Annotated in this window: 105 protein-coding genes, 1 tRNA gene, 1 pseudogene and 1 riboswitch (1 of these 108 cut by a window edge); of the genes and pseudogenes, 66 read left to right on the forward strand and 41 right to left on the reverse strand. The window is 63.5% G+C overall.

Going from position 1 to position 114106, the window contains the following annotated elements; genetic code table 11:
- Positions 1–289 precede the first annotated feature (289 nt).
- Together N436_RS19120 and N436_RS19125 are read right to left on the reverse strand one after the other, a co-directional pair.
- The gene (locus N436_RS19120; RefSeq protein ID WP_014861053.1) at positions 290–1783 is read right to left on the reverse strand and encodes a CoA-acylating methylmalonate-semialdehyde dehydrogenase; all 1494 of its coding nucleotides are present in this window, start codon (positions 1781–1783) and stop codon (positions 290–292) included.
- Between the two features lie 73 nt (positions 1784–1856).
- On the reverse strand, positions 1857–3203 hold the full coding sequence (locus N436_RS19125) for an aspartate aminotransferase family protein (RefSeq protein ID WP_105948305.1): 1347 nt from the start codon (positions 3201–3203) through the stop codon (positions 1857–1859).
- A 118-nt stretch (positions 3204–3321) separates the two neighbouring features.
- On the opposite strand from N436_RS19125, the gene N436_RS19130 reads away from it, so the two are divergent.
- The 5 genes from N436_RS19130 to N436_RS19150 all read left to right on the forward strand — a co-directional run bounded on the left by N436_RS19130 (position 3322) and on the right by N436_RS19150 (position 7676).
- The gene (locus N436_RS19130; RefSeq protein WP_016715426.1) at positions 3322–4239 is read left to right on the forward strand and encodes a LysR family transcriptional regulator; all 918 of its coding nucleotides are present in this window, start codon (positions 3322–3324) and stop codon (positions 4237–4239) included.
- A 90-nt stretch (positions 4240–4329) separates the two neighbouring features.
- Positions 4330–4992, forward strand: a complete 663-nt coding sequence (locus N436_RS19135; protein WP_019099774.1) for a TetR/AcrR family transcriptional regulator — start codon at positions 4330–4332, stop codon at positions 4990–4992.
- Positions 4993–5001: 9 nt separating this feature from the next.
- A complete protein-coding gene (locus tag N436_RS19140) occupies positions 5002–5586 on the forward strand; it encodes a YigZ family protein (RefSeq protein WP_016484768.1) in 585 nt (194 codons plus the stop codon).
- A gap of 369 nt (positions 5587–5955) precedes the next feature.
- Positions 5956–6642: an SDR family oxidoreductase gene (locus tag N436_RS19145; RefSeq protein ID WP_110741733.1), complete on the forward strand. Its 687-nt coding sequence runs from the start codon at positions 5956–5958 to the stop codon at positions 6640–6642.
- An 86-nt stretch (positions 6643–6728) separates the two neighbouring features.
- Entirely contained in the window at positions 6729–7676 is a 948-nt protein-coding gene (locus N436_RS19150; protein ID WP_060499490.1) for an adenosine deaminase, read from the forward strand.
- A gap of 19 nt (positions 7677–7695) precedes the next feature.
- Here the strand turns inward: N436_RS19150 and N436_RS19155 are convergent, their stop codons facing one another.
- On the reverse strand, positions 7696–8409 hold the full coding sequence (locus tag N436_RS19155; RefSeq protein ID WP_110741734.1) for a helix-turn-helix transcriptional regulator: 714 nt from the start codon (positions 8407–8409) through the stop codon (positions 7696–7698).
- 458 nt (positions 8410–8867) lie between these two features.
- Between N436_RS19155 and N436_RS28795 the strand changes: the two genes are divergently transcribed.
- Positions 8868–9065, forward strand: coding sequence for a hypothetical protein (locus tag N436_RS28795; protein WP_082426406.1), 198 nt, complete (start codon positions 8868–8870; stop codon positions 9063–9065).
- Here N436_RS28795 and N436_RS19165 read toward each other — a convergent pair.
- Entirely contained in the window at positions 9016–10197 is a 1182-nt protein-coding gene (locus N436_RS19165) for a multidrug effflux MFS transporter (protein ID WP_110741735.1), read from the reverse strand. The genes N436_RS28795 and N436_RS19165 overlap by 50 nt on opposite strands.
- Before the next feature lie 104 nt (positions 10198–10301).
- Positions 10302–10499 (reverse strand): heavy-metal-associated domain-containing protein, encoded by a 198-nt coding sequence (locus N436_RS19170; protein WP_060499493.1) that lies wholly within the window; start codon positions 10497–10499, stop codon positions 10302–10304.
- A 131-nt stretch (positions 10500–10630) separates the two neighbouring features.
- On the opposite strand from N436_RS19170, the gene N436_RS19175 reads away from it, so the two are divergent.
- The 5 genes and pseudogenes from N436_RS19175 to N436_RS29015 all read left to right on the forward strand — a co-directional run bounded on the left by N436_RS19175 (position 10631) and on the right by N436_RS29015 (position 15987).
- The gene (locus N436_RS19175; protein ID WP_105948299.1) at positions 10631–11017 is read left to right on the forward strand and encodes a hypothetical protein; all 387 of its coding nucleotides are present in this window, start codon (positions 10631–10633) and stop codon (positions 11015–11017) included.
- Between the two features lie 52 nt (positions 11018–11069).
- The gene (locus tag N436_RS19180) at positions 11070–13469 is read left to right on the forward strand and encodes a heavy metal translocating P-type ATPase (protein ID WP_110741736.1); all 2400 of its coding nucleotides are present in this window, start codon (positions 11070–11072) and stop codon (positions 13467–13469) included.
- The gene (gene cueR / locus N436_RS19185) at positions 13466–13876 is read left to right on the forward strand and encodes a Cu(I)-responsive transcriptional regulator (protein ID WP_019099768.1); all 411 of its coding nucleotides are present in this window, start codon (positions 13466–13468) and stop codon (positions 13874–13876) included. Before N436_RS19180 ends, cueR begins: the two co-directional genes overlap by 4 nt.
- A gap of 365 nt (positions 13877–14241) precedes the next feature.
- A pseudogene (locus N436_RS29010) lies at positions 14242–15129 on the forward strand (sensor histidine kinase); the annotation flags it as partial.
- Between the two features lie 129 nt (positions 15130–15258).
- Positions 15259–15987 (forward strand): methyl-accepting chemotaxis protein, encoded by a 729-nt coding sequence (locus N436_RS29015; RefSeq protein WP_371920921.1) that lies wholly within the window; start codon positions 15259–15261, stop codon positions 15985–15987.
- A gap of 123 nt (positions 15988–16110) precedes the next feature.
- Here N436_RS29015 and N436_RS19195 read toward each other — a convergent pair whose 3' ends face one another.
- Both N436_RS19195 and N436_RS19200 read right to left on the reverse strand, forming a co-directional pair.
- The gene (locus tag N436_RS19195) at positions 16111–16890 is read right to left on the reverse strand and encodes a helix-turn-helix transcriptional regulator (RefSeq protein ID WP_019099766.1); all 780 of its coding nucleotides are present in this window, start codon (positions 16888–16890) and stop codon (positions 16111–16113) included.
- Between the two features lie 54 nt (positions 16891–16944).
- Positions 16945–18225, reverse strand: a complete 1281-nt coding sequence (locus tag N436_RS19200) for an acetyl-CoA C-acetyltransferase (RefSeq protein WP_110741738.1) — start codon at positions 18223–18225, stop codon at positions 16945–16947.
- Positions 18226–18343: 118 nt separating this feature from the next.
- On the opposite strand from N436_RS19200, the gene N436_RS19205 reads away from it, so the two are divergent.
- The 8 genes from N436_RS19205 (at position 18344) to N436_RS19245 (ending at position 24562) form a co-directional block, all read left to right on the forward strand.
- On the forward strand, positions 18344–19696 hold the full coding sequence (locus N436_RS19205) for a 3-oxoacyl-ACP reductase (RefSeq protein WP_110741739.1): 1353 nt from the start codon (positions 18344–18346) through the stop codon (positions 19694–19696).
- 2 nt (positions 19697–19698) lie between these two features.
- On the forward strand, positions 19699–20550 hold the full coding sequence (locus N436_RS19210; RefSeq protein ID WP_110741740.1) for a MaoC/PaaZ C-terminal domain-containing protein: 852 nt from the start codon (positions 19699–19701) through the stop codon (positions 20548–20550).
- A 55-nt stretch (positions 20551–20605) separates the two neighbouring features.
- Entirely contained in the window at positions 20606–20911 is a 306-nt protein-coding gene (locus N436_RS19215) for a MazG-like family protein (RefSeq protein ID WP_009685784.1), read from the forward strand.
- Positions 20908–21657 (forward strand): methyltransferase domain-containing protein, encoded by a 750-nt coding sequence (locus tag N436_RS19220; protein ID WP_105948293.1) that lies wholly within the window; start codon positions 20908–20910, stop codon positions 21655–21657. The genes N436_RS19215 and N436_RS19220 overlap by 4 nt, the downstream gene beginning before the upstream one ends.
- A 21-nt stretch (positions 21658–21678) precedes the next feature.
- Positions 21679–22314 carry a DUF4136 domain-containing protein gene (locus tag N436_RS19225; protein ID WP_110741741.1) on the forward strand — a complete coding sequence of 212 codons (636 nt, stop codon included), beginning with the start codon at positions 21679–21681 and terminating at the stop codon, positions 22312–22314.
- 19 nt (positions 22315–22333) lie between these two features.
- The gene (locus N436_RS19230) at positions 22334–22903 is read left to right on the forward strand and encodes a DUF4136 domain-containing protein (protein WP_105948291.1); all 570 of its coding nucleotides are present in this window, start codon (positions 22334–22336) and stop codon (positions 22901–22903) included.
- A gap of 295 nt (positions 22904–23198) precedes the next feature.
- On the forward strand, positions 23199–23669 hold the full coding sequence (locus tag N436_RS19240; RefSeq protein ID WP_110741742.1) for a prepilin peptidase: 471 nt from the start codon (positions 23199–23201) through the stop codon (positions 23667–23669).
- A 119-nt stretch (positions 23670–23788) separates the two neighbouring features.
- Positions 23789–24562, forward strand: a complete 774-nt coding sequence (locus N436_RS19245; protein ID WP_110741743.1) for a response regulator transcription factor — start codon at positions 23789–23791, stop codon at positions 24560–24562.
- 38 nt (positions 24563–24600) lie between these two features.
- On the opposite strand, the gene N436_RS19250 is transcribed toward N436_RS19245, so the two are convergent.
- Positions 24601–26256, reverse strand: coding sequence for a ShlB/FhaC/HecB family hemolysin secretion/activation protein (locus N436_RS19250; protein ID WP_110741744.1), 1656 nt, complete (start codon positions 26254–26256; stop codon positions 24601–24603).
- A 92-nt stretch (positions 26257–26348) separates the two neighbouring features.
- Entirely contained in the window at positions 26349–28703 is a 2355-nt protein-coding gene (pbpC, locus tag N436_RS19255) for a peptidoglycan glycosyltransferase PbpC (protein ID WP_110741745.1), read from the reverse strand.
- Between the two features lie 77 nt (positions 28704–28780).
- Between pbpC and N436_RS19260 the strand changes: the two genes are divergently transcribed.
- Complete coding sequence (locus N436_RS19260; RefSeq protein ID WP_016715405.1) at positions 28781–29074, forward strand: hypothetical protein; 294 nt, start codon at positions 28781–28783, stop codon at positions 29072–29074.
- A gap of 46 nt (positions 29075–29120) precedes the next feature.
- Here the strand turns inward: N436_RS19260 and N436_RS19265 are convergent, their stop codons facing one another.
- Complete coding sequence (locus N436_RS19265) at positions 29121–34019, reverse strand: alpha-2-macroglobulin (RefSeq protein ID WP_110741746.1); 4899 nt, start codon at positions 34017–34019, stop codon at positions 29121–29123.
- Between the two features lie 281 nt (positions 34020–34300).
- On the opposite strand from N436_RS19265, the gene N436_RS19270 reads away from it, so the two are divergent.
- Positions 34301–35638 (forward strand): MATE family efflux transporter, encoded by a 1338-nt coding sequence (locus N436_RS19270; RefSeq protein WP_110741747.1) that lies wholly within the window; start codon positions 34301–34303, stop codon positions 35636–35638.
- Between the two features lie 41 nt (positions 35639–35679).
- On the opposite strand, the gene speA is transcribed toward N436_RS19270, so the two are convergent.
- The 4 genes from speA to N436_RS19290 all read right to left on the reverse strand — a co-directional run bounded on the left by speA (position 35680) and on the right by N436_RS19290 (position 39949).
- Positions 35680–37593 (reverse strand): arginine decarboxylase, encoded by a 1914-nt coding sequence (gene speA / locus N436_RS19275; RefSeq protein WP_016715402.1) that lies wholly within the window; start codon positions 37591–37593, stop codon positions 35680–35682.
- A gap of 151 nt (positions 37594–37744) precedes the next feature.
- Positions 37745–38116, reverse strand: a complete 372-nt coding sequence (locus tag N436_RS19280) for a translation initiation factor Sui1 (protein ID WP_025754639.1) — start codon at positions 38114–38116, stop codon at positions 37745–37747.
- A gap of 226 nt (positions 38117–38342) precedes the next feature.
- Complete coding sequence (locus N436_RS19285; protein ID WP_110741748.1) at positions 38343–38879, reverse strand: NUDIX hydrolase; 537 nt, start codon at positions 38877–38879, stop codon at positions 38343–38345.
- 2 nt (positions 38880–38881) lie between these two features.
- Positions 38882–39949, reverse strand: a complete 1068-nt coding sequence (locus N436_RS19290) for a DUF2333 family protein (protein ID WP_105948281.1) — start codon at positions 39947–39949, stop codon at positions 38882–38884.
- A 248-nt stretch (positions 39950–40197) separates the two neighbouring features.
- Between N436_RS19290 and N436_RS19295 the strand changes: the two genes are divergently transcribed.
- From N436_RS19295 to accC, 6 genes are all read left to right on the forward strand, one after another.
- Positions 40198–41556 carry a diguanylate cyclase gene (locus N436_RS19295; protein WP_110741749.1) on the forward strand — a complete coding sequence of 453 codons (1359 nt, stop codon included), beginning with the start codon at positions 40198–40200 and terminating at the stop codon, positions 41554–41556.
- A 1311-nt stretch (positions 41557–42867) separates the two neighbouring features.
- Positions 42868–43647 (forward strand): methyl-accepting chemotaxis protein, encoded by a 780-nt coding sequence (locus tag N436_RS29020; protein ID WP_371920922.1) that lies wholly within the window; start codon positions 42868–42870, stop codon positions 43645–43647.
- Between the two features lie 231 nt (positions 43648–43878).
- On the forward strand, positions 43879–45651 hold the full coding sequence (locus tag N436_RS19305; RefSeq protein ID WP_110741751.1) for a protein-disulfide reductase DsbD: 1773 nt from the start codon (positions 43879–43881) through the stop codon (positions 45649–45651).
- 179 nt (positions 45652–45830) lie between these two features.
- Positions 45831–46286: a type II 3-dehydroquinate dehydratase gene (gene aroQ / locus N436_RS19310; protein WP_003255330.1), complete on the forward strand. Its 456-nt coding sequence runs from the start codon at positions 45831–45833 to the stop codon at positions 46284–46286.
- 99 nt (positions 46287–46385) lie between these two features.
- Positions 46386–46850 (forward strand): acetyl-CoA carboxylase biotin carboxyl carrier protein, encoded by a 465-nt coding sequence (gene accB, locus N436_RS19315; protein ID WP_105948277.1) that lies wholly within the window; start codon positions 46386–46388, stop codon positions 46848–46850.
- A 17-nt stretch (positions 46851–46867) separates the two neighbouring features.
- Entirely contained in the window at positions 46868–48223 is a 1356-nt protein-coding gene (gene accC, locus N436_RS19320; protein WP_105948276.1) for an acetyl-CoA carboxylase biotin carboxylase subunit, read from the forward strand.
- A 71-nt stretch (positions 48224–48294) separates the two neighbouring features.
- Here accC and N436_RS19325 read toward each other — a convergent pair whose 3' ends face one another.
- Entirely contained in the window at positions 48295–50148 is a 1854-nt protein-coding gene (locus N436_RS19325) for a sigma-54-dependent Fis family transcriptional regulator (RefSeq protein ID WP_110741752.1), read from the reverse strand.
- A gap of 283 nt (positions 50149–50431) precedes the next feature.
- On the opposite strand from N436_RS19325, the gene N436_RS19330 reads away from it, so the two are divergent.
- From N436_RS19330 to N436_RS19360, 7 genes are all read left to right on the forward strand, one after another.
- Complete coding sequence (locus tag N436_RS19330) at positions 50432–51487, forward strand: ATP-NAD kinase family protein (protein WP_105948274.1); 1056 nt, start codon at positions 50432–50434, stop codon at positions 51485–51487.
- Between the two features lie 22 nt (positions 51488–51509).
- Positions 51510–52487, forward strand: a complete 978-nt coding sequence (locus tag N436_RS19335; RefSeq protein WP_016715388.1) for a thiamine pyrophosphate-dependent dehydrogenase E1 component subunit alpha — start codon at positions 51510–51512, stop codon at positions 52485–52487.
- A 33-nt stretch (positions 52488–52520) separates the two neighbouring features.
- Positions 52521–53543, forward strand: a complete 1023-nt coding sequence (locus N436_RS19340) for an alpha-ketoacid dehydrogenase subunit beta (protein ID WP_010951829.1) — start codon at positions 52521–52523, stop codon at positions 53541–53543.
- Positions 53540–54646 carry an acetoin dehydrogenase dihydrolipoyllysine-residue acetyltransferase subunit gene (locus tag N436_RS19345; RefSeq protein WP_110741753.1) on the forward strand — a complete coding sequence of 369 codons (1107 nt, stop codon included), beginning with the start codon at positions 53540–53542 and terminating at the stop codon, positions 54644–54646. Before N436_RS19340 ends, N436_RS19345 begins: the two co-directional genes overlap by 4 nt.
- A gap of 53 nt (positions 54647–54699) precedes the next feature.
- Entirely contained in the window at positions 54700–55764 is a 1065-nt protein-coding gene (locus N436_RS19350; RefSeq protein ID WP_223625067.1) for a 2,3-butanediol dehydrogenase, read from the forward strand.
- Between the two features lie 272 nt (positions 55765–56036).
- Positions 56037–57770: a C13 family peptidase gene (locus N436_RS19355; RefSeq protein ID WP_110741755.1), complete on the forward strand. Its 1734-nt coding sequence runs from the start codon at positions 56037–56039 to the stop codon at positions 57768–57770.
- A gap of 27 nt (positions 57771–57797) precedes the next feature.
- A complete protein-coding gene (locus N436_RS19360; protein WP_105948270.1) occupies positions 57798–58442 on the forward strand; it encodes an oxidoreductase in 645 nt (214 codons plus the stop codon).
- Between the two features lie 109 nt (positions 58443–58551).
- Here N436_RS19360 and N436_RS19365 read toward each other — a convergent pair whose 3' ends face one another.
- The 4 genes from N436_RS19365 to N436_RS19380 all read right to left on the reverse strand — a co-directional run bounded on the left by N436_RS19365 (position 58552) and on the right by N436_RS19380 (position 62851).
- Positions 58552–58839 (reverse strand): YceK/YidQ family lipoprotein, encoded by a 288-nt coding sequence (locus N436_RS19365; protein ID WP_084297499.1) that lies wholly within the window; start codon positions 58837–58839, stop codon positions 58552–58554.
- Positions 58836–59465, reverse strand: a complete 630-nt coding sequence (ubiX, locus tag N436_RS19370) for a flavin prenyltransferase UbiX (protein ID WP_016715383.1) — start codon at positions 59463–59465, stop codon at positions 58836–58838. The genes N436_RS19365 and ubiX overlap by 4 nt, the downstream gene beginning before the upstream one ends.
- Positions 59462–60811 (reverse strand): UDP-N-acetylmuramate:L-alanyl-gamma-D-glutamyl-meso-diaminopimelate ligase, encoded by a 1350-nt coding sequence (gene mpl / locus N436_RS19375; RefSeq protein WP_110741756.1) that lies wholly within the window; start codon positions 60809–60811, stop codon positions 59462–59464. Before mpl ends, ubiX begins: the two co-directional genes overlap by 4 nt.
- Before the next feature lie 66 nt (positions 60812–60877).
- The gene (locus N436_RS19380) at positions 60878–62851 is read right to left on the reverse strand and encodes a sigma-54-dependent Fis family transcriptional regulator (protein WP_110741757.1); all 1974 of its coding nucleotides are present in this window, start codon (positions 62849–62851) and stop codon (positions 60878–60880) included.
- Positions 62852–63107: 256 nt separating this feature from the next.
- Here N436_RS19380 and N436_RS19385 point away from each other — a divergent pair, with 256 nt between their 5' ends.
- From N436_RS19385 to N436_RS19435, 11 genes are all read left to right on the forward strand, one after another.
- Positions 63108–64628: an aldehyde dehydrogenase family protein gene (locus tag N436_RS19385; protein ID WP_016715380.1), complete on the forward strand. Its 1521-nt coding sequence runs from the start codon at positions 63108–63110 to the stop codon at positions 64626–64628.
- 114 nt (positions 64629–64742) lie between these two features.
- Entirely contained in the window at positions 64743–66191 is a 1449-nt protein-coding gene (gene eat / locus N436_RS19390) for an ethanolamine permease (protein ID WP_016715379.1), read from the forward strand.
- 46 nt (positions 66192–66237) lie between these two features.
- Positions 66238–67632 carry an ethanolamine ammonia-lyase subunit EutB gene (locus tag N436_RS19395; protein WP_110741758.1) on the forward strand — a complete coding sequence of 465 codons (1395 nt, stop codon included), beginning with the start codon at positions 66238–66240 and terminating at the stop codon, positions 67630–67632.
- Positions 67633–67640: 8 nt separating this feature from the next.
- Positions 67641–68459 (forward strand): ethanolamine ammonia-lyase subunit EutC, encoded by an 819-nt coding sequence (gene eutC, locus N436_RS19400; protein ID WP_110741794.1) that lies wholly within the window; start codon positions 67641–67643, stop codon positions 68457–68459.
- A 108-nt stretch (positions 68460–68567) separates the two neighbouring features.
- A complete protein-coding gene (locus N436_RS19405) occupies positions 68568–69026 on the forward strand; it encodes a GNAT family N-acetyltransferase (protein WP_016715376.1) in 459 nt (152 codons plus the stop codon).
- 189 nt (positions 69027–69215) lie between these two features.
- Positions 69216–69863 (forward strand): DedA family protein, encoded by a 648-nt coding sequence (locus tag N436_RS19410; protein WP_016715375.1) that lies wholly within the window; start codon positions 69216–69218, stop codon positions 69861–69863.
- A gap of 9 nt (positions 69864–69872) precedes the next feature.
- On the forward strand, positions 69873–70688 hold the full coding sequence (locus tag N436_RS19415; protein WP_060499529.1) for a zinc-dependent peptidase: 816 nt from the start codon (positions 69873–69875) through the stop codon (positions 70686–70688).
- 93 nt (positions 70689–70781) lie between these two features.
- On the forward strand, positions 70782–71309 hold the full coding sequence (ppa, locus tag N436_RS19420; protein ID WP_003255365.1) for an inorganic diphosphatase: 528 nt from the start codon (positions 70782–70784) through the stop codon (positions 71307–71309).
- A 187-nt stretch (positions 71310–71496) separates the two neighbouring features.
- Positions 71497–72198, forward strand: a complete 702-nt coding sequence (locus tag N436_RS19425; RefSeq protein WP_060499530.1) for an XRE family transcriptional regulator — start codon at positions 71497–71499, stop codon at positions 72196–72198.
- Between the two features lie 401 nt (positions 72199–72599).
- Entirely contained in the window at positions 72600–74297 is a 1698-nt protein-coding gene (locus N436_RS19430) for a copper resistance system multicopper oxidase (RefSeq protein WP_110741759.1), read from the forward strand.
- A 26-nt stretch (positions 74298–74323) separates the two neighbouring features.
- Positions 74324–75199: a copper resistance protein B gene (locus N436_RS19435; protein ID WP_110741760.1), complete on the forward strand. Its 876-nt coding sequence runs from the start codon at positions 74324–74326 to the stop codon at positions 75197–75199.
- 89 nt (positions 75200–75288) lie between these two features.
- Here the strand turns inward: N436_RS19435 and N436_RS19440 are convergent, their stop codons facing one another.
- Positions 75289–75552 carry a DUF3077 domain-containing protein gene (locus tag N436_RS19440; RefSeq protein ID WP_105948264.1) on the reverse strand — a complete coding sequence of 88 codons (264 nt, stop codon included), beginning with the start codon at positions 75550–75552 and terminating at the stop codon, positions 75289–75291.
- A 498-nt stretch (positions 75553–76050) separates the two neighbouring features.
- On the reverse strand, positions 76051–78228 hold the full coding sequence (locus N436_RS19445) for a TonB-dependent siderophore receptor (protein WP_110741761.1): 2178 nt from the start codon (positions 78226–78228) through the stop codon (positions 76051–76053).
- A gap of 182 nt (positions 78229–78410) precedes the next feature.
- Between N436_RS19445 and N436_RS19450 the strand changes: the two genes are divergently transcribed.
- The 3 genes from N436_RS19450 to N436_RS19460 all read left to right on the forward strand — a co-directional run bounded on the left by N436_RS19450 (position 78411) and on the right by N436_RS19460 (position 81422).
- On the forward strand, positions 78411–79103 hold the full coding sequence (locus N436_RS19450) for a response regulator transcription factor (protein WP_110741762.1): 693 nt from the start codon (positions 78411–78413) through the stop codon (positions 79101–79103).
- Positions 79103–80449 carry a sensor histidine kinase gene (locus N436_RS19455; RefSeq protein ID WP_110741763.1) on the forward strand — a complete coding sequence of 449 codons (1347 nt, stop codon included), beginning with the start codon at positions 79103–79105 and terminating at the stop codon, positions 80447–80449. Before N436_RS19450 ends, N436_RS19455 begins: the two co-directional genes overlap by 1 nt.
- 82 nt (positions 80450–80531) lie before the next feature.
- Positions 80532–81422, forward strand: a complete 891-nt coding sequence (locus N436_RS19460) for an alpha/beta hydrolase (protein WP_110741764.1) — start codon at positions 80532–80534, stop codon at positions 81420–81422.
- A 5-nt stretch (positions 81423–81427) separates the two neighbouring features.
- Here the strand turns inward: N436_RS19460 and N436_RS19465 are convergent, their stop codons facing one another.
- Complete coding sequence (locus N436_RS19465) at positions 81428–82633, reverse strand: RtcB family protein (protein WP_110741765.1); 1206 nt, start codon at positions 82631–82633, stop codon at positions 81428–81430.
- 90 nt (positions 82634–82723) lie between these two features.
- A riboswitch (FMN riboswitch) is annotated at positions 82724–82865 on the forward strand.
- 81 nt (positions 82866–82946) lie between these two features.
- On the opposite strand from N436_RS19465, the gene ribB reads away from it, so the two are divergent.
- The 5 genes from ribB to N436_RS19490 all read left to right on the forward strand — a co-directional run bounded on the left by ribB (position 82947) and on the right by N436_RS19490 (position 88895).
- Positions 82947–83597: a 3,4-dihydroxy-2-butanone-4-phosphate synthase gene (ribB, locus tag N436_RS19470; protein WP_105948258.1), complete on the forward strand. Its 651-nt coding sequence runs from the start codon at positions 82947–82949 to the stop codon at positions 83595–83597.
- A gap of 136 nt (positions 83598–83733) precedes the next feature.
- Positions 83734–83976 carry an exodeoxyribonuclease VII small subunit gene (locus N436_RS19475; RefSeq protein ID WP_003255380.1) on the forward strand — a complete coding sequence of 81 codons (243 nt, stop codon included), beginning with the start codon at positions 83734–83736 and terminating at the stop codon, positions 83974–83976.
- Positions 83973–84860, forward strand: coding sequence for a (2E,6E)-farnesyl diphosphate synthase (gene ispA / locus N436_RS19480; RefSeq protein ID WP_110741766.1), 888 nt, complete (start codon positions 83973–83975; stop codon positions 84858–84860). The genes N436_RS19475 and ispA overlap by 4 nt, the downstream gene beginning before the upstream one ends.
- Positions 84861–84965: 105 nt before the next feature.
- Complete coding sequence (gene dxs, locus N436_RS19485; protein WP_110741767.1) at positions 84966–86861, forward strand: 1-deoxy-D-xylulose-5-phosphate synthase; 1896 nt, start codon at positions 84966–84968, stop codon at positions 86859–86861.
- Between the two features lie 162 nt (positions 86862–87023).
- On the forward strand, positions 87024–88895 hold the full coding sequence (locus tag N436_RS19490; RefSeq protein ID WP_110741768.1) for a TonB-dependent receptor domain-containing protein: 1872 nt from the start codon (positions 87024–87026) through the stop codon (positions 88893–88895).
- Here the strand turns inward: N436_RS19490 and N436_RS19495 are convergent.
- The 12 genes from N436_RS19495 to nrdR form a co-directional block, all read right to left on the reverse strand.
- Entirely contained in the window at positions 88873–89685 is an 813-nt protein-coding gene (locus N436_RS19495) for a cobalamin-binding protein (protein WP_110741769.1), read from the reverse strand. The two genes, N436_RS19490 and N436_RS19495, sit on opposite strands and share 23 nt — an antisense overlap.
- Positions 89685–90104: an MFS transporter gene (locus tag N436_RS19500; RefSeq protein WP_110741770.1), complete on the reverse strand. Its 420-nt coding sequence runs from the start codon at positions 90102–90104 to the stop codon at positions 89685–89687. The genes N436_RS19495 and N436_RS19500 overlap by 1 nt, the downstream gene beginning before the upstream one ends.
- Positions 90101–90718: a GTP cyclohydrolase II gene (ribA, locus tag N436_RS19505; protein ID WP_012270291.1), complete on the reverse strand. Its 618-nt coding sequence runs from the start codon at positions 90716–90718 to the stop codon at positions 90101–90103. Before ribA ends, N436_RS19500 begins: the two co-directional genes overlap by 4 nt.
- A 135-nt stretch (positions 90719–90853) precedes the next feature.
- Positions 90854–91597, reverse strand: a complete 744-nt coding sequence (locus tag N436_RS19510) for an ABC transporter substrate-binding protein (protein ID WP_110741771.1) — start codon at positions 91595–91597, stop codon at positions 90854–90856.
- A gap of 16 nt (positions 91598–91613) precedes the next feature.
- Positions 91614–92117 carry a phosphatidylglycerophosphatase A gene (locus N436_RS19515; protein ID WP_003255391.1) on the reverse strand — a complete coding sequence of 168 codons (504 nt, stop codon included), beginning with the start codon at positions 92115–92117 and terminating at the stop codon, positions 91614–91616.
- Entirely contained in the window at positions 92114–93082 is a 969-nt protein-coding gene (thiL, locus tag N436_RS19520) for a thiamine-phosphate kinase (protein ID WP_110741772.1), read from the reverse strand. Before thiL ends, N436_RS19515 begins: the two co-directional genes overlap by 4 nt.
- 18 nt (positions 93083–93100) lie before the next feature.
- Positions 93101–93601 carry a transcription antitermination factor NusB gene (nusB, locus tag N436_RS19525; protein ID WP_003255393.1) on the reverse strand — a complete coding sequence of 167 codons (501 nt, stop codon included), beginning with the start codon at positions 93599–93601 and terminating at the stop codon, positions 93101–93103.
- On the reverse strand, positions 93598–94074 hold the full coding sequence (gene ribE, locus N436_RS19530) for a 6,7-dimethyl-8-ribityllumazine synthase (RefSeq protein WP_003255395.1): 477 nt from the start codon (positions 94072–94074) through the stop codon (positions 93598–93600). Before ribE ends, nusB begins: the two co-directional genes overlap by 4 nt.
- A gap of 92 nt (positions 94075–94166) precedes the next feature.
- A complete protein-coding gene (gene ribBA / locus N436_RS19535) occupies positions 94167–95258 on the reverse strand; it encodes a bifunctional 3,4-dihydroxy-2-butanone-4-phosphate synthase/GTP cyclohydrolase II (RefSeq protein ID WP_012270288.1) in 1092 nt (363 codons plus the stop codon).
- 18 nt (positions 95259–95276) lie between these two features.
- Complete coding sequence (locus N436_RS19540; RefSeq protein WP_003255399.1) at positions 95277–95942, reverse strand: riboflavin synthase; 666 nt, start codon at positions 95940–95942, stop codon at positions 95277–95279.
- A gap of 42 nt (positions 95943–95984) precedes the next feature.
- Entirely contained in the window at positions 95985–97115 is a 1131-nt protein-coding gene (gene ribD / locus N436_RS19545; protein ID WP_110741773.1) for a bifunctional diaminohydroxyphosphoribosylaminopyrimidine deaminase/5-amino-6-(5-phosphoribosylamino)uracil reductase RibD, read from the reverse strand.
- Between the two features lie 2 nt (positions 97116–97117).
- The gene (nrdR, locus tag N436_RS19550) at positions 97118–97582 is read right to left on the reverse strand and encodes a transcriptional regulator NrdR (RefSeq protein ID WP_009685710.1); all 465 of its coding nucleotides are present in this window, start codon (positions 97580–97582) and stop codon (positions 97118–97120) included.
- Positions 97583–97688: 106 nt separating this feature from the next.
- Here nrdR and N436_RS19555 point away from each other — a divergent pair, with 106 nt between their 5' ends.
- Genes N436_RS19555 through trxA form a run of 3 tightly spaced genes read left to right on the forward strand, consistent with a single transcriptional unit; the run spans position 97689 to position 99705 of the window.
- Positions 97689–98141, forward strand: a complete 453-nt coding sequence (locus N436_RS19555) for a YbaY family lipoprotein (RefSeq protein ID WP_105948250.1) — start codon at positions 97689–97691, stop codon at positions 98139–98141.
- Complete coding sequence (locus N436_RS19560) at positions 98142–98801, forward strand: methyltransferase (protein WP_110741774.1); 660 nt, start codon at positions 98142–98144, stop codon at positions 98799–98801.
- 31 nt (positions 98802–98832) lie between these two features.
- Positions 98833–99705, forward strand: coding sequence for a thioredoxin (trxA, locus tag N436_RS19565; RefSeq protein WP_016715351.1), 873 nt, complete (start codon positions 98833–98835; stop codon positions 99703–99705).
- A 137-nt stretch (positions 99706–99842) separates the two neighbouring features.
- Here trxA and N436_RS19570 read toward each other — a convergent pair whose 3' ends face one another.
- Positions 99843–100187 carry a hypothetical protein gene (locus N436_RS19570; protein WP_105948248.1) on the reverse strand — a complete coding sequence of 115 codons (345 nt, stop codon included), beginning with the start codon at positions 100185–100187 and terminating at the stop codon, positions 99843–99845.
- Between the two features lie 130 nt (positions 100188–100317).
- Here N436_RS19570 and N436_RS19575 point away from each other — a divergent pair, with 130 nt between their 5' ends.
- The 5 genes from N436_RS19575 to N436_RS19595 all read left to right on the forward strand — a co-directional run bounded on the left by N436_RS19575 (position 100318) and on the right by N436_RS19595 (position 104301).
- On the forward strand, positions 100318–100893 hold the full coding sequence (locus N436_RS19575; protein ID WP_105948247.1) for a DUF2796 domain-containing protein: 576 nt from the start codon (positions 100318–100320) through the stop codon (positions 100891–100893).
- Entirely contained in the window at positions 100894–101604 is a 711-nt protein-coding gene (locus N436_RS19580; RefSeq protein WP_105948246.1) for an ABC transporter ATP-binding protein, read from the forward strand.
- Positions 101604–102869 carry an ABC transporter permease gene (locus N436_RS19585; protein WP_110741775.1) on the forward strand — a complete coding sequence of 422 codons (1266 nt, stop codon included), beginning with the start codon at positions 101604–101606 and terminating at the stop codon, positions 102867–102869. The genes N436_RS19580 and N436_RS19585 overlap by 1 nt, the downstream gene beginning before the upstream one ends.
- A 126-nt stretch (positions 102870–102995) precedes the next feature.
- Positions 102996–103508, forward strand: a complete 513-nt coding sequence (locus N436_RS19590) for a DUF3299 domain-containing protein (RefSeq protein WP_110741776.1) — start codon at positions 102996–102998, stop codon at positions 103506–103508.
- Between the two features lie 109 nt (positions 103509–103617).
- Positions 103618–104301: an OmpW family protein gene (locus N436_RS19595; RefSeq protein WP_014589498.1), complete on the forward strand. Its 684-nt coding sequence runs from the start codon at positions 103618–103620 to the stop codon at positions 104299–104301.
- On the opposite strand, the gene N436_RS19600 is transcribed toward N436_RS19595, so the two are convergent.
- Positions 104289–105482, reverse strand: a complete 1194-nt coding sequence (locus tag N436_RS19600; RefSeq protein ID WP_110741777.1) for an MFS transporter — start codon at positions 105480–105482, stop codon at positions 104289–104291. The two genes, N436_RS19595 and N436_RS19600, sit on opposite strands and share 13 nt — an antisense overlap.
- A 101-nt stretch (positions 105483–105583) precedes the next feature.
- Here N436_RS19600 and N436_RS19605 point away from each other — a divergent pair, with 101 nt between their 5' ends.
- Positions 105584–106027, forward strand: coding sequence for a helix-turn-helix domain-containing protein (locus N436_RS19605; protein WP_110741778.1), 444 nt, complete (start codon positions 105584–105586; stop codon positions 106025–106027).
- A 132-nt stretch (positions 106028–106159) separates the two neighbouring features.
- Here N436_RS19605 and N436_RS19610 read toward each other — a convergent pair whose 3' ends face one another.
- Both N436_RS19610 and N436_RS19615 read right to left on the reverse strand, forming a co-directional pair.
- On the reverse strand, positions 106160–107092 hold the full coding sequence (locus N436_RS19610; protein WP_110741779.1) for an NAD-dependent epimerase/dehydratase family protein: 933 nt from the start codon (positions 107090–107092) through the stop codon (positions 106160–106162).
- Positions 107085–107969, reverse strand: coding sequence for a sugar nucleotide-binding protein (locus N436_RS19615; protein ID WP_104833540.1), 885 nt, complete (start codon positions 107967–107969; stop codon positions 107085–107087). Before N436_RS19615 ends, N436_RS19610 begins: the two co-directional genes overlap by 8 nt.
- A 235-nt stretch (positions 107970–108204) precedes the next feature.
- Here N436_RS19615 and N436_RS19620 point away from each other — a divergent pair, with 235 nt between their 5' ends.
- Both N436_RS19620 and N436_RS19625 read left to right on the forward strand, forming a co-directional pair.
- Positions 108205–109266, forward strand: a complete 1062-nt coding sequence (locus N436_RS19620) for a hypothetical protein (protein ID WP_110741780.1) — start codon at positions 108205–108207, stop codon at positions 109264–109266.
- A 12-nt stretch (positions 109267–109278) separates the two neighbouring features.
- A complete protein-coding gene (locus N436_RS19625; RefSeq protein WP_110741781.1) occupies positions 109279–110064 on the forward strand; it encodes a TSUP family transporter in 786 nt (261 codons plus the stop codon).
- Between the two features lie 97 nt (positions 110065–110161).
- Here N436_RS19625 and N436_RS19630 read toward each other — a convergent pair whose 3' ends face one another.
- The gene (locus tag N436_RS19630) at positions 110162–110971 is read right to left on the reverse strand and encodes a helix-turn-helix transcriptional regulator (protein ID WP_110741782.1); all 810 of its coding nucleotides are present in this window, start codon (positions 110969–110971) and stop codon (positions 110162–110164) included.
- A 179-nt stretch (positions 110972–111150) separates the two neighbouring features.
- Between N436_RS19630 and N436_RS19635 the strand changes: the two genes are divergently transcribed.
- Together N436_RS19635 and N436_RS19640 are read left to right on the forward strand one after the other, a co-directional pair.
- The gene (locus tag N436_RS19635; protein ID WP_105948239.1) at positions 111151–112593 is read left to right on the forward strand and encodes a sodium:alanine symporter family protein; all 1443 of its coding nucleotides are present in this window, start codon (positions 111151–111153) and stop codon (positions 112591–112593) included.
- Positions 112594–112656: 63 nt separating this feature from the next.
- On the forward strand, positions 112657–113655 hold the full coding sequence (locus tag N436_RS19640) for an asparaginase (protein ID WP_177410891.1): 999 nt from the start codon (positions 112657–112659) through the stop codon (positions 113653–113655).
- A gap of 15 nt (positions 113656–113670) precedes the next feature.
- On the opposite strand, the gene N436_RS19645 is transcribed toward N436_RS19640, so the two are convergent.
- Together N436_RS19645 and selB are read right to left on the reverse strand one after the other, a co-directional pair.
- Positions 113671–113766, reverse strand: a tRNA-Sec gene (locus N436_RS19645).
- A 6-nt stretch (positions 113767–113772) separates the two neighbouring features.
- A protein-coding gene (selB, locus tag N436_RS19650; RefSeq protein WP_110741795.1) for a selenocysteine-specific translation elongation factor crosses the window boundary here: on the reverse strand, positions 113773–114106 show its final stretch. 1589 nt of this gene lie beyond the right edge of the window; 334 of the gene's 1923 nt are visible here — the last part of the coding sequence; the start codon falls outside the window, past its right edge — the gene reads right to left on this strand; its stop codon occupies positions 113773–113775.

Below are 114106 nucleotides of genomic sequence, written 5' to 3' on the forward strand. Positions count from 1 at the left end.
CACTTGGCTCGCTGCGATCTCTCGTAGCGGGAGGCGAATCATACAGCGTTTAAAACCGCTGTCAACCACCATTTCAACCGCTTGCGATCATTCGATCGTAGCCCTTTCAACTTCACCTTAACTAGTTAACTCGTTGAATCTCAAGGAGTTTTTCGTTCCGATGTCGCTGGAAGTGGGGCGCATTATAAGGGGATTCGAAAGCGCGTCAACCCTTAATTTCAAGAAACTTTAATATCGCTGAAAAACAAAGCGGGGAGGCCTACCGGCCTCCCCGCTTCAGTTACCTGCCTTAAAGGCTAGGGAAAGCGAATTGCGATGCCTCATGGCTGGCACGCTGCGGCCAACGCTGGGTAATTGCCTTGCGACGGGTATAGAAACGCACCCCGTCCGGGCCATAGGCATGCAGGTCACCGAACAGCGAACGCTTCCAGCCACCAAAGCTGTGGTAAGCCACCGGCACCGGCAGCGGTACGTTCACCCCCACCATGCCCACTTCGATCTCGTCGCAGAACAGGCGCGCCGCTTCACCGTCACGGGTGAAGATGCAGGTACCGTTGCCATACTCGTGATCGTTGATCAGCTGCATGGCCTGCTCCAGGCTGTTCACGCGCACCACGCACAGCACCGGGCCGAAGATCTCTTCTTTATAGATGCGCATCTCCGGGGTCACCTTGTCGAACAGGGTGCCGCCCACGAAGTAACCATCTTCATTACCGGCCACACGGAAGCCGCGCCCGTCCACCACCAGTTTGGCGCCGGCAGCAACACCGTCATCGATGTAACCCACCACCTTGTCACGGGCAGCCGCAGTCACCAAAGGGCCCATGTCCAGGCCGCAAGAGGTACCGGCACCAATCTTCAGCGCCTTGATCTGTGGTTCCAGCTTGGCAATCAGTGCATCGGCCACTTGGTCGCCCACGCACACGGCCACCGAAATGGCCATGCAACGCTCGCCGCACGAACCGTAGGCCGCGCCCATCAGTGCGCTGACGGCGTTGTCCAGGTCGGCATCCGGCATCAGCACCGCGTGGTTCTTGGCACCACCCAAGGCCTGTACACGCTTGCCGCGCTTGGTGCCTTCTGCATAGATGTACTCGGCGATCGGCGTCGAACCTACAAAGCTCAGGGCTTTCACTTCTGGCGCTTCGATCAGCGCATCCACTGCTTCCTTGTCACCGTGCACCACGTTCAGGATGCCCTTTGGCAGGCCGGCTTCCAGCAGCAGCTGGGCAATGAACAGCGTGGAGCTCGGGTCACGCTCGGAAGGTTTGAGGATGAAGGCGTTACCGCAGGCGATGGCCAGCGGGTACATCCACAGCGGCACCATGGCCGGGAAGTTGAACGGGGTAATGCCCGCGACCACGCCCAGTGGCTGGAAGTCGGACCAGGCGTCGATGTTCGGGCCGACGTTGCGGCTGTACTCGCCTTTCAGCACTTCTGGCGCCGCGCAGGCGAACTCGACGTTCTCGATGCCGCGCTTCAGTTCACCGGCTGCGTCTTCCAGGGTCTTGCCGTGCTCTTCGCTGATCATCTGCGAGATTTTGGCTTCGTTCTGCTCCAGCAGTTGCTTGAAGCGGAACATCACCTGGGCGCGCTTGGCCGGCGGGGTGTTGCGCCAGGCCGGGAAGGCTGCCTTGGCGGAGTCGATCGCTTCCTGCACGGTCGCGCGGCTGGCCAGCTCGACCTTGCGTACAGCCTGGCCAGTGGACGGGTTGAAGACATCGGCGGTGCGCTCACCCTTGGTGACCAGCTCGCCGTGGATCAGGTGCTGAACAATGCTCATGCAAAACTCCAGATAAAGAAGGTAGAAGCAGGCGCGTGATGCGTTCACGCGCCGGGCATCAAAATCGGATAGATCAGTCGATCAGGTTCAGGGTTTCGCCGACTGCGTCGAACAGGCGGTCCAGTTCCTGCGGCGTGGTGTTGAAGGTTGGGCCGAACTGCAGCGTGTCGCCACCGAAGCGCACGTAGAAACCCGCCTTCCACAGTTTCATTGCCGCTTCGTACGGGCGGACGATGGCATCACCGTCGCGAGCGGCGATCTGGATGGCGCCGGCCAGGCCGTAGTTACGGATATCGACGATGTTCTTGGTGCCCTTCACGCCGTGCAGCAGCTTCTCGAAGTGCGGCGCCAGCTCGGCGGCGGACTGCACCAGGTTTTCCTTCTGCAGCAGGTCCAGCGCGGCGATACCGGCGGCACAGGCTACCGGGTGGGCCGAATAGGTGTAGCCGTGCGGGAATTCCACGGCGTATTCCGGGGTCGGCTGGTTCATGAAGGTCTGGTAGATCTCGCTGCTGGCAATCACCGCACCCATCGGGATGGCGCCGTTGGTGACCTGCTTGGCGATGCACATCAGGTCCGGGGTCACGCCGAAGGCTTCAGCGCCGGTCATCGCCCCCATGCGGCCGAAGCCGGTGATCACTTCGTCGAAGATCAGCAGGATATTGTGCTGGGTGCAGATTTCACGCAGGCGCTTCAGGTAACCCTTCGGCGGCGGCAGTACGCCGGCCGAACCGGCCAGCGGCTCGACGATCACCGCAGCGATGTTGGACGCATCGTGCAGCTCGATCAGCTTGAGCATTTCGTCAGCCAGGGCAATACCGCCCTCTTCCGGCATGCCCTTGGAGAAGGCGTTCACTGGCAGCACGGTGTGAGGCAGGTGGTCGACATCCAGCAGCTGACCGAACAGCTTGCGGTTGCCATTGACGCCACCCAGGCTGGTACCGGCAATGTTCACGCCGTGGTAGCCACGGGCACGGCCGATGATCTTGGTCTTGGTGGCCTGGCCTTTCAGGCGCCAGTAGGCACGCACCATTTTCAGCGCGGTGTCGGCGCACTCGGAACCGGAGTTGGTATAGAAGACGTGATTCAGGTCACCCGGGGTCAGCTCGGTGATCTTCTCAGCCAGCTGGAACGACAGCGGGTGGCCGAACTGGAAGGCTGGTGAGTAATCGAGGGTACCGATCTGGCGGGCCACTGCTTCGGTGATTTCCTTGCGGGTGTGCCCGGCGCCGCAGGTCCACAGGCCAGACAAGGCGTCGAAAATCTTGCGCCCTTGGTCATCGACCAGGTAGTTGCCTTCGGCCGCCACGATCAGCCGTGGGTCGCGCTGGAAGTTACGGTTGGCGGTGTAGGGCATCCAGTGGGCATCCAGCTTGAGCTGGCTGGCGATACCGGCGGTAGCGGTTTCGGGCATGTTCATCGGCGGTTCCTCGGAAGACGATTAGGCAACGATGGATGTTGTTGCAGCTAAATTGGCACGCGGATAAAGTCTGAAAAAGCCTACATTTCTAATCTTCAGACAGGCCAAGACTAAACTAATGAGCCGACGCCCCGATCCACTCGCCCAGGTCAGCGACTTCGACATCCGCTTGCTGAAGATCTACCGCAGCGTAGTCGAGTGCGGCGGCTTCTCGGCCGCCGAAAACGTGCTAGGCATTGGCCGCTCGGCCATCAGCCAGCAGATGAACGACCTGGAGCAACGCCTTGGCCTACGCCTGTGCCAACGTGGCCGCGCCGGTTTTTCGCTGACCGAGGAAGGCCGCGAGGTCTACCATTCGGCCCTGCAACTGCTCAGCGCGCTGGAAAGCTTTCGCACCGAGGTCAATGGCCTGCACCAGCATTTGCGTGGCGAGCTGAACATTGGCCTGACCGACAACCTCGTCACCCTGCCGCACATGCGCATCACCCACGCGCTGGCCGAACTCAAGGACCGAGGCCCCGATGTGCGCATCCAGATCCGCATGATTGCCCCCAGCCAGGTTGAACACGGCGTGCTCGACGGCAGCCTGCATGTGGGCGTAGTTCCCCAGACCAGCCCGCTGTCGGGCCTTGAATACCAGCCGTTGTACAGCGAGCGTTCGCTGCTTTACTGCGCCGTTGGCCACCCGCTGTTCTATGCCGATGACCAGCAGATCGACGACGAACGCCTGAACAGCCAGGAAGCCATCACCCCGACGTTCCGCCTGCCGGCCGACATCCAGGCGCACTACCAGGCGCTGAACTGCACCGCCAGTGCTTCGGACCGCGAAGGGATGGCGTTCCTTATCCTCACCGGGCGCTACATCGGCTACCTGCCCGATCACTACGCCACCTTCTGGGTGCAGCAGGGCCGCTTGCGTGCCCTCAAGCCTCAACAGCGCTTCTATGACCTGAGCCTGAGCTGGGTAACGCGCAAGGGCCGGCGGCCGAACCTGGTGCTGGAAAGCTTTCTCGACAGCCTGGCTGCGACACGTTGATGCCAGTCTCTGCCGCAAACGCTTGTTACTTCGGCACAGGCAGGTAATCTTGTCCGACTGCCGCAGCCACTGACCCGTACGGAATCGTCCATGACCCTAGAAGTCCCTGCGCATCGCCTCTCTGCCTCGGGCAAGCCCGCGGGCCGCATCCGCCAGAAGAACGAACAGGCCATTATCCAGGCCGCCGAAGACGAGTTCGCCCGCCATGGTTTCAAGGGCACCAGCATGAACACCATCGCCCTCAAGGCGGGCTTGCCCAAGGCCAACCTGCATTACTACTTCACCAACAAGCTGGGCCTGTACATTGCCGTGCTCAGCAACATCATCGAGTTGTGGGACAGCACCTTCAACGCCTTGAGCGTCGATGACGACCCCGGCGAGGCCCTGAGCCAGTACATCCGTACCAAGATGGAGTTTTCCAGGCGCAACCCGCAAGCTTCGCGGATTTTTGCCATGGAAGTGATCAGCGGCGGCACCTGCCTGACCGAATATTTCAGTGCCGACTACCGTGAGTGGTTCCGCGGCCGAGCCGCCGTGTTCCAGGCCTGGATCGCAGCCGGCAAGATGGACCCTGTCGACCCGGTGCACTTGATCTTCCTGCTGTGGGGCAGCACCCAGCACTACGCCGACTTCGCCACCCAGATCTGCCAGGTTACCGGCCGCAGCCGCCTGACCAAGCAGGACATGGAAGACGCGAGCAACAACCTTATCCACATCATTCTGAAGGGCTGCGGCATCAAGCCGGCTGCCTGAACGTCATTTATGCCTTCTACCCTGCTCGACCTCTGCGAGTACCGCGAGGAAATCCGCAAAAGCCGCTTCATCACCCTGGCCGGGCCGATCAGCAGCGCTGCGGACGCGATGAGTTTCATCGAACGCCACAGCGACCTGGCCGCCACCCACAACTGCTGGGCCTGGAAGCTTGGCGCCCAGTACCGCAGCAGCGATGACGGTGAACCCGGCGGTACTGCCGGGCGACCGATCCTGGCGGCCATCGAAGCACAAGACTGCGACCAGGTCGTGGTGCTGGTGATCCGCTGGTATGGCGGCATACAACTGGGTACCGGCGGCTTGGCCAGGGCCTATGGCGGCGGCGCCAACAAATGCCTGCAACAGGCGCCCAAACGGCTGCTGGTGCAGCGTAGCGAATTCACTTGCAGCTGCAGTTTCAGCGAACTGGCACTGGTGAAACTGCGCCTGGCAGAGGTTGATGGCCTCGTCCTGGATGAGCAATTCACCGCCAACGGCGTGGACCTGCTAATTGCGCTGGGTGACGCCCACCTGGCACCCCTGCAGCAGCAACTGGCCGACCTGAGCCGTGGGCGCATCCTGCTGGAAGCACGCTGACATTGCCCACAACAACTGTGGGCCCGCCTGTGGATAAGCTTGGGGCAGTCGCTTGCAGGCTGCTGTTCTCAAGGCCTGCAGGGCTTTGATCATATTTTGATCACAGCTTGATGACAGTCGCAAACTGCTGAAAGCTCGATAGTTATCCCCAACCCAAGGCTAGACGGGTCTGCCCGCATCGTACTCGGCTTGCACACAATAACTGTGGACCAGCCTGTGGATAACCCGTGCGCCAACAGGCGAGGCGCCCGGACAGGCAGGGCCCCCACGCAGTTGATCGTTTTTTATACAGCTATAGGCAAGGCAGTCACTGCCGCTGTGGATTATTCTCAATACCTTTCTTTATCACCGACCACGGAGCGCGTTCACATGGCTAACGCAAAAACCGCACTTATCATCGGCGCCTCTCGCGGGCTTGGTCTGGGCCTGGTGCAGCGCCTGAACGAAGACGGCTGGAACATCACTGCCACCGTGCGCAACCCGCAGCAGCCCGGCGCCCTGGCGGACGTGCCCGGCGTGCACATCGAGCAGTTGGAGATGAACGACACCGCCCAGCTCGACGGCCTGAAGCAGCGCCTGCAGGGCCAGGTGTTCGACCTGGTATTCGTCAACGCCGGTGTCATGGGGCCCCTGCCACAAGACCTGGAGACCGTACACAACAAAGACATCGGCGACCTGTTCATGACCAACGCCGTCGCACCGATCCGCGTGGCCCGACGTCTCGTCGGCCAGGTACGCGAGGGCAGCGGCGTACTGGCCTTCATGAGCTCGATCCTGGGCAGCGTGACCATCCCCGACGGCGGTGAAATTTGCCTGTACAAGGCCAGCAAGGCGGCGTTGAACTCGATGATCAACAGCTTTGTCGTCGAGCAGCAGCGCCCCGACCTGTGCGTGCTGGCCATGCACCCAGGCTGGGTAAAAACCGACATGGGCGGCGAAAACGCCGAGATCGACGTACTCACCAGCACCCGCGGCATGCTCGACCAGATCAATGCGCAAAGCGGTAAGGGCGGCCTGCGTTTCATCAACTACAAGGGCGAACCCTTGGTCTGGTGATTCACCGGGTCGCAGTCTGGCCGGGCGCAATGCCCGGCCAGCCCCTGTAGAATGGCGGCAACCGTACCTGATTGAGATCCCCCTATATGTATGACTGGTTGAACGCCCTGCCCAAGGCCGAGCTGCACTTGCACCTGGAAGGCTCGCTGGAGCCCGAGCTGCTGTTCGCCCTGGCCGAGCGCAACAAGATCGCCCTGCCCTGGGCCGATGTAGAGACCTTGCGGGGCGCCTACGCCTTCAACAACCTGCAGGAGTTCCTCGACCTGTATTACCAGGGCGCCGATGTGCTGCGTACCGAACAGGACTTCTACGACCTGACCTGGGCCTACCTGCAACGCTGCAAGGCGCAGAACGTGATTCACACCGAACCGTTCTTCGACCCGCAAACCCACACCGACCGTGGCATCCCCTTTGAAGTGGTGCTCAACGGTATCAACCAGGCACTGAAGGACGGCCGCCAGCAACTGGGCATCAGCAGTGGCCTAATCCTCAGCTTCCTGCGCCACCTGAGCGAAGAGGAAGCGCAAAAAACCCTCGACCAGGCCCTGCCGTTCCGCGATGCATTCATCGCCGTTGGCCTGGACAGCTCGGAAATGGGCCACCCGCCGAGCAAGTTCCAGCGTGTGTTCGACCGCGCCCGCAGCGAAGGCTTCGTCGCTGTCGCCCATGCCGGCGAAGAAGGCCCGCCCGAGTACATCTGGGAAGCGCTGGACCTGCTGCAAATCAAGCGTATCGACCATGGCGTGCGCGCCATCGAGGACGAGCGCCTGATGCAGCGCATCATCGACGAGCAGATCCCGCTCACGGTGTGCCCGCTGTCCAACACCAAACTGTGCGTGTTCGACCACATGAGCCAGCACAACATCCTCGACATGCTTGAGCGTGGCGTGAAAGTGACGGTCAACTCGGACGACCCGGCCTACTTCGGGGGCTACGTCACGGAAAACTTCCACGCCCTGCACACTCACCTGGGCATGACCGAAGACCAGGCCCGTCGCCTGGCACAGAACAGCCTGGATGCCCGGCTGGTCTGATTGAACGACGACGTTGCGTTCAACCGACCTGCAACGTCTCCACGCGGGCGATGCGATTGATCTGCTGGATACCCAGCGCAGAGATATGCAACGCCCGCGAGTCTTCGGCCTCACGCATCCAGCCAGACTGCAGGAATAACCTGAACAAAGCCTGGCCCAGCACGCCGCCCAGGTGTGGGGCCTGGTCATTCCACTCGGTGCAGCGGCAAATCACGCAGCCGCGTTGCTCGTGTGGTGCAAGGGCATCGATGTACACCCCGACCAAGGCCAACTGCGCCCTCCCCTCATCACTCACCATCAACTGCCTTCCGCTGCCTTCCAGCCAACCGGCCACCACCAGGCGGTGATACAGCTCACTGGCCAACTCCCCGCCCAGGTGATCGCCACACCGGCGTGCCCGGCGCATCGACATGGGCAGCGGTGATGCCGGTACCTTGGCCCGCTCCCCCCTGGTGTTTTCCAGCTGTACGCTGGCCAAGGCCTCGACCGCCGCCCCGACCTGCGGGGTTGCCAGGCGGAAGTAGCGTTTGCGCCCCCTGGCTTCATGCCGGAGCAAACCGGCCGATGACAGCAACGAAAGGTGCGCGCAAGCCGACGAGGACGTCAGGCCCGTCATTATCGCAAGTTCATTGGCTAGCCGTGGCGTGCCGTCGATCAATGCCCACAACATGGCACTGCGTTTGGGGTCGGCCATCAAGCTGGCAATCTGGCTGATGCTGCTGGCTGCGTTCATGTCCCTGTAACTCCCTGCAAGTTCACTGAGTGGATGCGATGGCCAACCCTGGCAGGGAAGCACCTCTCGCTGGCACTGGCCTGGCTCGCCAGTATAAGCCGCAGAAAATCCCAGTCAGACGGCCTTGCGCCGACACATCGGCGACGAAAAACCACTGGGTATGCCTACCCATGGCAAACAGTGAACCGGCGCCAGAAAGCTGCCCGCAAGCCGGTCAGCCAAAGCGCCGACACCCACAGACAGAAGCACCGAAATATCTTGATAGAAAAAGGCTTGCAGCAATTTCAGATACGGCCCACAGCGACATTCCGCAAATAGCGCGCGAGCTAGCGAAGGTTTCGCAGGTTTGCAGGCATTGCGCCCTTCGACCGTCAGTCAGGACACTGACGCAGCGCATGGCAGGCAGGAGGGCCAGCGCTACACTTGAGCGGCTCTCCCCATTCTGGAGGTATGCCGCGATGAAAATTATCGTCAGTGCATCGAGCCGAAACCCCGCCTGCCCCTGGCAGGTCCAGCTCGATCAACACGTGGTCAGTTTCCGCAGTGAGGCCGAGGCGCGGGCCTTCGTCGCAACGCTGGAAACCCGCCTTCAGGCACCTCACCCGCTCATGCGGGAGGCTTGGCCTGCAAGCGCCGGGTCAGCAGCGCGACACTGACCGCCAATGCCCCGCAGAAGCTGATCACCAGCGCCATAGGTACCGCGCTGCCATCGTGCAGTAGCCCGACCAGCGCAGCGGCACCCGCAGCAACGCTGAACTGCACGCACCCCATCAATGCCGAAGCGCTGCCGGCCCGCGCGCCCTGCCCGCTCATGGCACACGCCGATGCATTGGGGATGATGCAGCCCAGGCTGGCAATGCAGATGAACAACGGCACCAGCAGCGGCCACAGCTGCGCGGGGCGCAAAGCCGCCACGCCCAACAGCACCAGGCCCGCAATCAGGTACAGCCACACGGCGCGCGCCAGCAGGAAAGCAGGCCCTCGCTTGGCCAGCAATCGGGCATTCACCTGCGCCACGAGTATGAAGCCGGCAGCATTGGTGCCGAATAGCCAGCCGTATTGTTCGGCCGGTACGCCATAGAGCTTGATGAACACGAATGGCGAACCGGCAATGTAGGCAAACATGCCGGCAATGGCGATACCACCCGTCAAGGCATGGCCAAGGAACACCCGGTCACCCAGCAGGCGCAAATATTGGCGCAATGCGCCAGACAGCGGCTGGCGCGGTATATGCGCAGGCAGGCTTTCCGGCAGGCCCAGGCTGACCGCCAGCAGGCAACCGGCGCTGAACAGGCTCAACGCCAGGAAGATCGACTGCCAGCCCGCCAGGTTCACCAACACCCCGCCCAGCATCGGTGCCAGGATCGGCGCCAGGCCCATGACCAGCATCAGTTGCGAGAACACCTTGGCCGAGGCCACCGGGTCGCACTTGTCGCTGACGATGGCCCGCGACAGCACCATACCTGCGCAACCGCCCAGCGCCTGGACAAAGCGCGCAACCACCAAGGTGTCGAGGTTGGGGGCATAGGCACAGGCCAGTGACGCCAGGGTGAACAGGGTCACGCCGAACATCAGCGGTTTGCGACGCCCAAAGCGGTCGGCAACCGGCCCGTAAGCCAGCTGGCCGATGGACAGGCCGAGGAAGTAGGCGGCCAAGGTGGCCTGGACATGTTTTTCGTCGGTGGCGAACGCCTGCGCCATGGCCGGGAAGGCAGGCAGGTAGAAGTCGATCGCCAAGGGCCCGAACGCACTGAGTGCGCCCAGGATGAGCACCATTCGCAGGTTCATCAGGAATCCATAGCAGGCTAAGCAAGTGGATGATTCTACCTGCTGTGGACCCCTTCAGCATGAAAACATTTGCAACACATGGGCCGCCAGGCAGCCCTGACGTATCACGCCACCTCGGCCTGATACCCCTCGTCCCGAATGGCGGTGAGAATCTGCTCTGGCGCCAGCTCACTCTGCACCCGCACCTGTCTGGCCGCCAGGTCGATCTCGACCTTGGCCGCAGCATCCTGCTCCTGCACCGCCCGGGTCACCGCTTTCACACAATGGCCACAGGTCATGCCTTGTACATTGAACACTTGCATGGGGATCTCTCCTTCAGGTTTTCAACGAGTCTCAAGCTTGCCATCGGGGCAAGGTCAACACCCGGGGTGGAAATCTACGCCCGTGTCGGCCAAGCTGCGCCTTTGACGATCAGGCAAGCAGGAGATTATTCATGTTCAGGGCAGCATTGGGCGTCGTCGGGCTATTGAGCGCGCTGGCTGCGGTGCCACCGGCCATCGCCGAGGGCAACTCGGACTACAGCGTACTGATCATCTCCCGGGAACGCCTGGAAGTGGCCACCGGTTGCGAAATTGGCGTTTACCTCAACGACCAGCTCTCCGGGCGCGTGTTCCAGGAGCAGTCCACCTCATTCAACCTTCCACCCGGTCCGGTGGACGTACGCCTGCGCCTGCTGCCAGGGCAGGTGCAAGGCTGCGCGCCGGGCATCGAAGACCAGCGCAGCACACGTTTGAACTTGCAGGCGGGCCAGATCAACAAATACCGCATCGCCATGGGGCAATATGGCCTGGAGTTGAAGCGAGCCGGCCTGGGCTATTGACCTTACCTGCATGGCAAGGTTGATGCTGGAGGCCTGTCCAAGGAGGAGAGCCATGCCCGCATCCACCACTTACGACCTGCCGATCTCCGGCATGACCTGCGCCAGCTGTGCCGGCAGGGTCGAGCGCGCCCTGCGCAAGGTCACCGGCGCTGAACAGGTCAGCGTCAACCTCGCCACCGAACAGGCCCGGGTCCAGGCCCCGGCCAACAGCCTGCCCGCCCTGGTCGACGCCGTGCGCGAAGCCGGTTATGGCGTGCCCACCCGCACTGTCGAACTGCAGATTGGCGGCATGACCTGCGCCAGTTGCGCCGGCCGCGTTGAGCGTGCCCTTGGCAAGCTGCCTGGGGTCGAGCACGTCAGCGTCAACCTGGCCAGCGAACGCGCTCACCTCGAGGTGCTCGCAGCCCTCGATGACAACCTGCTGATCGACGCTGTGCACAAGGCCGGCTACAGCGCCAGCCTGCCGCAATCGGCCAAGGACGACCAAAGCGCTGCCCAGCGCCGCCTGCGCAATGAGCGCCTGGCGGTCGGCGCCGCCTTGCTGTTGGCCCTGCCGCTGGTACTGCCAATGCTGGTGCAGCCCTTCGGCCTGCACTGGATGCTGCCAGCATGGGCACAGTTCCTGCTGGCCACGCCGGTGCAGTTCATTCTCGGCGCACGCTTCTACGTAGCCGCCTGGAAGGCCGTGCGCGCCGGTGCCGGCAACATGGACCTGCTGGTGGCCCTGGGCACCAGCGCCGGCTATGGCCTTAGCCTTTACCAGTGGGCACAAGCCCCCGCCGGTATGGCCCCGCACTTGTACTTCGAAGCCTCGGCCGTGGTCATTGCCCTGGTATTGCTGGGCAAGTACCTGGAAAGCCGTGCCAAGCGCCAGACCGCCAGCGCCATCCGCGCCCTTGAGGCACTGCGCCCGGAACGTGCCGTGCGTGTCGTCGAGGGCCAGGAAGAAGACGTGCCCATTGCCCAGCTGCGCCTGGGCGACCTGGTACTGGTCAAGCCCGGCGAGCGCTTTCCGGTCGATGGTGTAGTCGAGGACGGCAGCAGCCATGCCGACGAAGCCCTGATCAGCGGCGAGAGCCTGCCAGTACCCAAGCAGCCGGGCGACAGCGTCACGGGCGGAGCCATCAATGGCGAAGGCCGGTTGCTGGTGCGCACCCAGGCGCTGGGGACCGAAACCGTGCTGGCACGTATCATCCGCCTGGTCGAAGACGCCCAGGCCGCCAAGGCGCCGATCCAGAAGCTGGTCGATCGGGTCAGCCAAGTGTTCGTCCCCGCCGTGCTGGTGCTGGCCCTGATCACCCTGGTCGGCTGGTGGCTGGCCGGCGCACCGCTGGAAACCGCACTGATCAACGCCGTCGCCGTGCTGGTCATCGCCTGCCCCTGCGCCCTCGGCCTGGCCACACCTGCGGCAATCATGGCCGGCACCGGGGTCGCTGCCCGCCACGGTATCCTGATCAAGGACGCCGAAGCCCTGGAGCGTGCCCATGCGGTCAACCGCGTGGTCTTCGACAAAACCGGCACCCTCACCTCCGGCAGCCCTCGGGTGGTCCACAGCCAGGCGCAGGCTGGCAGCAGTGCCGACCTCCACCGTCTGGCCGGCGCCCTGCAACGTGGCAGCGAACACCCACTGGCCAAGGCAGTGCTGGATGCCTGTGCCGAACAGGGGCTGGACGTGCCGGTGGTTACCGACAGTCAGTCGCTGACCGGGCGCGGTATCGCAGGAAGTGTGGAAGGCCGTGAGCTGGCCCTGGGTAACCGCCGCCTGCTGGACGAAAGCGGGCTGCAGCCCGGCGACCTGGCTGCGAAGGCCCAGGCCTGGGAAGCCGAGGGGCGCACCTTGTCGTGGTTGATCGAACGGGGCGCGCAACCCAGCGTGCTGGGCCTGTTCGCCTTTGGTGACAGCCTCAAGCCCGGCGCCTTGCAGGCCATCGACACCCTGCATGCCCAACATATCAGCAGCCACCTGCTGACCGGCGACAACCGCGGCAGCGCCAAAGTGGTTGCAGACGCGCTGGGCATCGACGATGTACATGCCGAAGTGCTGCCAGCCGACAAGGCTGCGACCGTGGCCGCACTCAAGCAGGACAGCGTGGTCGCCATGGTGGGCGATGGCATCAACGATGCCCCGGCACTGGCCGCCGCCGACATCGGCATTGCCATGGGTGGCGGTACCGACGTGGCCATGCAGGCCGCTGGCATCACCCTGATGCGCGGCGACCCTCGCCTGGTGCCTGCAGCGCTGGAGATCAGCCGCAAGACCTATGCGAAGATTCGCCAGAACCTGTTCTGGGCCTTCATCTACAACCTGATCGGCATCCCGCTGGCCGCGCTGGGTTACCTCAACCCGGTACTGGCCGGCGCCGCCATGGCCCTGTCCAGCGTGAGCGTGGTCAGCAACGCGCTGTGGCTCAAGGCGTGGAAACCCACCAGCACCACACAGGAGGCGCCATGAATATCGGCCAGGCCGCCCGCCGCAGCGGGCTAAGCACCAAGATGATCCGTTATTACGAATCCATCGGCCTGCTCAAACCGGCCACACGCAGCGACAGCGGCTACCGCCTGTACCAGGCAGAAGACTTGCACAGCCTGGCCTTCATCAAGCGCTCCCGCGACTTGGGGTTTTCCCTGGAGGAGGTCGGCAAGCTGCTGACCTTGTGGCAGGACCGCCAACGTGCCAGCGCCGATGTGAAAGCGCTGGCCATGCAGCACATCGACGAGCTGAACCGGCGCATCGAGGAGCTGGTGAGCCTGCGCGACACCCTTGGCGAGCTGGTTTCGCACTGCCAAGGGGACGACCGCCCGGACTGCCCGATCCTCAAAGACCTGGCCAACGGCGCCGCCGGCAACTGCTGCCACTGAACGGTCACACGCGTTTGGTATGCCAAAAGCGTCCAAACGCGACCGAATAGTCACCAACTACGACTTTATCCAATAAATACGGGCGTTCTGGCTACATAAAACCCGGATGCTGCCGATGTACTGGCTACCTGCCTCATGTGTCGACAATAAAAATTCCGGGAGCGTCGATGAGCATCAAACAGAAACTGACCTGGGCATTCGCGGTCATCGCCGGCTTGCCCATCGTCCTCGTGGCCACCTTGGTGGTCCTCAACCTGCGTGGCGAAGCCCGCGACGGATTCCTCGACAGCAGCAGCCGGGAAATCCGTCAGGTCAGCAACGCGATGAACATCTTCTTCCAGGGCATCAACCAGAACGTCGAGTACATGGCTTCGCAGCCAATGGTCGCCGCCACGGGCAGCGAGCTGAACAAGTACATGAGCGCCAGCCCGTCCTACGAACTGGGCGAGCAGGCCAGCAAGCTCCTTGACTTCATGACCCGACTGGCCAACTCACACCCTGCGTATGCCTACTTGTCCTACGGGGTGAACGACGGTGGCTACACAGGCTGGCCGGCAGGGCAGAAGTTCGTCAACTACGACCCACGCACTCGCCCCTGGTACCAACTGGCCATGGCCAACCCGGGCAAGACCGTACGTACCGGCGCCTACTACTGGGCCGCCGACGACGCGGTACTGGTCAGCACCGTGCGCGCCGTGGCCAACCAGCTGGGCAACCCCGGTGGCGTGGTCAACATCGACGTGTCGCTCAAGGGCCTGACCGAGATCGTCAAGCAGATCAAACTGGGCGAAAGCGGTTACCTGATGCTGGTGGAAAGCAACGGCAACGTGATGGTCGACCCACGCGACGCCGGGCACAACTTCAAGCAACTGGCGAGCTTTGGAAGTGGTTATGCCGAGTTGGCCAAGGCTGGCAAAGGCCTGGTCGAAGTCGAGCTCAATGGCGTGCGCTACATGGCCAACGTCTACCCCGACGAGCAACTGGGCTGGACCTTCATCGGCCTGATCGAACACAGCGAAGTGATGCAGACCACCACCCGGCTCACCTGGCTGATCGGTGTCATCGCCGTGGTGCTGGCCGCGTTGTTCGCCGTGGTGGGTGCGGCGTTCGCCAAGCTGATCGTGCGCCCGATCAACAGCGTTACCAACGGCCTGGAAGACATTGCCCAGGGTGAAGGTGACCTGACCCGTAACCTGGAAATCCGCGGCCGCGACGAAACCGCGCAACTGGCCAGCTGGTTCAACCAGTTCCTGGGTGCCATCCGCAGCCTGATCCAGCACATTGGCGCTGCCGCCGGCAAAATCCTCAGCACCTCCAGCAGCTCGACCCGTGTCTCCAGCGACATGGCCGAAGCCGCAGGCCGCCAGCGCGAAGCCGTGGACATGGTTTCCACCGCGTTCCACGAAATGGTCGCCACCGCCAACGAAGTGGCGCGCTCCTGCAGCCAGGCAGCGCAGTCGGCCGACAGCGGTCAGCAGCAGGCCCGCGAAGGCCAGCAGCAGATCGATGCGGCGGTACACAGCGTTGACCGCCTGAGCCAGGAAATCGAGCAGTCGGCGCAGTCGATCCAGCAGCTGGAGCGGGACAGCAATGCTATCCAGTCGATCCTCGGCACCATCCGCTCGATTGCCGAGCAGACCAACCTGCTAGCCCTCAACGCCGCCATCGAAGCCGCCCGCGCCGGTGAGCAAGGCCGTGGCTTTGCCGTGGTGGCCGATGAAGTACGGGCCCTGGCCAAACGCACTGCCGACTCCACTGCCGAAATCGATGGCCTGCTGGGTAACCTGGCCAACCGCACTGCCGAAGTGGCCGCGCAGATGCATGCCAGCCTGGAGGTATCGCAGCAATCGGTGAGCCGCATTGGCCTGGCACGCGACAGCTTCGGGCAAATCCGGGAATCGGTGGATGTGATCCGCGACATGAACACGCAGATCGCCACCGCCGCCGAGGAACAGCACCAGGTGGCCGAGGACATCAACCGGCACATCAGCCAGATTCACGGTGATGCCCAGCTGGTGGCCGAACTGGCCCAGGCGGCGCGGGTGGACTCGGAGAGCCTGGCCGGGTTGTCCAATGAGCTGGATTCGCTGGTGCGCAGGTTCCGCACCTGATGTGCTGCCTGTACTGGCCTGCGGGTAAACCCGCTCCTACAGGGATTGCGCAGCCATCAAGGTTTGCGCGGTACGTGTAGGAGCGGGTTTACCCGCGAAGAGGCCGGTACAAGCAACCAAACACTAAAGCTTCAACTCCCCCGGGGTAGCCCCGAACAACTGCTTGAACGCCGCAATGTAAGCCGAAGTCGAGTCATACCCACACCCCAGCGCCGCCTCGGTCACATTCTCCCCCGCCTCCAGCAACGCCAGCGACGACAACAACCGCATGCGCTGCCGCCAGTTGCGAAAGCTCAACCCGGTCTCCCGCTGGAACAGCCGCATCAGCGTCTTCTCAGAACAACCCAGCTCGCGCGCCCACTGCTGCAATGTCTGCGGCTGGTCCGGTGCAGCAATCAAACCGTTGCACAGCGCCAGCAACCCTGGGTGCCGTGGCAACGGTAGCGAAAACCCCACCTCGGGCAACGTGCGCAACTGGTCGAGCAGCACCGCCACCAGGCGTGCTTCGGCGCTGTCATCTTCGGGGTAGTCCGCCGGGAACAGGCAAAACTGTTTGATCAGCTCGCGTGCCAGCGGGGTTACTTCCAGCACCCGGCATTGCTCCGGCGCCCACGGGCAGGCATCACGCCGTACATACAGGCTGCGCATTTCGGCCTGCATCGAGGTCACCACTTCGTGCTCGGCATCAGCAGGAATCCACACCCCCCACTGGGGTGGCGCGAAGTAACTGCCGTCGCGGGTGTACACGCCAAGTACGCCGCTGATGGCGTAGGAAAACTGCACCCAGTCGTGCTGGTGGCGGGTGGTCCAGGAACCGGCGCCGAGGCTTTCGGCACGGGCATAGAGGGGCCTGGGCAGGTGGTCCAGCGCCGGGATGGCGCGGGGGTGTCCGATGATCGGCATGGCGGCTTCTTGTAGTTCTGGCGGGACAAGCCTAACAGCTGAGGCAAGAGCACGTCAGGTGCGCTCGACAATCACCGTCACCCCCTGCCCACCTGCCGCACAAATCGATATCAACCCCCGCCCCTTCCCTGCCGTGGCCAACAGCTTGGCCAGGTTGGCCAATATGCGCCCTCCGGTGGCCGCAAACGGGTGCCCCGCTGCCAGCGAACTGCCTTTTACATTGAGCTTGCTGCGGTCAATCGCCCCAAGCGGCGCCTCCAGCCCCAACCGTTCACGGCAATAGTCGGCATCTTCCCAGGCCTTGAGCGTACACAGCACCTGGGCAGCGAAGGCTTCGTGGATTTCGTAGTAGTCAAAGTCTTGCAAGGTCAGGCCATTGCGCGCCAGCAAGCGTGGCACGGCATACACCGGCGCCATCAAGAGCCCTTCGCGACCGGTCACAAAGTCCACCGCCGCGGTTTCGCCATCCACCAGATAAGCCAGCACCTCCAGCCCCTGCTGCGCGGCCCATTCCTCGCTGCCCAGCAACACCATAGAGGCGCCATCAGTCAGTGGGGTGGAGTTACCGGCTGTCAGCGTCCCCTGGCCGCTGCGGTCAAAGGCGGGTTGCAGCTTGGCCAACTGCTCAAGGGTCAGGTCGGGGCGCAGGTTATTGTCGCGGGTCAACGTAAGAAACGGCGTCAGCAAATCATCCTGCCAACCCTCGGCATACGCGGCAGCCAGCTTCTGGTGGCTGAGCAGCGCCAACGCGTCCTGTTCGGCGCGGCCAATGCGCCAGGCCTGGGCCATACGCTCGCAATGCTCGCCCATCGACAGCCCGGTGCGTGGTTCGCCATTGCGTGGTAGTTCGGGTTTCAGGTGGTGAGGCCTTAGCTTGAGAAAGGGCTTGAGCCGCTCGCTCAGGCTTTTGCCACGGTTGGCTTGCAGGAGGATGTGGCGCAGGCCTTCGTTGACGGCAATCGGTGCGTCGGAGGTGGTATCCACGCCGCCGGCGATACCACTGTCGATCTGCCCCAGGGCTATCTTGTTGGCCACCAGCAACGCCGCTTCTAGCCCGGTGCCGCACGCTTGCTGGAGGTCATAGGCCGGGGTCTGCGGTGAAAGGCGCGAACCCAGCACACATTCGCGGGTCAGGTTCATGTCGCGCGAGTGCTTGAGCACCGCGCCAGCCACTACCTCCCCCAGCCGCAGCCCATGCAGGCGATAGCGTTCGATCAATCCTTCAAGGGCAACAGTGAGCATCGCCTGGTTGCTGGCCGTGGCGTAAGCGCCGTTGGAGCGGGCGAAGGGAATTCGGTTGCCGCCCAGGATCGCGACCCGGCGAAGTGAACGCATGCGCTTTTTCCTCCTGAAACAATTTGATCCGTACAGCCTAGGTGTTTTTACCGTGGGCGAACGACCTTGCCACAAAGTTGGTCCACACTTTCAAGCTTGCCTTTGCGGAGACCCACTCATGAGCGATCGCTACCTCGGTTTTGCCAACTCCAACCTCGGCCGCCGCCTCGTGGATGCCCTTGGCCTGCCACGTCCGGCCCCGCTGGAGCGCTGGCAGGCCGGCCGCCTACGCCCGGTGGAAGGGGCGCTGGTGCTGGGCGGCGGGCCAATGGCGAAACAGGTCGAAGCCATCGCCCCACGCCTGACTGATGAGGTTTACAGCTTCAATGCCGACGATTTGCAGGCTGAAGCCTGGGTGGCCGGCCTGGGGCCGAAAATCAAGGCCGTGGTATTCGATGCCCGTCATCTGTCCGACAGCGATGCCTTGAAGCAGTTGCGCGAATTTTTCCAGCCCCTGCTGCGTAGCCTGGCGCCTTGCGCGCATATCGTGGTGCTGGGGCGTGCACCGGAAAGCCTCGACAACCTGTTGGCCAGCGTTGCCCAACGGGCACTTGAAGGCTTCAGCCGGTCGCTGGCCAAGGAGCTGCGCAACGGCGCGACTGCCCAGTTGCTGTATGTTGCCCCCGGAGCCGATGACCAGCTGGAAGGCGCCCTGCGCTTTTTCCTCTCGCCCAAGAGTGCCTTCATCTCTGGCCAGGTACTGCGGCTGGAAGCCTGCACCCGCCAGGTGGAAGACTGGACCCGACCGCTGGGTGGCCGCCGCGCATTGGTCACCGGAGCAGCACGCGGTATCGGCGCCGCTATCGCCGAAACCCTGGCACGGGATGGCGCTGATGTGCTGCTGCTGGATGTACCACAGGCCAGCCAGGACCTCGACGCTCTCGCTGCACGCCTGGGTGGCAAGGCACTGGCGCTGGACATCTGCGCCAGCGACGCGGCAACGCAACTGCTGGCAGCCTTGCCCGACGGCATCGACATCGTGGTGCACAACGCCGGCATCACGCGTGACAAGACCCTGGCCAACATGACCCCGGACTACTGGGACGCGGTGCTGGCCGTCAACCTCAAGGCCCCACAGGTGCTGACCCAGGCGCTGTATGACAGTGGCGCGCTGGGGGAAAACGCACGTATCACCCTGCTGGCCTCGGTCAGCGGCATTGCCGGCAACCGTGGGCAGGCCAACTACGCTGCCAGCAAGGCCGGGCTGATCGGCCTGGCCCAGGCCTGGGCGCCCCGGCTCGCCGAACGTGGCGGCAGCATCAATGCCGTGGCGCCCGGTTTTATCGAAACCCACATGACCGCAGCCATGCCCATGGGCCTGCGCGAGGCCGGCCGGCGCCTGAGCTCGTTGGGCCAGGGCGGGCGCCCGCAGGACGTCGCCGAAGCCATTGCCTGGCTCAGCCAACCGGGCTCCGGGGCAGTCAACGGCCAGGTGCTGCGGGTGTGCGGCCAGGCATTGATGGGGGCCTGAGCATGAGCCGACACTGGCATGACCTGCACAGCCCGGCTTCGCGCGCCAGCCTGTACCTGCGCGCTGCCAGCAAGCGCACCATCAGCGGTGACCACCTGCCGGACGATGGCCTACGCTGTTTCATCCGGGTTCAGCCGGGCAACCTGAGCGCCTACCACAAGCTCTGCCACTTTCCCGACGATGGCCGCCTGCCGGCGACCTATCCACATGTCATGGCGTTCAGCCTGCAGTTGCAGTTGATGACCGCTCCAGACTTCCCCTTCCCACTGCTCGGCCTGGTGCATCTGTACAACCGCATCGAAGTGCTGCGCCCGCTTGGCGGTATCGAAGGGCTGCGCGTTGCGGTGTATGCGCACAACCTGCAACCGCATGCAAAGGGCGGCACCTTCGACCTGATCACCGAGGCCGAAGACGGCATTGGCCTGCTCTGGCGCGAGACCAGCCGCATGCTGGTACGTGGGTTGAAGCTGGAAGGCGAGGCAAGCGCGCTTGCCGACATTGAGCCTGATGCATTGCCCGAGGCCTCCCGCTGGTACGCCGACGGTGACATCGGCCGGCGGTACGCCAAGGTCTGCGGGGACTACAACCCTATTCACCTCAGTGCTGTCAGTGCCCGGTTGTTCGGCTTTCCTACAGCCATTGCCCATGGCATGTGGAGCAAGGCCATGGCCCTGGCGGCATTGCGTGGGCACCTGCCGCACAGTGGATATGCCTTTGAAGTGGACTTCCGCAAACCGGTACGGTTGCCGTCGGAGGTGGTGCTCAGTGCCAGTGCGGCGGGCCCTGCAGGTCAGCTACGGCTGGATGGGCATGGGGAGGTATTGCATATGGTCGGGCGGTGGGATCGGGTGTAGGCCACTTGCTTTGCATCGGGCCTGGGCAGAAGCTATGCAGCATTAGGAGACCCCGATGAATCTGCAAGAACTCACCCAACGCCTGCATCAGATCCGCGACAACAACGACTGGCGCGGCTTCCATAGCCCGAAGAACCTGGCCATGGCCGCCAGCGTCGAAATGGCCGAGCTGGTAGAAATTTTCCAGTGGCTGAGCGAAGACGAATCGCGTCAGCTGCCTGCCGACAAGCTGGCCCACGCCGGCCAGGAGGTCGGTGATGTGGTGCTCTATCTGTTGCTGCTGTGCAGCGAGCTGGGCCTGGACATGGACCAGGTGGTGCGGGCCAAGCTGGCCGACAGCGAGAGGCGCTTCGCCCGATGAACGACCGTCACTTCGATGAACTGGCCACCCGCTTTGCCGAGAAGATCTACGGCGGTGCTAAGGGTGCGATCCGCCTGGCCGTGCTGCAAGCCGACCTGGCCGAGGCACTGCCCGATCGGCCGCTGCGCATTCTGGACATCGGTGCGGGGCTTGGCCACATGGCCTTGTGGCTGGCCCAGCGTGGTCATCACCTGACCTTGGCCGAGCCTGCCGCGCCCATGCTCGATGGCGCCCGCGCGCGCTTTGCCGAGGCAGGCCAGACTGCCACGTTCATCCAGGCCCCCTGGCAAGACCTGCTCGGCCAGCTCACCGAACCTTACGACCTGGTGCTGTGCCATGCCGTACTCGAATGGCTGGCAGAGCCCGAGAGCATCCTGCCCGTGCTGCACCAGCTCACGGCGCCTTCCGGGTGGCTGTCACTGGCCTTCTACAACCGCGACGCCCTGGTCTATCGCAACCTGCTCAAGGGCCATTTCCGCAAGTTGCGCAGCAACCGGCTGGAAGGTGAAAAGCAGAGCCTGACCCCACAGAAACCGCTTGATCCACGCGAGCTCAAGGCGCAACTTGATCCTATGTGGCAAGTTGAAAGCGAAAGCGGTGTGCGGGTGTTCCACGACTACATGCCCAAGGAGTTCCAGGGCAAGGCCGAGCTGCTCGACCTGCTGGAAATGGAACTGGCCCACCGCCGCCACCCCGCCTTCGCCGGGCTTGGCCGCTACCTGCACTGGGTGTGCCGCCCCCGCTAACCCACCCTGCCGGAGGAATTCATGCCGTACCGTCTGTTGTGCCTGGCCCTGCTGCCATTCGCCCTGGCTGGCTGCCAGGGCAGCAACCCGTATGTGGCCAGCAGCCGCCCGCTGCCGCCGGCCCCCGCCCAGGCGGCCACCACCTTCGACGCCAGTGCCTATCCGGCACCCGCTCGCGATTATGGGCACTACCGCAGTTGGAGCTGGCGCAACGGCCAGTTGCCCAGTGGCTCGGCCAATGCCGACCCTGCGCAACTGGCCGATGCTGTCAGTGGGGCACTCGACCAGCATGGCCTGCGCCCCGCCCGAGGTGCCACCGGCGACCTGCTGGTAAGCGCCGACATGCGCCTGGAAAAACGCTTGCGCCAGGTGCGTGACTACGACACCTACGACCCGTACTACGGCCCCTACCCCTACGGTGGCGTGGGCTATGGTGGCTATCGCCATGGCTACGGGGGTTATGCCAGCGTGCCCATCGTGCGCACCTACGAAGTGGAGGTGACGGTAGTGCGCATCGACCTGTACGACGCCCGCAGCGGTCAGCCGGTATGGAGCGCCAGCGCCGAAAGCGGCAGCGACAAGGACTCGCCGCGTGAACGCGAAAGCGCCCTGCGCGACTCTGTGCACAAGGCGCTCAGCGGCTATCCTCCCAGTTAATCGCTAACGGAGAACCATCATGTTGCGCCGTCTCGTTCTACTGTCATTCGTGTTACTGCTTGCAGCCTGCTCCAGCAACAACGTCCAGCAGGATTTCGATGCCAGCCGTGACTTTGCCGCTTACCGCAGCTGGGCGTGGCAGGAACCGGGCCTGCAGTACCGCCCGGACGACCCCCGCATCAAGAGCGACCTTACCGAGCAACGCATCCGCCAGGCGGTGGCCGACCAGCTCGACCAGCGTGGGCTGCGCCCCGTCCAGGGTGGAGCACGGCCTGACCTGACGGTCCGCACCTACCTGATCGTCGAGCAGCGCCAGCAGCAGATCACCACCAACTACGGCGGTGGCTGGGGTGGCTATTGGGGCGGTTACTGGGGTGGCCCGATGTACAACGAAACCCGCAGTGTCGACTACAAGGTCGCGACCATTCAGGTGGACATGTTCGACGGGCGTGACGGCAAGCTGGTGTGGCGCGGCAGTGCCGAACAAATCATGAACAACTACCCGCCAAGCCCGGAAGAACGCAACAGCGCCATCCACAACACCGTGGCCAAGGTACTGGGTAACTACCCGCCGGGCAGCAAGAAGTAAAATTCAAACGCAGTTTCCATAAGTGCCGCGGACCCTGTGGGAGCGGGCGTGCCCGCGAAGCAGGCGCCGCGGTATATGGCACGGGCTTCGCCCGTGTTCGCGGGCACGCCCGCTCCCACAATGATCGCGCCAGAGCGACAACCGTTAGTACCTGTGCCAGCTACGACAAAATCCATTCCAGCCACGCCTTTTTCCCCTTCCCGACCACTTGTCCGCAGGTTCCCGTCTATCTTCACTTAAGGAAACCTGACTGACCGGGTAGAAGTGTTCAACTTTTGGGAAAGGCGACCTGCCAATGCAAAGCATTGTTCTCCTGCTGTGGCTTGCCTTGTGCTCCGAACAGGATGTGCGTCAACGCCAGATCTCCAACCTGCTGACCCTGGGCGTGGCAACGGGCGCTCTGGTCTGGCTGTTCGCCACCGGTCGCAGCTGGATCGGCGCCGACGCCACCGATGCCGGCTGGGCGCTGGCCATCGTCATGCTGCTGACCTTGCCTGGCTACATGCTCGGCCGCTTCGGTGCCGACGACGTCAAGTTGATGGGCGCGCTGGCCCTCGCCACCAGCCCGCAATACGTGCTCGGCACCTTCATCGGCGCCGGCGTCAGTGTGCTGGTGTGGCTGCTCACCCGCCGACGCCTGTGGACCCTGCTCAACCCCAAAGTGAAGAAGCGGTTACAAACCCTGACTGAAGAAATGGGCGACAAACAGGCCTTCGTACCCTATGTGCTAGCAGGTTTTCTTCTAACGGCGGTATGGATCCAATAAGCCAACCTATGGTCCGATACCTTGTACATGCCTTGTACAAAATCGCAACGTAGGGCTATTTTTAAGCTGCCAGAGCGTCTGGCCCGGGAGCAGGGCCGCATACGAACAGGGAGTTGATCGTGTCCAGACCTTTCAGTGATGTGAAGATTCTAGTGGTCGATGACCAGCCAGTCATCGTTGAACAGCTGTGTGAGTTTCTTGAAACCCAGGGTTACCACTGCCTGCCGGCCCATTCCACCGACGAAGCCCTTGAGCGCTACCTGGCCGACGAGGCCATTGGCCTGATCATCTGCGACCTGCACATGCCCGAGCGCGATGGTATCGAACTGGTTCGCGCGCTCAAGGAAATCACCGGGCAGCGCATGTTCGAAGCCATCATGCTGACGGGGCGTGCGGAAAAACAGGATGTGATCCGTGCCCTGCGTGAAGGCTTTGCCGATTACTACCAGAAGCCCATGGACCTTGAGGAACTGCTCGAAGGCGTGCGCCGCCAGGAAGAGGCCCTGCAAGAGCGCCAGCGCAACGTCCGCGCCTTGGGCGGGTTGAACCAGCGATTGCAGGATCTGGCCGACTCGGTGGACGAGCTGTATCAGGACCTGGAAAAGGCCCGCGGCCAAGGCACCCACCGACGCGCCAGCGATGCGGAGGACAGTGAGAACGAGCTGCCGGCGGCGTTCGAGAAGCTGTCGCCGCGCCAACTTGAAGTGGCGCGGCTGGTGAGCAAGGGCAAGACCAACTACCAGATTGCCTGTGAGCTGGGCATTACCGAAAACACCGTGAAACTGTATGTGTCGCAGGTACTGCGCCTGACCCACATGCACAACCGCACCCAGTTGGCACTGGCGCTGACGCCCAGTTCGTCACCGGTTCACCAGCGCTTTACTACCCATTGAGTGATTGACTCCGCATCACCGGGGCTGCTCTGCAGCCCCTACAGTTGAAGGCCAACACTCAAGGTCAAGCGGGGGGAACGGTCCAGACTGTCCAAGGCCACATCCGCCAGCGGTTTTGCCACCTCCAACGCAACATTGAAAAGCCGCCCATCTCCCAACCGTACACCAAGTGCCACCGAAGCCAGGTGGGCATCCTCCACCGATCCCCGGTTATGCCAGGCCTGCGCCGCATCCACTGCCAAATACGGCTGTACCAGCGCCAACCTGCTACCCCGCATGCTGTAGCTCACCTCGTAAGCCACACCCCAACCCTTGTCTCCGTCGGCCTGATCACGGGGATAGCCACGGCCGAAGCTCTGCCCACCAAACCCCACCCGTTCGCTATCGGGCAGCCGGTCATCACTCCAGTACAACGCGCCAGACACTACACCCTGCCAACTCGCTGACAGCGGGTTACTTTGCAGCCCCGACAACCTGAACCGCAAAAAGTCCATGTCGTAGTCGGCATCGCTGCGGGCGCCCAGGTAATCGAGGCCTTGGTAGACCCCGGCACTGACAATGCGCAGGCGACTACCTTCCACTTTGCGCCAGTCGCCCTCGAATGACAGCGCGCGCACAGTAGTGTCGTAGTCCCGTGACGAAGACTGCCGCTCTTCGACATGTTCGCTGACCGCATACAAGTGCCCCTGCACGGCCAGCCATTCATTCGGCCTGACAATCACGGGTTGGCGCAGGCCTATCGCATAGCGTTGGCTGTCACGCTCACGGGTGATGTCGCGGCCATCGTCCAGGCGGGTTCGCGTGCCCGGCTCACTGCGGTAGCGCGAAGCCGACACCAACAGTTGGCTGCCGGCCTCGTCCAGGTGCTGGCTGTAATCCAGCCGTTGGTAATGCACCTGGTCATCGCCCGGGGGCAGTAGCAGGCTGGCCTGGAACTGTTCGGCAAAGCGGGTCTGGGCATTGCTGGTGGCCGTCAGCAGCGCCTGTACATCATCGCGACTGGAGTCTGCCAAAGTAACCGCGGCGCTGAACGGCTTGTGCCGCGCATGCACGGTCAAAAGGGCCGCACCGTCACCGGTTCGTGCCATTGCCAGTTCAGCCTCTATCGATACGCCGGGCAGGCGCTCTGCCAGCCCCAGGTAGCGCTCTAGCGTTTCGCGGGTCAGCGGGCGCTCAGCCTCAAGGCGTGCCAATAGCTGCCGGAGATAGTCGCTGGCCGGGCCGATATCACCGTCGACGTGGTAATCACGGATGTAACCCTCGACCAGCACCACATTTACCCGGCCCTCGGCCACATCCTGCGGTGGCAGGTAGGCATAGGAAAGCAGGTAACCCTCCTGCCGATAGCGCTGGGTTAGCTGCTGGGTGTACTGCTGCAACTCGCCCAACGTGGTCTGCCGCCCGACCAGCGGCTGGTAGTGCTCGCGCAGATCACTCAGGGGGAACACCGTGCCCCCCTCGAAACGCACTTTATGCACAACGACGGGTGTGTCCGCAGGCGCCCAGTCAAGTCTTTCGCCAACCGGCCCGGCCAGCCTCAGGTTGGGGCTGATGAGGCGGTAGGCCTCTATCGGCAGGTTGGCAGCAGGCAGGCGCCGTTCGTATTCATGGCTGTCGAGAAAACCCGGCAACGGCTCTGCGTGGGCAGCAAGCGCCCAAGGCAACAACAGCAGGGGCACGGCCAGAGGACGCATAGGGCGCTCCATGTTCCCTTGGTTTGCGGGGCGCCAGCCGGTCACACCCGCTATCTGCAAGCGTAGGTGCTGGCCCGAATGCCGTCGAACGCCTACTCGCTGACCTGGAACGCCACCCGCGCCGTCTCGCCGCTTTCATCCAGCGCGCTGAGCTCGGCCTGTCCGGCCTGCGGCAAGCGGACCAGCAGGCTGTCCTGCCCCTGGGTTTCGCCCAAGGGCTGGCCATTGAGGAACCACCAGCGCCGCCCTCCGCCGCCCAAGGCCGATACATAGAGTTGCAACGGCTCGCTGCTGGTGGCCGGGCGGCGCAGGTTGTCGCCGGGGCGCACGCCGACGATCGACAGCGGCGGTGCGCTGGCCGGCACCTGCGGCGGGCAGGCCGGGTCGATGGTCGGCAGGCGCGCCGCGCGCCGCTCGACACGGGGTAGCCAGGGCTCCAGCGGGGCCGGCCACAACGCGATGTCACGGGCCTTGGCGCTTGGGCAGCTACCATCCACGCGCAGTCCCTGCTCGTTGACCCACACGCGCTCACGCAGGCCCAGGCCCAGCGGCTGATCGGCAGCTTGCAGGGTTGGCGGCGTGGTGCCATCCAGGGTCCAGGCAAAACGCTGACGTCGGCAGTTGGGGTCCTGCTTGCTCATCGGCTGGCCCAGCGGCCAACAGATCGCCGCCACCCCGATATTCGCCGGTACTCGCTCCACCGGCACGCTGATGCCGCGCTGGCTGTCGCGGTTGCTCAGCAGGTCATGCACCTGCAGCATCAGTGGCGCCGCGGAGGCCAGGCCAAACTGGCCGGGTACCGGCGTGCCATCGGGGCGGCCGATCCACACGCCGATCAGGTAGCGCGGGCCCACGCCAATCGACCAGGCGTCGCGAAAGCCATAGCTGGTGCCTGTTTTCCAGGCCAGTTGCGGGCGCTGAACCAGTTCGGCATGCGGGTCGCGGTCGGGGCGTGCCTGGCCACTGAGAATGCGCCGGATGATCCACGCCGCGCCAGGCGATAGCAGGCGCCGTTCAATCAGCGGATCCTGCGGTTGCAAGCGCACCCTCGCGCTGTTGCCTCCGCGCGCGAAGGCTGCATAACCACCCACCAAGTCTTCCAGACGGCTACCGGCGCCACCGAGGATCAACGACAGGTTGGGCTCGGCCAGCGGCGGTAGTATCAGCGGCATACCCGCCATTCGCAGTTGCGCGGCAAAGCGTTTCGGGCCGTAGGCCTCCAGCAATTGCACTGCCGGCAAGTTGAGTGACAAGGCCAGCGCCGAACTGGCCGACACCGGCCCACTGAAGCCCATGGAGAAGTTACCGGGCCGGTAGTCGCCATAGCGGCGTGGCACGTCCTGCAGCAGCGATTCGGAATGGATCAGGCCATCATCCAACGCCATGCCGTACAGGAACGGCTTGAGCGTAGAGCCGGGTGAACGTAGCGAACGCACCATGTCGACATGCCCGAAGCGACGCTCATCGGCCAGGTCGATCGAGCCCAGGTAGGCACGCACCGCCATGGTCTGCGCCTCGACCACCAGGATGGCTGCCGAGGTACGCTCCGGCAGGCGCGCACGCCAACCCAGCAGCAGGTCTTCCAGGCGCCGCTGCAGTGCCGCATCAAGGGTGGTGCGGATCAGCGGCGGGCTGTCGGCACTGTTCAGCCTTCTGGCGAGCAAGGGCGCCAAGGCTGGCTCCTGGCGTGGTGCCAGCACCAGCGGCTCTTCGGCTGCCTCGCGGATCTGCTGCGCAGGCCATACCTGGTATTCGGCCAGGCGCTGCAGCACCTTGTCGCGGGCACGCTGGGCACGCGCGGGATGGCGGTCCGGCCGTAGCCGGCTGGGCGCTTGTGGCAGTACCGCCAGCAGCGCTGCTTCGGCCGGGGTCAGGTGCATGGGTGATTTGCCCAGGTACGCCCAGCTGGCTGCGGCAACGCCCTGCAAGGTGCCGCCAAAGGGTGCGCGGTCAAGGTAGATCTGCAGGATTTCGCGCTTGGACAGATACCACTCCAGCTGCGCCGTACGCCACAGTTGGCGCAGTTTGCCAGTCAGGGTACGTTCATGCGGGTCGAGCAGCCGTGCCACCTGCATCGACAGCGTGCTGCCGCCCGACACCACGCGTCCGCCGCGCAGGTTCAGCCAGGCGGCTCGGGCCAGGGCCAGCGGGTTGACCCCTGGATGGCGGTAGAACCAACGGTCCTCGTAAGTCAGCAAGGCCTGCAGGTACAACGGCGAGACTTCGTCAGGGCTGACCGGGTAGCGCCAGACACCCTCGGCATCGGCAAAGCGCCACAACGGCGTGCCGTCTTCGGCCACCACCACCCGGGCCAGGTCGTCGCCCGGCATGGGCAGCGGCCAGATGCGGTCAGCCAGCCACACCAGGCCACACAGCACCAGCAAGCCGATTACCGTGGCACGCAACCACTTGCCCGCACGGGTGCACGGCCGCGCTAAGCTTGGCATCGGGAACCGACCTGGCCAGGTGATGGCCAAAGGCTTGGGAACGGCAACCTCGCCGAATCGTTCATCAGGAAACAACTATGCATGTAGAAGGTTTTTTCGAGTGGCTTGGCCAGGCACTGGGGTCGTTGATCCGCTTCATCGTCGACGCATTGAGCGGGCTGTTCAACCTGCTGGCCAATGCTGGCGGCAATTTCATCGACGGCCTGGCGCGCACGCTGGGCATGGACACCTCGCTGCTCAGCATCCTGGCCCTGATCGTCGGCCTGATGCTGCTGTACTCGGCCATCCGCGCGTTCATGCGCGCCTCGATCATCCTCGGGATCATCTGGCTGGTGCTGGGGTTGTGGGTAATGAGCTGGGTGATTCACTGATGGTAGAGCTGCCCTGCGCGACCCTGTGGATGCGCAGGGCAGATTCTTACCGGGCTTTTACGGTCATCTCCCCTTGCCCATCCCCCACAGCCTGCAGGTTCGGCCGGTACATCGACTCAACCTGCGGCGGCGGCACGCGGTAGGTGCCCGGGGTCACCGCCCGCGCCAGGTACAACAGGTGGGTGGTGCCGTAGCCGTCGAGCTTGAGCGCGGCAACATAACGGTCATCACGGTACTCCTGGTGCACCACGCTGGCGTTCTGCATCGACTCGCGCCATTCCTTCACCGCGGTGCTGGCGTTGTCCAGGCTGGCGGCACTCTGCGCCAGGTTCTGGTTTTCCAGCTCCAGGCCTGCAGGCAGCAAGTCCACCACCAAGGCATCCGGCACGCGGTCTTCGGCCTTGAGTGCCAGGTGCACCAGCACCAGGTCGCCGCTGCGCAGGTTATGCAGGTCCAATGGCTGGCCATTCATGCCCAGGTACTCACGGCGAATCTGCATTCCATTGCCGCCGGCCGCAGGCGCCTGACGGGGGTAACCGGACAAGGTCAGCTGCTGGTACAGCGTCTCGCTGCCCTCGTTCTGCACGCTCAGCGGCGAAGCCAGCAACGGGCCTTCCAGCTTCATGCCGGCTTCGGCATTGTTGAACTCGCGCACCTCGCCAGCGCTGTCCAGGCGGGCCTGCCACTTGCCTTCCGGCTTGCCCAACAGGCCACGGCCGGCAAGGAACAGTGCATTGCGCTCCTGGGTCGACAACCAGCGGTTGGCCGCCAGTTCGTCCGACAAGGCGAACAGCCGCTGGTCGACCTGGCTGCTGGCCAGATTGCTCTCCTGCAACAAGGCCAAGATCAACGCCTGATCACGCAGTGCGCTGCCGTAGTCCGCCATCCAGCCTTTGCCACGGCTGATGCCAAGGCCCGCCTGCAAAGCCTGCTCGGCTCGCGGCTTGTCGCCCATCTTGTCCAGTGCCACTGCCAGTTGTACCAGCGGCAAGCCGGAACGCGCATCGGCACGGCGCTCGAACAGGCCACGCAAGGCACCCAACGGCGCCTGCTGGCTGCGTGACAGCACCAGCGCTGCATAGGCCTGCACGGCGAAGCGGGTGTGGTCGGCGTTTTCGCTGTAGTCCACTTCGATCAGGTTGCGCTCTTGCAGGTAGCGCAGCAGGCGCTCGCTGGCCTTCTTCAGCGCCTCGGCCGGCACGCCGTAACCCTGGTCACGGGCACGCAGCAGGAAGTCGGTGACATAGGCAGTCAGCCAGTACTCTTCTTCGCTGTCCGAACTCCACAGGCCAAAGCTGCCGTTGTAGCGCTGCATGCCCAACAGGTGCTCGATGCCCATCTCGATCTTGCGCTTGCGCACGTCTGCCGGCTCGCCCTTGATGCCCAGGCGCTTGAGGCTCTCGGCATCGGCGTACAACGACGGGTAAAGGCCACTGGTGGTCTGCTCAAGGCAACCGTAGGGGTAGGCTTCCAGGGCGCGAATCTGCTCCGCCAGGTTCAGCGGTGGCCGGCTCGACAAGGCCAGGCTGGCTTCCAGGCCAGGCTCGAAGGCCGCCAGGTCTGCTTCAGGCAAGGTCCAGGGCTGGTCTTTCAAGGCCACGCGGTAGTGTTTGAGCATCGCCGGGTAGGCCGGGCGCACGCCCAACGTCCACTCCCGTTCGAACGCGGTGGTCGGCTCGTTTGGCAGTTGCAGACCTGTGACCCGCACATGCACCTTGCCTTGCCCCAGGCCGCCCTGGGCCTGCACCGGGATCATCAGTGTCGAACGCTGGCCTTCAGTCAGGGCTACGTTCTGCACGGCACTGGCCACGAGGCCAAGCTGCCCCTCGGTGGTGATTTCAACATTCAGCTGCTGAGCGCGGCCCGACAGGTTGGCCAAATCCAGCGCCAGACTGGTGCGGTCGCCTCCGGCCAGGAAGCGCGGCGCCGAGAGTTCGGCAATCAGCGGTGCGGCAACCACGGTCTTGCCTTCGGCCATGCCGAAGTGTTCTTCGGTCCAGGCCTGGGCCATCAGCCGCAGCTCGCCGTTGAAGTCGGGGATATCGACCGTGGCCTCGCCCTCGCCCTTGTCGTCCAGAGTCACCGGCAGGCTCTGCCGGGCGACGATGGTCACCGTGGTATTAGGGCGCTTGCCCCCTTTGGCCATGGCCGCGTCACCACCAAACGCCAGGCTGGCCAGGCGGCCCTGCCCGGCTTCGATCAGCTGGCCGTAGATGTCCAGTTGGTCGGCACCGTAGGCCTTGCGACCGAACAGGCTGGCGAACGGGTCGGGGGTTTTGAAGTCGGTAATGTTGAGGATGCCCACGTCCACCGCCGACAACAGCACATGCACCTGCTTGGGCACGCTGCCATCCGCATTGGCTGCCTTCACCTTCACGGTCAGCGGCTGTTTCGGGCGCATTTTCTCCGGTGCCTGCAGGCTCACCGCCAACTTGCGCTCGGCGCGGTCCAGCGGCAGGTGCAGCACACCCACCGAACGCTTGGGCGTGGCGTTGGCCTTGCGCTCTCCCGGGCGGATCACCAGCGCGCTGATGTACAGGTCGTGGCGGGCCCAGGCTTTGTCCAGCTGCACATCGAAGGTCTTGCCCTCGGCGGGCACGTCGATTTCCTGCCACCACAGCGGGCCATCACTGGACTCGATCATCAGGTAGCCGCTACCTGCGGCAGGCGGGGTGACGGTGACCTTGGCCGTGGCACCGTCGGCGTAGGACGGTTTGTCCAGCGCCAGCTTGACCTGGTCGGGGCGTACGGCACCGCCTTCAGCGTTGTCCTGGGCGCGGTAGCCGGCCCAGAAGCGTTCGCTGGAAACCAAGCCAGTTTGCGGGTCTTCCACCTCGACGCGGTAAGGGCCCCATTCAACCTGGAAGCTCAGCTTGGCAGTGGAGCCGGCCTTGACGCTGACCGTCTCTTCGCTCTGGGTAAGAAATTTTTCGTTGTAGGCGTAGCTCCAGCCGTCGCTCTGCGAGTAGTTCCAGTAGTAGTCGCGGCGTTCACGAACCAACCGCACCTTGAGGTCATCGGCCGCCAGCTTGTTGCCATCGCGGTCGGCCACCAGGACCTCGAATTCCACCGGCCCGTCACTGTCGGTTTCCTCGCCATCGAACAGGCCACGCAGGCCCGGCAAGCGCTCGGCTGGCCAGATCGGCTGCTCCAGGCGCCGGGTGATCGGACGGCCACCCGACTCCTGCAAGCTGGCTTGCACGGTCAGTTGCAGCGGCGAGCGGGCTTCGGCCCAGCGGCTTTCGATATCGACCACCGCCTTGCCCGCCTGGTCGAGGGTGACTTCGTCCAATTCCAGATCCTGGTTCAGTTCGGTTTCGGTGACCGAACCGAACTGGTAGCCCGGCAGAGCGGGCACCGCCTCGCGCAGCGGGCGAACATAGGCCTGGCCACTCAGGCGATTACCGGCAGCCGGGGCGCCATAGAGGTAACGGCCATTGACCTGGATGCGCGCATCCTCATCCGGCGACAGTGGCGTGCTGCTGCCCTTCAGCTCCAGGGCCAGGCGCTCAGGCAGGAAGTCTTCGACGAGGAACTCATACACCTGCTTGCGCCCGCCGCCCAGGTCGAGCAGCAACTGCCAGCGCCCGGTCGGGGCTTCGGTGGCCAGTTGCAGCTGGTATTGGTACAAGCCATTGCTGTCGGCTTCCCAGACGAACTTGCGGCTGACCTGCTCATCCGGGCGGCGCACTTCAACGCTGACGGGTTGGGCTTTGACGGGTTTGCCGTCCTGGTCGCGCAGCAGGCCGTTGAGCAGCACGGTTTCGCCTGGGCGATACAGGTCACGCGGGCCGAAGATGAAAAACTGCAGCGGGTTGGCCTGGGGGCCGGTGATGTCGAATTCGGCCAGGTCCAGCGCGGCGGTGTTCAGGCGCAGCAGGGTGGTGTGCACACCTTGGGTGGCGATCAGGGTATCGGCCTTGGGGGTGATCGGCAGTTGGGCGTGGCCTTTGCCATCGGTGCTGGCCTGGGCCAGCAACTTGCCCTTCTCGTCATGGATTTCGAGATTGACGCCGCTCAACGCCTTGCCGCCTTCCAGCGCCTGCGCGAACACGTCCAGGCGGTCGCGGTAACGGTGTGCCGACACGCCGATGTCACTGAGGGTGAACAGGGTCGCCGGCTGCGAGTAGTCATAGGTGCCCGAGGCGCGCATCACTGCCAGGTACACGCCCGGATCCTGCAGTGGCTTGATGCCGGCGATGGGCAGTAGCACGGTTTCGCGGGTGTTACGGGCGGGGTTGAGGTCGAAGCGGCCGCTGTAGACCAGCTCGGCCATGTCCAGGGTTTCCTTGGACTGGTAGTAGTACAGGCTGCTGTTGCGCCCCCAGTTGGCCAGGAAGGCCGAGAGCATTTCCGGCTTCACCCGGAAGAACTCGACATCGACCTTGTCGACGTTGAGGGCAATCACCGGCAGCCCTTCGGCCAGGCGCGTGGGCAGCAGCGAACCACGACTGGCAAAGCCGATGGTCGGCTGCATGTCGCGGGTTTCCAGCTGGGTGACCGACTCGCTGTCCAGTTGCTTGCCGTTGACCGCGAGCAGGCCCTTGTCCACGGTCAGCACCAGCTTGCGCTGTGGTTCCAGGTGGCGCAGGCGCAGTTCCATCTGGTTGTCGGAGAGTTCCCAGGCGCCGTCGAGTTTGCCTTTGACGGTGTCGACCAGGTGCACCTTGGTGGCGAAATCCTGTTTGGCATCCAGCGGTGCGGAGAAGCTGATCGACAGCGTGGCCGCGCCATCGAGCTGCACTTCGGATACGTCCAGCACCGTGAGTTCGCGGCCCTCGTAGCGCTTGGCGAGCACGGCGGGGTCTTCGCGTTTGGGGGCAGCGGCTTCGGCGGGCGCTGTAGCGACAGGCTTCTGCGCCGGCGCAGGTTTGTCTGGCGTGGAAGAGTCACAGGCACTGAGCAAGGCCAGCGCGCAGGCCAGCAACAATCCTTTGTTGAACATGGAGTAGGAACTCTTTGGCAGCGTGTACGTGAGGGCAGCAACTATAGCGCAAGGTCGGGTGCAACACCCGGCGCTGCGCGCAAGCTGAGACCATGGTCGCGCTAAATGGTTGCCTGGTCGTTACACTAGCGCATTCGTTGAAGCGGGGCCGCTTCGCGCCCCATCGCCGGCAAGCCAGCTCCCACAGGTATTGCACAGGCCTCAAGGCTTGTGGTGACCCTGTGGGAGCTGGCTTGCCGGCGATGGGGCGCATAGCGGCCCCCGATTGACCAAGGACTCCAATGTCGCAACTGACCACCGACTGGCGCCACCGCCCCACCCACCGCAAGGTCTGGGCGCTGGCCGCGCCGATGATCCTGTCCAACATCTCCGTACCCCTGGTGGCCCTGGTCGACAGCGCGGTCATCGGCCACCTCCCCCACGCCCACCAGCTGGGCGCCGTGGCCGTGGGCGCCACGCTGTTCACCTTCATGGTCGGCCTGATGGGCTTCCTGCGAATGGGCTCCACCGGTTTCGCCGCCCAGGCCGCCGGCCGAGGTGACGGCGCAGCGCTGCGCCAGGTGCTGGTCCAAGGGCTGCTGCTGGCGGTCGGCTTCGCCCTGCTGATTGGCCTGCTGGCCCTGCCGTTCAGCCAGCTGGCACTGCAGGCGATGCAACCCAGCGCCGCCCTTCAGCAATCCACTGAAGACTTCTTTCATACCCGCCTGCTGGGCCTGCCTGCGGCACTGGCCAGCTACGCGCTGGTCGGCTGGTTCCTGGGCACCCAGAACGCCCGGGCACCGCTGGCCATTCTGCTGACCACCAACCTGCTGAACATCATCCTGAACCTGTGGTTCGTCCTGGGGCTGGACTGGGGGGTGCTGGGTTCGGCGCGGGCGTCGGTGATTGCAGAATGGAGTGCCGCCCTGCTGGGCCTGGCCCTGACACGCCCGGCGCTGCGGGCTTACCCAGGGCAGATCGTGTGGGCAACGCTCAAACGCTGGCAGGCCTGGCGACCGCTACTGTCGGTCAACCGCGACATCTTCCTGCGCAGCCTGGCGCTGCAACTGGTATTCCTGCTGATTACCGTACAAGGCGCACGCCTGGGCGAGGCCACCGTAGCGGCCAACGCCCTGCTACTCAACGGCCTGCTGCTGACCGCCTACGCGCTTGATGGCCTGGCGCATGCGGTCGAAGCCCTGTGCGGCCACGCCATCGGCGCCCGCGACCGGGATACCCTGCGCCGCTCGCTGGTGGTCGCGTGTGGCTGGTCGCTGATTACCAGCCTGGGATTTGCCGCACTGTTCCTGCTGGGTGGGCACCTGTTTATTGACTTGCAGACCGATATCGAGAGCGTGCGGGCGGCGGCTTATCCGTACTTGCCGTACCTGGCACTGCTGCCCTTGATTGCGGTGTGGAGTTATTTGCTGGACGGTTTGTTCATCGGTGCGACCCGGGCGCGGGAGATGCGCAATGCGATGTTGGTGTCAGTCGCGATTGCACTGCCGGTGGCGGTAGGCATGAGCGGATTCGGCAACCATGGGTTGTGGTTGGCGTTTCTCGGGTTCATGGGGTTGCGGGCGGTGACGCTGGGATGGGTGGGGTGGCGACTGCAGCAGAGCGGTGAGTGGATTCGGTGATGCAAGGGCCGCTCCCACCCCTGTGGGAGCGACCCTGGCAATTAAGAAGACAGGTACGAAGACCGGGTCAGCCCAAGACGCAACGCATCCAGGAACTGGGTCCGCTCACGCGCAGTAATCTTGGCACTGGCCACCTTGTCACGGTAATGGGTCATCAACTCCTCCGGCGACAGGTGCACATAGCGCAGCATGTCTTCGATGGTGTCGTGGGTTTCGATACCGGCGTGATACACGCTGCCATCGGCATTCTGGTAGATGTTCACCGAATCGGTATCACCGAACAGGTTGTGCATGTCTCCCAGGATTTCCTGGTAGGCACCCACCAGGAACACGCCCAGCAAGTAGTCCTCGCCCTCTTTCACCGCGTGCACCGGCATGCTGGTCTCGATGCTCTGCTCGTCGACGTACTGGTTGATCTTGCCGTCGGAGTCGCAGGTCAGGTCCTGCAGCACGGCGCGGCGCATCGGCTCTTCGTCCAGGCGGTGCAGCGGGATGATTGGCAGCACCTGGCCGATGGCCCAGGTGTCCGGCAGGCTCTGGAACACCGAGAAGTTGCAGATGTACTTGTCGGCAAGCTTGTCGTTCAGCTCGTCCAGCACCTGGCGGTGCGAGCGCTGGCGGGCCTTGAGCGAGTTGTGCAGGCGGCGGCACACGGCAAAGTAGCACTGCTCGGCCAGGGCTTTCTCGCCCAGGGTGATCTTGCCATCGGCATACTGCGCCGCCACGTCACCCATGTAGTGGGTGGCACGCCAGTAAGTCTCGGTCACCATCTCGATGTCGGTCGGGCCCAGCAGGTCGACCAGCCACTGCACGGTCTCGGGCAGGGCTTCCTTGTTCTCGATGGTCGGCACGTCGTCGTTGTGTTTCTCGACGTCGGTGACCTGGATCACCAGCATGGCGTGGTGCGCGGTCAACGAACGGCCACTCTCGGAGAAGATGTGCGGGTGCGGCAGGCCCTGCGCGTCGCAGAACTCCTTGAGCATGCCCACCACCACGCCGGCATAGTCGTCCATGTCGTAGTTGATGGAACTGGCATTGCGCGAGTGGGTACCGTCGTAGTCCACGCCCAGTCCACCGCCCACGTCGATGTGGTCCACCGGCAGGCCCAACGCACGCAGCTCACCGTAGTAACGGATGGCTTCCTTGAAGCCGTGCTGGTAGTCGGCCAGGTTGGCGATCTGCGAGCCCATGTGGAAGTGCAGCAGGCGGATGCCCTGGTCCAGGCCAGCATCGCGGAAGCGCTGTACCACGGAGAGCAACTGGGCGGCAGACAAACCGAACTTGGACTTTTCACCACCGGTGTCGGCCCACTTGCTCGAAGCCAGCGACGACAGGCGCACGCGCAGGCCGACCTGGGGTTTCACCTTGAGCTCGGCGGCTTCTTCGATCACCAGAGCCACTTCCGACTCTTTCTCGATGACGATGAACACGTTGTGGCCCAGCTTCTGGCCCATCAGTGCCAGGCGGATGAACTCGCGGTCCTTGTAGCCGTTGCAGACGATGGTGCCGCCCTTTGGCGCCAGTGCCAGCACGGCCAGCAGCTCGGGCTTGGAGCCGGCTTCCAGGCCAATCGACACGTTCTGCGTGGCGATGATGTTTTCCACCACGGCTTCTTGCTGGTTGACCTTGATCGGGTACAGCGCGGTGTACTTGCTCTGGTATTCCAGGCGCGCGATGTTGGCGTCGAACGCGCCGGTCAGCTGGCGAACGCGGTCCTGCAGAATGTCGGGGAAGCGTACCAACAGTGGCAGCGACAGGCCGCTCTGACGCAGTTCGTCGACCTGTTCAAACAGGTCGATCGGCGCGCTCTTGGGGCCGTTGGGGCGCACTTCGACGCGCCCGGCTTCATTGATGGCGAAATAACCAGCGCCCCAATGGCGGATGCCATAAACACTGCGGCTGTCGGCCACGGTCCATTGGCTACCATCGTCTTTGCGTGTGCGTCGTACGGACATTCAAGTCCCCTATAGATAAGTCGAAGACACTGCCCCGCAGGCAGCGGAGCGAGTGTAAAAGCTGAAAATGACGATTCATCCGTGCCCAGGCATAGACCTTGACCACGGGAACGAGTTTAGAAAGCGCTGGGCAAAAAATCGCGCGATGGCCTCAGCCGCCGGACTTTTTCGCCTTGAAACCCTGTTTGGTCAGCTCGCCGATCAACAGCTCGACATGGTCGCCCTGGATCTCGATCACTCCGTCCTTCAGGGCGCCGCCGGTACCACAGCGACGCTTGAGCGTGGTCGCCAGCTCCTTGAGCTGGTCGAGCGGCAGCGGCACGCCGGTGACGGTGGTCACGGTCTTGCCGCCACGGCCTTTGCTCTCACGGCGCACACGGGCAATGCCGTCGCCTTCGGGGATGATTTGTTGCTTGCAGATGCAGGCGTCCACCGGCTGGCCACAGTCGGGGCAGTGTCGACCGGCATCGGTGGAGTACACGAGACCGCCAAGGGCGGAAAAGGAAGAAGCTTTCTTGGCCACTTTTGTTCCTCTGTGCTGAGGACAAAAACTGGTCGTGCCTTGGGGTAGAGGCCGACCGCGAAGCCCCACTCTGGCAGGGGCGGCGCTACTGCCGCAAGATCCTGCGACAGCCCGAAAAGGGCGCGCAGTTTAACGATAAATGGGGCGGTTGCTAAGTACTGGATTGCGGCATTTTGCGAATGTTTTGCGACCATCCGGCCAATGGGGCTGCTTTTCAGCCCCAGCTTTACTTCAGGCTGGCCTTGTAGCGCTGTAGCGCCGCCAAGGAGTCCGGGCAGTAAGGCTTCGTCAGGCTTTCCTCTTCAGCCAGCTCAAGGCTGACAAAGCGCGCCTCAATCACCTCTTCCGGCTGCAAGCGCAACGGCGCATCCGACACCGCCGAATACACCGCACACCACAACCGGTTGTCGGGCTGGTCAAAATAGAACCGCTCGTGAAACCGCAGTTCCACCCCTTCAATGCCCAACTCCTCGGCCAGCTCACGCGCCGCCGATTCGGCATAACCCTCACCGGCTGTCACCATGCCGCCCGCCGCCACATCCCAGTACCCCGGGTACAGCGCTTTGCTCAAGGTCCGCCGGTGCACGCACAACTCACCGGCGCTGTTGAACAACAGGATGAACGTGCAACGCCCGATCAAACCCCGCTCGCGCAGTTCAGCACGCTGCAACGCCCCAAGCACCTGGTCGGCTTCGTCCACCCAGGTGACCTGTTCGCGGTCGGAAGCCGCCCGGTGGGCGGCCTCGTTTGGGCTGATGGCCATTATCAACCCTGCGACAGCAGCTGACGCAGGTCGATGACCGCAGCGTTAGCCCGGGAAATGTAGTTGGCCATGACCAGCGAGTGGTTGGCCCACATGCCGAAGCCACTGCCGTTGAGCACCATCGGGCTCCACAGCGGCTCTTGCGAGGCTTCCAGCTCACGAATGATCTGACGCACGCTGACCGTGGCGTTCTTCTTCGCCAGCACGTCGGCAAAGTCCACCTCGATGGCGCGCAGCAGGTGCGACAGCGCCCAGGCCTGGCCACGGGCTTCGTAGAACACGTTGTCGATCTGCAGCCATGGGGTTTCCACCAGCTCTTCGTCCACCTGCGGCGCCTGGCCGGCAACCACCGACTCGGTCTTCAGCGTGGAGTTCAGCTTCACCCGGCCAACGCTGGCCGACAGGCGCTGCGACAGCGAACCCAGGCGGGTAGCCACGTCACCCAGCCAGTTGTTCAGGTTGTCGGCACGAGTGTAGAAGATCGCGCCCTTGTCGCCGGCAGCCAGACGGGTCTGGTAGCGGGCCAGCGACTTGATGCCCTCTTCGAACTCCGACTCGCTCGATGGCAAGATCCAGCTCTTGTTGTCGAAGTTGAAGCGCGGCTCGGCCTTTGCCAGGTCCGCGTCCTCGGTGGACTGCGACTGCGAACGGGCAAAGTCCTTGCGCAAGGCGCGGGACAGGTCGCGTACCTGGACCAGCACGCCGTATTCCCAGCTCGGCATGTTGTCCATCCACAGCCCGGGCGGGAAGCGGTCGTTGGAAATGTAGCCGCCCGGCTTGTTCAGCAAGGTGCCGGCCACGGTCTTGAGGGTTTCGAGGGTGGTATAACCCACCACCATCTGCTGGCCGGTGCGCTCGGCAGCGGCCTGGGCATTCTGCTGCACCGGGAACAGCGCAGGCTCCTGGCTCCAGTACCAGCCCAGGCCGATACACACCAGCAGGTACAACCCGATCAGGGTCCCCAGGGCACGGCTCCAAAGGCCGCCAAGGTAGCTACGGGCAGCAGCGCCGCGGCCATCGACACGCTCGCGGGGCTCGGCTTTGGCCTCGCGGTTTTTCCAGTCCAGCATGGCTTTGTCCTTAATCAGTCACGACGGTTCAGGGGCTTGGACCACAGGCCTGCGCCAGGGTGCCACGGCAAGCCCGTGTGGCAGCACTATAAAGCAGACACCACCGTACGCATAAGCGACCATTCGGTCAGCAACTGAATATTCGTTCTGGCCGCTTTGTTGATGCAGGGCACTCACGTATTCGGAAAGAGCTGCTAGCATAGAGCCATCATTGCCCCTGCACACCCCAACCTATAAGTAGCCAGGACATGAGCAAAGCAGTCGAGCCGAGCCCGCAGTGCCCCGCCCAGCAGCTGACGCGTAGCGGCCTGCGCAAGGATGACCCGCTCGACCAGGTGCTGCTGCCGCCCCTGCGCAAACCGGTGTACATCCTGCTGCAGGACCACGAGCGCGCCCAGCGCCTGGCCCAGCAGCTGGAATTCTTCGGCCTGGTGGTGCAAGCGCTGCCCAGCGCTGCGGCGCTCTGCGCTTCGATCAACGAATACCCACCCTCGGCCATCATCATGGACGTCGACTTCACCGGTGCCGGCCAAGGCTTGCTGCTGGCCGCCCGGGTGCAGCAGGCGCTGGCGCAACCTGTTCCGCTGCTGTTCTTCAGCCACCACGAAGCCGACACCCCGACCCGCCTGGCCGCCGTGCGCGCGGGTGGCCAGGATTTTCTCACCGGCAGCCTGGAGGCTTCCAGCCTGCTGGAAAAAGTCGAACTGCTGACCCACATCACCCAGCAAGACCCGCTGCGCGTGCTGATCATCGACGACTCACGCACCCAGGCCCTTTACACCGAGCGCGTGCTGGCCGGTGCCGGAATGGTAACCCGCAGCCTGACCGACCCGATCCGTACCATGGCGGAGCTTGCCGACTTCCAGCCCGACCTGATCATTCTCGACCTGTACATGCCAGCCTGTACCGGCCCGGAGCTGGCCAAGGTTATTCGCCACAGCGACCGCTACGTGAGCGTGCCGATCATCTACCTGTCTGCTGAAGACGACCTGGACAAACAGCTGGACGCCATGAGCGAAGGCGGTGATGACTTCCTGACCAAACCGTTTCGCTCACGCCACCTGATCACCACCGTGCGCAACCGTGCCGCCCGTGCCCGGCACCTGAAGGCGCGCATGGTGCGCGACAGCCTGACCGGGCTGTACAACCACACCCACATCCTGCAACTGCTGGAAGACTGCAGCTTCCGCGCCCGCCGTGAACAGCAACCGTTGAGCTTTGCCATGCTCGACATCGACCATTTCAAGAAGATCAACGACCGCCATGGCCACCCCATGGGCGACCGGGTGATCAAGAGCCTGGCCCTGTTTCTCAAGCAGCGCTTGCGCAAGACCGACTTCATCGGCCGCTACGGCGGCGAGGAGTTCGCCATTGTCATGCCCAACACCGCGCTGGACGCAGCACACAAGGTGCTGGACGAAATCCGCCGGCGCTTTGCCGATATTCTCTACCCGGCGCAACCTCGGGATTTGCAGTGCACGTTCAGTGCCGGGGTGGTGCAGCTGGATGACGGGCTCGATGCGCTGACCATGGCCAGTGCGGCGGACGAGGCGCTGTACCGGGCCAAGCATGCCGGGCGTAACTGTGTAGTGCGGGTAGAACCCTGATCAGTTTCACCAGTACAGGCACTGTGCCACTTTTTTCTGACGCCAGCCCCTTGTCGTCATCACCCGGTCACAAAATCGCAATAACTTCAGGCGCCTACCTCTACTCCCCTGCGCAGGAAGTTCGCGGCTATGCGCCTGAAGTGGCTGACCAATTTCAACACCCTGTTGCTGGTGACCGTGTGTCTCGCCTTGGGCGCCACCTTGTGGTGGTCGCAGCGCGCCCTCGAGCGCCCCTACCAGATGATGGAGCGCTACCTGGGCCTGTCCCAGCAGTTTCAGAACCAGGCGGCACGCAACATCCAGGCGTACCTGGCCAGCGGCGACGCCCTGCGCCATGCCGCCGCCATGGAGGCCAACCAGCAGTTGCAGGCCGCCCTGGCCGAATGGCCCGTTGAGCTGGCCGACACATTACGCCCAAGCCTGAACAGCCTGCAGGCCTTCACCGCCAATGAGCTGCTGGCCGCTGGCAAGCTGGCCGGCGACCCACAAGCCCTGCTGCTGCAGGCCGAGCGGGAGCTGGGGGCCAACGTCGAGCAACTGGCCGGCTACGCCCGCGACAGTGGCAGTGCGGATGCCAACCGTTACTGGCAGCCATTGCTCGACGCCACCGTGCACCTGAGCCGCCTTTCGCTGGCCCGGGACAAACTGGTCAACAGCGGCCGCCCGGAGCTTGCCGACGAGGTGGAGCGCGAGCTGCAACTGATCCGCGCCCAGGCTCAAGCCATCGATGCCTTGCCCTTGCTTGGCGTAACCCGCGCCGCCGAGTCCGGTGCCGACGACTTCGCCGCGATGATGGGCCTTGAGACCCAGGCCAATGCCCAGCAGGAAGACATCGCGGTTGGCCTGAAGCGTGAACTGCAAAGCCTGCTGAGCCGCTACCCGGCTGAATTGCAGCGCACCCGCGAACAGATCGAACGCCGCGGCGCCCTGGCCGCCAGCACTAATCAACGCCTGGAGGCCGTGCAGCTAGCCATCGCAGCATTGGAACCCGAAGTGCGTGGCCAGCATGCGAAAATTGCCGCCGAGGTGCGCATCATCCAGGGTTTGATGATTGGCTTGATCCTGCTGATCGCCTTGTTGATCGACACCCTGCAGCGCCGTCTGACGCGTACCCTCACCGGCCTGGCACCCGCCTTGTCGCGGTGGGCCGAAGGCGACTTCGCCCAAGGTATCACCCTGGGCAAGACCAACCGCGAACTGCGCGACATCCAGGAGTCGCTCAACCGCCTGCGCCAGTACCTGGTGGAACTGGTCGGTACCATCCGCCACAACGCCGAACAAGTGGCGGGCAGCAGCCACGCGCTGGCCGGTATGAGCGCCGCCCTGCACGACGGCGCCGAACGCCAGGCGGGCGATACCGGGCAGATCCGCGACGCCTTGGGCGAACTGGAAGCGACCATTCAGCAAGTGGCAGGTGATGCCAGCGCCGCCGCCGACGCCAGCCGCGATGCCGGGCGTGCAGTGGAACAAGGCCAGGCGGTGATCGGCCAGAGCCTGTCAGGTTTGCGTGAACTGGTTGATGAAGTGCAAGGCAACGCCCGCATGATCGAGCAACTGGCGGAAGAGTCGGCCACCATCGGCGGGGTACTGACGGTGATCCGCTCGATTGCCGAGCAAACCAACCTGCTGGCGCTGAACGCCGCCATCGAAGCGGCGCGTGCGGGTGAGATGGGCCGTGGCTTTGCCGTGGTAGCCGATGAAGTGCGCTCGCTGGCGCAACGCACCACGGGGGCTACCGGCGAGATTCAGGCACTGATCGACCGCCTGCAGCAAGCCGCGAGAAGTTCGGTGGCAGGGATGCGTGCGCAGCTTGAGCATGCCGAGGCCACAGCCAACCAGGCCCAAGCGGCGGATGGCGCGCTGGACGAGATTGTCTGTGCCATTCGCACCATCTCGGATACTGCCGTGCGGATTGCCGATGTCACGGCGCAGCAGAGCGGCGCGGTGAGTGAGATTCGCGACCACAGCGAACGGATTCATGAGTTGGGTGAAGACAACCTGCAGCGCATTGGCGAGGGGCGTGAGCAAGGGGAACAGCTGCTGAGCCTGGGCGGCGAGCTGAACCGGGCGGTGGGGGCGTTCAGAGTTTGAGGAAGCATTCGCGATACCTGTGGGAGCGGGCATGCCCGCGAACACCGGCGCAGCCGGTGCCATCCATCGCGTCGCCTGCTTCGCGGGCTCGCCCGCTCCCACAGTGATCGTGAAAAGGCCGACACACGCATAGTATCTTCAGCGGCCATGTGTCGCCCCCTGAGCCCACATGGCCCCATCCCCCACCAACTCCGCTATCATGCCCGGCACGTTCCACCTCGCGAGTCCGCCATGCGCCGCCTGTTTTTCCTGCTGTTCCTGCTGCTGGCCAGCCCTGCCTTCGCCACGGGCCTGCTCGACAACCGCCCCAGCGCCACCCTCGGGGCCGCTTCGCTGTCCAACAACGCCGACTTCCTGCCGGTGCACGAGGCCTTCAAGCTCAGCCTGATCCAGGCCGATGCGCACACCCTCAAGCTGCGCTTCGTCGCCACCGAGGGCTACTACCTCTACCGCCACCGCTTCCAGTTCCGCACCGAGCCGGCCGACATTGCCCTGGGCACGCCCAACATCCCCAAAGGCGAGGCCAAGCACGATGAGTTCTTCGGCGACGTCGAGGTGTACCACGGCATGGTCGACATCGAACTGCCATGCACCGACCCGCGCGCCTTCACCCTGCTGGTGGGCTACCAGGGCTGCGCCGACAAGGGCCTGTGCTACCCACCGGAAACCGAACGCCTGAGCATCGATGGCGAAAGCAGCGCAAATACGCCGGGCGCTGCCGAACACGCCTGGAACTGGAAATCACTGCTGCTGTTCTTCCTTGCCGGGGTCGGCCTGACCTTCACCCCGTGCGTGCTGCCGATGCTGCCGATCCTGTCTGGCGTGGTGCTGCGTGGCCAGGTCGGCGGCCTGCGCGGGCTGGCACTATCGCTGGCCTACGTGCTGCCGATGGCGGCCAGCTTCGCCGTACTCGGCGCGCTGATGGGCCTGTTCGGTGCCGGCCTTAACCTGCAAGCCCGTCTGCAATCGGCCTGGGTGCTGGTGCCGTTCGCGCTGTTCTTCGTGGTGTTCGCCTTGGCCATGTTCGGCCTGTTCGAACTCAAGCTGCCGCAGGCCCTGAGCAACCGCCTGAACAACGTCGCCAACCACACCCGGGGTGGCTCGCTGCTCGGCGCGGCCGTGCTCGGCGTGCTCTCCAGCCTGCTGGTTTCGCCATGCGTGTCCGCCCCTCTGGCCGGTGCCCTGCTGTACATCAGCGCCAGCGGCGATGCCGTGGGCGGCGCACTCAAGCTGTTTGCCCTAGGCCTCGGCATGGGCGCGCCATTGCTGCTGGTAGCCACCGGTGGCGCAGCCTGGCTGCCCAAAAGCGGCCCCTGGATGAATACCGTAAAAAACGCCATCGGTGTCCTGCTGCTGGGGCTGGCCATCGGCTTGCTCAGCCGCGTGCTGCCGGGCCCGGTGACCTTGCTGCTGGTCGGTTTCCTCGCCGCTGGCGTGGCGCTGTTCCTCGGCGCCCTGGAGTTCGTCGTAAAAAGCGCACGCCAGCGCCTGGCCCAACTGCTGGGCCTGGGCTTGCTGGTCTACGCCCTGGCGTGCTGGTATGGCGCGCTGAGTGGCCAAGGCGACCCGCTGCGCCCGCTGCCGGTTGCAACACTGGCGGCCAGCAGCAACAGCCCGGCGGCAAAGGCGGATGCCTGGCAAACCATCACCACCCCCGCCGCACTGGACGCAGCGCTGGCCCAGGCCAAGGCGGCCGGCCAGCCCGTGCTGCTGGACTGGTACGCCGACTGGTGCATCAGCTGCAAGGTGATCGAGCATGAAGTGCTGAACGCGCCACAGGTGCAAACGCAGCTGACCGGCTTCAAGTTGCTGCGTTTCGACATCACCGAGAGCAATGCCGAGCAACGCACGCTGCTCGACCGCTATCAGCTGTTCGGCCCCCCTGCCTTGCTCTTCTTTGCCGCGAACGGCAGCGAAATGACCGCCGATCGGGTGATTGGCGAGATAAACGCCGGTGAATTTGCGCAAATTCTGACACGCGTGCGCGGCAAAGTCGGTCTATAACTTCCCCCGTGCCGGGAAAAATCCTGAAATAGGTGACCAGATTTAATTATTTGGTCACATACTTCGCGCGAATCTCGGACATCGTGCTGGCTACTGCCGGGAACTGGACACCTGCCGTCGCTTTGCGGCACACTCGCCGCGCTGTGTCGAATTGCCCTACAAATCCAAGGAATCCGCAGATGGCAACGCTACTGGTGCTCCACGGCCCCAACCTCAACCTGCTCGGTACCCGCGAGCCAGGCCACTACGGCGCCGTGACCCTGGCCCAGATCAACCAGGACCTGGAGCAACGTGCCCGCGCCGCAGGCCACCATTTGCAATACCTGCAGAGCAATGCCGAGTACGAACTGATCGATCGTATTCACGCCGCACGCAACGAGGGTGTGGACTTCATCCTGATCAATCCGGCTGCTTTCACCCACACAAGCGTCGCATTACGTGACGCATTGCTTGCGGTGAGCATCCCATTCATCGAAGTGCACCTGTCCAACGTGCACAAACGCGAACCGTTCCGTCACCACTCCTACTTTTCCGATGTTGCCGTAGGGGTGATCTGCGGCTTGGGCGCCAGCGGTTATCGCCTGGCCCTGGAGTCCGCGCTGGAACAACTGGCTGCCAACGCACAGCCCAAATGATGAAAACCCTGGCCTCAGTGGGCCAGGGTTCTAGAGAAACGTTCAGTTACGTTTTTTTGTATTTCGCCCCCTGACCGAACCTTTGGGAGTTGATGATTAATGGATATCCGTAAAGTCAAGAAACTGATCGAGCTGCTGGAAGAGTCTGGCATCGACGAACTGGAGATCAAGGAAGGCGAAGAGTCGGTCCGTATCAGCCGTCACAGCAAAACCCCGGCTGCCCAACAGTTCTACGCACCTGCACCGATGGCTGCCGCACCTGTTGCTGCTCCGGTCGCCGCTGCCGCTGCCCCGGCTGCCGAAGCTGGCGCTGCTGCACCAGCCCTGAAAGGCACCGTGATCCGCTCGCCAATGGTAGGTACCTTCTACCGCAAGCCTTCGCCAACCTCGCCGAACTTCGCTGAAGTGGGCCAGACCGTGAAGAAAGGCGACACCCTGTGCATCGTCGAAGCCATGAAGATGATGAACCACATCGAAGCCGATGTTGGCGGTGTCATCGACGCCATCCTGGTAGAAGACGGCCAGCCGGTTGAGTTCGACCAGCCGCTGTTCACCGTCGTTTGAATCGCGGAGAGCCAACGATGTCTGGGAAGCTCGAAAAAGTCCTGATCGCCAACCGCGGGGAAATTGCCCTGCGGATCCTGCGTGCCTGCAAAGAGCTGGGCATCAAAACCGTCGCTGTGCACTCCACCGCCGACCGTGAACTGATGCACCTGGGCCTGGCAGACGAGTCGGTCTGCATCGGTCCTGCATCGTCCAAGGATTCCTACCTGCATATCCCGGCAATCATCGCTGCCGCCGAAGTCACCGGCGCCACCGCGATTCACCCGGGCTACGGCTTCCTGGCAGAAAACGCCGACTTCGCCGAGCAGGTTGAAAAATCCGGTTTCGCCTTCATCGGCCCGAAAGCCGACACCATTCGCCTGATGGGCGACAAGGTTTCGGCCAAGGACGCGATGATCAAGTCGGGCGTACCGACCGTACCGGGCTCCGATGGCCCGCTGCCGGAAGACGAAGAAGTCGCCCTGGCGATTGCCCGTGACGTCGGCTACCCGGTGATCATCAAGGCCGCCGGTGGTGGTGGTGGTCGCGGCATGCGCGTGGTGCACAAGGAAGAGGACCTGATTGCCTCGGCCAAGCTCACCCGTACCGAAGCCGGTGCAGCCTTCGGCAACCCGATGGTGTACCTGGAGAAGTTCCTGACCAACCCACGCCACGTGGAAGTGCAGGTACTGTCCGACGGCCAGGGCAACGCCATTCACCTGGGCGACCGTGACTGCTCGCTGCAGCGCCGTCACCAGAAGGTACTGGAAGAAGCACCAGCCCCGGGCATCGACGAGAAAGCCCGTCAGGAAGTGTTCAAGCGCTGCGTCGATGCGTGCATCGAGATCGGCTACCGTGGTGCAGGTACGTTCGAGTTCCTGTACGAAAACGGCCGCTTCTACTTCATCGAGATGAACACCCGCGTGCAGGTTGAGCACCCGGTGTCCGAGATGGTGACCGGTATCGACATCGTCAAGGAGATGCTGAGCATCGCCGCTGGCAACAAGCTGTCGTTCCGCCAGGAAGACGTGGTGATTCGTGGCCACTCGCTGGAATGCCGTATCAACGCCGAAGACCCGAAGAAGTTCATCCCGAGCCCAGGCAAGGTGAAGCACTTCCACGCACCAGGCGGCAACGGCGTACGCGTCGATTCGCACCTGTACAGCGGTTATTCGGTTCCGCCGAACTACGACTCGCTGATCGGCAAGCTGATCACCTACGGCAAGGACCGCGACGAAGCCATGGCGCGCATGCGCAATGCCCTGGACGAAATCGTCGTCGACGGCATCAAGACCAACATCCCGCTGCACCGCGACCTGGTGCGTGATGAAGGTTTCTGCAAAGGCGGCGTCAACATTCATTACCTCGAACACAAGCTGGCCAACGAGCAGTGATCGAGTAGTGTGATGTACAAAAACCCCGGCCTTGCGCCGGGGTTTTTTATTGCCTGCCAGGGCTTGAAGGCCTATCCCTTCATGCGCGGCATTTCGATGCGGTGCTCATGCACCCGCCGATACAGCGTCGCCCGCGATATCCCCAACGCCCGCGCCGCATCGGCCGGCTTCCAGCGATGGCGAATCAGTGCATCCAGCAACAACTGCCGGGCCGGGCAAGACACGCTGCTTTCAGGCGAAGCAACCGCTTCACCGCGCACCTCTTGCGGCAAGTCCTGCAATTGCACCTGCCCGCCTTCACTCACCGCGCAGGCATAGCGCAACACCTGCCGCAGCTGGCGCAAGTTCCCCGGCCAACGGTAAACCAGCAATGCTTGCAGCGCATCATCTGCCAACACCACCTCGACAGCACACGCATCGGCCTCCTCGGACAGCAGCTGATGAATCAACCCCAACCGATCCTCACGCTCCCGCAGCGGCGGCAACTCGAAGCGGGCATTGGCCAGGCGGAAGTACAGGTCTTCACGAAAACGCCCATCCTCAACCATCGCTGCCAGGTCGCGATGGGTGGCGCAGATCACCTGGATGTCCACACACTCACGCCGCGCGGCGCCCAACGGTGCCACTTCACCCTCGGCCAGCACCCGCAGCAGGCGCGTTTGCAGGTTCAGCGGCATGTCGCCGATTTCATCGAGGAACAGCGTGCCGCCATCTGCCTGCTGCAACAGCCCTTGCATGCCTTTGCTGGAGGCCCCGGTAAAGGCCCCAGCCACGTAACCAAACAGCTCGCTCTCGATCAGGCTTTCCGGAATGGCCGCACAGTTCAGCGTGACGAACGGGCCATCCCGGCGCTGGCTTTGCTGGTGCAGCTGGCGGGCGAACACTTCTTTGCCAGCCCCGGTCTCCCCTTGCACCAGTACCGCCAGATTGCAGTCCTTGACCCGCGTGGCCAAGCGCAGGTGCTGTTCGATGCGTGCGTCCTGGGCCTGGCGCAACGGTTGCGCGCGCTGGCGTTGCCGTGGTGCGCTGACCCGACCATACAGCCCCCCCAGACCCGGCAGGCGCTGGGCCGACGACGCGCTCACCCGGCGTAGCTGGTCGATGTCGAACAGCTCACCGATATGCTCGGGCAAGCGCCCCAGGCGCTCCACCAGCCGTTGCCGCGCCAGGCTGTTGATCGCCTGCAGGCGGCCATCGGCATCCCAGGCCAGCAGGTAATCCGGCTGGCTTTCCACATAACCCGGCGTACCGTGGGCGCGCATCACCCAGTGGCCTTGGGCACTGTGCATGAAAAAGGCGTTTTCGATCTCGCGGGCGGTCTGCTCCACCAGTTGGCGGATCAGATGCTGGCTACGGCGGTCGTCTGGCGACTGCAAGGCTGACACATCCACCACGCCCAACAACTCGCCCAGCGGGTCGAATACCGGTGCCGCCGTGCAGGTCAGGCCGATGAACGCAGCGCGGAAGTGGTCGCGCTTGTGCACGGTGACCGGGGCCTTGGTGGTCAACACCGCCGCCACGCCGCAGGTACCCTCCTCGCCTTCCGACCAGCAGGTGCCCAGGTACAGCCCGGCCTTGCGGCAGTCGTTGCGGATGGCCGACTCGACCCGGTAATCGATGGTGCGCCCCTGGGCATCGGTCAGCAGTACGCAGTAGTCGGCACCGCGTACCCGTTCGTGCAGGCGTGCCACGGCATCGCTGGCGATGCGCAGGAACAGTTCGGCGCGTTCGCGGCATTCGTTGAGCAGGCTTTGGGAAAGGATACGCGGCCCCTGCTGGGACCCCGGGTCGAGGCGGTAAAGGTCCATGGAGCGGCGCCATGAATCGAGAATCAGCGGTGGCACCGGCGCCTGCGGCAGGCGGTCGGCATTCTTCAACACCCTGCTGACGCAGTCGACATGGGCTCGGGAGTTCGCGGCAAGCATTCAGGCCCTCCGGTTCTCGTTGCTGTTTTTATCGTTGTCCGGCCATTAAGCGCCTCTGGGCATGCCCCGACAAGCACTGTGTGATTACCGGCTGGCTTGAGACGCCGCGTCTCAGCGTCTCGGCAATGTCGGCCTGGCGTTGGCACCCGGCGTCTCGTCAGCACCGTGGCACAGGCATGCCAGAACGCAATCAAAGCCCTCTAACCCGGCCATTTCAGCCAAATCAAAGAAAGCTGGCACCGCGCTTGCTCCTGCCTTGGCAAACAAAAATACGAGGTGCGCCATGCCGCTACCCGCCCCGATTGTCGGGATCATTGCCAACCCTGCCTCTGGCCGCGACCTGCGCCGCCTGACCGCCAATGCCGGGCTCTATTCCAGCACCGACAAGGCGTCGGCCATCCAGCGCCTGCTGGCGGCCTTCGGTGCCACCGGTATCGGCCAGGTGCTGTTGCCCAGCGACATGACCGGCATCGCCGCTGCCGTGCTCAAGGCCAGCCAGGGCCCGGGCGCCCGAGACCAACACTGGCCTGCCCTCGAAATACTCGACCTGCCGCTGACCCAGACCGTTGCCGACACCCGCCAGGCCACCCGGCACATGGTCGAGCGCGGCGTGGCGATGATCGCCGTACTCGGTGGCGATGGCACCCACAAGGCGGTCGCTGCCGAGGCCGGTGACGTGCCGCTGCTGACGTTGTCCACCGGCACCAACAATGCGTTCCCCGAACTGCGCGAAGCCACCAGCGCTGGCCTTGCCGGTGGCCTGTTCGCCAGCGGCCTGGTGCCCGCCAGCATCGGCCTGCGCCGTAACAAGCGCCTGCTGGTAAAAGTGCCCGAGCAACAGCTGGCCGAATGGGCCTTGGTCGAAGTGGCCGTGTCGCCACAGCGCTTCATCGGCGCCCGTGCGCTCAGCCGCAGCGAGGACCTGTGCGAAGTCTTCGCCTGCTTCGCCGAACCCCATGCCATCGGCCTGTCGGCCCTGTGCGGCCTGTGGTGCCCAGTGTCACGCCAAGACCCGCACGGCGCCTGGGTGCGCCTGAACCCCGGCGCCGAACAAGCATTGCTCGCGCCGCTGGCCCCCGGCCTGCTGCAAGCCTGCGGCATTACCGCCAGCGGCCCGCTGACACCTGGCGTTGCCCATCGACTGAGCCTGACCAGCGGCACCCTGGCCCTGGACGGCGAACGCGAGATCGAATTCGCCGAGCACGACACGCCCACCATCACCCTCGACCACCAAGGCCCGTTGAGCGTGGATGTCGAGGCCGTACTGGCGCATGCCGCCCGCCATCACCTGCTGGCCGTCCCGCGCGGCCACCGGCTGCACCCTGCATCCCCGCGTTGAGACAACCCTGGAGAACAACAAGATGTCCAATCAACTGAGTACCGAACAACTGCTGCATGCCTATGAAGTGATGCGCACCATCCGTGCTTTCGAAGAACGCCTGCATGTGGAATTCGCCACCGGCGAGATCCCAGGCTTTGTCCACCTGTACGCTGGCGAAGAGGCCTCGGCCGCCGGGGTCATGGCCCACTTGCGCGACAGCGACTGCATCGCGTCAACCCACCGGGGTCATGGCCACTGCATTGCCAAGGGCGTGGACGTGTACGGCATGATGGCCGAGATCTACGGCAAGAAGACCGGCGTGTGTGGCGGCAAGGGCGGCTCGATGCACATTGCCGACCTGGAGAAAGGCATGCTCGGCGCCAACGGCATCGTCGGCGCTGGCGCTCCGCTGGTAGCCGGGGCAGCGCTGGCCGCCAAGATCAAAGGCCGCGACGATGTATCGGTGGCCTTCTTCGGCGATGGCGCCTCCAACGAAGGTGCGGTGTTCGAGGCCATGAACATGGCGTCGATCATGAACCTGCCCTGCATCTTCGTGGCCGAAAACAACGGCTATGCCGAGGCAACTGCCTCCAATTGGTCCGTAGCCTGCGACCATATTGCCGACCGCGCCGCCGGTTTCGGCATGCCGGGTGTCACCATCGACGGCTTCGACTTCTTTGCGGTGTACGAGGCCGCTGGCGCAGCCATCGAGCGCGCACGCTCCGGGCAAGGCCCGTCGCTGATCGAGGTCAAGCTCAGCCGCTACTACGGCCACTTCGAAGGCGATGCGCAAACCTACCGCGCCCCGGATGAAGTGAAGAACCTGCGCGAATCCCGCGATTGCCTGATGCAGTTCCGCAACAAGACCACCCGAGCCGGCCTGCTCACTGCCGAGCAACTGGACGCCATCGACGCCCGCATCGAAGACCTGATCGAAGACGCCGTGCGCCGCGCCAAGTCCGATCCCAAGCCACAGCCCGCCGACCTGCTCACCGACGTCTACGTCGCCTACCCCTGAGCCGCGGATTACAAGAACAACAGGAGAACCACCATGGCAAGAAAGATCAGCTACCAGCAGGCCATCAACGAAGCCCTGGCCCAGGAAATGCGCCGCGACAGCACGGTGTTCATCATTGGCGAAGACGTGGCCGGCGGTGCCGGTGCCCCCGGCGAGGATGACGCCTGGGGTGGCGTGCTGGGCGTGACCAAAGGCCTGTACCACCAGTTTCCCGGCCGTGTGCTGGACGCGCCGCTGTCGGAAATCGGCTACGTCGGGGCCGCCGTCGGGGCCGCCACCCAGGGCCTGCGCCCGGTGTGCGAGCTGATGTTCGTCGACTTCGCCGGCTGCTGCCTGGACCAGATCCTCAACCAGGCCGCCAAGTTCCGCTACATGTTCGGCGGCAAGGCAGTCACCCCGCTGGTGATGCGCACCATGTATGGCGCCGGCCTGCGTGCGGCGGCCCAGCACTCGCAGATGCTCACCTCGCTGTGGACGCACATCCCGGGCCTGAAAGTGGTGTGCCCGTCCTCGCCTTACGATGCCAAAGGCCTGTTGATCCAGGCGATCCGCGACAACGACCCGGTGATCTTCTGCGAGCACAAGCTGCTGTACAGCATGCAGGGCGAGGTGCCGGAAGAGGTGTACACGGTGCCGTTCGGCGAGGCCAACTTCCTGCGCGATGGTGACGATGTGACCCTGGTCACTTACGGGCGCATGGTGCATGTGGCGCTGGAGGCTGCCAACAACCTGGCCCGCCAGGGCATCGACTGCGAAGTGCTGGACCTGCGCACCACCAGCCCGCTGGACGAAGACAGCATTCTGGAAAGCGTGGAAAAAACCGGCCGCCTGGTGGTGATCGACGAAGCCAACCCACGTTGCTCCATGGCCACCGACATCAGCGCGCTGGTGGCGCAGAAGGCCTTCGGCGCGCTCAAGGGCCCGATCGAAATGGTCACCGCACCGCACACCCCTGTGCCGTTCTCCGATGCGCTGGAAGACCTGTACATCCCTGACGCGGCGAAGATCGAGGCTGCCGTGCGCAAGGTGATCGAAGCTGCAAGGAGTGCCGCATGAGCCAGATCCATACCCTGACCATGCCCAAGTGGGGCCTTTCGATGACCGAGGGCCGGGTGGACGCCTGGCTCAAGCAGGAAGGCGACGAAATCAACAAGGGCGACGAGGTGCTGGACGTCGAGACCGACAAGATCAGCAGCAGCGTCGAAGCCCCGTTCAGTGGTGTATTGCGCCGCCAGGTAGCCAAACCGGATGAAACCCTGCCGGTTGGCGCACTGCTGGCGGTGGTGGTGGAAGGCGAAGCCGAGGAAGCCGAGATCGACGCGGTGGTGCAGCGCTTCCAGGCCGAGTTCGTCGCCGAAGGGGGCGCCGATCAGGCCCAAGGGCCGGCCCCGCAGAAGGCTGAAGTGGGCGGCCGCCTGCTGCGCTGGTTCGAACTGGGCGAAGGCGGTACGCCGCTGATACTGGTACACGGCTTTGGCGGCGACCTCAACAACTGGCTGTTCAACCACCCGGCGCTGGCAGCCGAGCGCCGGGTGATCGCCCTCGACCTACCGGGGCACGGCGAGTCGGCCAAGGCCCTGCAACGGGGCGACCTGGATGAACTGAGCGAAACCGTGCTGGCCCTGCTCGACCACCTGGACATCGTCAAGGCCCACCTGGCCGGCCATTCCATGGGGGGCGCGGTCAGCCTGAACGTCGCGCGCCTGGCGCCGCAGCGGGTGGCCAGCCTGAGCCTGATCGCCAGTGCCGGCCTGGGTGAGGCAATCAATGGGCAGTACCTGCAAGGCTTTGTTGCCGCCGCAAACCGCAACGCCCTCAAACCGCAGATGGTGCAGCTGTTCGCCGACCCGGCACTGGTCACCCGGCAGATGCTGGAAGACATGCTCAAGTTCAAGCGCCTGGAAGGTGTCGATGATGCCTTGCGCCAGCTGGCAATAGCCATTGCCGACGGTGACAGGCAGCGCCACGACCTGCGCGGCGTGCTGGGGCAGCATCCGGCATTGGTGGTGTGGGGTGGCAAGGACGCGATTATCCCGGCCAGCCACGCAGAGGGCCTGGAGGCCGAAGTGCTGGTGCTGCCAGAGGCCGGGCATATGGTGCAGATGGAGGCGGCCGAACAGGTCAACCAGCAGGTGCTCGCATTCCTGCGCAAGCACTAAGCCCTTTCCCGTGAGCCTGGAGAACAACAATGAATGACCTGAGCCACACCCACATGCGCGCTGCCGTCTGGCATGGCCGCAATGATATTCGCGTCGAACAGGTACCCCTGCCAGCCGACCCTGCACCCGGCTGGGTGCAGATCAAGGTGGACTGGTGCGGCATCTGCGGCTCCGACCTGCACGAATACGTCGCCGGCCCGGTGTTCATCCCGGTGGAAGCACCGCACCCGCTGACCGGCATCCAGGGCCAGTGCATCCTCGGCCACGAATTCTGCGGCCAGATCGCCAAGCTTGGCGAAGGGGTGGAGGGCTTTGCGGTAGGTGACCCGGTGGCGGCGGACGCCTGCCAGCATTGTGGTACTTGCTATTACTGCACCCACGGTCTTTACAACATCTGCGAGCGCCTGGCGTTCACCGGCCTGATGAACAATGGCGCCTTTGCCGAGTTGGTCAACGTCCCCGCCAACCTGCTGTACCGCTTGCCTCAAGGTTTCCCGCCAGAGGCCGGGGCACTGATCGAACCGCTGGCGGTGGGTATGCACGCGGTGAAAAAGGCCGGCAGCCTGCTTGGGCAAACCGTTGTAGTGGTGGGTGCCGGCACCATCGGCCTGTGCACCATCATGTGCGCCAAGGCTGCGGGCGCGGCGCAAGTGATTGCGCTGGAAATGTCCTCGGCGCGCAAGGCCAAGGCCAAAGAGGTAGGCGCCAACGTGGTGCTGGACCCCAGCCAGTGCGACGCGCTGGCGGAAATCCGTGCACTGACCGCCGGGCTGGGGGCCGATGTGAGCTTTGAGTGCATCGGCAACAAGCACACGGCCAAGCTGGCCATCGACACCATCCGCAAGGCGGGTAAGTGCGTGCTGGTGGGTATTTTTGAAGAGCCTAGCGAGTTCAACTTCTTCGAATTGGTATCCACCGAGAAGCAGGTACTGGGAGCGTTGGCGTACAACGGCGAGTTTGCCGATGTGATTGCCTTCATTGCGGATGGCCGGCTGGATATTCGCCCGCTGGTGACCGGGCGGATAGGGTTGGAGCAGATTGTCGAACTTGGCTTCGAGGAACTGGTGAACAACAAAGAGGAGAACGTGAAGATCATCGTTTCGCCGGGCGTGCGCTGATAGCACCACCTGCACAACCCTCAAAGGCTGCGCAGATCCTGTGGGAGCGGCCTTGTGTCGCGAAAGGGTCGCGGAGCGGCCCCAGAATTTCTGCCACGCTGCAAGATTGCCGGGGCTGCTGCGCAGCCCTTTCGCGACACAAGGCCGCTCCCACAAAGACCGCAGATCATTGATGTCATATCTGCGGCCTGTCGCCTCATCTGCTTATGCCATATCTGTCTCGCCCCCCCATTCTGCGTCATACTCGGCAGACCTATTGCCCGGTCCTCGCCATGCGTCCACTGCTCCCCATTACCCTGGTCCTGTTGCTCGCCGCCTGTGGCGATGGCGAATCGCTGCTTCCGCCGGACGCGCGCCTGCCTGACGGGGGGCGTTACCGGGGTCAGGTGGTCGATGGCCTGCTGCAGGGCGAGGGCCGTATCGACTACCCCAACGGCAGCTGGTACGCCGGCGGCTTCAAGGACGGCCAGTGGCACGGCCAGGGAGAATGGCACGGCCAGAACGGCGAGGTGTACCGTGGCCAGTTCGCCGGGGGGCTGTTCCAGGGACTGGGCGACCTGACCACGCCGGGCAGCCACTACGCCGGCACCTTCAAGCATGGCCGCCGCGATGGCGAAGGCACGCTCAAGCAAGCCGACCAGACCTACCGAGGCCAGTTCAAGGACGACCTCTACGAAGGCGCGGGCGAACTGGAACTGGCCGACGGCAGCCGCTACCAGGGCTTGTTCGCCAAGGGCAAACCCAACGGCGCCGGCGTACGCAGCGATGCCAGCGGCAACCAGTTCAGTGGCCGCTTCGTCAACGGCGAGCTGCAAGGCAGCGGCACCTACGACAGCGTTGACGGTGAACAGTACATCGGCGAGTTCAAGGACAACCGCCTGGAAGGTCGCGGCCGTTACGAAAACGCCGATGGCGATGTGTGGATTGGCGAATTCAAGGATGGCTCATTGATCGGCGAAGGCGAACTGCTGGGCAGCGATGGCAGCCATTACAAAGGCGAGTTCGCCGACTGGCGCCTGTCGGGCCAGGGCAGCCTGCAGCTGGCCGACGGCAGCAAGTACATCGGCGGTTTCCTGAACGATGCCTACCACGGGCATGGGCGATTGATCCTGGCCAGCGGCCAGGTCGAAAGCGGCGTCTGGGTCAATGGCGTGCGGGTACGTGACCAGAAGGGCCAGTTGCTGCCCGATCCGCTGGACCTGGCCCTGCTCAACCAGGGCCGGCTGCTGGACGAGGCGCTGGCCCGTGTACCGCGCTCAGCCCCATCGATCCAGCTGTACAGCCTGGTGGTGGCCGGCGATGGCCAGCAAAGCGTGTTCCTGCGCGAAGCCGACTATGTCAGCAACATGCTCAAGGTGCGCTTTGGCGCCCGTGGCCAGGTGACCTTGGTCAACCACCGCGACCACATGGCCAGCCGCCCCATGGCCACTCGCGAAAACCTTACCCGTGCCGCCCGCACCCTGGCCGAGCGCAGCGGCCCTGAAGACCTGGTGTTCATCTACCTTACCAGCCATGGCAGCCAGGACCATCAACTGGTACTCGACCAGCCGCGCCTGCAGTTGGCTGACCTTTCCGCCGACGAACTGGCCACTGCCCTGGCGCCGCTCAAGGATCGAGACAAGGTAATCGTCATCTCGGCCTGCTATTCAGGGGGCTACATCGCTCCGCTCAAGGATGAGCGCACGCTGATCATGACGGCGGCCCGGGCCGACCGCGTGTCTTTCGGTTGCTCGGAAGAAGCCGACTTCACCTACTTTGGCGATGCCCTGTTCGCCGAAGCGCTGAACCAGACCGACGACCTCAAACAGGCATTTGAACTGGCACGTACCAGCGTTGCCGAAAGAGAACAAAGGGAAGGCTTCGAGGCCTCCGAGCCGCAGCTGTGGGCACCGCCCGCCGTGCTCGAGCACTGGCAGCAGCTGCGCCGGCAACAGGCCGAAGAAGCGTTGCGTAGCGCCACACAGGCCAGCGCGGGGCGACAAGCAGAAACGCCCGGCAACCACTAGACTTGTGTGTAACAAGGGAGAGACATCATGTATTTGACGCCTCAGCATGTCCTGCTTGCCGGTGCCACGGGTCTGACAGGTGAACACCTGCTCGACCGCCTGCTCAACGAGCCCACCATAACCCGCGTACTGGCGCCCACTCGCCGGCCGCTGGCCGAGCATCCGCACCTGGAAAACCCGGTGGGCGACCCGGCGGTATTCCTTCCCCAGTTGGCCGGGCGGGTCGATATCGCCTATTGCTGCCTGGGCACCACGCTGAAGCAGGCCGGCTCCGAATCGGCGTTCCGTGCGGTGGACCTGGACATGGTGGTGGCGTTCAGCAAACGTGCCCGGGAAATGGGCGCGCGGCATCTGTTGGTGGTCAGCGCGCTGGGTGCCGACCCGAAATCGTCGATTTTCTACAACCGGGTCAAAGGTGAGATGGAAGAGGCGCTGAAGGCCCAGGACTGGCCGCAGTTGACCATCGTGCGACCGTCGTTGCTGCTGGGCGAACGCATTCAGCCACGCCTCAGTGAGCAGTTGGTTTCGCCGTTTTCCAGGCTGATACCGGGTAAATACCGGGGGATCGAGGCTTGCACCCTGGCGCGGGCGCTTTGGCGGCTGGCGTTAGAGGAAGAGGACGGGATACGGGTTGTGGAGTCGGATGAGTTGCGCAGGTTGGGCAAGAAATAGGCGTTACCTGTGATGGCCCTATCGCCGGCAAGCCAGCTCCCACAGGTACTGCACCAGGCTTGAGGGCAGTGCATATCCTGTGGGAGCTGGCTTGCCGGCGATAGGGCCGTTACAGGCCACCGGTGGCCTGGAAGCCTACACCGGCTGCTGTCAGCAACGACAACGGCAACAACAGGGTATCGAGCAACATGCTCCCCGGCAGGTCCAGCCCAGGATAGGCCGGGGCATCAGCCCCGTAATGATCACGCGGGCAGCACCCACCATTGATCACGTACAAATCCAGCCGGGTACCGGCATACACCACCGGCGCCCCGGGTTTGGCGGCATCCAGCGTGCGTACCGTGGCGCAACCTCCCAGCATCACCAGCGCCAGCCCCCCCACCAACGCTCGCTTCAATCATCCACCCCAAAGTGGTGCTCACCCCAACGCGGCAACATGTCCTGGGGAATGTTCAGCAGGTTGAGAATACGCGCGACGACAAAGTCGACCAGGTCGTCGATGGTCTGCGGCTGGTGGTAGAAGCCCGGTGCCGCCGGCAGGATCACCGCGCCCATCTGCGACAGCTTGAGCATGTTTTCCAGGTGGATGGTGGAAAACGGCGCTTCGCGTGGCACCAGGATCAGTTGCCGACGTTCCTTGAGGGTAACGTCGGCAGCGCGTTCGATCAGGTTGTTGCAGGCACCGGTGGCAATGGCCGACAAGGTGCCGGTGGAACAGGGCACCACCACCATCGCCGCCGGGGCTCCGGAGCCGGAGGCCACCGGTGACATCCAGTCTTCCTTGCCGTACACACGGATCTGCCCATCGGCGGCGCCGGTGTATTCGGTAAGGAAGGCCTGCATCGCCTGGGGCTTGGCCGGCAGCAGCACGTCGGTCTCGGTGGCCATTACCAGTTGCGCGGCCTTGGAGATCAGGAAGTGCACTTCGCGGTCTTCGCGCACCAGGCAATCGAGCAGGCGCAGGCCATACTGGGCGCCCGAAGCGCCCGTCATGGCCAGGGTGATGCGTTCCGGCCCGCTCACGTCAGCGCCTCGGCCAGCTTGCCGTGCAGGCCACCAAAGCCGCCGTTGCTCATGATCACCACATGAGTGCCCGGGCGGGCCTGGCCTTTGACGCGTTCGATGATCGCGTCAAGGCTGTCGGCTACTACGCTCGGGACCTTGCACTGCGCGGCGGTGGCCGCCAGGTCCCAGCCGAGGTTGGCCGGGGCGTACCAGATAACCTGGTCGGCGTCGTTGACGCTCTCTGGCAAACCGTCACGGTGGGCGCCCAGCTTCATCGAGTTGGAGCGTGGTTCGATCACGGCAATCACCGGGGCCTCGCCAACACGCTTGCGCAGGCCATCGAGGGTGGTGGCGATGGCGGTCGGGTGGTGGGCGAAATCATCGTAGATGGTCACGCCCTGCACTTCGGCCACCTTTTCCATGCGCCGTTTTACGCTCTTGAACGCGCTGAGGCCTTCGATGCCCATGGCCGGGACCACGCCGACATGGCGGGCGGCGGCCAGGGTGGCCAGCGCGTTGGCAACGTTGTGCTGGCCCGTCAGTGCCCAGTCCACCACACCTTGCGCTTCGCCTTCGAACAACACTTCGAAACGCGAGCCGTCGGGGCTGAGCAGGCGCGCCTGCCACTGGCCACCAACGCCGGTGGTCTGCACCGGGGTCCAGCAGCCCATGCCGATCACCCGCTCCAGTGCTTGCTCGGTGGTGGGGTGAATCACCAGGCCTTCGCTCGGGATGGTGCGTACCAGGTGGTGGAACTGCCGCTCGATCGAGGCCAGGTCCGGGAAGATGTCCGCGTGGTCGAACTCAAGGTTGTTGAGGATCGCGGTACGCGGGTGGTAATGCACGAACTTCGAGCGTTTGTCGAAGAAGGCGCTGTCGTACTCGTCGGCTTCGACGACGAAGAACGGCGTGTCGCCCAGGCGGGCCGATACCGAGAAATTCTGCGGCACACCGCCAATCAGGAAGCCCGGGCTCATGCCGGCGTGCTCCAGCACCCAGGCCAGCATGCTGCTGGTGGTGGTCTTGCCGTGGGTACCGGCAACGGCCAGCACCCAGCGGCCTTGCAGCACATGGTCAGCCAGCCACTGTGGGCCGGAAACATAGGGCAGGCCCTTGTTCAGCACGTATTCCACTGCCGGGTTGCCGCGTGACATGGCGTTGCCGATGACCACCAGGTCGGGTGCCGGGTCCAGCTGGGCCGGGTCATAGCCTTGGGTCAGCTCGATGCCCTGGGCTTCGAGCTGGGTGCTCATCGGGGGATAGACGTTGGCGTCAGAGCCGGTGACGCGATGGCCAAGTTCCTTGGCCAGCACCGCCAGCGAGCCCATGAAAGTGCCGCAAATACCGAGAATGTGAATATGCATGGTCGACCTCGCAAAACATCGAGGCAGGGTAGCCCAGGGCGCGACAAATCGCACCCGCTGTTTCGCTCAGTCGGCCCTCGCAATGCCGTGTTTGCGCAGTTTTCGATACAAGGTATTGCGGCTGATGCCCAGATGCTCGGCGACACGGGTCAGGTGCCAGTGTTTTGCCTCCAGGGTCGCCATCAGCGCTTGGCGCTCGGCATCCTCCAACACAACTGGCCCTATCGCCGGCAAGCCAGCTCCCACAGGGTTTGCACGCCCCTCAGGCCTGGTGCAGTACCTGTGGGAGCTGGCTTGCCGGCGATCGAGGGCGACGTCCTCGCGAACAACGGCGGGGAGATCCAAGAACTCGATTCGGGCATCCTCGCAAAGCGCCACCAAAGTACGCAGCACATTGCGCATCTGCCGCACGTTCCCCGGCCAGGCAAAGTCGAGCAGTGCCTGCCGTGCGTGGGGCTCCAGCTCGACCCGTTGTCCCTGCGCCTCCTGATGCAGCAAAAAGTCCAGCAGCTGCGCTTTGTCACTGCGTTCACGCACCGCCGGCAACGCCACCTCCAGGCCATTCAGGCGGTAATACAGGTCCTCGCGGAAACTGCCCTGCTCCACCCGCTCCAGCAAGTCGCGGTGGGTGGCGCTGACAATACGGACATCCACCGCTTGCGGCTCGCCACCGATGGGCACCACCTGGCGCTCTTCCAGTACCCGCAGCAGGCGGGTTTGCAAGGCCAGCGGCATGTCGCCGATCTCGTCCAGCAGCAAGGTGCCGCCGTCGGCCTGCAGCAGCTTGCCGCGCATGCCTTCTTTGCGTGCTCCAGTAAAACTGCCGCCTCGGTAACCGAACAACTCGCTCTCGATCAGGCTCTCCGGGATCGAGGCACAGTTGATGGCGATGAACGGCTTGCCGCGTCGCCCACTGGCCTGGTGCACGGCCTGGGCAAACGCTTCTTTGCCACAACCGGTTTCACCACGCAGCAACAGCGGCACGTCACGCTCGAACACCCGTACGCTGCGGCGGAATTCGTTCTGCAGAGCCGGGTCGAGCAGGCAGATGGCCGGTTCCATCGGGTGCATGGGCAAGGGTTGCGCAACAGGCACCGACCACACCGGCGCACGGGCCTTGCCGCGCAGGCTGGCAAACACCTGGCGACCGTCCAGCGTATGCAGCGGCCAGACCGTGCTGCCAGCGGGGGTGGCGCGGCTGAACAGTTCGTCGTGGCTACAGGCAAAAAAGCGCTCCACGGGTTTGCCCAGCACGCCACCGCGCACGCTGCCCAGCAGGTTCAACGCGCTCTGGTTGGCAGCACAGATCCGCCCATCGCCGTCGAACGCCAGCAGGCCTTCGCTGAACAGGCCGACCGACTCGGCCTGCAGGTGAAAACGCAGCAGCCACTGCTGCTCGAAGTGGCGCAGGAAATAGCAGCTTTCAATCATCTTCGCCGACAGGTTCACCAGCGCCATGGTGTGGAACTGGCTCTGGCGCGACACGTCAGGCCGTGCCGATGACACATCCAGCACCGCCAGCAGTTCGCCATGCGGGTCGAACACCGGGCTGGCCGAGCAGGTCAGGCCAGTGTGGCGGCCGCGAAAGTGCTCGTTCTGGTGAATGGTCAACGCCTGGCGCTCGACCAGGCAGGTGCCGATGCCGTTGGTGCCCTCGCGCGCCTCGCTCCAGTCGGCGCCCAACCACAGCCCGGCACGCTCGAAGCTGCGCCGCTCGGTGGCCGCGCTGACGCAGTTGAGGATCACCCCGCGGGCGTCGGTCAGCAGTACCGCATGGCCGGCGCCGGAAAGCTGCTGGTGCAGGCTGTTCATTTCATGATCGGCAATTTGCAGCACCTGGCGCAGGCGCTCGCGGCTTTCCAGCAAACGCCCATGCTCAAGCACCACGGGCGCCTCGATCACCGAAGGGTCGAGGTGGTAGTCCTCCAGGCAGCGCAGCCAGGAACGAGCAATGGACGGGTCACTGCCCCCCTCCCCGGCCCCACCATGGGCAACGGTATGCACTTGCTGGGCATGGCGAATGAAAGGATTGCTCTGCATTTGTTGTAGTTCTCCGCAGATAGAGAGTTCCGCCAGCATCCTCCACCCGGGAAGCCTTTGCAATGCACCCGCCTGTGACGTGTCGCAAATGGCACAAAGTGTCACCCCCGCGCGTACCGGGGCTGGTACAGCGGCCAATCACAGGGCCTTGGCAACTGACCCAAGTCATTGATTTGCCTGGTGTGCGAAACGCTGGCCCAACCTTTGCTCTACGCTTTCCAACTCCTCAACAAACATAACAGCCAGGAGACACACCATGCGTTACGCACATCCCGGTACCGAGGGCGCGAAGGTTTCCTTCAAGAGCCGCTACGGCAACTACATCGGTGGCGAGTTCGTAGCTCCGGTCAAGGGGCAGTACTTTGAAAACACGTCCCCGGTGAATGGCAAGCTGATCGCCGAATTCCCCCGTTCCACTGCCGAAGACATCGATAAGGCGCTCGACGCCGCCCACGCCGCTGCCGACGCCTGGGGCCGCACTTCAGTGCAGGACCGCTCCAACGTGCTGTTGAAGATCGCCGACCGCATCGAGCAAAACCTCGAACTGCTGGCGATTACCGAAACCTGGGACAACGGCAAGCCGGTCCGCGAAACCCTCAACGCCGACATTCCGCTGGCGGTCGACCACTTCCGCTACTTCGCCGGCTGCATCCGCGCCCAGGAAGGCGGTGCTGCCGAAATCAACGAAGGCACCGTGGCTTACCACATTCACGAACCGCTGGGCGTGGTCGGGCAGATCATCCCGTGGAACTTCCCGATCCTGATGGCCGCCTGGAAACTTGCCCCGGCACTGGCCGCTGGCAACTGCGTGGTGCTCAAGCCTGCCGAACAGACCCCGCTGGGCATCACCGTGCTGGTCGAACTGATTGGCGACCTGCTGCCAAAAGGTGTGCTCAACGTGGTGCAAGGCTTTGGCCGCGAAGCCGGTGAAGCCCTGGCCACCAGCAAGCGCATCGCCAAGATCGCTTTCACCGGCTCCACCCCGGTGGGCTCGCACATCATGAAATGCGCAGCCGAAAACATCATTCCATCCACCGTGGAACTGGGCGGCAAGTCGCCGAACGTGTACTTCGAAGACATCATGCAAGCCGAACCGAGCTTCATCGAGAAGGCGGCCGAAGGCATGGTGCTGGCGTTCTTCAACCAGGGCGAAGTGTGCACCTGCCCATCCCGGGCACTGGTACAGGAGTCGATCTACCCGCAGTTCATGGAAGTGGTGATGAAGAAGGTGCTGCAGATCAAACGCGGCGACCCGCTGGACACCGACACCATGGTCGGCGCCCAGGCTTCGCAACAGCAGTTCGAGAAGATCCTCTCGTACCTGCAGATCGCCCAGGACGAAGGCGCCGAGCTGCTGACCGGCGGCAAGGTGGAAAAACTGGAAGGCTCGCTGGCCACCGGTTACTACATCCAGCCGACCCTGCTCAAGGGCAACAACAAGATGCGCGTGTTCCAGGAAGAAATCTTCGGCCCGGTGGTCAGCGTCACCACCTTCAAGGACGAAGCCGAAGCCCTGGCGATTGCCAACGACACCGAGTTCGGCCTGGGCGCCGGCGTGTGGACCCGCGATATCAACCGTGCCTACCGCATGGGCCGCGGGATCAAGGCTGGCCGCGTGTGGACCAACTGTTACCACCTGTACCCGGCGCATGCGGCGTTCGGCGGCTACAAGAAGTCCGGGGTTGGCCGTGAGACCCACAAGATGATGCTGGACCACTATCAGCAAACCAAGAACTTGCTGGTGAGCTACGACATTAACCCGCTGGGCTTCTTCTAAGCCCGTCAGCCAGAGCGGTTCGCGTGCACGAACCGCTCTGGCTCGCTTCCTGCAGTACCCATCACCATCGGCCCGGAACCCTTCCGGCCACCAAGAAAAAGAACAGGTGAAACTATGCCAAGCGATCATTCCGCCGGCTCGCCGGCAGGCTCTTCTGTCGACTTCGAAAAAGTCGGCTCGGACTATTTCCAGCAACGTGAACTGAAAAAAGGCGCCGCCGGCTGGGTACTGCTGGTCGGCCTGGGCGTGGCCTACGTCATTTCCGGCGACTATGCCGGCTGGAACTTCGGCCTGGCCCAGGGCGGCTGGGGCGGCATGTTCCTCGCCACCTTGCTGATGGCCACCATGTACCTGTGCATGTGCTTCTCGCTGGCCGAACTGTCGTCGATGATCCCCACCGCAGGCGGCGGCTACGGCTTTGCCCGCAGCGCCTTCGGCCCGTGGGGCGGCTTTCTGACCGGTACGGCGATCCTCATCGAATACGCCATCGCCCCTGCCGCCATTGCCGTGTTCATTGGCGCCTACTGCCAGTCACTGTTCGGCATCGGCGGCTGGATGATCTACCTGGCGTTCTACATCGTGTTCATCGGTATCCACATCTTCGGTGTGGGGGAAGCGTTGAAGCTGATGTTCATCATCACCGCCATCGCCGCCATCGCCCTGGCGGTGTTCCTGGTGAGCATGGTGCCCCATTTTGATGCAGCCAACCTGTTCGACATCGCCAAAACGGACGCGGTGGGCGCCAGCAGCTTCCTGCCGTTCGGCTATGTGGGCGTGTGGGCGGCCATTCCTTATGCCATCTGGTTCTTCCTGGCTGTCGAAGGTGTGCCACTGGCCGCCGAAGAAACCAAGAACCCCAAGCGTGACCTGCCACGCGGCCTGATCGGTGCCATGCTGGTGCTGCTGGCCTTCGCCCTGCTGATTCTGGTCGTCGGCCCCGGCGGTGCAGGCTCCGAAGCACTGAAAGCGTCTGGTAACCCGCTGGTCGAGGCACTGTCCAAAGCCTACGGTGGCAGCACCTGGATGGGCGGCTTCGTCAACCTGGTCGGTCTGGCCGGGCTGATCGCCAGCTTCTTCTCGATCATCTACGCCTATTCCCGGCAGATCTTCGCGCTGTCCCGCGCCGGCTACCTGCCACGCAAACTGTCGGAAACCAACAAAAGCAAAGCACCGGTACTGGCCTTGATCATCCCCGGCATCATCGGCTTTGCCCTGTCGCTGACCGGCCAGGGTGACCTGCTGATCCTGGTAGCCGTATTCGGCGCTACCCTGTCTTATGTGCTGATGATGGCCGCGCACATCACCCTGCGCATCCGCCGGCCGAAGATGGAGCGCCCATACCGCACCCCCGGTGGCATCTTTACCTCGGGCGTGGCGCTGGTGCTGGCCTGCATCGCTGTGGTTGCCGGCTTCCTGGTCGACCCACGGGTGGTGATTGGCGCCGCAGTGATCTATGCGGTATTAATTGCCTACTTTGCTTTCTACAGCCGCCACCACCTGGTTGCGGGCACACCGGAAGAGGAATTCGCCGCGATCCAGAAGGCCGAAGAGGCCCTGCACTGATTGCCGCCACCCGCCGCAGGGCAACCTGCGGCTCTGGAGATTCTGTATGGCAAGTTTCGTACACATGGTCGGCCACCTGGTCTACCGCTTCGACAGCCTCAAGGAAGTGATGGCCAAGGCCAGCCCGGCGCGCTCCGGGGACTACCTGGCAGGCGTTGCGGCCAGCAACGACGGCGAACGCGTCGCCGCGCAGATGGCGCTGGCCAATATCCCGCTGACGCACTTTCTCAATGAAGCGCTGATCCCTTACGAAGATGACGAGGTTACCCGCCTTATCGTCGATACCCACGATGCCCAGGCGTTCGCACCGGTCAGCCACCTGACCGTGGGCGGCCTGCGTGACTGGCTGCTGAGCGAAGAGGCCGATGAACACAGCCTGCGCGCCCTGGCGCCCGGGCTGACACCTGAAATGGCAGCAGCGGTCTCGAAGATCATGCGTGTGCAGGACCTGGTGCTGGTGGCGCAGAAGATCCGCGTGGTTACCCGTTTTCGCGGCACCATGGGCCTGCGCGGGCGCCTGTCGACCCGGCTGCAGCCGAACCACCCGACCGACGAGCCGGCCGGTATCGCCGCCAGCATTCTCGACGGCCTGCTGTACGGCAACGGCGATGCCATGATCGGCATCAACCCGGCCACCGACAGCATCGCCTCGATCTGCGCCCTGCTGGAAATGCTCGACGCCATCATCCAGCGTTACGACATCCCTACCCAGGCCTGCGTGCTGACCCACGTCACCACCTCGATCGAGGCGATCAACCGTGGCGTGCCGCTGGACCTGGTGTTCCAGTCCATCGCCGGTACCGAGGCGGCCAACGCCGGGTTTGGCATCAACCTGAACGTGCTGCAGGAAGGCTACGAAGCGGGCCTGTCGCTGAAGCGCGGCACCCTCGGGCAAAACCTGATGTACTTCGAAACCGGCCAGGGCAGCGCGCTGTCGGCCAACGCCCACCATGGTGTCGACCAGCAAACCTGCGAAACCCGCGCCTATGCCGTGGCCCGCCACTTCAAGCCGTTTCTGGTCAACACCGTGGTCGGTTTCATCGGCCCGGAGTACCTGTACAACGGCAAGCAGATCATCCGCGCCGGCCTGGAAGACCACTTCTGCGGCAAGCTGCTGGGCGTGCCGATGGGTTGCGATATCTGCTACACCAACCACGCCGAAGCCGACCAGGACGACATGGACACCCTGTTGACCCTGCTGGGGGTGGCCGGGATCAACTTCATCATGGGCATCCCCGGTTCCGACGACATCATGCTCAACTACCAGACCACCTCGTTCCACGACGCGCTGTACGCACGCCAGACCCTGGGCCTGAAGCCCGGGCCGGAATTCGAAGCGTGGCTGGCCCGCACCGGCATCTTCACCCAGGCCGATGGCCGGGTGCGCTTTGGTGACAACCTGCCGCCGGCCTTCCGCCAGGCCTTGGCACAGCTTGCATAGGGATGACCATGGCCCCTCGCACACCTACCCCCGACAACCCTTGGCTGGCCCTGCGCAACCTGACCCCGGCGCGCATCGCCCTGGGCCGCACCGGCACCAGCCTGCCGACCGGGGCGCAGCTGGACTTCCAGTTCGCCCATGCCCAGGCCCGCGATGCCGTGCACCTGGCCTTCGACCACGCCGGCCTGGCGACCCAACTGAGTGACCGTGGCCGTGACAGCCTGGTGCTGCACAGTGCCGCCAGCGACCGCCACCAGTACCTGCAGCGCCCGGACCTGGGCCGGCGGCTCAACGAAGACTCGATTGCCACCCTGCGCCAGCACGCACAGGCCAACCCCGGCGGCGTCGACCTTGCCATCGTGGTTGCCGATGGCCTGTCGGCGCTGGCTGTTCATCGCCACACCTTGCCGTTCCTGAGCCGTTTCGAGGAGCAAGCGGCCGCTGATGGCTGGACCAGCGCCCCTGTGGTGCTGGTGCAGCAGGGCCGCGTGGCAGTGGCAGACGAGGTCGGCGAATTGCTGGGCGCACGGATGACCGTGATGCTGATCGGCGAACGCCCAGGGCTCAGCTCGCCGGACAGCCTGGGCCTGTATTTCACCTACGCGCCGAAGGTCGGCCTGACCGATGCCTACCGCAACTGCATTTCCAACATCCGCCTGGAGGGCCTGAGCTATGGCATGGCGGCGCACCGCTTGCTGTACTTGATGCGCGAAGCCTGCAAACGCCAGCTTTCCGGGGTGAATCTGAAGGACGAAGCCGAGGTCCATAGCCTGGAGAGTGAAGACAGCGCCAACCAGAAAGGCAACTTCCTGCTCGGCAAAGGGTAAAAAACATGTCACGGAAGGCGGATTGCACTTGTGACGCGCATTGGGCAGCATGCCCTTGAACGCTGCAGGCATTCCGCTGTTTCCCTAAATGGACTCTGAGGGCCGCACATGCGCATCATCAAGGCAACCCTGGAACACCTCGACCTGCTCACGCCACTGTTCGTCAGATACCGTGAGTTCTATGGGCAGCTGCCCTACCCCGACAGCTCGCGCAGCTTTCTGGAAAAGCGCCTGAAACGGGATGAATCGGTGATCTACCTGGCGCTACCGGATGATGACGACAGCAAGCTGATGGGCTTCTGCCAGTTGTACCCCAGCTACTCGTCGCTATCGCTGAAGCGGGTATGGATACTCAACGACATCTACGTGGCCGAAGACTCGCGGCGCATGCTGGTGGCTGACCACCTGATGCGTGAGGCGAAGAAAATGGCGAAAGAGACCAACGCCGTGCGCATGCGGGTTTCGACCAGCGCGGACAATGAGGTAGCGCACAAGACCTACGAATCCATCGGGTTTCGTGAAGATACCGAGTTCAAGAGCTACATCCTGCCGATCAGCCAGGATTGACCGGTACCGGCCTCTTCGCGGGCAAGTCCGCGAAGAGGCCGGTACCGGAATACTCCCCCGCCGTAACCCCCCGCTACAAACTCCCCGGGCATGTTCGCGACTTAGCCGTATAATGCCCCACCTGTCATGTGTGAAAATTTACCCATCCCCAGGTAACCGAGCCTACGCCCCAGAACACAGGTGCTGTACATGGATTTCAACCCGCTGGACCTTATCCTGCATCTCGATGCCTACCTCGATCTGCTGGTCACCAATTACGGTCCCTGGATCTACGCCATCCTGTTCACCGTCATTTTCTGTGAAACAGGGCTGGTGGTAATGCCTTTCCTGCCAGGCGATTCGCTACTGTTCATCGCTGGCGCCGTGGCCGCTGGTGGTGGCATGGACCCGGTGCTGCTGGCCGGCCTGCTGATGGCTGCCGCCATCCTGGGGGACAGTACCAACTACGTGATAGGGCGAACGGCCGGCGAGCGGTTGTTCAACAACCCCAACTCGAAAATCTTCCGCCGCGATTACCTGCAGCGCACCCACGACTTCTACGAACGCCACGGCGGCAAGACCGTGACCATGGCGCGCTTCCTGCCCATCCTGCGTACCTTTGCACCGTTCGTCGCCGGCATCGCGCACATGCATTACCCACGCTTCCTCGGTTTCAGCATCGCCGGTTCGCTGCTGTGGGTGGGAGGCCTGGTTACCCTGGGTTACTTCTTCGGTAACGTGCCATTCATCAAGCAACACCTGTCGCTGATGGTGGTGGGCATCATCATCCTGTCGCTGGTGCCGATGATCCTCGGCCTGCTGCGCGGCCGCCTGGGCCGGGCCGCCAAGGCTCACTGATCGCCACTCATGTGGTCGTTCAGCGCCTGGCGGCGCAAGCGCACCCTGGCGCGCTACCCCATCTCCCCCCAGCAATGGCAGGCCGTGCGCGAGCGCCTGCCGATGCTGGACGGCATCAGTGACGCCGAAGACCACTGGCTGCGCGAAGCCTGCATCCTGTTCCTGCTCGACAAGCACCTCACCTGCCTGCCCGGCGTCGAACTGGACGACGAGCAGCGCCTGCTGCTGGCCGCCCAGGCGCAACTGCCACTGCTGCACCTGGGCGAGCTGAACTGGTATCAGGGCTTCCACGAAATCATTCTGTACCCCGACGACTTCAAAAGCCCCCAGCGCCACCGCGATGCCAGTGGCGTGGAGCACGTCTGGGACGGCGAGCACAGCGGCGAAGCCTGGCAACAGGGGCCGATCATCCTGGCCTGGAACGGCGTGCTGGCCAGTGGCGGCTGGGAGGCCTACAACCTCGTCATCCATGAGCTGGCGCACAAGCTCGACATGCTCAATGGCGATGCCAACGGCCTGCCCCCGCTGCACAGTGGCATGCCGGTGGATGAGTGGGCAACGGCCATGCAACAGGCCTACGACGACCTCAACCGCCAGCTGGACGCCAACCCCGACGCCGAAACCGCCATCGACCCTTATGCCGCGGAAAACCCGGCGGAATTCTTTGCTGTCACCAGCGAATACTTCTTTAGTGCCCCCGACCTGCTGCAGCAGGCTTATCCATTGGTCTACCGCCAGTTGTCGCTGTTCTACCGGCAAGACCCGCTGGCGCGCCTGCGCCGGCTACAGGCCGAACACCCCGAATACCGTGAAAGCCACGCCTGACGGGGCCGCACATCAGGCCAGGCGTGGCATGCCCCGGCAGAATGTGCCTATAATCGCCGCCACTTTTTTGGTCAAACACGGGGGCACTGCCCAATGAGCTACAGCAAGATTCCGGCGGGCAAAGACCTGCCGAACGACATCTACGTCGCCATCGAGATCCCGGCCAACCACGCGCCGATCAAATACGAGATCGACAAGGACAGCGACACCCTGTTCGTCGACCGTTTCATGGCTACCCCAATGTTCTACCCAGCCAACTACGGCTTCATCCCAAACACCCTGGCTGATGACGGTGACCCGCTGGACGTGCTGGTTGTTACCCCTTACCCGGTAGCGCCAGGCTCGGTTATCCGCGCCCGTCCGGTTGGCGTGCTGAACATGACCGACGACGGCGGCGGCGACGCCAAGGTCATCGCTGTTCCTCACGACAAGCTGTCGCAGCTGTACGTTGACGTGAAGGAATACACCGACCTGCCAGCCCTGCTGATCCAGCAGATCGAGCACTTCTTTGCCAACTACAAAGATCTCGAGAAGGGCAAGTGGGTCAAGATCGAAGGTTGGGAAGGCGCCGACGCCGCCCGTGCCGCGATCACCAAATCGGTTGCTGCCTACAAGGGCTGATACCGGTTGCAGGAAGAACCCCGCCATGGCGGGGTTTTTTTATGCCTGAATGGGCGATGCTCAGGTTGCTGGTAATAAATCCTACGCAGTCCTACATCAACTCCCTACAAACCACCTCTTTTCGTACAACCCCTGTCAACACCCGGTTCATATCCTTGCTGACACCCCCGCCGCTACACTCGCCAGCATGAACACTTCCGGCGACCGCCTCAAAGCCCTGCTCCACGAATGTGGCCTGACCCCTTCCGATTTTGCCGCCCAACGCAGCGTCACACCGCAGCACGTCAACAACTGGTTCAAACGGGGTGTGCCTTTGGCCCGGCTGGACGAACTGGCCGACTTGTTCTGTGTGCACCGCCGTTGGCTACGCACCGGAGAAGGGCCCAAACATCCCAATCCGATCCTGCGCAGCGGCGCGCCCCGGCCAACGCCCGTCAACCCGCCCTCTCCGCTGTCGGTGGAACATGGCCGGGCAGTGAAGGTGCCTTACTACCAGTTGCAACAAGGCCTGCTGTCGCCGGTGGCCAGCAAACACCTGCGCTTGCCGGCAAAAGCCTTGAGGGGGCTGGGTGTGCATGCCGCCAATGCGATCTGCCTGGCGATGCCGGCCAGCAACATGCTGCCGCTGATTCCGCTGAATGCCAGCCTGGCCATCGACCTGGGCATGACCCGAGTGGTCGAGGGCGAAACCTATGCCCTGCTGCACAACGGCATGCTCAGGGTGAACAACCTCAGCCTTGGCCAGCACGGTACGCTGTACCTGCACAGCCATGACCGGCGCAACTACGCAGTCGAACGCTACACCCCCGCACAGTGCCAGGCGCAGGGCCTGGAAATTCTTGGCTGGGTGTTTCACTGGTCGCATTTCCGCCAACAGCGGCCTGGCTGAAACACCCTGTGCCATTTTTTGCTGGGCATCCTGCGCGTGCCCTTGTATGCTACGCGGCACATTCAGCCCCGACCTGCGCAAGCCGCGGTCCAGAGGGCTCTGGCGATATCCCACACGGGCATCTGCCATTTCTTTCAGGCCCTTGATGGCCACTCAGTTAAGGCGATTGCGGCTTACCATAAATTAGTCGGAAGCGTCCCCGAGAAGCCGGCCACAAGCCGGCTTTTTAATGCCTCGCGGAAAGCCTCCCAAGCCCTCTGCAGCCTGCCCCCCCTTCGAGAAGCTGACGGAAAAGTAATGTCGAACTCAGTTTTCTGACAGCGGCAACTCGCTAGTTTGGTCGTGGGCTGCGACATCCAGCAGCCGGGATAACCGCACTCCACACGACTGGACGCAACGGCATGCAAAGCAAAACCACAAGACGCACCTTCGTCAAAGGCCTGGCCGCTACCGGACTGCTCGGCGGGTTGGGCATGTGGCGCACGCCGGTGTGGGCCTTGACCAACCCCGGCCAGCCAACCGTGCTGACGGGCAGCGACTTCGACCTGTACATCGGTGAACTGCCGGTCAATATCACCGGCACAGCGCGCACAGCGATGGCAATCAACGGCTCTTTACCTGGCCCAACGCTTCGCTGGCGCGAAGGCGATACCGTTACGCTTCGCGTGCGCAACCGTTTGAAGCAGGACACCTCCATCCACTGGCACGGCATCATCCTGCCGGCCAACATGGATGGTGTGCCTGGCCTGAGCTTCCATGGCATCGCCCCGGATGGCCTGTATGAGTACAGGTTTACAGTTCATCAGAACGGCACCTACTGGTACCACAGCCACTCAGGCTTCCAGGAACAGGTTGGGGTGTACGGCGCGCTGGTCATCGATGCGAAAGAACCCGAGCCGTTCACCTATGACCGGGATTACGTGGTGATGCTCAGCGACTGGACGGATGAAGACCCTGCCCGGGTGCTGTCCAAGCTCAAGAAACAGTCTGACTACTACAACTTCCACAAACGGACGGTGGGTGATTTCGTCAACGACGTGGGCGAAATGGGCTGGTCCGCTGCGGTGACTGATCGCACGATGTGGGCCGAGATGAACATGAGCCCCACCGATCTCGCGGACGTGAGCGGATACACCTACACCTACCTCATGAACGGCCAGACGCCGGACGGCAACTGGACGGTGGTTTTCAAGCCTGGCGAAAAAATCCGCCTGCGCTTCATCAACGGCTCCGCCATGACGTATTTCGACGTGCGTATTCCCGGCCTGAAGATGACCGTGGTTGCGGCGGATGGGCAGCATGTGAAGCCGGTATCGGTCGACGAGTTCCGTATCGCGGTTGCTGAAACCTACGATGTGATTGTCGAGCCCGAAGATGAGCAGGCATACACCCTCTTTGCTCAATCCATGGACCGCACCGGCTATGCCAGGGGCACCTTGGCTATCCGCGAAGGCTTGCAGGCGGCTGTTCCAGCTGTTGATCCACGCCCGCTGATTTCCATGAGTGACATGGGTATGGATCACAGCGGCATGGCGGGGATGGACCATGGCAGCATGGCCGGCATGAGTGGGGCCATGCAGCGCCATCCTGACTCAGAGACCAACAACCCCTTGGTCGACATGCAGACGATGAGCCCGACGCCGAAACTGAGCGACCCGGGCATCGGGCTGCGTAACAACGGCCGCCGTGTGCTGACCTATGCGGACCTGCGCAGCACCTTCATTGATCCCGACGGCCGAGAACCTGGCCGCACCATCGAGTTGCACCTCACAGGCCACATGGAAAAGTTCGCCTGGTCGTTCGACGGGGTCAAGTTTTCCGATGCTGAGCCGCTGCGCCTCAAATACGGGGAGCGCCTTCGTATCACCTTGGTCAACGACACCATGATGACTCACCCCATCCACCTGCACGGCATGTGGAGCGACCTGGAGGATGAGAACGGCAACTTCATGGTGCGCAAGCACACCATCGACATGCCGCCTGGCTCGAAACGAAGTTACCGCGTGACTGCGGATGCTTTGGGGCGCTGGGCCTATCACTGCCACCTGCTGTTCCACATGGAAATGGGCATGTTCCGAGAAGTCCGCGTGGACGAATGAGCGGGAAGTCCGAGATGAAAAAACCTATGAAGCAAAGCGCAATTTTCCTCTCTGCTGCCACCGCAGGCCTGCTTGCTGTCTACGCCCCGTCGTCGTGGTCCAGCGACAACCATGGCGCGATGAAGGGCATGGATCATGGGGAAATGGATCACTCGAAGATGAACCATGGTGCTGCCAGCCCTGCGACGACCAGCCGAACGCCGATTCCCGAATTGACGGATGCAGACCGGCAGGCGGCATTCCCCCCGCTGGGTGGGCATCAGGTGCACGACAGCGCACTCAATAGCTTCTTCTTGCTGGACCAGCTTGAGTATCAGGATGCAGACGAAGGCAGCACCCTGGCCTGGGATGCTACCGGGTGGGTCGGCGGCGATATCAACCGGCTGTGGATTCGCTCCGAAGGCGAACGCACCAACGGCGTCACCGAAGATGCCGAGTTGCAGTTGCTGTATGGCCGCGCTATCAGCCCCTGGTGGGATGTGGTTGCCGGGGTGCGCCAGGATTTCAAACCGCAATCCCCGCAGACCTGGGCGGCGTTCGGCATCCAGGGCATGGCGCTTTACGGCTTTGAGGCCGAAGCCACCGCGTTCATGGGGGAGAACGGTCAAACGGCCGCGCGCCTGGAAGGCGACTACGACATTCTGCTGACCAATCGCCTGATCCTTCAGCCCACCGCCGAAGCCAATTTCTATGGCAAGAACGACCCTGAGCGAGGCGTGGGTTCTGGCCTGGCGAATACCGAGGTCGGGCTGCGGCTACGGTATGAAATCGTTCGTCAATTTGCACCTTACATAGGCATCACCTGGAGCCGCTCCTACGGCAAAACGGCTGATTTCGTCCGCGACGAGGGTGGTGATGTGGATGAAGCGCGCTTCGTTGCCGGCATCCGCATGTGGTTTTGAGAGCCCACAGGGACCGCACAATGCTGAAGACCTGCGCAGTACTGGTGGGAGCTGGCTTGCCGGCGATGGGCCGCAAAGCGGCCCGCTCCTTACTGCCTCATCCCCAATTCAGCATCATCCATCAACGCCTTTGCCATCGCGCTCAGGTAGTGAGAGGCCCAGATCATCATCGGTTTTTCATCCATCAGGCCGGTGATGGTCAGTTCGCGTACATAGCCCATCAGCTCTGAGGACTGCTCGCGGGCGTCTCGGCACGGGATGCCGGGCTCGATGCGGAACAGTGGGTGGGTGCCGTTTTCACCTTGGTAGAAGGTGGTTTTGCCGACGGTGAATTGGGTGTCTTCTGTTGTCATTGTTCATTCCCCTGAAAGTTATCTAGTGCCTGGGCGGGCCTCTTCGCGGGCTCGACCGCGAAAGGGCCGGTACAGCCAACTCATCAGCAAAGCCTTGTCGCAAAGTCCGAGGTCTGGATGTGGCTGTATTCGAGGGAATGAACGGCGCGGGGTGGATCGGGGACGGTCTTGAGCATGGTGTAATCTCGTCTGATTCCGAAGAAACCACCACGACATCACTTGCATTTGATGGGTGGCGGCTGCGTACAGGTCTGCAAGACCGGACAGACGAGAACCGGCAGATCCGAAGATCTCCCGCACGCAGCCACCATTGCTCCGAGTTGCCGGTATGAAGCATCTCGGATAGCAGTGCTGATCGTCTGGCGGGCTTGCAGGCCCGGTCGCTGATTTGGCAACGACAGGGCCAGACTAGGCCGCCGAGAACACCACCGCAATGGCGCAAAGGCGGTAGGAAGCTATTTCAGAAACGGCCTACACGCAACGGGAAAAAACTGATTATTAGAAGTCATACCGCGCCCCAACCATCATGCTGCGCGACGGCCCATAGAAGTTGAACGTGGAGGTCGACCCCACCCGCGACAGGTAATCCCGGTCGAACAGGTTGTTGACGTTGAAGGTGGCGGTCAGCTTCGAGGTCACCGGGTAAGACAACATCGCATCCACCGTGGCATAGCCCGGTGCATCGATACGCACGCCACCATTCTCAGCGTAGAAGTTGCTCATCGCCGTAACACCGCCACCAATGGCCAGGCCGTTCAGCGGGCCTTGGCTGATGGTGTATTTGCTCCACAGCGAAGCCTGGTTGCGCGGCATGATGAAGAACGTGGTTTCGGCATCGCCCTTGAGGGTTTCGGTTTCCATCCAGGTGTAGCCGGCCAGCAGTTCCCAGTTCGGCGTCAGCTTGCCGCTCACTTCCACTTCGGCACCTTTGACGCGGGTTTTTCCGGAGGCCACGGAGAAGTTGGTGTCTACGCCATCCTCGTCGTATTCGGTGGTGGCGCGGTTCTTGTCGGTCAGGCGGAACACCGAGAAGCGGGTATTCAGGTCGCCGCCGAAGTAGCTGCTCTTGAGGCCGAACTCATATTGCTCGCCTTCACGCGGCTTCAGCACCCGGCCGTTGCTGTCGGTGTCGGACTGCGGTTTGAACACCTGCGAGTAGCTGGCGTATAGCGCGTGGTTCTCGGTCAGGTCATAGACAACGCCGGCATAGGGCGTGAAGTGGCCATCTACGCGTTTGCTGTCGTTGGTAGTGGCACCGCTGCTCAGGGTGGTGGTGTAGAAATCACCGCGATACCAGCTGAAACGGCCACCGGCGATCAGGGCCAGGCGATCAATCGGGCGGAAGGTGACTTTGGAATACAGGCCGTATTCCTCTTCCTGCATGCCGGTCTCGGTGCTGTAGTTGGGCGACGGCTTGGCGAACTGCTTCGGCGAGTAGGTGTTGACGTTGATGGCGCCCAGGTTGGTGGTGCCGTTGAGGTACTCGGTGTCGTAGTTCTTGTAGTCGGTACCGACCACAAATTCGCTGACCTGGCCGAGGGTTTCGAACGGCTGGCTGTAGCTGGCGTCCAGCGAGTAGGTGTCCTGGGTGAAGTCACGGGCGCTGGCGCGCTCGGAGTTGGCACCGGTGGTGGCGTTGGTCGCCGTGAAGGCGTACAGGTAGTTGGTGTCGCGGTGCGAGCCACGGGCGGCGACACGGCCATAGCCGCCGTTGTCGAAGCGGTGGGTCAGCTCGGCGACCAGGTCGGTGGTCTTGCCGTCGAAGTAGTTCCAGTCGGCACCCAGGAAACGGGAGTGGCTGAAGTCCGGCACGTCGCCAGACAAGGTTGCCGGGTAGCCGTTGTGCGGGGTGATGTTCTTCACTTCATGCATCAGGCCGAACGACAGCGTGGTGGCGTCGTCCAGGTCGACATCCAGCGCGCCGTAGTAGCTGTTGCTGGTGTTGGCGTTGTAATCGACTTCGCCATTGGTGTCGTCACGGGATGCGATGAAACGCCCACGCACGCGGCCGGCGTCATCCAGCGGCCCGCTCAGGTCGATTTCTTCGTGGTTGGTGTCCCAGGTGCCGTAACTGCCTTCGATGTGGCCCTGGAATTCTGCGGTCGGGCGCTTGCGCACCATGTTGACGATGCCGCCCAGCTCGCTGGTGCTGCTGAACAGCCCGGCCGGGCCACGCATGATTTCGACACGGTCGAACGCCGCCAGCGATGGCACAGTGCCGAAGATGCTGGCCATGGGGGCCGGCAGGCCATCGATGTTGAACTCGCTGTATTCGTAACCACGGGCGTAAATCGAAGACCGGCCGCTGTCGTTGGTCAGGGTGCGCAGGCCGGCGGTGTACTTGGCCAGGTCATCCAGGTGTACGAACTGGCGGTCTTTGACGTAGTCCTGGGTGTAGACGGTGATCGATTGCGGGATGTCCTTGAGCGCCGCAGGTGTCTTGGTACCCACGGTCGCGGCATCGACGCTGTAGCCACCGGTGGCCTCCGAGGGCAGCATGTCGTACAGGCGGTTGCCTTCGATGGTCAGTGCCGGCAGGTCAAGCGAGTTGTCTTCGGCTGCCGCCTGGGTCGCGACCGTTTCAGCCAGCGCCGACAACGAAAACGGCGCCAGCAAGCCCAGCACCAACAAACCCCGTACCCGCCGCGGGTTCCCCACACGTTTGAAACCGTTCATGACACACCTTCCGCCCAAATGGTATTAATTCGCAAACGAAACAAGTTGCTTTTTGCGAACGATACCGGAGCGAAAACGGGGGTGCAGCAGGATTAACCTTCTTAACACAACCGGGCGTTGCCCTCCCCCTGCCAGCAATGGGATGATTCGTAACTGATAGAAGTTCTCATTCAAGGCTCACCGTGCCCACCTCACTTCTCCTCGTCGAAGACGATCCACGCCTGCGCCAGGACCTGGAACGCCATTTCCTCAACCGTGGTTTCCAGGTGCATGCCTGCGCCAGCGGCAATCAGGCCCTGAATGCCATACAGCAATCGCAATTCGAGCTGGTTTTGCTGGACATCATGCTGCCGGGCATCGACGGCCTCAGCCTGCTCGATACATTGCGCCGCCAGCAGGCGGTGCCGGTCATGCTGATGTCGGCGCTGGGGGCGGAACAGGACCGCATCAGTGGCTTCACCCGAGGTGCGGACGACTACCTGCCCAAGCCCTTCAGCCTGGCGGAGCTGGACGCACGGGTCGATGCCCTGTTGCGGCGCGTGGCGTTCGATCGCGGCACGGCGCTGCGGGCCGACGTGGGCGAGGTGATGCTGGACCACGACCGCCAGGACGTTATCCACAACGGTAACGCCGCAGGCCTCACGGCTTCCGAATTCCGCTTGCTGGTGACGCTGCGTGCCCACCCCGGCGAAGCCCTGAGCAAGCCGTTCCTGTACCAGACCGTGCTGCACCGGGCCTATACCCGCCTGGACCGGGGCCTGGATGTGCATGTGTGTAACCTGCGCCGCAAACTGGCCGACATCAACGCCCAGCACCTGCAGATCCAGGCTGTGCGCGGCCAGGGTTACCTCCTGGTCGATACGGAACAGCCCTGATGCGCCGCCACCCGTTGCTGTGGAAACTGGCTGTGCTGCAAGTCAGCTTCTGCCTGTTGCTGGTCTGGCTGATCTGGACCTGGGGCCTGTCGGTGGAGCGCAGCACCTATTTCCTGTCCCCGGCCGACCAGGACTACCTGGCGCGCTATGCACAACAAGCCGAAGACGCCTGGGACCAAGGCGGTGCGGTGGGCGTCGAGACCTGGCGCAGGCAACTGGAACGCGCCGAGGACACCTGGGTGGCGGTGATTGGGCCGCACCTGCAAAGCCTCGGTACCACCCCGCTAAGTGCCGAGCAGGCCAGCCACCTGACCTTCATGCGCAAACTCGATTGGCCGATGAGCCGTCGCCTGCAAGATGAACTGCCCTACGTCAGCATCGAATTCCCGCGACACCCCGAGCACGGCCGCTTGGTGCTGCAACTGCCTGAGCGACTGCTACCCACTGGCCTTACGCCGTGGACCCACGTGGTCACCCACGGCGTGGCCCCCGCACTGCTCGCCCTGCTGCTGGGCCTGGCGCTGTACCGGCATTTGGTAGTGCCGCTGAACCGCCTGCGCGACCGCGCCGACGCCCTGCGTGCCGATGACCTGGACAGCCCCGCCCTGCCCCTGCAAGAGCGCCGCGATGAGCTGGGGGAACTGGCACAGGCCTTCGAGCACATGGCCGGGCGCTTGCGCCAGAGCCTGGAGCAACAGCGCCTGCTGTTGCGCACGTTGTCGCACGAACTGCGCACGCCGCTGGCGCGGCTACGCATCGTCCATGACAGCGACTTGCCGCCACCTCAGCTGCGCGAGCGTCTGGACCGCGAAGTCGCCGACATGCAGAAGCTGCTGGAAGACACCCTGGACCTGGCCTGGATGGACACTGAACAACCCAGCTTGCCGACCGAACCGGTATTGATGGTTTCGGTGTGGGAAGCCCTGTGCCAGGACGTCTGCTTCGAAAGCGGCTGGGCCCCTGCGCGCCTGCCATGCTCGCTTGGTATCGACTGCCAGGTACAAGCCCACCTTGACAGCCTTGCACAAGCCCTGGAAAACCTGCTGCGCAATGCCATTCGCCATTCGCCACCCGAAGGCCGGGTCAGCCTGGATGGCTGGCGCGAAGGCGACGTTTGGCACCTGCGCCTGAGCGATCAGGGCCCCGGCGTACCGCACGCGGACCTCGAACGCATCTTCAAACCTTACCAGCGCCTTGCCGACAGCGGCGCTGGCTTCGGCCTGGGCCTGGCCATTGCCCGACGCGCGATTGAGCTGCAAGGCGGCCGGTTGTGGGCCAGCAATGGCCACCCGGGCCTGTGCCTGCATTTGACCTTGCCGGCCGCCAGCGACTGTTTAGAAAGTTAATGCGCTTTACGCTCAATCAGGACTGATTATCATCTGGGCGCTCCAGCCTCGCGTTCCTCGCCGGGCCCTGACGAGACGCCCGATGAGCAAGATGACCCTGACACTGGCTTTGGCACTGGCCCTTGCGGCGCCTGTTGCCCTGGCGCAGCCCGAGCGTAACCAGAAGATGGACACCTCGCTGCTGCAGCGCCAGGACCTGGCCTATCGCTTCACCCAGCTCGACCTGGACTCGGCCGATGGCCAACGCCATTACCGCTTGTGGATCGGCAAACCCAACCGCCCGGCGCCCGCCTCGGGGTACCCGGTGCTGTGGATGCTCGATGGCAATGCCGCGATCGGGGCACTGCAAAGCCAGCAACTGGACAAGCTCGCCGCCGGCCAGGCGCCTTTGCTGGTGGCCGTGGGTTACCAGACCGAACAACGTATCGAGCGGACCGGGCGTACGTATGACTACACCCCGGCGCTGCCTGGCCAGGCTGAACAGCGTGACCCGCTGACCGGCGAGCCCAGTGGCGGCGTGGATGCGTTTCTTGATCTGCTGACCGAACGCATGCGGCCGATGGTGGCCGGGCTGGCCCCCATCGACACGCAACAGCAGACGTTGTGGGGCCACTCCTATGGCGGCCTGGCCGTGCTGCATACGCTGTTCACCCGGCCCGGGGCGTTCAGTGACTATGCAGCGGCCAGCCCATCGCTGTGGTGGCATGACGGGGCGATCTTGCGCGAGGCGCAGGGGCTTGGGCAGCGCCTGGGTAGCGGCCGAGCGCGATTGTTGCTGATGCGCGGCAGTGAGGAGCCAGCAAACCCGCGCATGCCGGTGCAAGGTGATGTTGAACAGCCCGCACGAGCGCTGGTGGCCCAGCTGGCCAAGGTGCCGGGGTTGCAGGTACGGTTCGAGCGGTTTGAAGGGCTGGGGCACGGGCCGATGTTACCGGCCTCGCTGAAGCAGGTTCTTGAGGAAATGTCGCAATAAACCTGTCAGCCCTTCACACACACCACCTGCCGCAAGGTGTGCACTATTTCCACCAACTCCCGCTGCGCGCGCATCACCGCGTCGATGTCCTTGTAGGCCATCGGGATCTCGTCGATCACCTCCTTGTCCTTGCGACACTCCACATGCGCCGTGGCCCGCCGCTGGTCCTCGACGGTAAAGCGGCTCTTGGCCTTGGTCCGGCTCATCACCCGGCCGGCGCCATGGCTGCAGGAGCAGAACGACTCTTCATTGCCCAGCCCGCGCACGATAAAGCTCTTGGCGCCCATGGAGCCCGGGATGATACCCAGCTGCCCCTTTTGAGCCGACACCGCGCCTTTTCGCGTGACCAGCACTTCGTGGCCAAAGTGCTGCTCGCGCTGCACATAGTTATGGTGGCAGTTCACCGCTTCCAGGCTGGCCTCGAACGGTTTGACAAGCACCTTGCGGGCAGCGTGGACCACCGTCAGCATCATCAGCTCACGGTTCTGCCGGGCATAGTCCTGCGCCCACTCAACGGCTTCGACGTAGTCGCCAAAATGGCGGCTGCCTTCCTCGAAGTACGCCAGGTCCTTGTCCGGCAGGTTGGCCAGGTGCTGGCGCATGTCAGCCTGAGCCAGTTCGATGAACAGGTTGCCAATGGCATTGCCCACGCCCCGCGAACCGCTGTGCAGCATGAACCAGACGCGGTCGGTTTCATCCAGGCATACCTCGATGAAATGGTTGCCACCACCCAGCGTACCCAGGTGGTGGCGGTTGTTGGTTTTCTCCAGCCGTGGGTACTTGTCGGTTATGGCCTTGAAGCGCCCGGCCAGCAAAGCCCAAGCCTTGTCGGCCTTGGCTGGAACATCGGCCCAGGCGCCCTGGTCACGTTTGCCGAACGTCTTGCCATGCGGCACGGCCTGCTCGATGGCGCTGCGCAGACCGTGCAGGTTGTCGGGCAGGTCGCGGGCGTGCAGCGAGGTACGCGCGGCGATCATGCCGCAGCCAATGTCCACGCCGACTGCGGCGGGGATAATCGCGCCGAGCGTGGGGATCACACTCCCAATGGTCGAACCTTTTCCCAAGTGTACATCCGGCATCACCGCCAGGTGCTTGAAGATGAAAGGCATGCGGGCCGTGTTGAGCAGTTGCCGGCGGGCTTCGTCCTCGACCGGTACGCCGTCGGTCCACAACTTGACCGGCTTGCCGCCGGCGATCTGGAGAGTGTCCATCGCTTGTTCCTCTTATGCATGGCTGCATGATACCGCCAAAGGTCGTAGAGCCACGGGTTGCCAGTGGGGTGGCCATGTGCGTTATGCTTGGCCGGTCTTCAGGGCGGGGTGAAAGTCCCCACCGGCGGTAAATCGAAAGATGAGCCCGCGAGCGCCCCGGCCATGCCGGGGGTCAGCAGATCTGGTGCGACTCCAGAGCCGACGGTCATAGTCCGGATGAAAGAAGGCGTCAGGCAGGGGCCTATCCGGGCGCCCCTGCGCGCGCATTTTGTTCGCCCCGAGACGTTCATCGATCATTCACGAGGAGCGTTTCATGTCCACCCTTCACTACCCGCAATTCCCCAATGTTTCTGCCGCCATCGCCGCCTTCCAGGCCGGGCGCCCTGTATTGCTGCTTGATGATGACGACCGCGAAGACGAAGCGGATATCATTGCGGCTGCCGAAAACATCACGCTGCAAACCATGGCCATGATGATCCGCGACTGCAGCGGCATCGTCTGCCTGTGCCTGGACGAAGCCACCGTTGACGAACTGCAACTGGCGCCGATGGTGCAGAACAACCAGGCCCGCCACGGCACCGGTTTCACCGTCACCATCGAAGCGGCAGAAGGCATCACCACCGGGGTTTCTGCCCAGGACCGCATCACCACCATTGGCGCGGCGTTGCGTTCCAGCGCCGAACAACGCCATATCGTCAGCCCAGGGCATGTGTTCCCGCTGCGCGCCCGCAATGGCGGGGTGCTGACCCGCCGTGGGCACACCGAAGGCTCGGTGGACCTGGCACGCCTGGCCGGCCTGCGCCCGGCAGCCGTGCTGTGCGAGCTGATGAACCCCGACGGCAGCATGGCCCGTGGCGAGCAGGTGGCGGTGTACGCGCGGCAGTACAACTTGCCGGTGCTGACCATCGAGGAGCTGGCGCGGTATCGTGAGGCGATGGTGGAGCGGGAAGCCGAGCCTGCCTGATAGATCACCTTGGGGCCATTCGCGGGTTTACCCGCGAAAGGGCCTTTGAAACCCGCCTCATTACCCCTGAAGTTTGCTCCCCCCGCCCCGCTCTGCTAGTGTCGCGCCGTTCTGATATGCCACCGAGACAGTCGCCATGGCCCGCAAAAAAGCCTCCCTCGATTTCGAGCAATCCCTCGCAGACCTGCAAGCACTGGTCGAGCGCCTGGAGAACGGCGAGTTGTCGCTGGAAGAGTCGCTGGCCGCCTTCGAGCAAGGCATCGCTCTGACCCGTGATTGCCAGGGTGCCCTGGCCCAGGCCGAACAGAAGGTGCAAATTCTGCTGGAGCGCGATGGCGAGCTGGCTGCCCAGCCCTTCGACGCGGAGCCAGAAGCATGATCGGCACCTACCAGGCCAGTTGCCAGGCGCGCGTCGACGCAGCCCTCGAACCCCTGTTCGTCGCCCCGACCAAAGAGCTGGAACGCCTTTACGCCGCCATGCGCTACAGCGTGATGAACGGCGGCAAGCGTGTACGCCCATTGCTGGCCTATGCAGCCTGCGAAGCCCTGGGTGCCCCGGCCGAACAAGCCAACGGCGCAGCCTGCGCGGTCGAACTGATTCACGCTTATTCGCTGGTGCATGACGACCTGCCGGCCATGGACGACGACGACCTGCGTCGCGGCCAGCCGACCACTCACAAAGCCTTCGATGAAGCCTGCGCCATTCTGGCTGGCGACGGCTTGCAGAGCCTGGCGTTCAGCGCCCTGCTCGACCCGCGCCTGAGCCCGCAGAGCGACAGCATTCGACTGACCATGGTCCAGACCTTGGCCAAAGCTGCCGGCCCGGCTGGTATGGTCGGTGGCCAAGCCATCGACCTCGGTTCGGTTGGCCTGAAGCTGGACCAGCAGGCGCTGGAGTTCATGCACCGGCACAAGACCGGCGCGCTGATTGAAGCCAGCGTACGTCTCGGAGCCCTGGCCAGCGCCCGTGCCGAACAGGCGCAGCTGGATGCCCTGCAAACTTATGCACAGGCCATCGGCCTGGCATTCCAGGTGCAGGACGACATCCTCGACGTGGAAAGCGACACCGCCACCCTGGGCAAACGCCAGGGTGCTGACATAGCTCGTGACAAACCAACCTACCCGGCACTGCTGGGGCTGGAAGCGGCCAAGGCCTATGCGATCGAACTGCGCGACCAGGCGCTGGTCGCACTGGATGGGTTCGGCGAAAAGGCCGAGCCACTGCGGGCGTTGGCGCGCTACATCGTCGAACGCCGCAACTGATTCTCAGGGCCGCTGTGCGGCCCATGCGACACCCGTCTGAATGGGCAGCTTTTCCTACAATGGGGTAAACTGCCGCGTCTTCACACACCTATAACGACTCGCCTGATGCCCACGACGTTTCAAGAGATCCCCCGCGAACGCCCGGTCACGCCGTTGCTCGACCGCGCTGACACGCCTGCCGGCCTGCGCCGGCTGGCCGAAGCCGACCTGGAGACCCTGGCCGACGAACTGCGCCAGGAACTGCTCTACACCGTGGGTCAGACCGGTGGGCATTTTGGTGCCGGTCTGGGCGTGATCGAGCTGACCATCGCCCTGCACTACGTATTCGACACCCCGGACGACCGACTGGTGTGGGACGTCGGCCACCAGGCCTACCCGCACAAGATCCTCACCGGGCGCCGTAACCGCATGCTCAGCCTGCGCCAGAAGGACGGTATCGCCGCCTTCCCACGCCGCAGCGAAAGCGAGTACGACACCTTTGGCGTTGGCCACTCCAGCACCTCGATCAGCGCCGCACTGGGCATGGCCATTGCCGCCCGCCTGCAAAACAGCGCACGCAAGTCGATTGCGGTGATCGGTGATGGTGCGCTGACCGCCGGTATGGCCTTCGAGGCGTTGAACCACGCCCAGGAAGTCAACGCCGACATGCTGGTGATCCTCAACGACAACGACATGTCGATTTCGCGCAATGTCGGTGGCCTGTCCAACTACCTGGCCAAGATTCTCTCCAGCCGCACCTACTCAAGCATGCGCGAAGGCAGCAAGAAAGTGCTGTCGCGCCTGCCCGGCGCCTGGGAAATTGCCCGTCGCACCGAGGAATATGCCAAGGGCATGCTGGCCCCCGGCACCCTGTTCGAAGAGCTGGGCTGGAACTACATCGGCCCGATCGACGGCCACGACCTGCCGACCATGATCGCCACCCTGCGCAACATGCGAGACCTGAAAGGCCCGCAGTTCCTGCATGTGGTGACCAAGAAGGGCAAGGGCTTCGCCCCGGCCGAGGTTGACCCGATCGGCTACCACGCCATCACCAAGCTGGAGCCGGCCGACAAGCCTGCCGCGCCGAAAAAAGCCAGCGGGCCGAAATATTCCGCCGTGTTCGGCCAGTGGCTGTGCGACATGGCCGCCGCCGACAACCGCCTGGTGGGCATTACCCCGGCGATGAAGGAAGGCTCGGATCTTGTAGCCTTCAGCGAGCGCTACCCGGAACGTTACTTCGACGTAGCGATTGCCGAGCAGCACGCCGTCACCCTGGCAGCCGGTATGGCCTGCGAGGGCAGCAAACCGGTGGTGGCGATTTACTCCACCTTCCTGCAGCGTGCCTACGACCAGCTGATCCACGACGTGGCGGTGCAGAACCTCGACGTACTGTTCGCCATCGACCGCGCCGGCCTGGTCGGCGAAGACGGCCCGACCCACGCGGGCAGCTACGACTTGTCGTACCTGCGCTGCATCCCGGGCATGCTGGTGATGACCCCGAGCGACGAGAACGAGCTGCGCAAGATGCTCAGCACCGGCCACCTGTACAACGGCCCGGCGGCTGTTCGCTACCCGCGTGGCACCGGCCCGAATGCGCCGATCAGCGGCGACCTCGAACCGCTGGAAATCGGCAAGGGCGTGATTCGCCGTCAGGGTGAGAACGTCGCCCTGCTGGTGTTTGGTGTTCAACTGGCCGAGGCCATGCAAGTGGCCGAGCAGATCAACGCGACTGTGGTCGACATGCGTTTCGTCAAACCGCTGGACGAGGCCTTGGTGCTGGAGCTGGCTGGCAGCCATGAATTGCTGGTGACCATCGAAGAAAACGCCATCATGGGTGGCGCGGGTGCTGCGGTGGGTGAGTTCCTTGCCAACGAAGGCGTGGTCAAACCGTTGCTGCACCTGGGGCTGCCGGACATCTATGTCGAGCATGCCAAGCCTGCGCAGATGCTGGCTGAGTGTGGCTTGGATGCGGCCGGGATCGAGGCCTCGGTGAAGGCCCGCATGGCCAAGCTCGGCCTGTAATCTCTGGGGCCGCTTTGCGGCCCATCGCCGGCAAGCCAGCTCCCACAGGATCTCCTTTGGCCTGAAGCCTGTAGAATTCCTGTCCAACAGGATATCTACTGGCCTGAGACCTGTAGAGCTCCTGCGGGAGCTGGCTTGCCGGCGATTGCTTTGGAAGCCCTAATGAAAGCCCCAACCTTTGCCACCCTGCTCTGCCTCCCTCTCCCGCTGCTGGCCGCCGAACGCGACGATGCCCTCAAGCTCCCCGACGTACTCATAAGCGCCAGCCGCCAGGTCGAGTCACGCACCGCCACCAGCGCCGCCAACACCGTCTTCACCCGTACCGACATCGACCGCCTGCAACCCACCAGCGTCACCGACCTACTCGCCCGCGTACCCGGCGTACAAGTGGCCCCCACCGGGGGCCGTGGCAGCCTGCCTGGCATCTTCATACGCGGTACCAAGGCCGCACAGAGCCTGGTGCTGGTCGATGGCGTACGCATCGCCAACGCCACCTCCGGCGACAGCGGCCTGCAATTTCTCGACGTGGACCAGATCGAACGTGTCGAAGTGCTGCGCGGCTCGCGCTCGGCGGTGTACGGCAGCGACGCCATTGGTGGGGTTATCCAGATCTTTACCCGCCGTAGCAGCGGCAACGGCCTGCAACCGCGCCTGCGCCTGGCAACGGGCAGCAACCAGACGTTCCAGCGAAACCTTGGCCTCTCAGGAGGTAATGGCGAAACCCGGTTCAACCTTGGCACCAGCCTGGATGAAACCGCCGGTATCGACTCGACCGGACCATCATTCGCCAGCGATGGCGACCACGATGCCTACCGTAACAAGTCGCTGAACCTGAGCCTGAGCCACACCTTCGGCGAACGGTTCGAAGCCGGCCTGAACCTGCTCGACGACCGTGGCCGCAGCGAGTACGACAACCCGTTCGGCGGCTTCGACCCGGTCACCTTCGAAAGCTTCGGGCAAAAGCCCTACACCGATTTCAGCGTCAGCAGCCTGGGCAGTTACTTCGATGCCCAGCTTACCGACACCTGGCATTCGCGGCTGGAACTGGCCCATAGCGAAAACCGTGACGACAAGCGCGACAAGCTCAGCGCCGAACGCTTTGTGTTCAACACCTACCGGGACCAGGTCACCTGGCAGAACGACCTTGCGCTGGGCGAGCAACACAGCCTGCTGCTCGGCGGCGACTGGTACGAAGACCGCGTGCACGCCAGCACCGATTTCACCGAGGACAGCCGCTGGAACCGTGCCGTCTTCCTCCAGCACCGCTACCGGGGCGAGCAGTTTTCCACCGAAGTGGGCGTGCGCCATGACCGTAACCAGCAGTTCGGCGGCCAGACCACCTGGAGCGGCAGCCTGACCTTGCCGTTGAATGCGCAGAACGACGTACTGCTGTCGTACAGCGAAGGCTTTCGGGCGCCCACCTTCAATGACCTGTATTACCCCCAGTTCAGCAACCCGGGCCTGGACCCCGAGCACTCCAGAAGCTACGAGTTGCAATGGCGCAGCCAGCTGACCACGGACAGCCGCCTGGAAACCTCGCTGTACCGTACCGACCTGCGCGATGCGATCGTGTTCGGCCAGGACTCGTTACCCCGCAACGTCGCCTCGGCACGCATCAACGGTTTCGAGATGGCCCTGGCGCAACAATGGGGCCCGTGGCGCAGCCAGCTGGGCCTGGCACTGATCGACCCGCGTGACCGCGACAGCGGCCACACCCTCGCCCGCCGTGCCCGCCGCACACTGAGCCTGGACCTGGACCGTGAACTGGGGCGTTTCAGCGTGGGGGCAAGCTGGCAAGCAGTCAGCAGCAGCTATGACGATGAAGCCAACCGCAACCGCATCGGCGGCTATGGCCTGCTCGGTTTGCGCGGTAGCTGGGCAGCCACGGATGAAGTGAAACTGGAAGCAAAGCTGGATAACCTGCTGGACCGCGCCTACAACCGTGCCCTTTACAGCTATGAAGGCGCCTACCACCCGTACCGCGAAGAAGGCCGAACGCTGCTGTTCAGCGTTACCTGGACGCCGGCGCTCTAGCCGCGAGCAACGCGCACAAGCGGGCGGTGGCTTCGATCATCTGCCCGCTGGGCCGCTCTAGCCCCTTGTCGGGCACCACCAGCAAGCGGCCATCGGCAACCGCACGCAGTTGCGGCCAGGCCTTCCAGCTCGCGAGCTGCGCCTGATCGCCAGCCAGGATGACCTGCGGGTTGCGCAGCAGCACAGACTCCACATTCACTTGTGGCGCCGGCTGACTGAGGTCGGCGAACACATTGCGCGCCCCGCACACGGCCAAGGCATCGCTGACCACCTGCCGGCCACCCAAGGTGTACAAGGGGCGGTCCCAGACCTGATAGAACACCTGCAATGGCTCATCGCGCCGATACTGCTGACGCAGCTGCCCCAACCGCTCCCGCAGGGCCTGGGCGTACTGATGGCCTTGCTCGGCACGCCCGACGCGCCCGGCAATGGCCTCGATCTGCTCAATCAGTTGCTCGATGTCATGGGGTTCGGCACTGAAAGTGGCAATGCCCAGGCGCTTGAGCTGGTCGCGCTGGGCGGGCGGCACGCTGCCAGGCCACAGCAGTAACAGGTCAGGGCGCAGGCTGAGCAGGCGCTCCATGTCCAGTTGCCCTTGGCGCCCCACCGAGGGCAGGTCGCGCAGCGCCGCCGGCCGTTCGCCACCGTCAAGCACACCCACCAGCAGGTCGTCGGCCTGCAGTTCGAGCATGATTTCAGTCATCGACGGCGCCAGACTGACGACCCGCATGGGTTCAGCGGCCAGTGCGGTGCAGGCTACCAGTACCAGAAGGCCAGCCAGCAGACGCATTAACCGAGCTGACGCGGAATGCGATAGAGGTACAGCACCACCACGGTGGACAGCGCCAGCAGGATCTGCGGCACCGCTTCCAGACCGACCAGCACCGACAGCGCAGCGACCCAGGCCGGGAAGCAGGCATACAGCATGGCCAGGCGCCGAACCCGCGCCAGTTCGATCCAGGCGGCGGGCTCTTCGCCCGTGCCAAGCACCTTGGAGGTGGCGATCAGGGCCCGCTTGTAAGCCCCGAAACGCGGCAGGCTGAGGAACATGGTCGCCGCGCCGGCAATGAACAGTGGCATGGCCAGCACCGGGATCAGTGCGTCACCGCCGCCAAAGGCCCAGGCCATCACCGGCAGCGGCACCAGGCCCACCGCCAGGTACTGCCACCAGGCCAGCGCCAGGCGCCGCTTGACCTCGGCGCGGGTCACGCCTGGGGCGCCTCGCCCTGGTGTTCGTTGCCCAGCATGTGGCCCAGTTTGCCGGCCTTGGTCGCCAGGTAGTAGCGGTTGTGCGGGTTGTGGCCGGTGTGCAGCGGCACACGCTCGGCAACCACGATATTCATGTCGGTCAGGGCTTTGACCTTGCGCGGGTTATTGGTCATCAGGCGCAGCGACTTCACGCCCAGGTGCTCCAGCATCGGCAGGCACATGGCGTAGTCACGCTGGTCGGCGGCAAAGCCCAGGCGCTCGTTGGCTTCGACGGTGTCGGCGCCGCCATCCTGCAGCTCGTAGGCGCGGATCTTGTTCAGCAGGCCAATGCCACGGCCTTCCTGGCGCAGGTACAGCAGCACGCCACGGCCTTCACGGGCGATGGCCTGCAGCGCGGCTTCCAGCTGAGAGCCGCAGTCGCAGCGCTGGCTGAACAGGGCATCGCCGGTCAGGCACTCGGAGTGCAGACGCCCCAGCACCGGCTGACCGTCCGCGATGTCACCCAGGCTGAGCACAACGTGCTCACGGCCAGTGGCTTCATCGAGAAAGCCATGCATGGTGAAAGTCGCGAAAGGCGTCGGGAGTTTAGAGGCGGCAACAAAGACGACGGGCACGTTGTGCTCCTGGAATAAGTAGGAAATTTCTCGTGGGCCGATTGTATCAGCAGGTTGGGGGATGTGGGCTGGCTGAATACCGTGGGTTAAGATCGAAAAGTTCGATGCTTAGGCTATCCAGGCCCGGCCCTGGCTTCAGTGCGGTTTGCTATCCGCAGTGAACGGATACGGCTGCTTCCAGCGCTCGAAGATCGGCTTCAGTTCCCCACTGCGCACCAACTCGGCCATGCGCTTGTCAAACAGCTCGCTCAAGGCTTTGGCCTGGTCGTTACGGGTAAAGGCCAGGTACAGCGGCAGCTCGGCCACATGCGTGCGACGGAAGCGCTCAGGCTGGGAGCTTTGGCCGAGCACGTAGTCAACCTCGGTCAGCGCATCGATATAGAAATCCACCCGGTCATGCTCAAGCATCGGCAAGATGCCTTCGCGGCGCTGAACTTCCCGGAAGTCATGCACATTGGGCAGATAGCTGGCGTAGTCATAGCCGCGTACCCACGCCAGGCGGTATTTCCCCACGTTCTCAGGGGTGGGCACAGGCTTGCTGGCCAGCCCCAAGGCGTAGATGTGGTCCATGTCGAAGTGCCAGCGCGGGTAAAGATTATCGTCGTTCTCTTCCTTGTACGAACCCACCCAGGCATCAGCCTCGCCGCGCTTGACCAGCCCGACCGCCCGGCTATAGGGCGCGCTCTGGGTCACCACCTTGACCCCGGCCGGCTCGAACACCTTGCGCAGCACGTCCCAGGCGACCCCGCTACCGTCGGCGTTGGTGTAATCAAGCCACTCCTCGCTGACCAGGTGGATCTGCTTCGGCACACCGTCAGCAGCGTTCACCCACGGGGCAACACTCAGCAGCATTGCCAGCAGCACAGTCCTTATGGCCATTCACGCGCTCCCTGTTTCAGGCAACCGCCCACACCAGAACCTGCATGCCCAGCCAGGCGAACACGCCGGCCAGGATATCGTCGAGCATGATACCGACGCCCCCGTGCACATGACGGTCGATCCAGCGGATCGGCCACGGCTTGAGGATGTCGAAGAAGCGGAACATCAGGAACCCTGCCAGCAGCCACTGCCAGCCTTCCGGCACCAGCCAGAGGGTGATCCACATGCCGACAATCTCATCCCAGACAATGCCTTCATGGTCGTGTACGCGCAAGTCATTGGCGACTTTGCCGCACAACCAGAAGCCAAACAGCATGCTCACGCCGAGCAGCAGCCAGTAGCCCCAGTCGGGCAGCATCTGCCACAACGGGATGAACGGTATGGCCACCAGCGAGCCCCAGGTGCCCGGGGCCTTGGGCAAGGTGCCGGAACCGAAGCCGAAGGCGATGAAGTGCCACGGGTTGCGCCAGACCGAAGGCGGAACGAACTCCGCAGGCACCTGGTTGGGGTGATCGGTCACGGTGTCTCCCTAAAGTGTTGATAGCCCCGCTGAACGGGGGTGATGTCCCGGCCCTGCGCGTCGCGCAAGGTTACGCCCTGCCCTTCGAGCACACGGCCAATGGTATGCACCTCGACGAAACCGAGGTTTGCCAAGGGCGCCAGCGCCTCAGGCGGCAGCGTGAAGGCCAGCACGTAATCGTCGCCACCCGCAAGCGCAGCCTGCACTGCCGCCTCGCGGCCGAGGAACGCCTCTACAGCAGGAGACACTGGCACCTGATCCAGGTTCACCTCCAGCGCCACGCCGGACGCCTTGGCGATATGCCCACAATCTGCGAGCAGGCCATCGGAGATGTCCAGCGCCGCGGTGGCCTGGCCGCGCAGCAACGTGCCCAGGGTGAGCTGCGGCATCGGCGACCAGTAATGGGCCAGCAGCGGCTCAGCCAGCTCGGCGGGCGCCTCGCGCTCACCCAGTACCAGCGGCAATGCACCGGCGGCCTTGCCCAGCACACCCCCCACGCACAGCAGGTCGCCTGGCCGTGCACCGCTGCGGCGCAACGCCTGGCCAGCCGGCACGCGGCCGAACACGGTAACGGTGATGCTCAGTGGCCCCCGGGTGGTATCCCCCCCGATCAGGCTCATGCGGCAGCGGTGGGCCATGCGGCTTAGGCCGTCCGCATAGGCGGCCAGCCAGTCTGGGCCAACATCCGGCAGGGTCAGGGCGAGGGTAAAGCCGATTGCGGTCGCGCCCATGGCCGCCAGGTCACTGGCCGCCACGGCCAACGAGCGCTGGCCGAGCAGAAGCGGATCGCAGACAGCAGGAAAATGCACCCCGGCGACCAGGGTATCGGTCGACACCGCCAGTTGCTCACCCGGGGGAAGCTGCAGCAGGGCGCAGTCGTCACCGATCCCCAGTGCCACACCCTCGCCGCCCTGCGCACAGGGCGCGGCGGCGAAGTAATGGTTGATCAGCTCGAACTCACCCATGGGCAGGCAGCGCCGGAATCAGCGCTTGTTCGCCTTGACTTCTGCTTCACGCAGGGCCGGAGCGAGCTTGTCCAGCACGCCGTTGACGAACTTGTGGCCATCGGTGGCACCGAAGACCTTGGCCAGCTCGACACCTTCGTTGATCACGACGCGGTAAGGCACATCGACGCGCTTGATCAGTTCCCAGGTGGACAGACGCAGCACGGCCAGTTCGACCGGGTCGAGCTCTTCCAGTGCGATGGTCATGCAAGGCACCAGCGCCTTGTCGATTTCGCCCTTGATTGCCGGGACCCCATGCAGGATCTCGCGGAAATAGGCACCGTCGACATCGGTGAAATCGTTATCCACCCGGAACTGCGCTTCGATCTCGTTCAGCGAATGCTGGGCCATGTGCCACTGGTAGAGGGCCTGGGTCGCGAGCTTGCGGGCTTCGCGGCGCTTGGCGCTCTTCGAGGGCTTGCCGGCATCCGCAGGTTTTGGATCGCGCGGGTTGAAACGATCGCTTTCGTCGCTAATCACTTGGCCTCCAACTGCGCCAGCAGGCTGACCATTTCCAGAGCGGACAGGGCAGCTTCAGCACCTTTGTTGCCGGCCTTGGTGCCGGAACGTTCGATGGCTTGCTCGATGGAGTCGACGGTCAGTACGCCGAAGGCCACCGGAACACCGAACTCCATGGACACCTGGGCCAGGCCCTTGGTGCATTCGCCCGCCACGTATTCAAAGTGCGGGGTACCACCACGGATCACGGCGCCCAGGGCGATGATCGCGTCGTAGGCGCCTTGCTGGGCGACCTTCTGTGCCACCAGCGGGATTTCGAATGCACCCGGGGCACGGATGATGGTGATGTCGCTTTCGCTGACACCGTGGCGTACCAGGGCATCAACGGCACCGCTTACCAGGCTTTCGACGACGAAGCTGTTGAAGCGGCCAACCACCAAAGCATAGCGACCTTTGGGGGCGATGAAGGTACCTTCGATGGTCTTCAGGGTCATTCCGATATTCTCATCTTCAAGAGCGAGGCCGCATGCTGGCGGCCTCGACAGGGGTATGGACTCGAGCTGGAGGGCGTCACTGCCGCCTCAAGTCACTCGGAGGGCACGTATTCTACAACTTCCAGATCGAATCCGGATATCGCATTGAACTTCATCGGCGAACTCATCAGGCGCATCTTGCGCACACCGAGGTCCCGCAGGATCTGCGAACCGGCACCCACGGTGCTGTAGGTGGTTGGTGCCTTGGTCGGTGCATCGCCCGCGCTTTCGCGGATGTGCGCCAGCAACACGTCACCGTCCAGCGGGTGGCCCAGCAGCAGCACCACGCCGCTGCCGGCCTCTGCCACGGCAGCCATGGCCGCACGCAGGCTCCAGCGGCCCGGCTGCTTGACCAGCAGCAGGTCGCGCAGCGGGTCCATGTTGTGCACGCGCACCAGGGTCGGCTCTTCAGCGCAGATCTTGCCCAGGGTCAGGGCCATGTGCACGTCGCCTTCCACCGCATCGCGGTAAGTGACCAGGTTGAACTCACCCAGCTCGCTTTCCACCGGCTGCTCGGAAACGCGCTGCACAGTGCGCTCGTGGATCATGCGGTAGTGAATGAGGTCGGCGATGGTGCCGATCTTCAGGCCGTGCTCGGCGGCGAACACTTCCAGTTCCGCGCGGCGCGACATGGTGCCGTCGTCGTTCATCACTTCGCAGATGACGCCGCTTGGCTCGAAACCGGCCATGCGCGCCAGGTCGCAGGCGGCTTCGGTGTGGCCAGCGCGGGCCAGGGTACCGCCAGGCTGGGCCATCAGCGGGAAGATGTGGCCTGGGCTGACAATGTCTTCGGCCTTGGCATCCTTGGCGGCCGCAGCCTGCACGGTGCGGGCGCGGTCAGCGGCTGAGATGCCGGTGGTGACGCCTTCGGCGGCTTCGATCGACACGGTGAACTTGGTGCCGAAGCCCGAGCCGTTGCGCGGCGCCATCAGCGGCAGCTTCAGCGTTTCGCAACGCTCGCGGGTCATCGGCATGCAGATCAGGCCACGGGCGTGCTTGGCCATGAAGTTGATGTGCTCGGGCAGGCAGCACTCGGCTGCCATGATGATGTCGCCTTCGTTTTCGCGGTCTTCGTCATCCATGAGGATGACCATTTTGCCCTGGCGGATGTCTTCTACCAGTTCTTCGATGCTGTTGAGCGCCACGCGGCACCCCCTTCTCAATCAGGATTTCAAGAAGCCGTTGGCGGCCAGGAAGCTTTCGGTAATGCCACTGCCCTTGCTCGGTTCAGCGGCCTTGTCACCCAGCAGCAAACGCTCCAGGTAACGGGCCAGCAGGTCGACCTCAAGGTTTACCCGACGCCCTGCGCGGTAGTCGGCCATGATGGTTTCGGACAGGGTGTGCGGGACAATGGTCAGCTCGAACTCGGCGCCATTGACCTCATTGACCGTCAGGCTGGTGCCGTCGACGGTGATCGAACCCTTGTGGGCGATGTACTTGGCCAGTTCCTTGGGTGCACGCACACGGAACTGGATGGCGCGGGCGTTATCGCTGCGCGAGATGATTTCACCAACCCCGTCGACGTGGCCGCTGACCAGGTGCCCGCCCAAACGGGTGGTGGGGGTCAGGGCCTTTTCCAGGTTGACCTTGCTGCCACTCTTGAGGTCGATGAATGCGGTGCGCTTGAGGGTTTCGACGCTGACGTCGGCCCAGAAGCCGTCACCCGGCAGTTCGACAGCGGTCAGGCACACACCGTTGACGGCGATGCTATCGCCGAGCTTGACGTCACCCAGGTCGAGCTTGCCGGTTTCGACGTAGACGCGCACGTCGCCACCCTTGGGGGTGAGGCTGCGGATGGTGCCGATGGATTCGATGATGCCGGTGAACATGGGGTCTTCCTCAAAAACGGTTTGCACGGGGCAAGCCCGGCATTATACGCCGGGCGCCGGCAGGGGGATGGCCGTGACCCGCCAGTCATCGCCCACTGCGCGCATTTCGGTAATTTTCAGCCGCGGTGCTTCGCTCATCTTGTCCAGCGGCCAGTCCAGCAATGGGCGGGCGTTGGAGCCGAGGAAAGTGCCGGCGACGAACAGCTGGAACTCGTCGACCAGGCCTTGCCGGGCAAAAGCCCCCACCAGGCCCGCACCGGATTCCAGCAGGATTTCGTTGACGCCACGGGCCGCCAACGCTTGCAACAGCGCAGGCAGGTCGACCTGGCCATTGTCACCTGGCAGGCTCAGCAACTCGTGGCCGGCAGCGGCATAGTGCGGGTCATCTGCGACAGCGGTCACCACCAGTGCCGGGCCGGCCTTGAAGAACGGTGCATCCAGTGGCAGGCGCAGGCGGCCATCGACCAGCACGCGCTGCGGTGTGCGGCTGAGCGCCAGGGCGGTGGTTTCGGGGTCCAGGCCCAGCTCGTCGCCGCGCACGGTCATGCGGGCGTTGTCGGCCAGCACACTGGCAGCGCTGGTCAGTACCACGCTGGAGCGGGCGCGCAGGCGCTGCACCGCGGAGCGGGCAGCCGGGCCGGTGATCCACTGGCTTTCGCCACTGGCCATGGCGGTGCGGCCATCCAGGCTCATGGCCAGCTTGGCGCGCACGAACGGCAGGCCGTGCTCCATGCGTTTGAGAAAGCCCGGGTTGAGCGCGCGGGCCTCGGCTTCGAGCACGCCGCTGGCCACTTCAATACCCGCCTCGGCCAAACGCCGCAGGCCCTGCCCCGCCACTTGCGGGTTAGGGTCCTGCATGGCGGCCACCACCCGCGCCACACCGGCCTTGACCAGCGCTTCGGCACACGGCGGCGTGCGGCCATGGTGGCTGCACGGCTCCAGGGTGACGTAGGCGCAGGCACCGCGGGCACGCTCACCGGCCTGGCGCAGGGCATGCACTTCGGCATGCGGCTCGCCGGCGCGCACGTGCCAGCCTTCGCCGACCACTTCGCCGTCGCGCACGATCACGCAGCCTACACGGGGGTTGGGGTGGGTGGTGTACAGGCCTTTGCGCGCCAGTTCCAGCGCGCGGGCCATGTAGTGGGCGTCAAGGATGGCGGCTTGGCTGGGCATGTTCACTCTTTAGCCGGCTCACGGGCCAGGCGGTCGATTTCTTCGCGGAACTCGTCCAGGTCCTGGAAGCGCCGGTACACCGAGGCAAAGCGGATGTAGGCCACTTCGTCGAGCTTGCGCAACTCGGCCATGACCATTTCACCCACCACCAGAGATTTCACTTCGCGCTCGCCAGTGGCGCGCAGCCGGCTCTTGATGTGCGCCAGCGCCGCTTCCAGGCGCTCGACGCTGACCGGGCGCTTCTCCAGGGCCCGTTGCATGCCGGCACGCAGCTTGTCTTCGTCGAAGGGCTGGCGCGTGCCGTCCTGCTTGATCAGCCGGGGCAGCACCAGTTCGGCGGTTTCGAAGGTGGTGAAACGCTCGCCACAGGCCACGCATTCGCGGCGGCGGCGCACCTGCTCGCCCTCGGCGACGAGGCGAGAGTCGATGACCTTGGTGTCGTTGGCACCGCAAAAGGGACAGTGCATGGTGGCAGGCAACAAAAAAAGGGAGGGCCATGGTAGCGCATTGCACTGGCAAGACAAGCCAAAGGGGTTAACATCCATGGGAATTCTGCCCGCGAAGGACTACCCCATGCACTACCGAGCGCTCGTCGTGCTGTGCTGCGCCGCCCTGCTCGCCGCTTGCGGCAGCGACAGGCCCAAAACCGATACGCCTGCGGCGCCCACGCCAGCCCGCACGGCCAAACAGGCCGAAGTACTCGGCCCGTTGCCGGCCTACCAGCGCGAACTGAGTGGTACCTTGCTGGAAATCCCGGCCGGTGCCGACGTGGAGCTGGCCTTGCTGGTCATCGACGAACGCGACCGCCCGCAACGCCTGCTGGCCAGCAGCAACCTGACCGGCACCGGCCAGGCCCTGCCCTACCACCTGCGCTTCAACCCCGAGGCCTTCCCGGCCGGCGCGCGGGTCGAGCTGCGTGGCCGTGCCAGCAGCTCCGGCCAGCTGATCATGCACCTGCCACCGGTGCGCATTACCCAAGCCCAGACCCAGGCCACCGGCCCGCTGCGTTTCGAGAAGGCGCCGTAAGTGCCTCCGCTGGCCCTGCAACAGGCCCTCAGCGGCCTGATCGGCGAAGCGCGCCTGGTGGTCAGCGAGCTGCCCGGCTGCGACCTGAAGCTGTGGCTGATCGACGACCAGAACATGGACCGCGCCTTCAACAGCGAAGAAACCCGGCGCATTCTTGAAGAGCCGCCCTACTGGAGCTTTTGCTGGGCCAGCGGCCTGGCCATGGCCCGCTACCTGGCCGAACGCCCTGAATGGGTGGCCGGCAAGCGCGTGCTGGACTTTGGCGCCGGCTCCGGAATCGCCGGCATTGCCGCCGCGCGTGCGGGTGCACTGGAAGTGGTGGCCTGCGACCTCGACCCGCTGGCCCTCGATGCCTGCCGCGCCAATGCCGCGCTGAACGGGGTTGAGCTCAACTACAGCAGCGACTTCTTTGCCGAAGAAGACCGCTTTGACCTGATCCTGGTTGCCGATGTGCTGTATGACCGCGCCAACCTGCCGCTGCTGGATGCCTTCCTCGGTCGCGGCCGCCAGGCGTTGGTGGCAGACTCGCGGGTACGCGACTTCAGCCACCCGCTGTACCGGCAGTTGGGCGTGCTCGAAGCGCTGACCCTGCCAGACCTGGCCGAGCCACACGAATTCCGCCGGGTCAGCCTGTACCACGCCAGCCGCGACACCTTATAGTGGTGCCATACACGAGTTTGCGAGAGTCGCGATGACCCAAGACACGCCTTACATTTTCGACGCTACAGATGCCACCTTCCAGCAACTGGTGATCGAGAACTCCTTCCACAAGCCGGTGCTGGTGGACTTCTGGGCCGAGTGGTGTGCGCCGTGCAAGGCGCTGATGCCATTGCTGGCCAAGATCGCCGAGGGTTACCAGGGCGAGTTGCTGCTGGCCAAGATCAACTGCGACGTGGAGCAACAGGTGGTTGCCCAGTTCGGCATCCGCAGCCTGCCGACCGTGGTGCTGTTCAAGGATGGCCAGCCGGTAGACGGCTTTGCCGGTGCCCAGCCGGAATCGGCGATTCGCGCCATGCTCGAACCGCATGTGCAGATGCCTGCCGCACCTGCAGCTTCGCCACTGGAACAGGCCAAGGCGCTGTTCGCCGAAAGCCGCTTTGCCGAAGCCGAAGCGCTGTTGCAGGCGCTGCTGGGTGAGGACAACAGCAATGCCGAGGCGCTGATCCTGTATGCCCGCTGCCTGGCCGAGCGTGGTGAGTTGGGCGAGGCCCAAGTGGTGCTGGATGCGGTCAAGACCGATGAGCACAAGGCTGCGCTGGCCGGTGCCAAGGCCCAGCTGACCTTCCTGCGCCAGGCAGCCAGCCTGCCAGAAGTGGCGGACCTGAAAAGCCGCCTGGCACAGAACCCACAGGATGACGAGGCGGCTTATCAGCTGAGCATTCAGCAGCTCGCGCGCCAGCAGTATGAGGCGGCGCTGGAGGGGTTGCTGAAGCTGTTCCAGCGTAACCGTGGCTATGAGAACGGGCTGCCGCAGAAGGCGTTGCTGCAGGTGTTCGAGTTGCTCGGCGGCGATCACCCGCTGGTTGGCGTGTATCGCCGCAAGCTGTCGGCGGCGATGTTCTGACCTGAAGTTTTCTGCGAGGGCTTTGCCCTCGTTCGCGGGCATGCCCGCTCCCACAGGACCTCTACTGTGCTTCAGAATGGAGGTATACCTGTGGGAGCGGGCGAGCCCGCGAAGAGGCCAGAACAGGCAATACAGGGTTATCCAACCCAGTGATAAACCGGCGCATCCACGCCACTTTCCACTTTCACTTCACTGCTGTGCCGCAGGCGCACCAGCAGCCGCTTGCCCGCTGCCGTACTCCCCGCCAGTCCCTCCAGCCTGTCCAGCAATTCCGGCCCGCTCATCTGCCCCGCCAGGCGCAACACCTCGCGCGCCGCAGTCCACTGCCCGTCATCCTGTCGCGGTGCCGCCATGGTTTCCGCTGCTGCAACCTGCGCCGCTACCGGCACCTCAACCTGCCGCCCCAGCTGCGCCCACTCTTCAGGCGCCAACTCGATGGTCAGGTCCACCGGCCAGTTACCAATCTGTCCACGAATTCTCATGATGCATTCCTTGAACCCAGGTCAATGCACCCATGCTACCGCAACATGAAACCTGCGCCATGCAGGCTGGCGGCACGCAGAAAAGTTGTTATAACATAACTCAATCATTCAGCCCGCCCCGGAGCCGTCCATGCGTCGCCTGCTGCTTGCCCTGCCCTTCGCCTTGCTGCCACTGGCCGTGGCCCATGCCCACGATGACCATGATCACGACCACGCCCATGGCACCCTCGGCGCCCACGAACATGGCGTCGCCAAGCTCAACGCCGTGCTCGATGGCAACACCCTGGAGCTGGAGCTGGACAGCCCGGCAATGAACCTGGTCGGCTTCGAACATGCCGCCAGCAGCGATGCCGACAAGGCCAAGGTCGCCGCCGTGCGCCAGCAGCTCGAACAGCCCCTGAAGCTGTTCGGCCTCTCTGCTGCAGCAGGCTGCAAAGAAGACCAGCAAGAACTGGAAAGCCCGCTGTTCGGTGACGCCCCGAAAGCCGACGACGATGGCGACGAACATGAGCACGGCCACCAGCACAGTGACATCGGCGCCCACTACCAGCTGACCTGCGCCAACCCCGACAAACTGGCACAAGTGGACCTCGGGCCGCTGTTCAAGGCCTTCCCGGCCACCCAGAAGATCAACGTGCAACTGATCGGCCCGAATGGCCAGAAAGGTGTGGAAGCCACGCCGGCCAAGGCAGCGGTCGCTTTCTGAATGAGCCAGTCGCTGATCGAACTGCACGACCTGGTATACGCCTGGCCAGGTCAGCCGCCGCTGCTGGATATCCCGGCCTTCCACCTGGACGCTGGTGAAGCCCTGTTCCTCAAGGGCCCCAGCGGCAGTGGCAAGACCACCTTGCTGGGCCTGCTGGGCGGCGTGAACGTACCGGCCGAGGGCCGCATCCAGTTGCTTGGCCAGGACCTTGGCAGGCTGGGCCAGGGGGCGCGTGACCGCTTCCGCGTTGACCACACGGGTTATATCTTCCAGCAGTTCAACCTGCTGCCGTTCCTGTCGGTACGTGAAAACGTCGAGCTGCCCTGTCGCTTCTCGCGCAGCCGCAAGGCCCGCGCCGAGCAGCGCCATGGCAGTGTCGACCAGGCTGCCAGCACGCTGCTGGCCCACCTGGGGCTGGATGACTCCGCCCTGCTCGCCCGCCGCGCCGACAGCCTGTCGATCGGCCAGCAGCAAAGGGTGGCCGCCGCCCGCGCACTGATCGGCCAGCCCGAGTTGGTGATTGCCGACGAACCGACCTCGGCGCTGGACGCCGATACCCGTGAAGCGTTCATCCGCCTGCTGTTCGACGAATGCCGCGCCGCCGGTGCCAGCCTGCTGTTCGTCAGCCACGACCAGAGCCTGGCGCCACTGTTCGACCGCCACCTTTCCCTGGCCGACCTCAACCGCGCCGCCAAGCCCCGGGAGGCCTGATGTACCTGCTCCGTCTTGCCCTGGCCAGCCTGGCCAACCGCCGTTTTACCGCCTTCCTCACCGCGTTTGCCATCGCCCTGTCGGTGTGCCTGCTGTTGGCCGTGGAGCGCGTTCGCACCGAGGCCCGCGCCAGCTTCGCCAGCACCATCAGCGGTACCGACCTGATTGTCGGCGCCCGCTCTGGCTCGGTGAACCTGCTGCTGTATTCGGTATTTCGCATTGGCAACGCGACCAACAACATCCGCTGGGACAGCTTCCAGCATTATGCGCAGGACCCACGGGTGAAGTGGGCGATCCCTATCTCGCTGGGCGACTCGCATCGCGGCTACAGGGTGATGGGCACCACGACGGATTACTTCGACCATTACCAGTACGGCCGCCGTCAGCACCTGGAATTGAGCCAGGGGCGTGAGTTCGCCAGCGACCCGTTCGAGGTGGTACTCGGTGCCGAAGTCGCCGAGGCGCTGCACTACAAGCTGGGTGACAAGCTGGTGCTGGCCCATGGCGTGGCAGCGATCAGCCTGGTCAAGCATGACGACAAGCCGTTCACCGTGGTTGGCGTGCTCAAGCGCACCGGCACACCGGTCGACCGCACCTTGCACATCAGCCTGGGCGGCATGGAAGCCATCCATATCGACTGGCACAACGGCGTACCGGCCCGTGGCGCCGGGCGCATCAGCGCCGATCAGGCACGTACGATGGACCTGCAACCTGCTGCCATCACTGCGTTCATGCTGGGTTTGAACAACAAGATCGCGACCTTCAGCTTGCAGCGGGAGATCAACGAGTACCGCAGTGAACCGTTGCTGGCGATCCTGCCTGGGGTGGCCCTGCAAGAACTGTGGAGCCTGATGGGCACGGCGGAACAGGCGCTGTTCGTGGTGTCGCTGTTCGTGGTGCTGACCGGCTTGATCGGCATGCTCACGGCCATTCTCACCAGCCTCAACGAGCGCCGGCGAGAAATGGCAATCTTGCGGTCGGTCGGGGCCAGGCCGTGGCATCTCGCAGGGCTGCTGGTGCTGGAAGCGTTGTCACTGGCCGCAGTCGGGATCGTGGCCGGGCTGGGGTTGCTGCATGCAGGAATCGCCCTGGCGCAGGGGTATGTGCAGGCCAACTATGGTTTGTATTTGCCACTGGCGCTGCCGAGTGCTCATGAGTGGACCTTGCTGGCTATCATCCTTGGGGCCGCGTTGCTGATGGGTAGCGTGCCGGCTTGGCGGGCTTACAGGCAGTCGCTGGCTGATGGCCTGTCCATTCATCTTTAAGAGCCTGCAATGATCAGAAACCTCACTGCCTTCTTCGCGGGCTCGCCCGCTCCCACAGGGAGCACCACAGGCTTCGGACCCTGTGCAGGTCCTGTGGGAGCGGGCATGCCCGCGAAGAGGCCGGCAATGTACATGCTGCTGGCCCTGCTGTTGGTGATAGCGATGCCTCTGTGGGCCGCCGAACCCAAAGAGCTGGACTGGCCTGCCCTAATCCCCGAAGGTGCCCCGGTCATCCCGCCACAGCTAGCGCCGCTGCATGACATGTCACAGCTCAGCAACGCCCTGTCTGCCGAGTCCGCCCCACCCGCGCGCCAGCAAGCCCCCGACGCGCCCGTGGTGAAAAGCCTCGACGGCCAGCAAATCAAACTGCCCGGCTACATTGTGCCACTTGAGGTAAGCGAGGAAGGCCGCACCACCGAATTCCTGCTGGTGCCTTACTACGGCGCGTGCATCCACGTGCCCCCGCCACCCTCAAACCAGATCGTGCATATTTTCAGCGAAATGGGCGTACGCGTCGAAGACCTCTACCAACCCTACTGGATCGAGGGAAAGATGCAGGTTAGAGCCTCCACCAGCGAACTGGCCGATGCCGGCTACCAGATGGAAGCCGAGAAAATATACGTTTATGAGCTGAGATGAGAACTGTTTCGAATTCATGAAGACGCTTCTTTGAGCTGGGTCAAACTTTGTGTTTAACCAGCTCCGTACCATTGGACTACTCGATTAATAACGTCCTTTGGGAGCTTCCATGAACAAGTCCTTGCTCGGCGCCTCGCTTGTGGCCCTTGCGCTCGCCGCCCCTGCCGCCCACGCCTACCAGGCGGGGGACATGATCCTGCGCGCAGGCGCCATCACCACCGCCCCGAACGAGAGCAGCGGTGACCTGAAGTTCGACGGCAACAAGGTGTCGGGCACCAAGGCGACCCTGGACAGCGACACCCAGCTGGGCCTGACCTTTGCCTACATGCTCACCGACCACATCGGCCTGGAGCTGCTGGCAGCCACCCCGTTCAAGCACACCGTGGGCGTAAAAGGCCTGGGCGGCGGGCTGGACGGCAAGCTGGCAGACATCAAGCAGTTGCCACCGACCCTGTCGCTGCAGTACTACCCGATGGAGCCGAACTCGCGCTTCCAGCCGTATGCCGGTGTGGGCATCAACTACACCCTGTTCTTTGACGAAGACTTGAGCAGCGCACGCAAGCAACAAGGCTTCAGCAACCTCAAGCTGCAAGATTCGGTAGGGATTGCCGGCCAGCTGGGCATGGACTACATGCTCACCGACAACCTACTGGTCAACGCCTCGGTCTGGTATGTCGACATCGACACCAAGGCCAGCGTCAACGGCCCGACCGCACTGGGCTACAGCAAGACCAAGGTCGACGTAGACGTCGACCCGTGGGTGTACATGGTCGGCCTTGGCTACAAGTTCTGACCGGAACACGGCAGGGCGGCTTCGGCCGCCCTTTCTCGTTGCAGCCACAGCCAGTACCCCAGCGCGACCGCACTGATGGCCATGCCAAGCCCACACACCGCAAGCCACCCCCATCGGGCATACACCCCGCTCGCCAGCACCGCACCCAACCCGCTACCGACCGAATAGCAGCACATATAAGCACCAATCAATCGGCTAGCCATCGCGCCACGCCCTGCCAGCAACACGCTCTGGTTGGTGACATGCACTGCCTGCACGGCGAAGTCCAGCATCAACACACCGAGCACGAAAACGATCAACGACTGCCCGACAAAGGCCGTGGGCAACCACGACAGCGTCAGCAACGCCAGCGCCAGCCCGGTGGTGCGCGCTCCCAGCCCTAGGTCGGCCAAGCGACCAGCGCGCGCTGCCGCCAACGTACCCGCCACACCTGCCAGACCGAACAGGCCAATTTCGGTATGGCTCAACGCCAATGGCGCAGCGCTCAGAGGCATGACCATGGCGCTCCACAGCACGCTGAACGCGGCGAAGATCAATACGCCGAACACGCCGCGCTGGCGCAACAGCCTGTCGTGCCGAAACAAGCGGAATTGGGACACGATCAGCGCCCGGTAACCGGGACGCTGCACCAACGGCTGCCCGCTTGGCAAACAGCACCACAGCACCAACGCCAGCGCCAGCAACAGCACTGCTGCGACCAAATAAACACTGCGCCAACCGGCCAGGTCAGCCACCCCACCCGCTACCAGGCGCGCCAACAGAATGCCCAGCACCACGCCGCTCGTGACGGTGCCTACCGCTTGCCCTTGCTCAGCGGGCGAGGCTAGGCTGGCGGCATGCGCCACCATCACCTGCACCATCACGGCCATCAGCCCGGTGATGGCCAGCGCCAGCAACAGCATCACCCAGTTTGGCGCCATGCCCACGCCGACCAGCGCCAAGGCCGAGAACAGCAACTGGCCGAGCAACAGGCGTTTGCGGTCGATCAGGTCCCCAAGCGGCACAATCAGCAGCAGCCCCAGGGCATAGCCCGCCTGGGTTGCACCCACTACCCAGCCAATCTGCTGCTGTGCCACACCCAGTTCGGCGGCCATCGATTCAAGCAACGGTTGGGCGAAGTACACCGTCGCCACCGCCATGGCGCTGGTGATGGCAAGCAGCAGGGTTATCCAGCGTGTCATCGGGATGGCCTCAACAATGTAGTTTCGAATTGAAACTACTTATGGCTATTTAGCAAAAGTGGTTTTAATCTGCAACCAGACAATCAGGACAGGCCTGCCACATGCTCGATGAAAACAATGCGCAATGCCCGGTAGCCCGTGCCTTGGAGGTATTGGGTGACCGCTGGGCGCTGATGATCCTGCGCGATGCCTTCGATGGCCTGCGACGCTTCAGCGAATTTCAGAAGAACCTGGGGCTGGCGAAGAACATCCTCGCCTCACGGCTCAAGCTGCTGGTGGAAAGTGGGTTGCTGATGACGCAGCCAGCTTCGGATGGCAGTGCCTACAAGGAATATGTGCTGACCGAGAAAGGGCGGTCGGTGTTTCCGGTGGTGGTAGGCCTGAGGCAGTGGGGGGAGCGGTTTTTGTTTGAAGCGGGTGAGGTGCGTTCGGAGCTGGTGGAGGGTACTACCGGGCAAGCGCTTGAGACATTGCAGGTAAGGGCTTTAGATGGGCGAATAATGAAGGCCGAAGATTGCCTGCGCAGAGTGGTGCGGCATGGATGAATTTTGGGGCCGCTGCGCAGCCCTATCGCGACACAAGGCCGCTCCCACAGGGACCGCACATCCATTGGTTGTACGTTATCCCTGTGGGAGCGGCCTTGCGTCGCGAAAGGGGCGCAACGCGCCCCCGGGGATTCAGCTCTTACCCAGAAGCCGCGCCAGGCCTTCAACCATCGGCGTCGCCTGCGGAAACTCGAACCGCGCCAGCAAGCGCTGATTATCCGCCCGCGAATGGCGAATATCACCCGAACGCGCAGCCACATGGCTAACCGCCGGCAGGCTCCCCACCACCTTCTCCAGCGCCGCCAGCAACTGGTTCAGCGAAGTGGCCTGGTTGAGGCCGATGTTCACCGCCCCCTCCTCAACCTGCGGCTGTTCCAGCGCCTGCACCATCACCTGCACCAGGTCGCCCACGTAAAGGAAGTCGCGGGTCTGTTCGCCATCACCGAAGATGGTGATCGGCAAGCCCTGCACCGCGCGCTCGCAGAAGATGCTGATGACCCCGGAATACGGCGAGGATGGGTCCTGGCGTGGCCCGAAGATATTGAAGAAGCGGAACACCACCGGCTCCAGGCCATGCTGGCGTCGGTAGAAGTCCAGGTACTGCTCACTGGCCAGCTTGTCCACCGCGTACGGGGTCAGCGGTGCCTTAGGCGTGTCTTCGGCAATCGACTCGCCCTCGCCATTGTTGCCATACACCGCCGCACTGGAAGCAAACAGCACCCGGCGCAGGCCATGCACGCGCATCGCTTCGCACACGTTAAGGGTGCCGATGAAGTTGCTCTGGTGTGTGCGCACCGGGTCTTCGACCGAGGCCTGCACCGAGGCCACTGCCGCCAGGTGCACCACGGCACTGCAGCCGGCTGCGGCCTGCGTGACCAGCCCGGCGTCGGCAACATCGCCTTCGATCAGTTCCAGCCGTGGGTGGTCGACCTGCAGGTTACTGCGCCGGCCAGTGGAAAAGTCGTCGAGAATGCGTACAGCGTAGCCTTTGTCCAACAACGCATCGCACAGGTGGGAGCCAATGAAGCCGGCACCGCCGGTGATCAGGATGGGGGCGTCAGCCATGGCGGTAGAACCGGTCCAGTAGAGGCGGCAGGCCGGCGCGCCAGGCGCGCGGCTTGATGCCGAAGGTATGAAGGATTTTCTTGCAGGCCAGTACCGCGTGCTGCGGCTCTTCGCTGGCATCCGGCCGTGCGGCATGAGCCTGCGGCGTTGGCGCCTGAACCGCGAGCTGGCGGTACTGGCCCGCTTCGGCAAGGATCGCCTGGCCCAGCGCCAGCGGCGTGGTCGCCTCGTTGCCGGCGTAATGGTAGGTGCCCCACAGCGGCGCACTGCAATCGAGCTGCTTGAGCACCGACAGGATCACACGCGCAGCATCGTCGACCGGTGTCGGGTTACCACGCCGGTCATCGGCCAGCAGCAGCTCTTGCGGTTGCTCGGCACGGGTCAGGAAGCGGCCCAGCGACCCGTCGATGCTTTCGTCGAGCAACCAGCCAAAGCGCAGCAGCACATGCTGCGGGCAGGCCGCACGCACACTCTGCTCGATGCGCCACAACGCCTGGCCACGCATGCCCAGCGGCACTGGCTCGTCCTTTTCGCTGTAGGCCGTGGCCCGCGAACCGTCGAACACGCGGTAGCTGGAAGGCTGCACCAGGGTGATCTGGTGGTGCTGACACAACTCTGCCAGCCGCTCTACCGCACGCTCCTGTTGAGCCAGACGCTGTTCGCTGACCGACTCGGCCTGGAACCAGTCAAAGTAATAGGCAAGGTTGACCACGGCGTCGGGGCGGTGATCGTCGAGCAACTGGGTGAGGCTGGCCGGCGTCCAGCCATTTTCGGGCGGGCGCGGCGCCAGGAATGCGATGTCCTCCTCGGCCCCAAGACGAATCAGCGCTTGCCCGAGGGCATTGCCACCACCCAACAGCATTAGGCGCATACGCATAGAGTCAGCAGATCCGGAGAGGTTGATGAAGGAAAGGGGTCATTTTGCGGTTTCCGGGCGGGGAAGTCCAACCCTGAGGCTGACAGCAGCACCACGGACGATTCCTACCACGGCCATAGAGTTTCCCTACAAGCCAGAGAGGGGCAGCCCTACATCATCAGTAAAAAATATCTGGCTAAATGCTCAGCGTTCTAACAAAAAGTTTCACCTTTCCCTACAGACAAGGAAAATAACAATGACAGGGGTAAACACCAAGGCAACACCTGAGGTTCTTCGCCTAACATTCAGCAAACTGCAAGCCGGCATACTCGATAACGGTTCGCAAAAAACTGCCGCTATTGGAGGCCCGGATGCCGCTGGGGCTGCTGCAATGTCAAGCTACCAAGCACAAGTTTTAAAACGGTCACTAAATATTGAGCAGCGCGACCTGTTAAAAATGTTTGCCTCCGGAAAAGCAGCAGCACTGGAGTTCACTGCAATGCTGCCTCCGTCCTTCGATCCTGTGCCAGAGAGCCTGGCAAACATTGACGCCATGAACGAAGACCCCGTTATCATCTACATGGCCTCACGAAACCAAATTCTTTTAAGCCTTGTAGACTACCGCTCATTCGCATTCGATATTGACAATTGCGGGATGCAAGTACGTCTAGTCGGGAATTTCAAAGGGGGCGGTAAGTGGCTGCTACGAAATGAATCCAAACATCATCAAGCCGAACTGAGTTCCCACGCTGGTGTTGAGCTTGGCCCGCACACCGAGCCTCCATACAATTGCTCAATTCAATGCGAAGGTGATCACTCGCCTGCGCCAAGCGCATTGATCCTGAGCGCAAGATGGAACCCTTTGCGGGAGCCGACCAAGTTAATCCCCGTACGTAATGCAATTTCCAAACTCAACGGCCTTGAAGCACTCGCCCTGTCGTCAAAGTCGTTTTGCTTTACACGCAGTGATTGCTTCGTAAAGGATGAGAATCAGCCAATCATCGCAAACTCAATTCTTCAATACGATCCAATAGGTGACTTCACCATCCGCTACAGCAGCTATCGACACTCATTACATAATGAGGCCAGCCCGTCGACACGGCAGGCGTATCAGTCACTGCAAGGCTTATTAAACGAAGAACAACCCTACGATTTTCTGCCTGGACCCGACTCTGCACTACTGATCAATAACAACCAGGCACTTCATGCCCGCGAAATCGTCAAGGACAACCGGAGGCTGCTGGTTCGGCTATTCGGCTACTCGCCTGATGCCCAACCTGTGATGCTGCAACAAGACCCACTGATCGTACGCGGTTAAGGTGGGGGCAAAATGGAAATTGAAGTCTCAATACTCTTGGCGCTGGCGTCAGTCGCATTGCTCGCTGGCTTTTTCGATGCAATTGCAGGAGGCGGGGGTTTACTGACGTTACCGGCCTTTTTCATTGCAGGTATCGATCCATTGTCTGCTATGGCTACCAACAAATTTCAGGCTTCCTCCGCCAGTGTTTCAGCGGTGTGGGCGTTCGCCCGTAAGCGAATGATCCAGTGGAAAGCAGGCCGGCCAATGGCCATTCTGTCATTCACAGGTGGTGTTGCAGGTGCCTTGTCGATCAGCATGCTCGACAAAGCCATCCTGGAATCAACCGTTCCAATCCTGCTAATTGCAGTTGCAAGCTATTTTGCATTCAGTCCCAAGCTTGATGCACGGGATCGTAAGCAGCGTATGTCGTCCTTAGGCTTTACGCTGGTGATTATCCCTATCATTGGTTTTTACGACGGCATTTTTGGTCCAGGCACCGGTTCATTCTTCATGGTGGCCTTTTCCTTGCTGCTGGGGCAACAACTGATGCAGGCAATATGCAACAGCAAACTGCTTAACGCATCCTGCAACCTTGGTGCCCTGTCAGTCTTTGCCTTCAGTGGCGCAATTATCTGGCCCTTAGCCTTAGCAATGGCATTTTGCGCCATTCTTGGCGCCCAACTCGGCGCACGGTGTGCGCTTTACTTTGGGCCACGGCTGATCAGACCATTGCTTATCACTGTCTGCTGCCTGATGTCCTTGAGGTTGTTGTTCAATGATGGGCACGCAGTTGGAGAGTGGTTGCGGCAATTTTGAGTGATGGTTGAATGTATTTTGAGCGGGGCCCGCGCTCTAACGACTGCGTGGTCCCTGCATGGCCTGACCAGCAATGGGTTCAATGCAAGCGCTACATCTATTCAATCTCAAACAAACTGTTGCGCAATGGCCCCACACTCAACCGCTCACGTACATCATCATCTATACGCGGATCATCCGGCCTATACAGTTTTACCTGCCGATAGGCATTGATGCGATTGATCTCTTCCCCCAAATACTCCCACACCACGCGGGTACAGGCCGGGTTGCGTCGATCGCCGCTGGACACTCCAGCCTTCAGGCCATTCAGGCGGGTAATGCGGCTTTTGAAGCTGGGGATGAGGATGGTCTGGCTCATTTCGTTGTACGTGAGCGACTCGTAGTCGATCAGGAACAGCCGGTCCTGCAACTGGAATGCAGCTCCAAGGTAGCGGCAGCGTACCTCGGCGTGCTGGTCGGTGGCGCTGGAGCGCTCCTGGCGTTCCTGGCGCTCGAACAGGAAGCGGCCGCGCTCCTCCCACAGGTGTACCAGCGACACCAGGATGGTGCCAGGTACCGACATGCAGTTGGAATACTCGAAGTAGTAACCGCAATAGCGCGACAGGTTGCCGGCGTGGTCGTGCAGCGGACGGAACAGCTCGCTGATCGGGTCGCTGGGCTGGTCGGCCAGCGTCGACACCCGTGCGCCGATAAGCCTGGCGAACTGCTCGGCCGGCAAATTCAGTTCGTAATCCTCGACCCCGAAGAAGTCGCCGATGCGCTTGAGGTTGTAAGCCGTCGGACGGCTCTGCCCGCTCAGGTACTTGTTGAACTGTGCGCGGTTGATCGACAGCTGCCGGCAAACTTCGGAAATAGAGCGGTAGTGGCTACAAGCCAGCTTGAGGTTGGTAGCGAAATGATCGCTCATGTGCGGGGGCCCAGGTGACGCGAATGACGCCATTGTAGCATCAAGTAGCGCCAACTAAGAGCAACCCGCGAAATTGTAACCACTCTTGTCATGGCCAACCATGCGCCCCAACGAATAGCGGTGCGCCTGCCGTCCGCTGGTCTTTCCACACGAAGAATAAGAATCGAGGTCATTCTCCAATGCTCGAAGTACTCAACGATTTCCTCTCGGGGAAACTCCTCATCGTGCTGATCGTAGGGCTGGGTAGCTACTTCACCATCCGCTCCCGATTCGTTCAGTTCCGCCATTTCGGCCACATGTTCGCCGTGTTCAAGGAATCGCTGCGTGGCCAGGCAGGCCAGCTGAGCTCCTTTCAGGCCCTGATGCTGAGCCTCGCCGGCCGCGTTGGCGCCGGTAACATTGCCGGTGTCGGTATCGCCGTGACCTTGGGTGGCCCAGGTGCCGTGTTCTGGATGTGGGTCACCGCATTGGTGGGCATGTCCAGCAGCTTCTTCGAATGTACCCTGGCCCAGGTGTACAAGCGCGCCGATGGTGACGGCCTGTACCGTGGCGGCCCGGCCTACTACATCCAGCATGGCCTGAAGCGCAAAGGCATGGCCATCGTGTTCTCGATCCTGCTGCTGGTCACCTACGGCTTCGCCTTCATCGGCCTGCAGTCGTACACCGTGACCCACTCGCTGCAGAACGCCTTTGCCTTCGACCCAAGCCACACCGGCATTATCCTGGCTGTGCTGCTGGCCATCACCTTCATCGGTGGCATCAAGCGTATCGCTGCGGTGTCGGACCTGCTGGTACCGGTCAAGACCCTGGCCTACATCGGCGTGACCCTGTACGTGATCGGCACCCAGATCGAACACGTGCCGGCCATGCTGGAAACCATCTTCAAGAGCGCCTTCGGCCTCGACCCAGCCTTCGGCGGCCTGCTCGGCAGCGCCATCGTCATGGGCGTGAAGCGTGGTGTGTTCGCCAACGAAGCGGGCCTGGGCAGTGCGCCGAACGTCGCCGCCGTGGCGGCCGTGAAACACCCGGGCGCCCAGGGCGTGGTCCAGGCCTTCAGCGTGTTCCTCGACACCTTCGTGATCTGCACCTGCACCGCGCTGCTGATCCTGCTGTCGGGCTTCTACACCCCGGGCTTCGAGGGTGACGGCATTGTCCTGACCCAGAACTCGCTGGCCGCCGTGGTCGGTGACTGGGGCCGTGTATTCGTGAGCGTGGCACTGTCGCTGTTCGTGTTCACCTGCATCCTCTACAACTACTACCTGGGCGAGAACAGCCTGCAGTTCCTCACCCGTAACCGCGTGGTACTGATGGTGTTCCGTGGCCTGGTGCTGGCACTGGTGGTCTGGGGCTCGATGCAAGACCTGTCGACCGTGTTCGCCTTCGCCGACATCACCATGACCTGCCTGGCCTTCGTCAACCTGGTGGCCCTGGCCCTGCTGTTCAAGGTCGGCCTGCGTGTGATGCGCGACTACGACGAGCAGCGCAAGGCGGGTATCCAGCAACCGGTGTTCGATTCGACCAAATTCGCCGACCTGGACCTGGACCGCAATGCCTGGCCTGCCAATCCGCAGGCGGAAACAGCCACTGACAAAACAGTCGGCCAAGCGCAGCCTCAGCGCTGATACGCTGCCCTGCCCAGCCGCCCCTTCTGCGGGCGGCTTTTCTTTCTCCGCTCACCGCTACGGATGTTCTCCATGCGTGCCGTAAAGAATCTTCTCGTTCTCTATACCGGTGGCACCATCGGTATGCTCGAAACCCCGGAAGGCCTGGCGCCAGCCGGTGGTTTTGAAGCACGGATGCGCGAGCACTTCGCGCACATGGCCGATGCGCCCCAGCTGCAATGGACCCTGCTGGAACTGAACCCGCTGCTCGACAGCGCCAACATGCAACAGCACAACTGGCTGGCGATGCGCGATGCCATTGTCGATGCGGTGGATGTGGCGGGCCATGACGGCGTGCTGGTGCTGCACGGCACCGACAGCATGGCGTACAGCGCTGCGGCATTGTCGTTCCTGCTGCTGGGGCTGCCGGTTCCGGTGCTGCTGACCGGCTCGATGCTGCCGGCGGGTGCCGCTGACAGCGATGCATGGGCCAACCTGTGTGGTGCGCTGCGCCAGTTCGAACATGGCCTGGTAGATGGCGTGCAGCTCTACTTTCATGGCCAACTGCTGCATGGTTGCCGGGCGTCGAAGCTGCGCAGCGAGGCGTTCGATGCCTTTGCAGCGCTGCCGCGCCATCGTGATGGTGAGCATGCCGACTTGATCCCTGCCGAGCTGGGCTACAAGCAGCCGCGCAAACCGGTCAACCTGGCGGTCGTGCCGGTGTTCCCGGGGCTGCAGGCCGGGCACTTGCAGGGCTTGATCGACAGCGGTGTGCAGGGGTTGCTGCTGGAATGCTACGGCAGCGGTACCGGCCCATCGGATGACCAGGCATTGCTGAATGTACTGAGCGCGGCGCGCCAGCGCGGTGTGATGCTGGCGGCTATCAGCCAGTGTCCTGAAGGCTCGGTGGTGTTCGACACCTATGCGGCGGGCAACCGCTTGCGTGGGGCCGGATTGGTCAGTGGTGGAGGCATGACCCGTGAGGCAGCGCTGGGCAAGATGGTTGCGCTGTTGGGGGCGGGTTTGGATGTGGATGCCGCAGAGCAATGGTTTGCTCTGGACCTGTGCGGCGAACGAGCCTGAACTGGCGAAAGAAAATGGCGGAAGGCAGCGGGAGTCGAACCTGCCCGGGAACGGCTGCCGTCCCCAACCGGGTTTGAAGCCCGGCCGCGCCACCGGGCGCGATTGCCTTCCTTGAACTCAGTGCCTGGCCTGCTGCTGGGCCAGGGCGCTGTCGGCGCGGATGTGACGCTGGTCGGCCACCCTCCGGGTCAGGCCGATGCGGTCGAAGTATTCCAGAATCTGCACACTGCGCTTGCGACCGATCCCCAACATATCGCGAAACGCGGCAACCTGCACTATCGGCGTCTCACTGGCCTGCCCCAGCAGCAGCGCTGCCATGCGCTGTAGCGTCACCTCAGGGTAGAACAGGTCACGCACCACCTGGTGCACCAGGCCCAGCCGTGCAAGCTTGCGCAACAACAGGCGCACATCGGCTTCGGCGCAGTTCTCTTCACTTGCCAACGTCCTGACC

Origin of the sequence: Pseudomonas sp. RV120224-01b, from assembly GCF_003208145.1 — a bacterium.
GTDB classification, from domain to species: Bacteria; Pseudomonadota; Gammaproteobacteria; order Pseudomonadales; family Pseudomonadaceae; genus Aquipseudomonas; species Aquipseudomonas monteilii.

What these genes read in the sequence shown, in the direction of transcription:
- N436_RS19610 (WP_110741779.1), bottom strand. Translation starts at nt 107,092, where the DNA reads ATGGCTGACGCCCCCATCCTGATCACCGGCGGTGCCGGCTTCATTGGC.
- N436_RS28795 (WP_082426406.1), top strand. Translation starts at nt 8,868, where the DNA reads ATGAAAATTATCGTCAGTGCATCGAGCCGAAACCCCGCCTGCCCCTGG.
- N436_RS19165 (WP_110741735.1), bottom strand. Translation starts at nt 10,197, where the DNA reads ATGAACCTGCGAATGGTGCTCATCCTGGGCGCACTCAGTGCGTTCGGG.
- N436_RS19415 (WP_060499529.1), top strand. Translation starts at nt 69,873, where the DNA reads ATGTGGTCGTTCAGCGCCTGGCGGCGCAAGCGCACCCTGGCGCGCTAC.
- N436_RS19460 (WP_110741764.1), top strand. Translation starts at nt 80,532, where the DNA reads ATGAGCAAGATGACCCTGACACTGGCTTTGGCACTGGCCCTTGCGGCG.
- N436_RS19490 (WP_110741768.1), top strand. Translation starts at nt 87,024, where the DNA reads ATGAAAGCCCCAACCTTTGCCACCCTGCTCTGCCTCCCTCTCCCGCTG.
- N436_RS19175 (WP_105948299.1), top strand. Translation starts at nt 10,631, where the DNA reads ATGTTCAGGGCAGCATTGGGCGTCGTCGGGCTATTGAGCGCGCTGGCT.
- N436_RS19335 (WP_016715388.1), top strand. Translation starts at nt 51,510, where the DNA reads ATGTCCAATCAACTGAGTACCGAACAACTGCTGCATGCCTATGAAGTG.
- N436_RS19410 (WP_016715375.1), top strand. Translation starts at nt 69,216, where the DNA reads ATGGATTTCAACCCGCTGGACCTTATCCTGCATCTCGATGCCTACCTC.
- N436_RS19405 (WP_016715376.1), top strand. Translation starts at nt 68,568, where the DNA reads ATGCGCATCATCAAGGCAACCCTGGAACACCTCGACCTGCTCACGCCA.
- N436_RS19640 (WP_177410891.1), top strand. Translation starts at nt 112,657, where the DNA reads ATGTTCTCCATGCGTGCCGTAAAGAATCTTCTCGTTCTCTATACCGGT.
- N436_RS19590 (WP_110741776.1), top strand. Translation starts at nt 102,996, where the DNA reads ATGTACATGCTGCTGGCCCTGCTGTTGGTGATAGCGATGCCTCTGTGG.
- eutC (WP_110741794.1), top strand. Translation starts at nt 67,641, where the DNA reads ATGGCCCCTCGCACACCTACCCCCGACAACCCTTGGCTGGCCCTGCGC.
- N436_RS19180 (WP_110741736.1), top strand. Translation starts at nt 11,070, where the DNA reads ATGCCCGCATCCACCACTTACGACCTGCCGATCTCCGGCATGACCTGC.
- N436_RS19355 (WP_110741755.1), top strand. Translation starts at nt 56,037, where the DNA reads ATGCGTCCACTGCTCCCCATTACCCTGGTCCTGTTGCTCGCCGCCTGT.
- N436_RS19210 (WP_110741740.1), top strand. Translation starts at nt 19,699, where the DNA reads ATGAGCCGACACTGGCATGACCTGCACAGCCCGGCTTCGCGCGCCAGC.
- N436_RS19135 (WP_019099774.1), top strand. Translation starts at nt 4,330, where the DNA reads ATGACCCTAGAAGTCCCTGCGCATCGCCTCTCTGCCTCGGGCAAGCCC.
- N436_RS19605 (WP_110741778.1), top strand. Translation starts at nt 105,584, where the DNA reads ATGCTCGATGAAAACAATGCGCAATGCCCGGTAGCCCGTGCCTTGGAG.
- accC (WP_105948276.1), top strand. Translation starts at nt 46,868, where the DNA reads ATGTCTGGGAAGCTCGAAAAAGTCCTGATCGCCAACCGCGGGGAAATT.
- speA (WP_016715402.1), bottom strand. Translation starts at nt 37,593, where the DNA reads ATGTCCGTACGACGCACACGCAAAGACGATGGTAGCCAATGGACCGTG.
- N436_RS19125 (WP_105948305.1), bottom strand. Translation starts at nt 3,203, where the DNA reads ATGAACATGCCCGAAACCGCTACCGCCGGTATCGCCAGCCAGCTCAAG.
- N436_RS19585 (WP_110741775.1), top strand. Translation starts at nt 101,604, where the DNA reads ATGTACCTGCTCCGTCTTGCCCTGGCCAGCCTGGCCAACCGCCGTTTT.
- N436_RS19475 (WP_003255380.1), top strand. Translation starts at nt 83,734, where the DNA reads ATGGCCCGCAAAAAAGCCTCCCTCGATTTCGAGCAATCCCTCGCAGAC.
- N436_RS19285 (WP_110741748.1), bottom strand. Translation starts at nt 38,879, where the DNA reads ATGGCCATCAGCCCAAACGAGGCCGCCCACCGGGCGGCTTCCGACCGC.
- ribD (WP_110741773.1), bottom strand. Translation starts at nt 97,115, where the DNA reads ATGCCCAGCCAAGCCGCCATCCTTGACGCCCACTACATGGCCCGCGCG.
- pbpC (WP_110741745.1), bottom strand. Translation starts at nt 28,703, where the DNA reads ATGCCAAGCTTAGCGCGGCCGTGCACCCGTGCGGGCAAGTGGTTGCGT.
- N436_RS19340 (WP_010951829.1), top strand. Translation starts at nt 52,521, where the DNA reads ATGGCAAGAAAGATCAGCTACCAGCAGGCCATCAACGAAGCCCTGGCC.
- N436_RS19495 (WP_110741769.1), bottom strand. Translation starts at nt 89,685, where the DNA reads ATGCGTCTGCTGGCTGGCCTTCTGGTACTGGTAGCCTGCACCGCACTG.
- trxA (WP_016715351.1), top strand. Translation starts at nt 98,833, where the DNA reads ATGACCCAAGACACGCCTTACATTTTCGACGCTACAGATGCCACCTTC.
- N436_RS19445 (WP_110741761.1), bottom strand. Translation starts at nt 78,228, where the DNA reads ATGAACGGTTTCAAACGTGTGGGGAACCCGCGGCGGGTACGGGGTTTG.
- N436_RS19620 (WP_110741780.1), top strand. Translation starts at nt 108,205, where the DNA reads ATGACAGGGGTAAACACCAAGGCAACACCTGAGGTTCTTCGCCTAACA.
- N436_RS19305 (WP_110741751.1), top strand. Translation starts at nt 43,879, where the DNA reads ATGCGCCGCCTGTTTTTCCTGCTGTTCCTGCTGCTGGCCAGCCCTGCC.
- N436_RS19555 (WP_105948250.1), top strand. Translation starts at nt 97,689, where the DNA reads ATGCACTACCGAGCGCTCGTCGTGCTGTGCTGCGCCGCCCTGCTCGCC.
- nrdR (WP_009685710.1), bottom strand. Translation starts at nt 97,582, where the DNA reads ATGCACTGTCCCTTTTGCGGTGCCAACGACACCAAGGTCATCGACTCT.
- N436_RS19570 (WP_105948248.1), bottom strand. Translation starts at nt 100,187, where the DNA reads ATGAGAATTCGTGGACAGATTGGTAACTGGCCGGTGGACCTGACCATC.
- N436_RS19540 (WP_003255399.1), bottom strand. Translation starts at nt 95,942, where the DNA reads ATGTTCACCGGCATCATCGAATCCATCGGCACCATCCGCAGCCTCACC.
- N436_RS19220 (WP_105948293.1), top strand. Translation starts at nt 20,908, where the DNA reads ATGAACGACCGTCACTTCGATGAACTGGCCACCCGCTTTGCCGAGAAG.
- N436_RS19240 (WP_110741742.1), top strand. Translation starts at nt 23,199, where the DNA reads ATGCAAAGCATTGTTCTCCTGCTGTGGCTTGCCTTGTGCTCCGAACAG.
- N436_RS19350 (WP_223625067.1), top strand. Translation starts at nt 54,700, where the DNA reads ATGCGCGCTGCCGTCTGGCATGGCCGCAATGATATTCGCGTCGAACAG.
- N436_RS19130 (WP_016715426.1), top strand. Translation starts at nt 3,322, where the DNA reads ATGAGCCGACGCCCCGATCCACTCGCCCAGGTCAGCGACTTCGACATC.
- N436_RS19265 (WP_110741746.1), bottom strand. Translation starts at nt 34,019, where the DNA reads ATGTTCAACAAAGGATTGTTGCTGGCCTGCGCGCTGGCCTTGCTCAGT.
- dxs (WP_110741767.1), top strand. Translation starts at nt 84,966, where the DNA reads ATGCCCACGACGTTTCAAGAGATCCCCCGCGAACGCCCGGTCACGCCG.
- N436_RS19155 (WP_110741734.1), bottom strand. Translation starts at nt 8,409, where the DNA reads ATGAACGCAGCCAGCAGCATCAGCCAGATTGCCAGCTTGATGGCCGAC.
- N436_RS19385 (WP_016715380.1), top strand. Translation starts at nt 63,108, where the DNA reads ATGCGTTACGCACATCCCGGTACCGAGGGCGCGAAGGTTTCCTTCAAG.
- eat (WP_016715379.1), top strand. Translation starts at nt 64,743, where the DNA reads ATGCCAAGCGATCATTCCGCCGGCTCGCCGGCAGGCTCTTCTGTCGAC.
- N436_RS19205 (WP_110741739.1), top strand. Translation starts at nt 18,344, where the DNA reads ATGAGCGATCGCTACCTCGGTTTTGCCAACTCCAACCTCGGCCGCCGC.
- N436_RS19455 (WP_110741763.1), top strand. Translation starts at nt 79,103, where the DNA reads ATGCGCCGCCACCCGTTGCTGTGGAAACTGGCTGTGCTGCAAGTCAGC.
- N436_RS19270 (WP_110741747.1), top strand. Translation starts at nt 34,301, where the DNA reads ATGTCGCAACTGACCACCGACTGGCGCCACCGCCCCACCCACCGCAAG.
- accB (WP_105948277.1), top strand. Translation starts at nt 46,386, where the DNA reads ATGGATATCCGTAAAGTCAAGAAACTGATCGAGCTGCTGGAAGAGTCT.
- N436_RS19295 (WP_110741749.1), top strand. Translation starts at nt 40,198, where the DNA reads ATGAGCAAAGCAGTCGAGCCGAGCCCGCAGTGCCCCGCCCAGCAGCTG.
- N436_RS19395 (WP_110741758.1), top strand. Translation starts at nt 66,238, where the DNA reads ATGGCAAGTTTCGTACACATGGTCGGCCACCTGGTCTACCGCTTCGAC.
- ribE (WP_003255395.1), bottom strand. Translation starts at nt 94,074, where the DNA reads ATGACCCTGAAGACCATCGAAGGTACCTTCATCGCCCCCAAAGGTCGC.
- thiL (WP_110741772.1), bottom strand. Translation starts at nt 93,082, where the DNA reads ATGGGTGAGTTCGAGCTGATCAACCATTACTTCGCCGCCGCGCCCTGT.
- N436_RS19140 (WP_016484768.1), top strand. Translation starts at nt 5,002, where the DNA reads ATGCCTTCTACCCTGCTCGACCTCTGCGAGTACCGCGAGGAAATCCGC.
- N436_RS19575 (WP_105948247.1), top strand. Translation starts at nt 100,318, where the DNA reads ATGCGTCGCCTGCTGCTTGCCCTGCCCTTCGCCTTGCTGCCACTGGCC.
- ribB (WP_105948258.1), top strand. Translation starts at nt 82,947, where the DNA reads ATGTCCACCCTTCACTACCCGCAATTCCCCAATGTTTCTGCCGCCATC.
- N436_RS19120 (WP_014861053.1), bottom strand. Translation starts at nt 1,783, where the DNA reads ATGAGCATTGTTCAGCACCTGATCCACGGCGAGCTGGTCACCAAGGGT.
- cueR (WP_019099768.1), top strand. Translation starts at nt 13,466, where the DNA reads ATGAATATCGGCCAGGCCGCCCGCCGCAGCGGGCTAAGCACCAAGATG.
- N436_RS19290 (WP_105948281.1), bottom strand. Translation starts at nt 39,949, where the DNA reads ATGCTGGACTGGAAAAACCGCGAGGCCAAAGCCGAGCCCCGCGAGCGT.
- N436_RS19440 (WP_105948264.1), bottom strand. Translation starts at nt 75,552, where the DNA reads ATGACAACAGAAGACACCCAATTCACCGTCGGCAAAACCACCTTCTAC.
- N436_RS19230 (WP_105948291.1), top strand. Translation starts at nt 22,334, where the DNA reads ATGTTGCGCCGTCTCGTTCTACTGTCATTCGTGTTACTGCTTGCAGCC.
- N436_RS19325 (WP_110741752.1), bottom strand. Translation starts at nt 50,148, where the DNA reads ATGCTTGCCGCGAACTCCCGAGCCCATGTCGACTGCGTCAGCAGGGTG.
- ppa (WP_003255365.1), top strand. Translation starts at nt 70,782, where the DNA reads ATGAGCTACAGCAAGATTCCGGCGGGCAAAGACCTGCCGAACGACATC.
- N436_RS19425 (WP_060499530.1), top strand. Translation starts at nt 71,497, where the DNA reads ATGAACACTTCCGGCGACCGCCTCAAAGCCCTGCTCCACGAATGTGGC.
- ispA (WP_110741766.1), top strand. Translation starts at nt 83,973, where the DNA reads ATGATCGGCACCTACCAGGCCAGTTGCCAGGCGCGCGTCGACGCAGCC.
- N436_RS19150 (WP_060499490.1), top strand. Translation starts at nt 6,729, where the DNA reads ATGTATGACTGGTTGAACGCCCTGCCCAAGGCCGAGCTGCACTTGCAC.
- N436_RS19380 (WP_110741757.1), bottom strand. Translation starts at nt 62,851, where the DNA reads ATGCAGAGCAATCCTTTCATTCGCCATGCCCAGCAAGTGCATACCGTT.
- N436_RS29020 (WP_371920922.1), top strand. Translation starts at nt 42,868, where the DNA reads ATGAGCGCCGCCCTGCACGACGGCGCCGAACGCCAGGCGGGCGATACC.
- N436_RS19465 (WP_110741765.1), bottom strand. Translation starts at nt 82,633, where the DNA reads ATGGACACTCTCCAGATCGCCGGCGGCAAGCCGGTCAAGTTGTGGACC.
- N436_RS19430 (WP_110741759.1), top strand. Translation starts at nt 72,600, where the DNA reads ATGCAAAGCAAAACCACAAGACGCACCTTCGTCAAAGGCCTGGCCGCT.
- N436_RS19580 (WP_105948246.1), top strand. Translation starts at nt 100,894, where the DNA reads ATGAGCCAGTCGCTGATCGAACTGCACGACCTGGTATACGCCTGGCCA.
- N436_RS19200 (WP_110741738.1), bottom strand. Translation starts at nt 18,225, where the DNA reads ATGCGTTCACTTCGCCGGGTCGCGATCCTGGGCGGCAACCGAATTCCC.
- mpl (WP_110741756.1), bottom strand. Translation starts at nt 60,811, where the DNA reads ATGCATATTCACATTCTCGGTATTTGCGGCACTTTCATGGGCTCGCTG.
- N436_RS19635 (WP_105948239.1), top strand. Translation starts at nt 111,151, where the DNA reads ATGCTCGAAGTACTCAACGATTTCCTCTCGGGGAAACTCCTCATCGTG.
- N436_RS19195 (WP_019099766.1), bottom strand. Translation starts at nt 16,890, where the DNA reads ATGCCGATCATCGGACACCCCCGCGCCATCCCGGCGCTGGACCACCTG.
- N436_RS19345 (WP_110741753.1), top strand. Translation starts at nt 53,540, where the DNA reads ATGAGCCAGATCCATACCCTGACCATGCCCAAGTGGGGCCTTTCGATG.
- N436_RS19435 (WP_110741760.1), top strand. Translation starts at nt 74,324, where the DNA reads ATGAAGCAAAGCGCAATTTTCCTCTCTGCTGCCACCGCAGGCCTGCTT.
- N436_RS19615 (WP_104833540.1), bottom strand. Translation starts at nt 107,969, where the DNA reads ATGCGTATGCGCCTAATGCTGTTGGGTGGTGGCAATGCCCTCGGGCAA.
- N436_RS19260 (WP_016715405.1), top strand. Translation starts at nt 28,781, where the DNA reads ATGCATGTAGAAGGTTTTTTCGAGTGGCTTGGCCAGGCACTGGGGTCG.
- N436_RS19225 (WP_110741741.1), top strand. Translation starts at nt 21,679, where the DNA reads ATGCCGTACCGTCTGTTGTGCCTGGCCCTGCTGCCATTCGCCCTGGCT.
- N436_RS19625 (WP_110741781.1), top strand. Translation starts at nt 109,279, where the DNA reads ATGGAAATTGAAGTCTCAATACTCTTGGCGCTGGCGTCAGTCGCATTG.
- N436_RS19510 (WP_110741771.1), bottom strand. Translation starts at nt 91,597, where the DNA reads ATGGCCATAAGGACTGTGCTGCTGGCAATGCTGCTGAGTGTTGCCCCG.
- N436_RS19330 (WP_105948274.1), top strand. Translation starts at nt 50,432, where the DNA reads ATGCCGCTACCCGCCCCGATTGTCGGGATCATTGCCAACCCTGCCTCT.
- N436_RS19145 (WP_110741733.1), top strand. Translation starts at nt 5,956, where the DNA reads ATGGCTAACGCAAAAACCGCACTTATCATCGGCGCCTCTCGCGGGCTT.
- aroQ (WP_003255330.1), top strand. Translation starts at nt 45,831, where the DNA reads ATGGCAACGCTACTGGTGCTCCACGGCCCCAACCTCAACCTGCTCGGT.
- N436_RS19215 (WP_009685784.1), top strand. Translation starts at nt 20,606, where the DNA reads ATGAATCTGCAAGAACTCACCCAACGCCTGCATCAGATCCGCGACAAC.
- N436_RS19630 (WP_110741782.1), bottom strand. Translation starts at nt 110,971, where the DNA reads ATGAGCGATCATTTCGCTACCAACCTCAAGCTGGCTTGTAGCCACTAC.
- N436_RS19600 (WP_110741777.1), bottom strand. Translation starts at nt 105,482, where the DNA reads ATGACACGCTGGATAACCCTGCTGCTTGCCATCACCAGCGCCATGGCG.
- N436_RS19595 (WP_014589498.1), top strand. Translation starts at nt 103,618, where the DNA reads ATGAACAAGTCCTTGCTCGGCGCCTCGCTTGTGGCCCTTGCGCTCGCC.
- N436_RS19250 (WP_110741744.1), bottom strand. Translation starts at nt 26,256, where the DNA reads ATGCGTCCTCTGGCCGTGCCCCTGCTGTTGTTGCCTTGGGCGCTTGCT.
- N436_RS19170 (WP_060499493.1), bottom strand. Translation starts at nt 10,499, where the DNA reads ATGCAAGTGTTCAATGTACAAGGCATGACCTGTGGCCATTGTGTGAAA.
- N436_RS19360 (WP_105948270.1), top strand. Translation starts at nt 57,798, where the DNA reads ATGTATTTGACGCCTCAGCATGTCCTGCTTGCCGGTGCCACGGGTCTG.
- N436_RS29015 (WP_371920921.1), top strand. Translation starts at nt 15,259, where the DNA reads ATGGTTTCCACCGCGTTCCACGAAATGGTCGCCACCGCCAACGAAGTG.